The 111,062-nt window shown below is 67.9% G+C and carries 107 protein-coding genes, 1 other RNA gene and 1 pseudogene (2 of these 109 running past the window's edge); 47 read left to right on the forward strand and 62 right to left on the reverse strand.

The features are described 5' to 3' along the window. The 3 genes from ACEVQ6_RS15990 to ACEVQ6_RS16000 form a co-directional block, all read left to right on the forward strand. On the forward strand, positions 1-661 hold the 3' portion of the coding sequence (locus tag ACEVQ6_RS15990) for an ABC transporter permease (RefSeq protein ID WP_374890026.1). The gene continues 482 nt to the left of window position 1, outside the view; 661 of the gene's 1,143 nt are visible here — the last part of the coding sequence; the start codon falls outside the window, past its left edge; its stop codon occupies positions 659-661. After that, positions 661-2,292, forward strand: coding sequence for an ABC transporter ATP-binding protein (locus ACEVQ6_RS15995; protein ID WP_374890027.1), 1,632 nt, complete (start codon positions 661-663; stop codon positions 2,290-2,292). Before ACEVQ6_RS15990 ends, ACEVQ6_RS15995 begins: the two co-directional genes overlap by 1 nt. A 107-nt stretch (positions 2,293-2,399) precedes the next feature. Continuing rightward, positions 2,400-2,720 carry a flagellin N-terminal helical domain-containing protein gene (locus ACEVQ6_RS16000; RefSeq protein WP_374890028.1) on the forward strand — a complete coding sequence of 107 codons (321 nt, stop codon included), beginning with the start codon at positions 2,400-2,402 and terminating at the stop codon, positions 2,718-2,720. Positions 2,721-2,724: 4 nt separating this feature from the next. Here ACEVQ6_RS16000 and ACEVQ6_RS16005 read toward each other — a convergent pair whose 3' ends face one another. Beyond that, positions 2,725-3,570: a C40 family peptidase gene (locus ACEVQ6_RS16005; protein WP_374890029.1), complete on the reverse strand. Its 846-nt coding sequence runs from the start codon at positions 3,568-3,570 to the stop codon at positions 2,725-2,727. Positions 3,571-3,925: 355 nt separating this feature from the next. After that, complete coding sequence (locus tag ACEVQ6_RS16010; protein WP_374890030.1) at positions 3,926-4,747, reverse strand: tetratricopeptide repeat protein; 822 nt, start codon at positions 4,745-4,747, stop codon at positions 3,926-3,928. 137 nt (positions 4,748-4,884) lie between these two features. On the opposite strand from ACEVQ6_RS16010, the gene ACEVQ6_RS16015 reads away from it, so the two are divergent. Next, a complete protein-coding gene (locus tag ACEVQ6_RS16015; protein WP_374890031.1) occupies positions 4,885-6,276 on the forward strand; it encodes a leucyl aminopeptidase family protein in 1,392 nt (463 codons plus the stop codon). A gap of 78 nt (positions 6,277-6,354) precedes the next feature. On the opposite strand, the gene ACEVQ6_RS16020 is transcribed toward ACEVQ6_RS16015, so the two are convergent. From ACEVQ6_RS16020 to ACEVQ6_RS16065, 10 genes are all read right to left on the reverse strand, one after another. Beyond that, positions 6,355-9,207: a DNA translocase FtsK gene (locus ACEVQ6_RS16020; RefSeq protein ID WP_374890032.1), complete on the reverse strand. Its 2,853-nt coding sequence runs from the start codon at positions 9,205-9,207 to the stop codon at positions 6,355-6,357. Between the two features lie 264 nt (positions 9,208-9,471). Further along, entirely contained in the window at positions 9,472-10,413 is a 942-nt protein-coding gene (locus ACEVQ6_RS16025) for a type II secretion system F family protein (RefSeq protein WP_374890167.1), read from the reverse strand. Between the two features lie 162 nt (positions 10,414-10,575). After that, on the reverse strand, positions 10,576-11,586 hold the full coding sequence (locus ACEVQ6_RS16030) for a type II secretion system F family protein (RefSeq protein WP_374890168.1): 1,011 nt from the start codon (positions 11,584-11,586) through the stop codon (positions 10,576-10,578). 64 nt (positions 11,587-11,650) lie between these two features. Further along, complete coding sequence (locus ACEVQ6_RS16035) at positions 11,651-13,105, reverse strand: CpaF family protein (protein ID WP_374890033.1); 1,455 nt, start codon at positions 13,103-13,105, stop codon at positions 11,651-11,653. Positions 13,106-13,235: 130 nt separating this feature from the next. After that, entirely contained in the window at positions 13,236-14,522 is a 1,287-nt protein-coding gene (locus ACEVQ6_RS16040) for an AAA family ATPase (protein ID WP_374890034.1), read from the reverse strand. A gap of 33 nt (positions 14,523-14,555) precedes the next feature. Further along, positions 14,556-15,245: a CpaD family pilus assembly protein gene (locus ACEVQ6_RS16045; RefSeq protein WP_374890035.1), complete on the reverse strand. Its 690-nt coding sequence runs from the start codon at positions 15,243-15,245 to the stop codon at positions 14,556-14,558. Positions 15,246-15,298: 53 nt separating this feature from the next. Next, positions 15,299-16,861 carry a type II and III secretion system protein family protein gene (locus tag ACEVQ6_RS16050; protein WP_374890036.1) on the reverse strand — a complete coding sequence of 521 codons (1,563 nt, stop codon included), beginning with the start codon at positions 16,859-16,861 and terminating at the stop codon, positions 15,299-15,301. Positions 16,862-16,878: 17 nt separating this feature from the next. Then, positions 16,879-17,694: a Flp pilus assembly protein CpaB gene (cpaB, locus tag ACEVQ6_RS16055; protein WP_374890037.1), complete on the reverse strand. Its 816-nt coding sequence runs from the start codon at positions 17,692-17,694 to the stop codon at positions 16,879-16,881. A gap of 127 nt (positions 17,695-17,821) precedes the next feature. Next, entirely contained in the window at positions 17,822-18,343 is a 522-nt protein-coding gene (locus ACEVQ6_RS16060; RefSeq protein ID WP_374890038.1) for an A24 family peptidase, read from the reverse strand. Between the two features lie 173 nt (positions 18,344-18,516). After that, positions 18,517-18,693 (reverse strand): Flp family type IVb pilin, encoded by a 177-nt coding sequence (locus ACEVQ6_RS16065; protein ID WP_374890039.1) that lies wholly within the window; start codon positions 18,691-18,693, stop codon positions 18,517-18,519. 319 nt (positions 18,694-19,012) lie between these two features. Here ACEVQ6_RS16065 and ACEVQ6_RS16070 point away from each other — a divergent pair, with 319 nt between their 5' ends. The 7 genes from ACEVQ6_RS16070 (at position 19,013) to ACEVQ6_RS16100 (ending at position 24,409) form a co-directional block, all read left to right on the forward strand. Next, a complete protein-coding gene (locus ACEVQ6_RS16070; protein WP_374890169.1) occupies positions 19,013-19,375 on the forward strand; it encodes a pilus assembly protein N-terminal domain-containing protein in 363 nt (120 codons plus the stop codon). Positions 19,376-19,515: 140 nt separating this feature from the next. Beyond that, positions 19,516-20,142, forward strand: a complete 627-nt coding sequence (locus ACEVQ6_RS16075; protein ID WP_374890040.1) for a TadE/TadG family type IV pilus assembly protein — start codon at positions 19,516-19,518, stop codon at positions 20,140-20,142. 98 nt (positions 20,143-20,240) lie between these two features. Continuing rightward, a complete protein-coding gene (locus ACEVQ6_RS16080; protein WP_374890170.1) occupies positions 20,241-20,750 on the forward strand; it encodes a TadE/TadG family type IV pilus assembly protein in 510 nt (169 codons plus the stop codon). Positions 20,751-20,862: 112 nt separating this feature from the next. Next, a complete protein-coding gene (locus ACEVQ6_RS16085) occupies positions 20,863-22,086 on the forward strand; it encodes a phosphopentomutase (protein ID WP_374890041.1) in 1,224 nt (407 codons plus the stop codon). After that, entirely contained in the window at positions 22,083-23,042 is a 960-nt protein-coding gene (locus ACEVQ6_RS16090; protein ID WP_374890042.1) for an adenosine deaminase, read from the forward strand. Before ACEVQ6_RS16085 ends, ACEVQ6_RS16090 begins: the two co-directional genes overlap by 4 nt. 99 nt (positions 23,043-23,141) lie before the next feature. Continuing rightward, the gene (gene upp / locus ACEVQ6_RS16095; RefSeq protein ID WP_374890043.1) at positions 23,142-23,771 is read left to right on the forward strand and encodes a uracil phosphoribosyltransferase; all 630 of its coding nucleotides are present in this window, start codon (positions 23,142-23,144) and stop codon (positions 23,769-23,771) included. A gap of 125 nt (positions 23,772-23,896) precedes the next feature. Then, positions 23,897-24,409 carry a retropepsin-like aspartic protease family protein gene (locus ACEVQ6_RS16100; protein WP_374890044.1) on the forward strand — a complete coding sequence of 171 codons (513 nt, stop codon included), beginning with the start codon at positions 23,897-23,899 and terminating at the stop codon, positions 24,407-24,409. 8 nt (positions 24,410-24,417) lie between these two features. Here ACEVQ6_RS16100 and deoA read toward each other — a convergent pair whose 3' ends face one another. The 7 genes from deoA to ACEVQ6_RS16135 are packed head-to-tail and all read right to left on the reverse strand — an operon-like array spanning position 24,418 to position 31,359. Then, positions 24,418-25,731 carry a thymidine phosphorylase gene (gene deoA / locus ACEVQ6_RS16105; RefSeq protein WP_374890045.1) on the reverse strand — a complete coding sequence of 438 codons (1,314 nt, stop codon included), beginning with the start codon at positions 25,729-25,731 and terminating at the stop codon, positions 24,418-24,420. Continuing rightward, positions 25,728-26,507 carry a deoxyribose-phosphate aldolase gene (gene deoC / locus ACEVQ6_RS16110; RefSeq protein WP_374890046.1) on the reverse strand — a complete coding sequence of 260 codons (780 nt, stop codon included), beginning with the start codon at positions 26,505-26,507 and terminating at the stop codon, positions 25,728-25,730. Before deoC ends, deoA begins: the two co-directional genes overlap by 4 nt. A gap of 25 nt (positions 26,508-26,532) precedes the next feature. Beyond that, positions 26,533-27,327, reverse strand: coding sequence for a purine-nucleoside phosphorylase (locus tag ACEVQ6_RS16115; RefSeq protein ID WP_374890047.1), 795 nt, complete (start codon positions 27,325-27,327; stop codon positions 26,533-26,535). Next, on the reverse strand, positions 27,324-27,716 hold the full coding sequence (locus ACEVQ6_RS16120) for a cytidine deaminase (protein ID WP_374890048.1): 393 nt from the start codon (positions 27,714-27,716) through the stop codon (positions 27,324-27,326). The genes ACEVQ6_RS16115 and ACEVQ6_RS16120 overlap by 4 nt, the downstream gene beginning before the upstream one ends. Positions 27,717-27,720: 4 nt before the next feature. Beyond that, positions 27,721-28,692, reverse strand: a complete 972-nt coding sequence (locus ACEVQ6_RS16125; protein ID WP_374890049.1) for an ABC transporter permease — start codon at positions 28,690-28,692, stop codon at positions 27,721-27,723. A 4-nt stretch (positions 28,693-28,696) separates the two neighbouring features. Then, entirely contained in the window at positions 28,697-29,827 is a 1,131-nt protein-coding gene (locus tag ACEVQ6_RS16130; protein WP_374890050.1) for an ABC transporter permease, read from the reverse strand. Next, positions 29,824-31,359, reverse strand: a complete 1,536-nt coding sequence (locus ACEVQ6_RS16135) for an ABC transporter ATP-binding protein (protein ID WP_374890051.1) — start codon at positions 31,357-31,359, stop codon at positions 29,824-29,826. Before ACEVQ6_RS16135 ends, ACEVQ6_RS16130 begins: the two co-directional genes overlap by 4 nt. 331 nt (positions 31,360-31,690) lie before the next feature. On the opposite strand from ACEVQ6_RS16135, the gene ACEVQ6_RS16140 reads away from it, so the two are divergent. After that, positions 31,691-34,024: a calcium-binding protein gene (locus ACEVQ6_RS16140; protein WP_374890052.1), complete on the forward strand. Its 2,334-nt coding sequence runs from the start codon at positions 31,691-31,693 to the stop codon at positions 34,022-34,024. Positions 34,025-34,103: 79 nt separating this feature from the next. On the opposite strand, the gene ACEVQ6_RS16145 is transcribed toward ACEVQ6_RS16140, so the two are convergent. After that, entirely contained in the window at positions 34,104-34,730 is a 627-nt protein-coding gene (locus tag ACEVQ6_RS16145; protein ID WP_374890053.1) for a TetR/AcrR family transcriptional regulator, read from the reverse strand. A gap of 209 nt (positions 34,731-34,939) precedes the next feature. On the opposite strand from ACEVQ6_RS16145, the gene ACEVQ6_RS16150 reads away from it, so the two are divergent. Then, the gene (locus ACEVQ6_RS16150) at positions 34,940-38,338 is read left to right on the forward strand and encodes an acyl-[ACP]--phospholipid O-acyltransferase (RefSeq protein ID WP_374890054.1); all 3,399 of its coding nucleotides are present in this window, start codon (positions 34,940-34,942) and stop codon (positions 38,336-38,338) included. A gap of 305 nt (positions 38,339-38,643) precedes the next feature. Next, positions 38,644-39,462 (forward strand): bifunctional allantoicase/(S)-ureidoglycine aminohydrolase, encoded by an 819-nt coding sequence (locus ACEVQ6_RS16155; protein WP_374890055.1) that lies wholly within the window; start codon positions 38,644-38,646, stop codon positions 39,460-39,462. Between the two features lie 9 nt (positions 39,463-39,471). Here ACEVQ6_RS16155 and otsA read toward each other — a convergent pair whose 3' ends face one another. From otsA to ACEVQ6_RS16175, 4 genes and pseudogenes are all read right to left on the reverse strand, one after another. Then, positions 39,472-40,851 carry an alpha,alpha-trehalose-phosphate synthase (UDP-forming) gene (gene otsA, locus ACEVQ6_RS16160; RefSeq protein WP_374890056.1) on the reverse strand — a complete coding sequence of 460 codons (1,380 nt, stop codon included), beginning with the start codon at positions 40,849-40,851 and terminating at the stop codon, positions 39,472-39,474. 276 nt (positions 40,852-41,127) lie between these two features. Next, positions 41,128-41,809, reverse strand: a pseudogene (locus tag ACEVQ6_RS16165) (IS5/IS1182 family transposase); the annotation flags it as partial. A 177-nt stretch (positions 41,810-41,986) separates the two neighbouring features. Further along, on the reverse strand, positions 41,987-42,322 hold the full coding sequence (locus ACEVQ6_RS16170) for a hypothetical protein (RefSeq protein ID WP_374890057.1): 336 nt from the start codon (positions 42,320-42,322) through the stop codon (positions 41,987-41,989). A 150-nt stretch (positions 42,323-42,472) separates the two neighbouring features. Further along, the gene (locus ACEVQ6_RS16175) at positions 42,473-43,174 is read right to left on the reverse strand and encodes a GntR family transcriptional regulator (protein ID WP_374890058.1); all 702 of its coding nucleotides are present in this window, start codon (positions 43,172-43,174) and stop codon (positions 42,473-42,475) included. Positions 43,175-43,309: 135 nt separating this feature from the next. Between ACEVQ6_RS16175 and ACEVQ6_RS16180 the strand changes: the two genes are divergently transcribed. Both ACEVQ6_RS16180 and ACEVQ6_RS16185 read left to right on the forward strand, forming a co-directional pair. Then, positions 43,310-44,698, forward strand: coding sequence for a pyridoxal phosphate-dependent aminotransferase (locus ACEVQ6_RS16180; protein WP_374890059.1), 1,389 nt, complete (start codon positions 43,310-43,312; stop codon positions 44,696-44,698). Positions 44,699-44,786: 88 nt separating this feature from the next. Then, positions 44,787-45,419 carry a hypothetical protein gene (locus ACEVQ6_RS16185; protein ID WP_374890060.1) on the forward strand — a complete coding sequence of 211 codons (633 nt, stop codon included), beginning with the start codon at positions 44,787-44,789 and terminating at the stop codon, positions 45,417-45,419. On the opposite strand, the gene ACEVQ6_RS16190 is transcribed toward ACEVQ6_RS16185, so the two are convergent. Then, positions 45,395-45,844 carry a GNAT family N-acetyltransferase gene (locus ACEVQ6_RS16190; protein WP_374890061.1) on the reverse strand — a complete coding sequence of 150 codons (450 nt, stop codon included), beginning with the start codon at positions 45,842-45,844 and terminating at the stop codon, positions 45,395-45,397. The two genes, ACEVQ6_RS16185 and ACEVQ6_RS16190, sit on opposite strands and share 25 nt — an antisense overlap. Then, the gene (locus ACEVQ6_RS16195) at positions 45,841-46,791 is read right to left on the reverse strand and encodes an aldo/keto reductase (RefSeq protein ID WP_374890062.1); all 951 of its coding nucleotides are present in this window, start codon (positions 46,789-46,791) and stop codon (positions 45,841-45,843) included. The genes ACEVQ6_RS16190 and ACEVQ6_RS16195 overlap by 4 nt, the downstream gene beginning before the upstream one ends. A gap of 184 nt (positions 46,792-46,975) precedes the next feature. Between ACEVQ6_RS16195 and ACEVQ6_RS16200 the strand changes: the two genes are divergently transcribed. Then, positions 46,976-47,962, forward strand: coding sequence for a Gfo/Idh/MocA family protein (locus ACEVQ6_RS16200; RefSeq protein ID WP_374890063.1), 987 nt, complete (start codon positions 46,976-46,978; stop codon positions 47,960-47,962). Positions 47,963-47,966: 4 nt separating this feature from the next. On the opposite strand, the gene ACEVQ6_RS16205 is transcribed toward ACEVQ6_RS16200, so the two are convergent. Together ACEVQ6_RS16205 and ACEVQ6_RS16210 are read right to left on the reverse strand one after the other, a co-directional pair. Next, positions 47,967-48,206 carry a hypothetical protein gene (locus tag ACEVQ6_RS16205; protein ID WP_374890064.1) on the reverse strand — a complete coding sequence of 80 codons (240 nt, stop codon included), beginning with the start codon at positions 48,204-48,206 and terminating at the stop codon, positions 47,967-47,969. A 95-nt stretch (positions 48,207-48,301) separates the two neighbouring features. Beyond that, positions 48,302-48,568 (reverse strand): spike base protein, RCAP_Rcc01079 family, encoded by a 267-nt coding sequence (locus ACEVQ6_RS16210; protein WP_374890065.1) that lies wholly within the window; start codon positions 48,566-48,568, stop codon positions 48,302-48,304. Between the two features lie 135 nt (positions 48,569-48,703). On the opposite strand from ACEVQ6_RS16210, the gene xseA reads away from it, so the two are divergent. Next, positions 48,704-50,326, forward strand: a complete 1,623-nt coding sequence (gene xseA, locus ACEVQ6_RS16215; protein ID WP_374890066.1) for an exodeoxyribonuclease VII large subunit — start codon at positions 48,704-48,706, stop codon at positions 50,324-50,326. Positions 50,327-50,535: 209 nt separating this feature from the next. Next, positions 50,536-51,126, forward strand: coding sequence for an NAD(P)H-dependent oxidoreductase (locus tag ACEVQ6_RS16220; RefSeq protein ID WP_374890067.1), 591 nt, complete (start codon positions 50,536-50,538; stop codon positions 51,124-51,126). A gap of 166 nt (positions 51,127-51,292) precedes the next feature. On the opposite strand, the gene ACEVQ6_RS16225 is transcribed toward ACEVQ6_RS16220, so the two are convergent. Further along, positions 51,293-52,549 (reverse strand): aminopeptidase, encoded by a 1,257-nt coding sequence (locus ACEVQ6_RS16225; protein WP_374890068.1) that lies wholly within the window; start codon positions 52,547-52,549, stop codon positions 51,293-51,295. A 489-nt stretch (positions 52,550-53,038) separates the two neighbouring features. Between ACEVQ6_RS16225 and ACEVQ6_RS16230 the strand changes: the two genes are divergently transcribed. Both ACEVQ6_RS16230 and ACEVQ6_RS16235 read left to right on the forward strand, forming a co-directional pair. Then, the gene (locus tag ACEVQ6_RS16230; protein WP_374890069.1) at positions 53,039-54,211 is read left to right on the forward strand and encodes a TMEM43 family protein; all 1,173 of its coding nucleotides are present in this window, start codon (positions 53,039-53,041) and stop codon (positions 54,209-54,211) included. Further along, complete coding sequence (locus tag ACEVQ6_RS16235) at positions 54,208-54,843, forward strand: trimeric intracellular cation channel family protein (RefSeq protein ID WP_374890070.1); 636 nt, start codon at positions 54,208-54,210, stop codon at positions 54,841-54,843. The genes ACEVQ6_RS16230 and ACEVQ6_RS16235 overlap by 4 nt, the downstream gene beginning before the upstream one ends. A gap of 23 nt (positions 54,844-54,866) precedes the next feature. On the opposite strand, the gene irrA is transcribed toward ACEVQ6_RS16235, so the two are convergent. Then, positions 54,867-55,286, reverse strand: coding sequence for an iron response transcriptional regulator IrrA (irrA, locus tag ACEVQ6_RS16240; RefSeq protein ID WP_374890071.1), 420 nt, complete (start codon positions 55,284-55,286; stop codon positions 54,867-54,869). Positions 55,287-55,589: 303 nt separating this feature from the next. Here irrA and fabA point away from each other — a divergent pair, with 303 nt between their 5' ends. From fabA to fabI, 3 genes are read left to right on the forward strand one after another with little or no spacing between them, the layout of a single operon-like run. Then, positions 55,590-56,105 carry a 3-hydroxyacyl-[acyl-carrier-protein] dehydratase FabA gene (gene fabA, locus ACEVQ6_RS16245; protein ID WP_374890072.1) on the forward strand — a complete coding sequence of 172 codons (516 nt, stop codon included), beginning with the start codon at positions 55,590-55,592 and terminating at the stop codon, positions 56,103-56,105. A gap of 44 nt (positions 56,106-56,149) precedes the next feature. Next, positions 56,150-57,373, forward strand: a complete 1,224-nt coding sequence (gene fabB, locus ACEVQ6_RS16250; protein WP_374890073.1) for a beta-ketoacyl-ACP synthase I — start codon at positions 56,150-56,152, stop codon at positions 57,371-57,373. Positions 57,374-57,377: 4 nt separating this feature from the next. Then, complete coding sequence (fabI, locus tag ACEVQ6_RS16255; RefSeq protein ID WP_374890074.1) at positions 57,378-58,184, forward strand: enoyl-ACP reductase FabI; 807 nt, start codon at positions 57,378-57,380, stop codon at positions 58,182-58,184. 7 nt (positions 58,185-58,191) lie between these two features. Here the strand turns inward: fabI and ACEVQ6_RS16260 are convergent, their stop codons facing one another. From ACEVQ6_RS16260 to ACEVQ6_RS16275, 4 genes are all read right to left on the reverse strand, one after another. Continuing rightward, positions 58,192-59,235: a trans-3-hydroxy-L-proline dehydratase gene (locus ACEVQ6_RS16260; protein ID WP_374890075.1), complete on the reverse strand. Its 1,044-nt coding sequence runs from the start codon at positions 59,233-59,235 to the stop codon at positions 58,192-58,194. A 7-nt stretch (positions 59,236-59,242) separates the two neighbouring features. Next, positions 59,243-60,775, reverse strand: a complete 1,533-nt coding sequence (locus ACEVQ6_RS16265; protein WP_374890076.1) for a UxaA family hydrolase — start codon at positions 60,773-60,775, stop codon at positions 59,243-59,245. An 88-nt stretch (positions 60,776-60,863) separates the two neighbouring features. Beyond that, entirely contained in the window at positions 60,864-61,409 is a 546-nt protein-coding gene (locus ACEVQ6_RS16270) for a gluconokinase (RefSeq protein WP_374890077.1), read from the reverse strand. Continuing rightward, positions 61,378-62,145, reverse strand: a complete 768-nt coding sequence (locus ACEVQ6_RS16275; RefSeq protein ID WP_374890078.1) for an SDR family oxidoreductase — start codon at positions 62,143-62,145, stop codon at positions 61,378-61,380. Before ACEVQ6_RS16275 ends, ACEVQ6_RS16270 begins: the two co-directional genes overlap by 32 nt. A gap of 216 nt (positions 62,146-62,361) precedes the next feature. On the opposite strand from ACEVQ6_RS16275, the gene tam reads away from it, so the two are divergent. Continuing rightward, complete coding sequence (gene tam, locus ACEVQ6_RS16280) at positions 62,362-63,132, forward strand: trans-aconitate 2-methyltransferase (RefSeq protein WP_374890079.1); 771 nt, start codon at positions 62,362-62,364, stop codon at positions 63,130-63,132. Between the two features lie 43 nt (positions 63,133-63,175). Here the strand turns inward: tam and ACEVQ6_RS16285 are convergent, their stop codons facing one another. From ACEVQ6_RS16285 to recR, 14 genes are all read right to left on the reverse strand, one after another. Next, positions 63,176-64,189 carry a methyltransferase gene (locus ACEVQ6_RS16285; RefSeq protein ID WP_374890080.1) on the reverse strand — a complete coding sequence of 338 codons (1,014 nt, stop codon included), beginning with the start codon at positions 64,187-64,189 and terminating at the stop codon, positions 63,176-63,178. 184 nt (positions 64,190-64,373) lie between these two features. Further along, on the reverse strand, positions 64,374-66,518 hold the full coding sequence (gene pnp / locus ACEVQ6_RS16290; protein ID WP_374890081.1) for a polyribonucleotide nucleotidyltransferase: 2,145 nt from the start codon (positions 66,516-66,518) through the stop codon (positions 64,374-64,376). A 363-nt stretch (positions 66,519-66,881) separates the two neighbouring features. After that, positions 66,882-67,151, reverse strand: coding sequence for a 30S ribosomal protein S15 (gene rpsO / locus ACEVQ6_RS16295; RefSeq protein ID WP_374890082.1), 270 nt, complete (start codon positions 67,149-67,151; stop codon positions 66,882-66,884). 163 nt (positions 67,152-67,314) lie between these two features. Then, on the reverse strand, positions 67,315-67,647 hold the full coding sequence (locus ACEVQ6_RS16300; protein ID WP_374890083.1) for an SH3 domain-containing protein: 333 nt from the start codon (positions 67,645-67,647) through the stop codon (positions 67,315-67,317). Beyond that, complete coding sequence (locus ACEVQ6_RS16305) at positions 67,644-69,365, reverse strand: sensor histidine kinase (protein WP_374890084.1); 1,722 nt, start codon at positions 69,363-69,365, stop codon at positions 67,644-67,646. Before ACEVQ6_RS16305 ends, ACEVQ6_RS16300 begins: the two co-directional genes overlap by 4 nt. A gap of 74 nt (positions 69,366-69,439) precedes the next feature. Beyond that, the gene (gene truB / locus ACEVQ6_RS16310; protein ID WP_374890085.1) at positions 69,440-70,375 is read right to left on the reverse strand and encodes a tRNA pseudouridine(55) synthase TruB; all 936 of its coding nucleotides are present in this window, start codon (positions 70,373-70,375) and stop codon (positions 69,440-69,442) included. 8 nt (positions 70,376-70,383) lie between these two features. Continuing rightward, complete coding sequence (gene rbfA / locus ACEVQ6_RS16315; RefSeq protein WP_374890086.1) at positions 70,384-70,788, reverse strand: 30S ribosome-binding factor RbfA; 405 nt, start codon at positions 70,786-70,788, stop codon at positions 70,384-70,386. Positions 70,789-70,863: 75 nt separating this feature from the next. Then, positions 70,864-71,412, reverse strand: a complete 549-nt coding sequence (locus ACEVQ6_RS16320) for a hypothetical protein (RefSeq protein WP_374890087.1) — start codon at positions 71,410-71,412, stop codon at positions 70,864-70,866. A 182-nt stretch (positions 71,413-71,594) separates the two neighbouring features. After that, on the reverse strand, positions 71,595-74,375 hold the full coding sequence (infB, locus tag ACEVQ6_RS16325) for a translation initiation factor IF-2 (protein WP_374890088.1): 2,781 nt from the start codon (positions 74,373-74,375) through the stop codon (positions 71,595-71,597). A 101-nt stretch (positions 74,376-74,476) separates the two neighbouring features. After that, positions 74,477-75,154: an RNA-binding protein gene (locus ACEVQ6_RS16330; RefSeq protein ID WP_374890089.1), complete on the reverse strand. Its 678-nt coding sequence runs from the start codon at positions 75,152-75,154 to the stop codon at positions 74,477-74,479. Then, entirely contained in the window at positions 75,154-76,776 is a 1,623-nt protein-coding gene (nusA, locus tag ACEVQ6_RS16335; protein WP_374890090.1) for a transcription termination factor NusA, read from the reverse strand. Before nusA ends, ACEVQ6_RS16330 begins: the two co-directional genes overlap by 1 nt. Before the next feature lie 52 nt (positions 76,777-76,828). Next, positions 76,829-77,440, reverse strand: coding sequence for a ribosome maturation factor RimP (gene rimP / locus ACEVQ6_RS16340; RefSeq protein ID WP_374890091.1), 612 nt, complete (start codon positions 77,438-77,440; stop codon positions 76,829-76,831). 136 nt (positions 77,441-77,576) lie between these two features. Further along, a complete protein-coding gene (locus ACEVQ6_RS16345) occupies positions 77,577-78,812 on the reverse strand; it encodes a lytic murein transglycosylase (RefSeq protein WP_374890092.1) in 1,236 nt (411 codons plus the stop codon). A gap of 31 nt (positions 78,813-78,843) precedes the next feature. Further along, a complete protein-coding gene (gene recR / locus ACEVQ6_RS16350) occupies positions 78,844-79,452 on the reverse strand; it encodes a recombination mediator RecR (protein ID WP_374890093.1) in 609 nt (202 codons plus the stop codon). Positions 79,453-79,509: 57 nt separating this feature from the next. Here recR and ACEVQ6_RS16355 point away from each other — a divergent pair, with 57 nt between their 5' ends. Then, the gene (locus tag ACEVQ6_RS16355) at positions 79,510-80,127 is read left to right on the forward strand and encodes an MOSC domain-containing protein (protein ID WP_374890094.1); all 618 of its coding nucleotides are present in this window, start codon (positions 79,510-79,512) and stop codon (positions 80,125-80,127) included. 9 nt (positions 80,128-80,136) lie between these two features. On the opposite strand, the gene ACEVQ6_RS16360 is transcribed toward ACEVQ6_RS16355, so the two are convergent. The 3 genes from ACEVQ6_RS16360 to ffs all read right to left on the reverse strand — a co-directional run bounded on the left by ACEVQ6_RS16360 (position 80,137) and on the right by ffs (position 82,708). After that, entirely contained in the window at positions 80,137-80,460 is a 324-nt protein-coding gene (locus ACEVQ6_RS16360) for a YbaB/EbfC family nucleoid-associated protein (RefSeq protein ID WP_374890095.1), read from the reverse strand. Positions 80,461-80,708: 248 nt separating this feature from the next. Continuing rightward, positions 80,709-82,544, reverse strand: coding sequence for a DNA polymerase III subunit gamma/tau (locus ACEVQ6_RS16365; RefSeq protein WP_374890096.1), 1,836 nt, complete (start codon positions 82,542-82,544; stop codon positions 80,709-80,711). Positions 82,545-82,610: 66 nt separating this feature from the next. Next, an RNA gene (gene ffs, locus ACEVQ6_RS16370) (signal recognition particle sRNA small type) lies at positions 82,611-82,708 on the reverse strand. Positions 82,709-82,807: 99 nt separating this feature from the next. Between ffs and ACEVQ6_RS16375 the strand changes: the two genes are divergently transcribed. Genes ACEVQ6_RS16375 through ACEVQ6_RS16390 form a run of 4 tightly spaced genes read left to right on the forward strand, consistent with a single transcriptional unit; the run spans position 82,808 to position 85,311 of the window. Then, positions 82,808-83,212, forward strand: a complete 405-nt coding sequence (locus ACEVQ6_RS16375) for an HIT family protein (RefSeq protein WP_374890097.1) — start codon at positions 82,808-82,810, stop codon at positions 83,210-83,212. Positions 83,213-83,214: 2 nt separating this feature from the next. Next, positions 83,215-84,195, forward strand: a complete 981-nt coding sequence (gene nudC / locus ACEVQ6_RS16380) for an NAD(+) diphosphatase (protein ID WP_374890098.1) — start codon at positions 83,215-83,217, stop codon at positions 84,193-84,195. Positions 84,196-84,199: 4 nt separating this feature from the next. Continuing rightward, positions 84,200-84,889: a helix-turn-helix transcriptional regulator gene (locus ACEVQ6_RS16385; RefSeq protein ID WP_374890099.1), complete on the forward strand. Its 690-nt coding sequence runs from the start codon at positions 84,200-84,202 to the stop codon at positions 84,887-84,889. Between the two features lie 50 nt (positions 84,890-84,939). Further along, a complete protein-coding gene (locus ACEVQ6_RS16390; RefSeq protein ID WP_374890100.1) occupies positions 84,940-85,311 on the forward strand; it encodes a VOC family protein in 372 nt (123 codons plus the stop codon). A gap of 60 nt (positions 85,312-85,371) precedes the next feature. Here ACEVQ6_RS16390 and ACEVQ6_RS16395 read toward each other — a convergent pair whose 3' ends face one another. The 3 genes from ACEVQ6_RS16395 to ACEVQ6_RS16405 all read right to left on the reverse strand — a co-directional run bounded on the left by ACEVQ6_RS16395 (position 85,372) and on the right by ACEVQ6_RS16405 (position 87,346). Next, positions 85,372-85,509: a DUF1127 domain-containing protein gene (locus tag ACEVQ6_RS16395; protein ID WP_374890101.1), complete on the reverse strand. Its 138-nt coding sequence runs from the start codon at positions 85,507-85,509 to the stop codon at positions 85,372-85,374. 211 nt (positions 85,510-85,720) lie between these two features. Further along, positions 85,721-86,575 carry a prephenate dehydratase gene (locus tag ACEVQ6_RS16400; protein ID WP_374890102.1) on the reverse strand — a complete coding sequence of 285 codons (855 nt, stop codon included), beginning with the start codon at positions 86,573-86,575 and terminating at the stop codon, positions 85,721-85,723. 21 nt (positions 86,576-86,596) lie between these two features. Continuing rightward, on the reverse strand, positions 86,597-87,346 hold the full coding sequence (locus tag ACEVQ6_RS16405) for a 3-deoxy-manno-octulosonate cytidylyltransferase (RefSeq protein ID WP_374890103.1): 750 nt from the start codon (positions 87,344-87,346) through the stop codon (positions 86,597-86,599). 158 nt (positions 87,347-87,504) lie between these two features. Between ACEVQ6_RS16405 and ACEVQ6_RS16410 the strand changes: the two genes are divergently transcribed. After that, positions 87,505-88,119 carry a c-type cytochrome gene (locus tag ACEVQ6_RS16410; RefSeq protein ID WP_374890104.1) on the forward strand — a complete coding sequence of 205 codons (615 nt, stop codon included), beginning with the start codon at positions 87,505-87,507 and terminating at the stop codon, positions 88,117-88,119. A gap of 58 nt (positions 88,120-88,177) precedes the next feature. On the opposite strand, the gene ACEVQ6_RS16415 is transcribed toward ACEVQ6_RS16410, so the two are convergent. Then, positions 88,178-89,122 carry an AEC family transporter gene (locus tag ACEVQ6_RS16415; protein WP_374890105.1) on the reverse strand — a complete coding sequence of 315 codons (945 nt, stop codon included), beginning with the start codon at positions 89,120-89,122 and terminating at the stop codon, positions 88,178-88,180. A 224-nt stretch (positions 89,123-89,346) separates the two neighbouring features. On the opposite strand from ACEVQ6_RS16415, the gene ACEVQ6_RS16420 reads away from it, so the two are divergent. Both ACEVQ6_RS16420 and ACEVQ6_RS16425 read left to right on the forward strand, forming a co-directional pair. Beyond that, positions 89,347-89,616 (forward strand): BON domain-containing protein, encoded by a 270-nt coding sequence (locus ACEVQ6_RS16420; protein ID WP_374890106.1) that lies wholly within the window; start codon positions 89,347-89,349, stop codon positions 89,614-89,616. A gap of 93 nt (positions 89,617-89,709) precedes the next feature. Next, the gene (locus ACEVQ6_RS16425) at positions 89,710-90,495 is read left to right on the forward strand and encodes a thermonuclease family protein (RefSeq protein ID WP_374890107.1); all 786 of its coding nucleotides are present in this window, start codon (positions 89,710-89,712) and stop codon (positions 90,493-90,495) included. A 10-nt stretch (positions 90,496-90,505) separates the two neighbouring features. Here the strand turns inward: ACEVQ6_RS16425 and pdxA are convergent, their stop codons facing one another. The 4 genes from pdxA to ACEVQ6_RS16445 form a co-directional block, all read right to left on the reverse strand. Next, the gene (pdxA, locus tag ACEVQ6_RS16430) at positions 90,506-91,492 is read right to left on the reverse strand and encodes a 4-hydroxythreonine-4-phosphate dehydrogenase PdxA (RefSeq protein WP_374890108.1); all 987 of its coding nucleotides are present in this window, start codon (positions 91,490-91,492) and stop codon (positions 90,506-90,508) included. A 16-nt stretch (positions 91,493-91,508) separates the two neighbouring features. Next, on the reverse strand, positions 91,509-92,642 hold the full coding sequence (locus ACEVQ6_RS16435) for an iron-containing alcohol dehydrogenase (protein WP_374890109.1): 1,134 nt from the start codon (positions 92,640-92,642) through the stop codon (positions 91,509-91,511). A 243-nt stretch (positions 92,643-92,885) separates the two neighbouring features. Then, positions 92,886-94,064: a sialidase family protein gene (locus ACEVQ6_RS16440; RefSeq protein WP_374890110.1), complete on the reverse strand. Its 1,179-nt coding sequence runs from the start codon at positions 94,062-94,064 to the stop codon at positions 92,886-92,888. Positions 94,065-94,089: 25 nt separating this feature from the next. Further along, positions 94,090-95,031: a dihydrodipicolinate synthase family protein gene (locus ACEVQ6_RS16445; protein WP_374890111.1), complete on the reverse strand. Its 942-nt coding sequence runs from the start codon at positions 95,029-95,031 to the stop codon at positions 94,090-94,092. A gap of 326 nt (positions 95,032-95,357) precedes the next feature. Between ACEVQ6_RS16445 and ACEVQ6_RS16450 the strand changes: the two genes are divergently transcribed. The 7 genes from ACEVQ6_RS16450 (at position 95,358) to ACEVQ6_RS16480 (ending at position 103,010) form a co-directional block, all read left to right on the forward strand. Beyond that, positions 95,358-97,010 (forward strand): ABC transporter substrate-binding protein, encoded by a 1,653-nt coding sequence (locus ACEVQ6_RS16450; RefSeq protein WP_374890112.1) that lies wholly within the window; start codon positions 95,358-95,360, stop codon positions 97,008-97,010. A gap of 203 nt (positions 97,011-97,213) precedes the next feature. Further along, positions 97,214-98,170, forward strand: a complete 957-nt coding sequence (locus ACEVQ6_RS16455) for an ABC transporter permease (RefSeq protein WP_374890171.1) — start codon at positions 97,214-97,216, stop codon at positions 98,168-98,170. Positions 98,171-98,173: 3 nt separating this feature from the next. Next, complete coding sequence (locus ACEVQ6_RS16460; RefSeq protein WP_374890113.1) at positions 98,174-99,133, forward strand: ABC transporter permease; 960 nt, start codon at positions 98,174-98,176, stop codon at positions 99,131-99,133. After that, entirely contained in the window at positions 99,133-100,137 is a 1,005-nt protein-coding gene (locus ACEVQ6_RS16465; protein WP_374890114.1) for an ABC transporter ATP-binding protein, read from the forward strand. Before ACEVQ6_RS16460 ends, ACEVQ6_RS16465 begins: the two co-directional genes overlap by 1 nt. Next, positions 100,137-101,126, forward strand: coding sequence for an ABC transporter ATP-binding protein (locus tag ACEVQ6_RS16470; protein WP_374890172.1), 990 nt, complete (start codon positions 100,137-100,139; stop codon positions 101,124-101,126). The genes ACEVQ6_RS16465 and ACEVQ6_RS16470 overlap by 1 nt, the downstream gene beginning before the upstream one ends. Beyond that, positions 101,123-102,226 carry a four-carbon acid sugar kinase family protein gene (locus ACEVQ6_RS16475; protein ID WP_374890115.1) on the forward strand — a complete coding sequence of 368 codons (1,104 nt, stop codon included), beginning with the start codon at positions 101,123-101,125 and terminating at the stop codon, positions 102,224-102,226. The genes ACEVQ6_RS16470 and ACEVQ6_RS16475 overlap by 4 nt, the downstream gene beginning before the upstream one ends. After that, a complete protein-coding gene (locus ACEVQ6_RS16480) occupies positions 102,219-103,010 on the forward strand; it encodes a FadR/GntR family transcriptional regulator (RefSeq protein ID WP_374890116.1) in 792 nt (263 codons plus the stop codon). Before ACEVQ6_RS16475 ends, ACEVQ6_RS16480 begins: the two co-directional genes overlap by 8 nt. A gap of 319 nt (positions 103,011-103,329) precedes the next feature. Here ACEVQ6_RS16480 and ACEVQ6_RS16485 read toward each other — a convergent pair whose 3' ends face one another. Both ACEVQ6_RS16485 and ACEVQ6_RS16490 read right to left on the reverse strand, forming a co-directional pair. Further along, positions 103,330-103,965 (reverse strand): NrsF family protein, encoded by a 636-nt coding sequence (locus ACEVQ6_RS16485; protein WP_374890117.1) that lies wholly within the window; start codon positions 103,963-103,965, stop codon positions 103,330-103,332. Next, positions 103,952-104,527 (reverse strand): sigma-70 family RNA polymerase sigma factor, encoded by a 576-nt coding sequence (locus ACEVQ6_RS16490; protein ID WP_374890118.1) that lies wholly within the window; start codon positions 104,525-104,527, stop codon positions 103,952-103,954. Before ACEVQ6_RS16490 ends, ACEVQ6_RS16485 begins: the two co-directional genes overlap by 14 nt. Before the next feature lie 167 nt (positions 104,528-104,694). Between ACEVQ6_RS16490 and ACEVQ6_RS16495 the strand changes: the two genes are divergently transcribed. The 7 genes from ACEVQ6_RS16495 (at position 104,695) to mbfA (ending at position 110,737) form a co-directional block, all read left to right on the forward strand. Then, a complete protein-coding gene (locus ACEVQ6_RS16495) occupies positions 104,695-104,964 on the forward strand; it encodes a BufA1 family periplasmic bufferin-type metallophore (protein WP_374890119.1) in 270 nt (89 codons plus the stop codon). A 39-nt stretch (positions 104,965-105,003) separates the two neighbouring features. Then, entirely contained in the window at positions 105,004-105,288 is a 285-nt protein-coding gene (locus ACEVQ6_RS16500; protein ID WP_374890120.1) for a BufA1 family periplasmic bufferin-type metallophore, read from the forward strand. A 79-nt stretch (positions 105,289-105,367) separates the two neighbouring features. Further along, a complete protein-coding gene (gene bufB / locus ACEVQ6_RS16505; protein WP_374890121.1) occupies positions 105,368-106,222 on the forward strand; it encodes an MNIO family bufferin maturase in 855 nt (284 codons plus the stop codon). A gap of 9 nt (positions 106,223-106,231) precedes the next feature. Continuing rightward, positions 106,232-107,005, forward strand: coding sequence for an HvfC/BufC N-terminal domain-containing protein (locus ACEVQ6_RS16510; protein WP_374890122.1), 774 nt, complete (start codon positions 106,232-106,234; stop codon positions 107,003-107,005). 98 nt (positions 107,006-107,103) lie between these two features. Continuing rightward, positions 107,104-107,583 carry a DoxX family protein gene (locus ACEVQ6_RS16515; RefSeq protein WP_374890123.1) on the forward strand — a complete coding sequence of 160 codons (480 nt, stop codon included), beginning with the start codon at positions 107,104-107,106 and terminating at the stop codon, positions 107,581-107,583. A 173-nt stretch (positions 107,584-107,756) separates the two neighbouring features. After that, positions 107,757-109,511 (forward strand): gamma-glutamyltransferase, encoded by a 1,755-nt coding sequence (ggt, locus tag ACEVQ6_RS16520; RefSeq protein ID WP_374890124.1) that lies wholly within the window; start codon positions 107,757-107,759, stop codon positions 109,509-109,511. A gap of 242 nt (positions 109,512-109,753) precedes the next feature. Beyond that, a complete protein-coding gene (gene mbfA, locus ACEVQ6_RS16525; protein WP_374890125.1) occupies positions 109,754-110,737 on the forward strand; it encodes an iron exporter MbfA in 984 nt (327 codons plus the stop codon). 113 nt (positions 110,738-110,850) lie between these two features. Here the strand turns inward: mbfA and ACEVQ6_RS16530 are convergent, their stop codons facing one another. Continuing rightward, on the reverse strand, positions 110,851-111,062 hold the final stretch of the coding sequence (locus tag ACEVQ6_RS16530; RefSeq protein WP_374890126.1) for a transglutaminase-like cysteine peptidase. 409 nt of this gene lie beyond the right edge of the window; only the last 212 of its 621 coding nucleotides appear in the window; its start codon lies off the right edge, out of view; it ends in the stop codon at positions 110,851-110,853.

Here is a 111,062-nt window from a genome sequence, read left to right on the forward strand (position 1 = left end):
CGGCACCGACGACCAGGCCCGCGACGTCACCGCGCGCATGATCTACGGCTTCCGCATCTCCGTCCTCTTCGGCCTCGCCCTGACGATCGCCTCGGCCGTCGTCGGCGTCACCGCCGGCGCGGTGCAGGGCTATTTCGGCGGCTGGACCGACCTCATCCTGCAGCGCTTCATCGAGATCTGGTCGTCGATGCCGGTGCTTTACATCCTGCTCATCATCGCCGCGATCCTGCCGCCCGGCTTCTTCGTGCTGCTCGGCATCATGCTGCTCTTCTCCTGGGTCGGCTTCGTCGGCGTGGTCAGGGCCGAATTCCTGCGCGCGCGCAATTTCGAATATGTCCGCGCCGCCCGCGCGCTCGGCGTCGGCGACCGCACCATCATGTGGCGCCATCTCCTGCCGAACGCCATGGTGGCGACGCTGACCTTCCTGCCCTTCATCCTCTCGGGCTCGATCACCACGCTGACCTCGCTCGATTTCCTCGGCTTCGGCATGCCGCCGGGCTCGCCGTCCCTTGGCGAGATGATCGCGCAGGGCAAGTCGAACCTGCAGGCGCCCTGGCTGGGTCTCACCGCCTTCGTCGTCATGTCGGTGATGCTGTCTCTGCTGATCTTCGTCGGCGAGGCGACGCGCGACGCCTTCGACCCGCGAAAGACCTTTGGCTGATGGCTGACACTCCTCTCCTCTCCGTCCGCGATCTCTCCGTCGCCTTCCGGCAGGGCGAGCGGGAGACGCGCGCCGTCGACGCCATCTCCTTCGACGTCATGCCCGGCGAGGTGGTGGCGCTGGTCGGCGAATCCGGCTCGGGCAAGTCGGTCTCGGCCAATTCGATCCTGCGGCTGCTGCCCTATCCGGCGGCACGCCATCCGGGTGGCGCGATCCTGTTCAAGGGCCAGGATCTGATGACGGCCTCTGACGAGGCGCTGCGCCATGTGCGCGGCAACGACATCACCATGATCTTCCAGGAGCCGATGACCTCGCTCAATCCGCTGCATTCGATCGAGCGGCAGATCACCGAGATCCTGACCCTGCACCAGGAGATGAAGGGGCCGGCGGCGCGTGCACGCGTGCTCGAACTCCTGCATCAGGTCGGGATCCGCGAGCCGGAAAAGCGCCTCTCCGCCTTCCCGCACGAACTCTCCGGCGGCCAGCGCCAGCGGGTGATGATCGCGATGGCGCTCGCCAACCGGCCGGAACTCCTGATCGCCGACGAGCCGACGACCGCGCTCGACGTCACGGTGCAGGCGCAGATCCTGGCGCTCCTCAAGGACCTCAAGGACCGGCATCGCATGTCGATGCTGTTCATCACCCACGACCTCGGCATCGTCCGCAAGATCGCCGACCGCGTCTGCGTCATGACCAGGGGCAGGATCGTCGAGACCGGCCCGACCGAGGAGATCTTCGGCAATCCGCAGCATGCCTATACCCGCCACCTGCTCGGCTCGGAGCCGCGCGGGCGCCCGCCCGCCGCCGATCCGGCGAGCCCGGTGGTGATGGAGGGCAAGGACATGAAGGTCTGGTTCCCGATCCGCACCGGGTTCCTCCGCAAGGTCACCGACCATGTGAAGGCCGTCGACGGCATCGATCTGACGCTGAAGGCCGGCCAGACGCTCGGCATCGTCGGCGAATCCGGCTCGGGAAAGACGACGCTCGGGCTCGCGCTTGCACGGCTGATCGCCTCCGAGGGCCGCATCGTCTTCCTCGGCCAGCCGATCGACGGCTTCAGCTTCAAGGAGATGCGGCCGTTGCGCAACCGGCTGCAGATCGTCTTCCAGGACCCCTATGGCTCGCTGAGCCCGCGCATGCCGGTGGCCGACATCGTCGCCGAGGGGCTCGCCGTCCACGAACCGCAGCTCTCCGCCGCCGAGCGCGATGCCCGCGTCGCGGCCGCCCTCGTCGAGGTCGGCCTCGATCCGGAGACGCGCTGGCGCTATCCGCATGAGTTTTCCGGCGGCCAGCGCCAGCGGATCGCGATTGCCCGCGCCATGGTGCTGAAGCCGAAATTCGTCATGCTCGACGAGCCGACCTCGGCGCTCGACATGAGCGTGCAGGCGCAGGTGGTCGATCTCCTGCGCGAGTTGCAGAGGCTGCACGGGCTTGCCTATCTCTTCATCAGCCACGACCTGCGCGTCGTGCGCGCGCTCGCCAACCATGTCATCGTCATGCGCCAGGGCCAGGTGGTGGAGCAGGGGCCGTCCGAACAGATCTTCGAGGCGCCGCGCGAGGACTACACCAAGGCGCTGATCGCCGCCGCGCTCAACCTCGACACGGTGGAAAGCGCGGCCGTCCGGCAATAAGCCGGCGGGAACGGCGGTTGCGCCGCATTTTAGCGTTTCCTTGCACGGCGATTTCAGGGTCACCGTGCCATGGTGCCAGCGTCCATCGTCAGCAAGGAAACCTCGTCATGGCGCTCAGCCTCGCCGGTATCGCATCCACGCCGCAAAGATCCGCCTCGCCGCTCGCAGCCGCCCTCGAGACGCTCTCGGACGGGCTGCGCATCAAGCGCGGCACCGACGCGCCCGGCAGCCTCGTGGCGGCGGAGGCGCAGCGCGCCGGCGTCGCCGCCCTTTCCCGCACCCTCGACAGCCTCTCCTCCGCGACGCAGGATGCGCAAACCGGCGGGCAGGCGCTGGAGGCGGCCTCGAAACTCATCCAGGATGCGCGGGACATGGCGCTCGCCAGCGCCCACGGAACCGGACCGGCCGCGGCCTATTCCGAGTTCTGAGCCTTCAGGGGCGGCGACAGCCGGTCGGATCGCCGTAAAGGGCGGCGATCCGGGCGATCGCCGCGTCGAGCCGCTCGCGCGCCACGGTCATCGTCGCGCCGTTCGCATGGAGCAGGGTTTCCTCGTCCTCCATGATGCCGACATGGCCCTTCCAGAAGACCAGGTCGCCGCGCCGGAGGTCGTCGCGCGCGACCGGCGTGCCGAGGCCGGAAGCCTGCATGTCGGAGTCGCGCGGCGCGGCGCGGCCCGCCATCAGCATCGACAGTTGCACGAGGCCGGAGCAGTCGATGCCGAAGGCCGAGCGGCCGCCCCAGAGATAGGGTGTCTCCAGGAGCCGCGCGGCAACCGCCACATAGTCCGGCGCGGGCGCATCGTCCAGCCGGCGGCAATGGCCGGCGACCACGGCCGAACCGTCGGCGAGCAGGAGATAGGCCGTGCCGCGTGTCTCGGCCTCGCCCGTGACCGAAAGCCGGCTCCCCATCGACAGGGCATGGAGATGTCCCCGCTTCAGGTCCGGGCCGGCATAGCGGTAGGTGCGCGGCGCGGTGACGATATGGGTCGTCGTTCCCGCCTTCTCGGCAACGGCCTTCGCCGGAAGATAGCCGACATAGCCGTCGCCGTCGGCGACCACCCAGGCCCAGCCGTCGGCGGCATCGAGCAGGCGCACCGTTTCGCCGAGCAGGAGCTCGGTATCGATGCCGGCCCCGGGCTCCGGGCGCGGCCTGAGCGGCGCGACGGGCAGGACGATGCACGCCGGACGTCCCTCGGTGAAGCGCGCGGCGGCGACCTGCCCCTCGAGGCGCCGGTCGGCAAGGTCGGGGCGAAAGGCGTTCAGGCGGCGATCGAGCATGCCTTTGTCGAACCTCGTCGGGAATCGGTGCGGGACGTCTGATATGTGTCAGAAATAGGTGGAATGCCGTTATCCCGGAAAGACAGACGACAACAAGAGAGCAGAGATCTTTCGGGAACCATCGGCCGGGTCGATCCGACGAGGCTTTTCGCGCCCGGCTGGGGCGCAAATCTTCGGATATCCCGTCACCTCGGCGGCGATCCTGTCCCGCTGCGAAAGGAGAGCCCTCGGCAGGCGCCCTGCCGCCGGGGTCCCGCACGGGATTGAGGACCGGGCGAGGGGTGGTTTCGGCACGGCCTCCCGGCGGAAGCGGCAGGCCGCGCTTTCGCGAGGCCGCCCGTCGCCGTCGACCGGCTCAGTTCGTGCCGGTCGTTTCCTTGCGGCTGTCTTCCTTGGCGAGCTTCTGCCAGGAACCCTGCTGCGACAGCACGCCGCGCAGGTAGCGCACATTCGCCTCCGCCTGTTCGGCCGACAGTTCCTGCCGGGCGATCTGCTCGGCCTCCTGGAAGCGGCCCTGCAGGCCGACGGCGAGCGCGAGGTTCTGGCGCACGCTGCTGTCGGCGCGCGGCTGCTCGGCGGCGGAGCGCAGATAGGTTTCCGCCGTCTTCAGGTCCTTGGCAAGCAGGTAGGACATGCCGATGTTGGAGAGCACCGAGGGTTCGTTCGGCTGGATGTCGAGGGCGTCGCGATAGCGCGCGCGCGCCTCGCTGGAACGTCCGAGCTGGTCGAGGATCGCCCCTTCCGCCGATTTCAGCCGCCAGTCGGGCCGGTCGGGGGTCTGGGCGCGGGCGATGGTCGAGAGCGCCTGCTCGAGCTGTCCCGCCGCCGCCTGGGCCTTGCCGTAGGCGGCGAGCACCTCGCGGTCGTTCGGAGAGTTGATCGCCACCTGCTGCATCACGGCGAGCGCCTGCTCGTTGCGGCCGGTCATGCGCAGGATGTTGGCGTAGTTGAGGCCCGCGTTCCGGTCCTTCGGGTTGCGCTCGTAAGCCGCGCCGACACTGCCGGCGGCCTGGCGCAGCTCCTGCTCGTTCATCTCCTGCACCGGCTTCGACAGGGACGGCACCGACCCGGTCGTCAGTTCCTTCTTCGGACCGGCGCAGCCGGCAAGGGCGAGGGCGAGCAGCGGCAAAGCGAGCCAGGCAAGGCGCTTCGCGCGGATCTGGGATACGGTGGTCATCGAGGTGTCTCCGGGGGTCGCCTTTCGCGTCGGGACACCACACAGACCAGTCGACGCAATCTTCACTCCAGCAATAGTCTGTTAACCCTAACAGAGCGTTAATCGGCCCGTGCGAGAGCCGTCTTTCGGAGGATTTCATGGCGCCCTACCAGTTCATCGACCGACCGTCCCCCTTCGTCGCCAACGGCACCGAGACGCTGCCGATCTTCGCCGTCACGCCGGCGCATGTGGAGCTCGGCATGATCGACCCGCTGGCGCTCGACTGGGCGAGGAAGGCCGGCTACAGGGCGGAGGCCGGCTCGGTGCTCCTCGTTCCGTCCGCCGACGGCCATCTGGCGGGCGCGCTTTTCGGGCTCGGCGCCAATCCGTCCGAGGCCCCCTTCCTCACCGGCACGCTTGCCCGGTCGCTGCCGGCCGGCGCCTGGCATGTCGAGACCGCGCCGCTGACGGCCAACCGGCTGGCGCTCGGCTTCGGCCTCGGCGCCTATCGCTTCGACCGCTACGTCACGGCAAGGGCGGACCGGCCGCTGCTGAAGATCCCGAACGATGCGGACGCCGCCGACATCCGTCGCCAGCTCGCCGGCGTCTTCCTCGCCCGCGACCTGATCAACACGCCGGCGAACGACATGGGGCCGAACGCGCTCGAAGCCGCCTTCCGCGCGCTCGGCGCCCATTACAAGGCGACCGTCTCGGTCGTCTCCGGCGACGAGCTGCTGGCGCGGAACTTCCCGCTGATCCACACGGTCGGCCGCGCCGCCGCGGAGGCGCCGCGCCTCCTCGAAATGCGCTGGGGCAGGAAGGGCCACCGCAGGGTCACGCTCGTCGGCAAGGGCGTCTGCTTCGACACCGGCGGCCTCGACATCAAGCCGGCCTCCTCGATGCTGCTGATGAAGAAGGACATGGGCGGTGCCGCCAACGTCATGGGCCTCGCTCTGATGATCATGGACGCCAAGCTCAAGATCGACCTGCGCGTCCTCGTCCCCGTGGTGGAGAATTCGATTGCCGGCAATGCCTTCCGTCCCGGCGACGTCTATCGCAGCCGCAAGGGGCTGACCGTACAGATCGACAACACCGACGCTGAGGGGCGGCTGATCCTCGCCGACGCGCTCGCCTATGCCGACGAGCAGGACAGCGATCTCCTTGTCGACATGGCGACGCTGACCGGCGCGGCGCGGGTGGCACTCGGGCCAGACGTCGCGCCTTTCTTCACCGACGACGCCGAGCTTGCCCGCGACCTCGCCGAGGCGAGCCTTTCCGTCGACGACCCGATGTGGCCCATGCCGCTCTATCCCGGCTACGAGAAGGACATCAAGGCCCGCATCGCCGACCTCACCAACGCGCCCTCGGGCGGCATGGCAGGAGCGATCACCGCGGCGCTCTTCCTCAAGCGCTTCGTCGCCCGGGCGCCAAGCTGGGTGCATTTCGACATTTTCGGCTGGGCGCCGGCGGAGCGGCCGCATTCGCCCGTCGGCGGCGAGGCGCAGGCGATCCGCGCGCTCTACGAGGTGCTGCGCAAGGGCGGGCGCTGACCGCCTTCGTTCCCGACGAAAAAAAACGGCCCGGCGATCACCGCCGGGCCGTTCTCGTCTGGAGAGCAAGCCTTCGGGTCAGGCTTCCGCGTCCTCGGCCACGGGCGGCGCGGCGTCTCGGTTGCCCTTGATGATCTCCCGCTTGCCGACATGGTTCGGCGCGCCGACGAGGCCTTCCTTCTCCATCCGCTCGACCAGCGAGGCGGCGCGGTTGTAGCCGATGCCGAGGCGGCGCTGGATGTAGGAGGTCGAGCATTTCTTGTCGCGCAGCACCACCTTGACCGCCTTCTGGTAAAGGTCCTCGCTGTCGTCGACGGCGCCCATCTCGGTCTTGTCGAAGACGGGGGCCGCCTCTTCCTCCTCTTCCTCCTCGGTGACCGTCTCCAGGTATTCGGGCCGTCCTTGGGCGCGCAGGTGGGTGACGACGTTCTCGACCTCGGCATCCGAGACGAAGGGCCCGTGCACGCGCACGATCCGCCCGCCACCGGCCATGTGCAGCATGTCGCCCTGGCCGAGCAGCTGCTCGGCGCCCTGCTCGCCGAGGATGGTGCGGCTGTCGATCTTCGACGTCACCTGGAAGGAGATGCGCGTCGGGAAATTCGCCTTGATCGTGCCGGTGATCACGTCGACCGAGGGCCGTTGCGTCGCCATGATCAGGTGGATGCCGGCGGCGCGGGCCATCTGGGCGAGCCGCTGGATCGCGCCCTCGATCTCCTTGCCGGCGACCATCATCAGGTCGGCCATCTCGTCGACGACGACGACGATGTAGGGCATCGGCGCGAGGTCGATCTCCTGTTCCTGGTGCAGGAGGTCGCCGGTGCCCTTGTCGAAGCCGGTCTGGACGAGGCAGGTGATCGTCTCGCCCTTCTCGCGGGCAGCGGCCGCGCGGACATTGTAGCCGTCGATGTTGCGCACGCCGAGGCGCGACATCTTGCGGTAGCGGTCCTCCATCTCGCGCACGGCCCATTTCAGCGCCATCACCGCCTTCTTCGGATCGGTGACGACGGGGGTGAGGAGATGCGGGATCCCGTCATAGATCGACAGTTCCAGCATCTTCGGGTCGACCATGATCAGCCGGCATTCCTCCGGGCGGAACCGGTAGAGCAGCGACAGGATCATCGTGTTGATCGCCACCGACTTGCCCGAGCCGGTGGTGCCGGCGACGAGGAGATGCGGCATCTTGGCGAGCTCGGCGATGACCGGCTCGCCGCCGATCGTCTTGCCGAGGCAGAGCGGCAGCTTGTAGCCGGTGGTGGCGAAGTCGCGCGATTCGATCATCTGGCGGAAATAGACGGTCTCGCGCGTCGCGTTCGGCAGCTCGATGCCGATGACGTTGCGGCCGGGCACGACCGCGACGCGGGCCGACAGCGCCGACATCGAGCGGGCGATGTCGTCGGCAAGGCCGATGACGCGCGAGGATTTGACGCCCGGCGCCGGCTCGAATTCATAGAGGGTGACGACGGGGCCGGGGCGGACATGGATGATCTCGCCGCGGATGCCGAAATCCTCGAGCACGCTTTCGAGCAGGCCGGCATTCTGTTCGAGCGTTTCCTGCGCGACGACATAGCCGTTCGAGGCCGGCGGCTGCTGCAGCAGGGCGCGCGGCGGGAACTGGTAGTCGCCGTCGGCCGAAAGCGCGACCGTGTTCGGGATCTGGAACGGCGTCGAGAGGGCGATGCCGCGTGGCGGCGGCGCGGGCGCGGCGGGTTCGGGCAGGACGGCCGGCATCGGGACGACGGTCTGCACCGGGGGGGCCGCCGGCATGTCGGGGACGACGACCATTTCCTCGGGCGGCGCAGGGGCCGCCGCTGCCGGCTCGGCAACCGTGTCCGGCGCGGCCAAGGCTGCCGGCTCCGCCATCGCGGAAGGCTCGGTGGCGGCGGACGGCCCGGCCATCGCCGGCGGTTCGTTCACCACGGGCAGGTCGGCAACGGCCGAAGGCATGGCGGCGACCGGTGTCCCGGCCTCAGCGACGGCCGCTGCCGCAGCCGCCTCGGCCTTGCGGCCGCGGCTTGCACGGATGTCGACGACGCGGAAGCGCGCGGCGATCGTGTCGGGATCGACGGGAACCGGCGCCGCCGCCTCCGCCGCGCGGCGCGGCGGGATCGCCGCGAGGTCGAGCGCGACGGATTCCCAGAAGGCGAAATCCGACAGGAAGACCGGAGCCGCCGTTTGCGCCGGGATCTCCTGCGGCACGGGTGCCCGAGGCCCGGCCACCGGTTCCGGCGCGGCCGGTGCCGGCTCCGCACGCGCGTCTCCGGCCGGCGGATCTGCCGCCTCGGCCGGATCCCCGGTGACGGCGTGTTCGGCCGGTGCCTGCTCGGGTGTGGCTGGCTCCGGCTGCGTTGCCGGCGGAGCGATGTCACCCGCCGTGTCGACGTCGACGGCGGGTTCTGTGGGCGCCGCAGCGGCCGGCTCGTCCTCGACGACGACGGCGCTCTTCCAGCTCATCGCCCGCCGCTCGGCCAGCGCGGCGCGCAGCCGCTCGACATGGAGATTGACGGAAACGGAGGCGTCCGCCGCCGCTGCATCCAAAGGGACGAGCGCCAGTGCGCCGTCGCCGCCGGGATCCGTCGCCGTTTCCGCGACGTCGACCGGGGGCACGGGCTCGGGCAGCGGCTCGACCAGCCGCTCTTCGGCGCGGCGCTGCCGGCGGGCCGGATCGCGGTCCGGGGTGCGGGTGAAGCGCACGTTCGGCGCCATCAGGAAATGGCTTTCGAGCGTGCCGTCGGCAAGCTCCCCCGGATCGGAGGCGCGCAGGATCGGCGAGCGGAAGCGGGAGCGGTCGGTGCCCGGATGCACATGGCTTCCATAGGCGCCGTCATGGCTCCACGAGACGTCGTAGCGCAGCCCGTGCTGCTCGGGCGCGAAGCCGGTGTCGTCCTGATCGCTGAAGGCGGTCGGCTGAAAGTTCGTTCTGGGAATACGCATGGGACCTGTACGCACGAGGAACAGAAGTCTGGATGTCACCAAGGATTAGGAAGAGAAGGTTAATTTTCTCCTGCGGCCGGCGGGCCGGACCTTCCCGCCGGGCCTTGGGATTTCGATGTCAAGAAAATGATTCCAAAGGATTTATTTTATTTTCGCGGCTGTTTCCGGCAGTCCCGGGAGAGTGCGTCGAAACGGCACGGCGACAGCCGCGCCGGAAGCCGGCGCGGCTGTCGCGATCGACGGGGACGCGGAACCGGCCGCCCGTCAGAACTTGTCGGCGACCTGCATGCCGGCCGGGCCGAGGATGACGGCGATCAGGACGGGCAGAAAGAAGAGGATCATCGGCACGGTGAGCTTCGGCGGCAGGGCGGCGGCCTTCTTCTCCGCCGCGTTCATGCGCTGATCGCGGCTTTCCTGCGCCAGCACGCGCAGCGCCTGGGCGATCGGCGTGCCGTAGCGGTCGGCCTGGATCAGCGCCTGCGTCACCGCCTTGACGTCGTCGAGGCCGGTGCGGGTGGCGAGGTTGTCGAGCGCCTGGCGGCGGTCCGGAAGGAAGGAGAGCTCGGCCGTGGTCAGCACCAGTTCCTCGGCGAGCGGCGGCGACTGTTCGGCGATCTCGTCGGCGACGCGGCGCATCGCCACCTCCATCGACGTGCCCGATTCGACGCAGATCAGCAGGAGGTCGAGCGCATCCGGCCAGGCCCGGCGGATCGAGAGCTGCCGCTTGGAAATGGCGTTCGAGACGAAGATGTTCGGCGCGTAGAAGCCGAGATAGGCCGAGCCGATCGTCGCCAGCAGCCGGACGGTCAGCGGCTTGTCGCCGAGGAAATGCAGGCCGAAGATAGCGAAGGCGCCGGCGCCGAGGAAGAGGAAGGGCAGGACGAAGCGGGCGAACAGGAAGATGTTCAGCGCGTTCTGCGAGCGGTAGCCCGCCGTCTTCAGCCGGTTCAGCGTCTTGTCGTCGACGAGCGCCTTGCGCAGGTTCAGCCGCTCGACCACCTGGCGCACCGAGGTGTTGTTCTGCGCGCGCAGGCTCGCCTTGCTGTTGACCGCCTCGGCGGCAAGCCGCGCGCGCTCACGGGCGCGGATCTGCTCGCGCTCGGTCGCCACCGACTTCATCCGCTTGTCGAGATCGCCGCGCTCGAGGAAGGGCATGGCGATCGAATAGAAGGTCGCGAGCACCGACACGGAGACGAGGATCGCCATGATCGTCTTTGGATCGGTGAAAAGCTTCAGCAGCAGGTCGAACATGGCCCGTTTCCTCGGAGGGCGGTTCCGGCCGGCGGATCTGGCGCCGTGCCTGTGGAACCCGCGTGAATTCAAGACGGGAGCGCCCCGGATGGAGCCGCAGCGCTCGCCGGGACGTCCCTAGATGTCGAAATTGATCATGTTGCGCATGACGACGATGCCGATGCCCATCCAGACCGCGGAGATGCCCATGATCATGTGGCCGCGCGGATCGGTGAACAGCAGCAGCATGTAGGCGGGCGAGGTGAGGTAGACGAGCAGGGCGACGATGAAGGGCAGCGCGCCGATGATCACGGCGGAGGCCTTCGCCTCCATCGACAGAGCGTTGACCTTCGCCTTCATCTTCTTGCGGTCGCGCAGCACCCGCGACAGGTTGCCGAGCGCTTCCGACAGGTTGCCGCCGGCCTGGGCCTGGATGGCGATGACGATGGCGAAGAAGTTGACCTCCGGCGTCGGCACCGTCTGGATCATCCGGGCACAGGCCTCGGGGATGCTGAGGCCGACCTGCTGCGCTTCGATCAGGCGGCGGAACTCGGTCTTGACCGGCTCCTGCCCCTCGCTGGCGATCAGCCGCAGCGCGTCGTTGAGCGGCAGGCCCGACTTGATCGAGCGCACCATCACGTCGAGCGCGTTCGGGAATTCGTTCAAGAACTGCTTGCAGCGGCGGCGGATGAGGAAATTGACCACCCAGCGCGGCAGGCCGGCGGCCACGGCGAAGACGATGCCGAGGGCGAAGAGCGGCGGCACGCCGCCGAGGATGGCGGCCACGCCCGCGACGATGCCGGCGACGACGCTGACGATGTAGAACTGGGTGACCGACAGGCGCAGATTGGCCTGCTGCAGCCGCACCTTCATCGAGACCGTCGCCTTCTGCGACTTCTCTTTCTGCTTTTTCTCGAGGTCCTTCAGCGAATCCTGCACGGACTTGCGCCGCTTCGACACTTCGTTGACCCGGTCGCGGGCCGCCTTCATCTTGACCCGGTCGGTCTCGGCCGCCTTGACCTTGCGCATCCTGTTCTCGGCCTTCTGCTCCGCCTCGATGCGCGGAAAGAGAATGCCGTAGGCGAGCCCCGCCGCCGAGAGCGCGACAAGGCCGGCAAGGGCCAGAATGGTGATGTCGATCCCGAACAACATGACGTCCGCCTGGAATGGGTTAAGAGTGTGGGAAAGCGTGCCGGCGGGGCCGGCGCGCTTTTTAAGCCTTTTCCATCGCGTCGAGGGTGGCGGCGAGCCGCTTGTCCTCGTTGAAGTAGCGGGCGCGGTCCCAGAAGCGCGGCCGGCCGATGCCGGTCGAGCGGTGGGTGCCGATGATCTTGCCGTTGGCGTCCTCGCCGTCGATCTCGTAGCGCATCAGGTCCTGGGTGACGATCACGTCGCCTTCCATGCCGACCACCTCGGTGATGTGGGTGATGCGGCGCGAGCCGTCGCGCAGGCGCGCCGCCTGGACGATCACGTCGATCGAGGTCGAGATGATCTCGCGCACCGTCTTCGGCGGCAGCGTGAAGCCGCCCATGGCGATCATCGATTCCATGCGCGAGAGGCATTCGCGCGGCGTGTTGGCGTGGATCGTGCCCATCGATCCGTCATGGCCGGTGTTCATCGCCTGCAACAGGTCGAAGACCTCCGGTCCGCGCACTTCGCCGACGATGATCCGCTCGGGACGCATGCGCAGGCAGTTCTTGATCAGGTCGCGCATGGTGATCTCGCCCTCGCCCTCGATGTTGGGCGGGCGCGTCTCGAGGCGCACGACATGGGGCTGCTGCAGCTGCAGTTCCGCCGTGTCCTCGCAGGTGATGACGCGTTCATGCGTGTCGATATAGCCGGTCAGGCAGTTGAGCAGGGTCGTCTTGCCCGAGCCCGTGCCGCCGGAAATGACGACGTTGCAGCGCACGCGGCCGATGATCTGCAGCAGCGTCGCGCCTTCCGGCGTGATCGAGCCGAATTTGACGAGCTGGTCGAGCTTCAGCTTATCCTTCTTGAACTTGCGGATCGTCAGCGCCGTGCCGTCGATGGCGAGCGGCGGGGCGATGACGTTGACGCGCGAGCCGTCCGGCAGGCGCGCGTCGCAGATCGGCGAGGATTCGTCGACGCGGCGGCCGACCTGGCTGACGATGCGCTGGCAGATCGAGAGAAGCTGCGCGTTGTCGCGGAAGCGCACCTCGCTCTCGATCGTCTTGCCGGCGACTTCGATGAAGGTCTGCCCGGCGCCGTTGACCATGATGTCGGCGATGTCGTCGCGCGCCAGCAGCGGCTCCAGCGGGCCGTAGCCGAGCACGTCGTTGCAGATGTCCTCGAGCAGTTCCTCCTGCTCGGAGATCGACATCGCGAAGTTCTTGATCGTGATGATGTCGTTGACGATGTCGCGGATTTCCTCGCGCGCGCTCTCCGTGTCGAGCTTGGCGAGCTGCGACAGGTCGATCGTGTCGATCAGCGCGGAGAAGACCTGGCTCTTGGTGTCGTAATAATCCTCGTTGCGGGTCGCGCGCTTGCGCGGCGAGGAGGCCGCCGGCGGGGGCGGGGCCTGCGGCCGCGGCGCGGCCTCGCGCACCGGTTCCGCCGGCGGCTGGACCGCCGCGGCCTTCGCCGCCGGGGCGGCCGCCGGTGTCAGGAGGCCCGTTGCGCCGCTCTCGTTTCCGCGTTTGCCAAACATGACGTCAATCCGATCCCTTGCCGATGAAGGTCGCGCATTCCGGTGAAGACGGGATCACCCGAAATGCCCGATCCCTTGGTCTTTGCCGCGATGTCCGGGGCCGGGCTCTGCGCTCCGGCGGGACACAGCGTTACTTGCGCCCGATCATGCCGAGCACCTTGCCGAGGCTGCCGCGCTTCGCCTTCTTCACCGCGGCGCGGCCGGTGACGAGATGGCAGAGCTGCGAGACGATTTCCGCGACCGGCGCCTTGCGGTCGATCTCGGCGATCATCCGGCCGCTGTTGGCGGCATTGCCGAAAAGGGCGGCGTCGAACGGGATGACGGCGACCGGATCGATCTCCAGCGAATCGGAGAAATCGCCGGGCGCGATCTCTGGCCGTTTCGGCATGCCCACCTGGTTCAGCACGAGATGGGCCTGCTTGTCGTTCGGCCGCAGCTTCTTCAGCGCGTCGAGCAGGTTCTTGGCGTTGCGCAGGTTGGCGAGGTCCGGCACGGCGGTGATGACCACCTCGTCGGCCTCGGCCAGCACCGAGCGCGTCCAGTCGGTCCAGCCATGCGGCACGTCGAGCACGGACACCGGCGCGCTGCGCTGCAAAATCTCGGTGATCGGCTGGAAGGCCGCACCGTGGAAGTCGTAGGCGCGGTCGAGCATCGAGGGCGCGGCGAGCAGCGACAGATGGTCGGAGCACTTGGTCAAAAGCCGGTCGAGGAAGACCTCGTCGAGCCGCTCCGGCGAGAACACCGCCTCGGAAATGCCCTGCGGCGGGTCCTGGTCGAAGTCGATGTTGGCCGTGCCGTAGGGCAGGTCGAGATCGGCGAGGATCACCTCGGTCGAGAAGAGGTTGGAGATCCCCCAGGCACAGTTGTGCGCGAGCGTCGAGGATCCGCAGCCGCCCTTGGCGCCGATGAAGGCGACGCTCCGGCCGAGCGGCTCGGCCTCGGGATCGACGAAGATCGCCGAGATCGCGGCGATCACGTCCGGCATCGACACCGGTGCGATCATGTATTCCGAAATGCCGTTGCGGATCAGTTCCCGATAGAGGCGGATGTCGTTGAAGCGGCCGATGACGATGACCTTGGTCGAGGGATCGCAGACCTCGGCGAGCGGCGACAGGTCCTCGAGCAGCGTGCGCGGCTCGCTGTCCATCTCCAAGACGATCAGGTTCGGGGTCGGGGCGGAGGTGAACATGTTCACCGCCGCGCTGACGCCGCCGCTGTTGATCCTGAGGTTCACCTTCGCCATGCGCCGGTCGCTCTGGCAGCGCTCCATCACCCGCTGCAGCGCGTCCGACTGGCAGAAGGCATGGATGGAAATGCGCGGCAGCGGCCGAAGCTGCTCGAGGTCGTTCGAGCGGGCCGTTTCCACGGTGTCCGCGCCGCGCGGGCCGGTCTCGATCTTGTAGTCAATCGCGCTCATGTGCCTGTCCTGTCGCCACGCTGGCTGCTGGCATCAATTGGTGTTGATGTTGATGGTCGAGACGTCGCCGGAGGTTTCGCCGCGATAGTCCTTGTTGATCACGCCGAGCCGCTGCTGGGCGTCGGGCGGCGACATCTCGCGCGGGCCAATCAGGTCCATCGGGTTCTCGATCTGGGCTGCGAGGTTCGACTGGCTGGCGCAGCCGAAATTCTGCCAGTTCTTGTTCTGGTAGGTGTTGTAGGCGAGGTCGTCCGGCCATTCGCCGCAGGGGCCGGTCTTGGCCGTGATCGCGACGTAGCTGAGGCGCACCGGCGACGAGGCGCCGTCGACGCTTGCGGCATAGCTCGTCACGATCACCCGGTGCGAGGGGATGCCGGTGCCGACCAGCACCGCGCGGATGTCCTTGCTCAGCCGGTGGGCGGTGCCGGCGTTCGGCGAGCCGTCCGGCAGCACGATCTGGATCGCGCCGGAGGAGTCGTTGCGGTATTTCTGCGCGAAGCCGCGGATCGTGTCACGCGTGCCCTGCTGCAGCTTGGCGTCGCCGGCGCTGATCGGGATGTCGATCGAATGCTCGGCCTCGGCGATCATGATCGGATGGCGCGTGCGGTAGTCGTCCGGCAGCGATCCGGTCGGGATGCGGTCCGGATTGGCGCAGCCCGTCACGGCGGCCGAGAGGGCGAGAAGGGCGGCGACGGCGAGGTTCGGGGCGAGGCGCGACGGCATGGTCAGGGTCTTTCCGAAGGGCAGGGGAAAAAGGGGAGACATCCGGACCTCGCTCACTTGTAGATGAAGCCGACATTGCCGTGGTAACGGCCGGCCGGCGCCTCGTTGCCGCGGCCGTAGAGCTTGTTCACCGTGCCGAGCAGGAAGCCGGGACCGTCGCTCGCCGGGTTGAAATTGTCGTCGGGACGCGACAGCGCGGCGCGGGCGACCGGGCGCACGAGATAGGGTGTCGCGATGATGACGAGTTCGGTCTCGTTGCGCAGGAAGTCGCGGCTGCGGAACAGGGTGCCGAAGACCGGGATCTTCGCCATGCCCGGAACGCCGGAGATCGCCTGGCGGACATTGTCCTGGACGAGGCCGCCGATGACGATCGAGCCGCCGGAGGGAAGCTCGACGCTGGTCGAGGCCTCGCGCTTGCGGATCGACATGTAGGTCTGGCCGGGATAGTTGATCTTCTGGTCCTTGTCGCGGACGCTGCGGGTGATCGCGTTGCCGCTGACGTCGGAGCCTTCCCAGGTCGGCTCGGAGACGTTGGTCTCGATGTCGAGCGCGATGCGGCCCGGACCGAGCACGATCGGCTTGAAGTTGAGCTCGATGCCGTATTCGACCGTCTCGACCGTGCGCTCCAGCGTGCCGTTCTCCTTGACCTCCTGGCCGGCCGGCAGGCGGTATTCGCCGCCGACGAAGAACTTGGCCGACTTGCCCGAAATCGCCGTCAGGCTCGGCTCGGCCAGCGTACGCATCACGCCCGCCTGCTCCATCGCATTGACGTAGCTTGCGAAATTGACGCTGCCGGAGCCGATCGAACCGGTGATCGCCGACGAGACCGGGTTGATCGCATTGCCGAGATTGGTTGGGTTGGCGAAGGTGATCGGCTGGCCGACCTCGCTGCCGACCGAGCCGGAGAAGCCGAGCTGCTTCAGCACCTGGCGGCTGACCTCGGCGACGGTGACCTTCAGCGTCACCTGGTCCTCGCCGTCGATCTTCAGCATGTTGACGATCTGCGAGCGCTGCCGCTCCTCGGCGAAGATGTCGGCGTCGCCGTTGTTGCCCTGGGCGGTGATGTCGCGGGTCGTCGCCTCGCCGCCCTTGAGGAAGGCTTCCGCGAGCTTTTGCGCCTGCGAGGCGTCCTGGGGCGTGCGCACCGTGCCGGTCAGGATGACGTTGTCGGAGACGATCTCGACGCTGATCTCGCTGTCTGGGATGAAGCGGCGCAGGTTCGATTCGAGGCTGCCGATGTCGCGCTCGATCTCGACGTCGAGGCTGATCATCTCGTCGCCATTGGTGTCGAAGATGAAGATGTTGGTCTGGCCGACCTTCTTGCCGAAGAGATAGATGCGGCGCGAGGTGCGGGTGACCGCGTCGGCGAGCTCCGGATCGGCGACGAGGATGTCGTGCGCGTCGTCCGGCAGGTCGATGACCATCGCCTTGTTGAGGCCGAGCTTGACCGTCTTGCGCACGCCCGGGCCGGTGTCGTTGATGCGCAGCATTGCCGAGGCCGCCGCCTCGGCCGGCTGCACGCCGCCGATCACGCCGCCCGGCAGGCCGGAAAAGGTCAGGCAGAACGACAGGCCGGCTGCGACCGACGCACGAAGTTTGTTACCCATTCGCTTCATGTTTCGCTCCGTCGTTCTTAATTGCGCGAACTTGCCGGCGCGCCGTCGTTCTTCACGATCGAGCCAGACTTGATGACCTGGATGGTCGGCACGCCGTCGCCGCTCAGAAGATAGTCGGCGGCGCCCGTATCGGCTTCCTGCGCGTCGGCGACGCTGCGCAGCGCCAGCGACAGGCGCTGCGCCATCTGCTGGGCGACGCTGATGACCTTGGACTGGTCCGGCGTCAGCTCCAGCGTCGCGGTCGTGCCGACGACGGTCTTGGTGCCGTCCTCCTTCTCCTCGATCTGCTGGTCGATGGCGAGCACGCGGACATTGCTGAGGATGGTTTCGGTGAGGAAGGTGCTGGTGCCGTCTTCCTTTCGCACCATGATCACGTCGACGCGGTCGTTCGGCAGGATGAAGCCGCCCGCGCCGGTGGCCACCGTGATCTCGGTCGCGACCGCGCGCTTGCCCGCCGGAAGCAGCGCCGACATGATCCGCGTCGAGGCGTCGGCGATCTTCTCCTGCCGGATCGGCTCTCCGGCGAAGATCGGCATGCGCACGACCACGCCGTTCAGGTCGGTGACGGCGCCCGGCCGGTTCTCCTCGGTGACGAGGCCCTCGACCACGCCCGATTTCGGCCAGACCGCCCAGCGCATCGAATCGCCGTTCAGCCGCGATCCGACCGGCAGGCTCTTGGACGCGACGAGGACATTGACGACCGGCTCGCGCTCGACGAGCGGCTGGGCCACCTCCATGACGGCGCGTCCGCGCGTCAGGTTGAGCGCCAGGACGCCGGCAAGGCCGGCCGAGACCACTGCCGCCGACAGGATGATGATGCGTACCGGTTTCATGAGGGCTTCCTGGATCAGACGATTCTCCGACCCAGAATTGCCGGCAATTGGTATAATTAAGGTTAACGGAACGCATACGAACGTGGTTAATGCGTTCTTTCCGCGCCGCCCGCGGCGGCGCCCGCCGTCAACCGCCGTGCAGGGCCAGCGCGATCGCCTTCAGCATCAGCGGCGAGGACGGGTAGGCGAAGAGGCCGCCGGCGGCGATCGCGATGCCATAGGGGATCTTCTTCTCGGTGAAGAGCAGCCGCGGCACCGGCAGGCCGGCGGCAAGGATCGTGCTTTCCTTGCGGCGGAGCAGCAGCACCAGCACGGTCAGCAGGCCGCCGGCGAGCGCGACGGAGCCGAGGAAGCCGAGGAGGCTCGTGTTGAGCCCGAACCAGACGGAGGAGGCCGTCAGCAGCTTGGCGTCGCCCCCGCCCATCACATTGGCGGCGAAAAGCCCGAAGCAGACGGAGAAGACGAGGAGTGCCGCCGCCAGGTGCAGGCCGATCGTGGCGACCGGAAGGCCCGCGAGCGGCGCGACGACGACGAAGCTCGCCAGGACGATCGCCGACACCCGGTTCGGGATCGTCATCGTGAAGAGGTCGCTGAAGGCGGCGATCGCCAGGCACAGCGGAAAGACGACGAAGATGGCGGCGACGGTCATTCTGAACCACTCCCTTGCAAACCGGCCCCGCGCACCGGGCCGTGACGGGCCGCCAGTCTGCGCCGGGAAGACTTAACGAACACCTCTGGCCTGCGGCCCCGTCGAATGCAAAAGCCGCCCCCCTTGGAGGACAAGGGAAGCGGCTTTGCTTGACGTCCGTGACGCGGTCAGGATCAGTTGCGGCTGTCCGTCATCGTCGTCGCGAGGAAGTTGAACTGGTTGCCGAGTTCGTCACCGAGGGCCGTTGCGCCGGTGATCAGCGCGACGGAAATCAGAGCAGCGATGAGACCATACTCGATGGCGGTCGCACCGGATTCGTCCTTGAGCAGGCGAGCAAAAATCTTGGTCATGCCATTTCTCCTAATTTCACGTGTTGTTCAGCACTTCCGCCAACTGTTTTCCGTTGTTCGGATGAGGCCAAGCTACACAGGGCGCATTGCCATCGACTTAAGGAATGGGGTTACCGAGGGCTTAACGTTAGCATCTCCGAATATTGGTAAATGTCCCGGAAAGGCGGGGACTTCAAATCGATGGTTTCGACTTAAGACTTCATTCACCAAAACCCGTCATGCTTCCTTCACCGACCGATCCTCCGGGGACCCCGCCATGCCGCTCCTGACTGCCGCCCGCCCACGCCCGCCGGTCCTTGCCGCCGCCCTTGGCCTGGCGATGCTCGCCTTGCCGGCAACGGTCGGCTTCGCGCAGGAAGGCGACATGATGCAGGTCTTCCGTGACCATGCGCGCGTGCTGAAGCTCGACCGCGCCGTGAGCAAGGTGATCATCGGCAACGGCGAGATCGCCGACGCGACGGTCGCCGACGCGAAGACCATCGTCCTGACCGGCAAGAACTTCGGCACGACGAACCTCGTGATCCTCGACACCGACGGCAATGCGATCGTCGACGAGCGCATCCTCGTCTCGATCGACGAGGGCAACACGGTGCGAATGTACAAGCAGACCAACCGCACCGTCTATTCCTGCACGCCGGCCTGCGAGCGGCATGCCGAGAACGGCGGCGCCAAGGGCCCCTGATGCGCTTGCGCTCCGGGGTTCTTGCGGATGGCGCGCCGCGGCGCGCCGGATCCGTTCGACTCTGAGGATCGCACGATACGAATTGTCAAAGTTTGTCCCGTAATCTGACGGCACGTGATGCCAGATGATGGGGATGACCCGTGCCGATGAATTCCAGCGCTTCCCGCCCCGAGGCCCGTGCGCGGCGCCGCTCGCTTCTCCGCAGGTTCGCCGGCGAGCGCGAGGGCGCGGCCGCGATCGAGTTCAGCCTGCTGGCCCTGCCCTTCTTCCTGGTCTTCTTCGCCTCGGTCGAGACCTTCGTCGCCTTCACCGGCGAGCAGCTTCTCGCGAGCGCCGCCGACAAGATGTCGCGCAAGATCCGCACCGGCGAGATCACCTATGCGCAGGGCAAGGCGACCGACATGACGACGCAGCAGTTCCGCGCCGCCTTCTGCGACGAGATCTCGATCATGATGACCTGCTCCAACAGCGAGGTCAGCACGCCGGACAAGCTCTTCATCGACGTGCGCAGCTTCACCAATTTCAACGCGATCCCGAAGGCGGTGCCGCGCGTCGGCGATTCGCCGACCGGAAATCTCGACACGAGCGGCTTCCGCTTCGCGCCCGGCGGGCCGCGCAGCATCAACATCGTGCGCGCCTATTATCGCTGGGAAGTGCTGACCGATCTCGTCCGGCCCTACGTGACGAAGCTGAGGCCCGCCGGCGACGACATGCCGAACGACTATCTGATGGTCGCCACCAACGCCTTCCAGAACGAGAACTACTGATGAGCGCCCCCCTTTCCCCCCGTGGATGCCTCGGCTGGATCCGGTCGCACCTCGTCAGGCCTGCCAGCCTGTCCCGGCTCCTTCGCGACCGGCGCGGCATGGGCGCCGTCGAGTTTGCCATCATCGCGCCGATCCTGATCGTCACCTATATGGGGGCCTTCGAGATCTCGCTCGGCTTCACCGTCGCGCGCAAGGTTGCGCGCGCCTCCGGCACGGTCGCCGACCTCGTCGCCCAGGAATCGACGATCACCGCCACCTATCTCGACGGCATGCAGAATGTCGCGACCAGCATCATGGCGCCCTATCCGATGACCGGCTACACGCTGAAGATCACCGGGATCCGCGTCACGGGCACCGGGACCGGCACCGTCGCCTGGTCGCGCGACCAGGCCGGCGGCCGGCCCTACGCCACGGGATCGACGGAGAGCATCCCGAGCGACATCTCGACCGTCGGCTCCTTCGTCGTGCGCTCCGAACTGGTGGTGCCGCATGACCTGATGCTGTTTGCCGCCAACATGTCCGGATCGGCGCTTCAGACGATCGACCTGTCGCGCACCTATTATTATCGCCAGCGCATCGGCGAGGTGATCAGCTGCGCCACCTGCTGACACGGCGCCGCGTCCGATCGCATTTGCCTTGACACGCGCGACGCGCTATCCCTGCCGGCCGGCCCGGCGCCGTTTCGCCCTGGCGCCGCGACACCGGTGAGGCGGGGAGGCCATGGCGCGCGTCTTTCTTTTCGTTCTCGATTCCGTCGGCATCGGCGGCGCCCCGGATGCGGCGGCCTATGGCGATGCCGGCGCCGACACGATCGGCCACATCGCCGAGGCCTGCACCGCCGGCGCCGCCGACCGCGACGGCCTGCGTGAAGGCCCGCTCACCCTGCCGCACCTGACCCGCCTCGGCCTCGTCGAGGCCGCCCGGCTTGCGACCGGCAGCGCGCCGGCCGGAATGCCAGCGCCGGCCGGGATCATCGGCCTCCACGGCGCGGCGAGCGAGGTGTCGCGCGGCAAGGACACGCCCTCCGGCCACTGGGAGATCGCCGGCACGCCGGTGATGTTCGACTGGGGCTATTTTCCGCAAGGGGAGGAGGCGTTCTCCGCCGATCTCATCGAGCGGATCTGTCGGGAGGCCGGTCTTCCCGGCATCCTCGGCAACAGCCACGCCTCCGGCACCGAAATCATCGTCCGCCACGGCGCCGAGCATATCAGGACCGGCAGGCCCATCTGCTATACCTCGCAGGACTCCGTCTTCCAGATCGCCGCCCACGAGGAGAGTTTTGGCCTCGACCGGCTCTACGCCGTCTGTGCCGTCGTGCGCCGCATCCTCGATGCGGAGACCATCGGCCGGGTCATCGCCCGACCGTTTACCGGCGCGACGCCGGAAACCTTCGTGCGCACCGGCAACCGGCGCGACTATTGCGTCCCGCCGCCGGAACCGACCCTGCTCGATCGTCTGACGGCGGCCGGACGGACCGTGCATGCGATCGGCAAGATCGCCGACATCTTCGCCCATCAGGGCATCGGTACCGCGACCAAGGCCAATGGCAACGCGGCGGTGTTCGACGCCTGCCTTTCCGCGCTCGACACCGCTGAAGACGGCGACCTCGTCTTCGCCAATTTCGTCGATTTCGACATGCTCTACGGCCATCGCCGCGATGTCGCGGGATATGCCGCCGCACTCGAGGCCTTCGACCGGCGCCTGCCGGAGTTTCTCGGGCGCCTTGCCGCCGGCGACCTCCTGATCGTCACCGCCGACCATGGCTGCGACCCGACCTGGCGCGGCACGGACCACACCCGCGAGCGCGTGCCGGTGCTCGCCTTCGGACCCGGGCTCGCACCGCGTTCACTCGGCATAGCTCCGACCTTCGCCGATATCGGCGAGACCGCCGCCGCCCATCTCGGCATCGCCGCCGGCCGCCACGGCAGGAGCCTGTTCGGATGAGACCCAAGGCGGAGCTGCACTGCCATATCGAAGGCGCCGTCGCGCCGGAACTTGCCCGCGCGCAGGCCGAAAAATACGGTGTCGACCTCACCGGCGTCCTCGACGGCGAGGGCTATGTCTGGCGCGACTTCACCGGGTTCCTCGCCTGCTACGACCGTGTCGCCGGCCTCTTTCGCAGCGAGGAGGACTATGCGCTGCTCGCCGAGACCTACCTGACCGGGCTTGCCGAGGCGGGCGCGATCTACAGCGAGATCATCGTCTCGCCGGATCACGGCGCGCGGGTCGGGCTCGGCCCTAACGCCTACCTCGCCGGGCTTGCCGCCGGTATCGGGGCGGCGCGCGACAGGACCGGCATCGAGGGACGCATGCTGGTCACCGGTATCCGCCATCTCGGCGCCGAGGCGGTCGTCGCGGCCGCGCGTTTCGCGGCGACCCGGCCGCATCCGCTGGTCACCGGCTTCAACCTCGCCGGCGAGGAGCGCTTCGGCCGCGTCGCCGACTATGCCCGCGCCTTCGACATCGCCCGCGACGCCGGCCTCGGCCTCACCATCCATGCCGGCGAGCTCTGCGGCGCGGCGAGCGTACGTGACGCGCTCGACCATGTCCGCCCCGCCCGCATCAGCCACGGCGTGCGTGCGATCGAGGATGCGGCGCTTGTCGAGCGCCTCGCCGACGAGGGCGTCGTGCTCGAATGCTGCCCGGGTTCCAACATCGCGCTTGGCGTCTTCCCGTCCTTTGCCGGACACCCGTTGCGCGCGCTGCACGATCGCGGCGTGAAGGTGACGCTGAATTCCGACGATCCGCCCTTCTTCCACACCTCGCTCGCCCGGGAATACGCGGTCGCCGCCGAGGAGATGGGTTTCTCGCGAGGTGACATCGACGGGATGACGCGCACGGCGATCGAGGCGGCCTTCGTCGAGCCGTCCGTCAAGGCGCGGCTCCTCTCCTCACTCTGATGGGGATGAGCGGCCGGCGGCCGGCTGCGGCCTTGCGGAGCGGGCGCGATCCGTGAAACAAATGCGCGATTTGCCAATCGCTCCAAGAAAGGCCTGGCCATGGATGGTGTCACCGTCATCAGTCATCCGCTCGTCCAGCACAAGCTGACGATCATGCGGAAGAAGGAAACCTCGACGGCGAGCTTCCGCCGGCTCCTGCGCGAGATCTCGACGCTGCTCTGCTACGAGGTGACGCGCGACCTCGAACTGACCACCGAGACGATCGAGACGCCGCTCCAGGAGATGCAGGCGCCGCTGCTCGAGGGCAAGAAACTGGTCTTCGCCTCGATCCTGCGGGCCGGCAACGGCCTTCTGGAGGGCATGCTGGAGCTCGTGCCTTCCGCCCGCGTCTCCCATGTCGGCGTCTATCGCGACCACGAGACGCTGCAGCCGGTCGAATATTACTTCAAGGCGCCCGAGAACCTCGCCGAGCGCCTCGTCATCGTCGTCGATCCGATGCTCGCCACCGGCAATTCCTCGATCGCCGCCATCGACAAGCTGAAGGAGCGCGGCGCGATGAACTTGCGCTTCCTCTGCCTGCTCGCCGCGCCGGAGGGGATCGCCAATTTCCGCGCCGCCCATCCGGACGTGCCCGTCTTCACCGCCTCGATCGACAGCCATCTGAACGAACTCGGCTACATCGTTCCGGGCCTCGGCGATGCCGGGGACCGGATGTACGGCACGAAGTAGACGTTTACCCCGGCTTAACCAACCTCTCGTCAGAGGGGCCGATGCAGCGAATGCGCGATGCGCCCTTCGCGCTCCGTTAGTGTTTTCGGTGTTCCTTTCCCTGACGTTTCGGAAGGGGAACATCCATGATCGGCCGCCTCCTGGTCTTCGTCGCCGGTATCGCGATCGCAGCGCTGTTCGTGCCGGACCTCGCCGCGCGGCTCGTCGCCAAGACGGACCGGCCGGCCGAAGTCGCGGCCGTCCGGGAGGCGGAGCCGGCCGCCGCCGGCGGTACGTTCCGGCTGCCGATGGACCCGAGCGGGCATTTCATCGGCAATTTCCGCCTGAACGGCCGCAGCGAGAGCGGCATGGTCGACACCGGCGCGAGCCTCGTCGCCCTCAACCTCTCGACCGCGCAGAGGATCGGCATTCCGCCGTCGCGGCTTTCCTTCGACGGGCGCGTCTCGACGGCGAACGGCCTCGTCGAGGCGGCACGCACGACGATCGACCGGATCGAGATCGGCGGCATCGCGCTCACCGGCGTCGAGGCCGTCGTCCTGCCGGACAGGGCTCTGTCCGGCACGCTGATCGGCATGAGCTTCCTCAGCCGCCTCGCCTCCTACAAGGTCGAGGGTCTGGCGCTCCACATGCGGCGCTAAGGTCCCGATCAGGGATCGATCCGCGCGATGACCAGCGGGCGCGGCGCCGGCGGCGCGTCGGCGATGGCGTAGAGGCCCGCGACACGTCTTGCGATCTCCGCGCCGGTCGCCCTGTCGGTCGCATGGACGAAGGCGATCGGATCGCCGCGCTCGACACGGCTTCCAAGCGGCAGAAGCCCCGCCAGGCCGACGCGGTGGTCGATCGCATCGCCGGGACGCAGGCGACCGCCCCTCAGGGCGATCACCGCCATGCCGATGGCCCGGGTGTCGACGCCGCCGAGGAAGCCCGCGCGTGTCGCCCCGACCGGCAGGACCACGGGAGCCTTCGCGAGATAGGCGTCGGGCCGCTCGGCGAGGTCGGCGGGGCCGCCGAGCATGTGCACCATTCTTGCGAAGCGCTCCAGCGCCGCGCCGCTTGCGAGCGCCCGCCGCGCCCGCGCCTCCGCCGCGTCACTGTTGCCGTCCATGCCCGATCGCAGCAGCATGTCGGCGGCAAGCCGCAGCACCAGCCGTTCCAGCCGGCTGCCCGCCCTGTCGCCCTTGAGCACGTCGAGCGCGACGCGGAGTTCCACCGCATTGCCGGCGGCGTCCGCGAGCGGTTCGTCCATGTCGGTGATCAGCGCCGAGGTCGGCAGGCCCGCCTCGTTGGCGACGCCGACGAGGGTGCGCGCCAGCGCTTCCGCCCCGGCCCGGTCCGGCAGGAAGGCGCCGTTGCCGACCTTGACGTCGAGCACGAGGGACTGCAGCCCGGCGGCGAGCTTCTTCGACAGGATCGAGGCGGTGATCAGCGGCACCGAATCGACCGTACCGGTCACGTCGCGGATGGCATACAGGCGGCGGTCGGCCGGTGCGAGATCGGCGGTCTGGCCGATGATCGCCAGCCCCGCCTGCCGCACCGTGCGCCGCAGCAGGCCGGCATCGGGCGCGATCGTGTAGCCTGGGATCGATTCGAGCTTGTCGAGCGTGCCGCCGGTATGGCCGAGGCCGCGACCGGAGATCATCGGCACGGCGAGGCCGCAGGCGGCGGCGACCGGTGCCAACATCAGCGAAACCGGATCGCCGACGCCGCCGGTCGAATGCTTGTCGGCGACGGGCCCGTCGAGGTCGCTCCAGTCGAGCGTCGCGCCGGACGCGCGCATCGCCAGCGTCAGCGCCACCGTCTCGTCGCGGTCCATGCCGTTGAGGCGGATCGCCATGGCAAGCGCGGCGATCTGGCCCTCGGAGAAGGAACCGTCGGTCAGGCCGCGGACGAAGGCTTCGATCTCTTCCCCTGCCAGCGCATGCCCGTCGCGCTTGCGGCCGATGATTTCGCCGGGGATCATGGTCCGTGCGACGCCGCGACGGCGCCGGCGTCCCGTCCTTCTGCGAGCGTCAGGATGTCGGCGAGCAGGCCGGAGGCGCCGAAGCGGAACGTCGAGGGCATCACCCAGTCCGGCCCGTGGATCGTCGCCGCGAGAGCGAGGTAGAGGCGCGCGTCGGCGACGGTATCGACGCCGCCCGCCGGCTTGAAGCCGACATTGCGTCCGGTTTCGCGGATCGCCGTCAGCATGATGTCGGCCGCTTCCAGCGTCGCATGCACCGCCGCCTTGCCGGTCGAGGTTTTGATGAAATCGGCGCCGGCGCCGATCGACAGCAGCGAGGCGCGGCGGATCAGCGCCCGGTCGCGGATCTCGCCGGTCTCCAGGATCGCCTTCAGCCGGACCGGCGCCGGAGCGGCGGCGCGCACGGCGGCGACCATCTCCGTCACCGCCTGTTCATCGCCGGCAATCAGCGCCCGATAGGGAATGACGAGGTCGATCTCGTCGGCGCCCTCGGCGATCGCCCGCTCCGTCTCGGCGACGACGTCGGCGACGGCGGCCGTGCCGTGGGGGAAGTTGACGACGGTGGCGATCCGCACCGGGCTCGACGGTCCGAGCCGCGCGCGGGCGGCGGCGACGAAGCGCGGCCAGATGCAGATCGCGGCCGCCGTGCCGAAGCGGGTCTGCGCGGCGTCACAGAGCCGTTCCACCGCCTCATCCGTGCAGGTCTCCGTCAGATCGGTCAGATCGAGAAGCGACAGCGCGAAGAGCGCCGTCTGGCGTTTGGTGGCGTCGATCATGGTCCCTCCGTTGCGGCCCGCCCGGTCACAGCCCGGCCTTCAGCATCTCCTTAAGGATGGCGGCGAGACGGGCGCCGCCGACCGGCGCCATGTCCTTGGTCTCGTGATGGCTGAGTTCCGCCCCGGTCATCCCCGCCCCGTAATTGGTGATCACCGACGCGGCGGCGACCCTGAGCCCCCTATAGCGTGCGAGGAGAACTTCGGGAACGGTCGACATGCCGACGGCGTCGGCGCCGAGGAGGCGCGCCATGCGGATCTCGGCCGGCGTCTCGAAGCTCGGGCCGGAAAACCACATGTAGACGCCGGCGGACAGCGCGATGCCGGCGCGCGCCGCCGCCTGGCGCATCGCCTCGCCAAGGCCGGGATCATAGGCGCTCGTCATGCCGACGAAGCGTTCATCCCCCTCGATGCCGATCAGCGGGTTGGTGCCGGAAAAATTGATGTGGTCGCTGATCTGCATCACCGTGCCGGGGGCGATCTCCTCGCGCAGCGATCCGGCGGAATTGGTGAGCAGCAGGATCTCGACGCCGAGCGCCTCCAGCGCCTCGATCGGCACGCGCATCGCGCCCGCATCGCCGTGCTCGTAGTAATGGGCGCGGCCGGAAAGGACGACGACGGGCACGCCGGCGACCGTTCCGGCGACGAGCTCGCCGGCATGGCCGGAGACGCTGCTGCGCGGAAAGCCGGGGATCTCCGCATAGGGCAGGGTGACGGGGTCATCGATCGCCGCGACCAGCGACCCGAGGCCGGAGCCGAGCACCAGGGCGATCCGCGGACGCAGGTCGCCGAGACGCGCGGCGATCGTCGCGGCGGCGGTCATCCGATCACTTCCGTCTCGAAACTGTGGGGCAGGAGGTCGGAGAGCATCAGCGTCTTCTTGATGCCGGTCTCGTCGCAGAGATAGATCCGCGTGCTCGCCCCGGAGAATTCGGCGAGCCGCTGGCGGCAACCGCCGCAGGGCGGGCAGAGCGCGAGCTTCTCCGCGATGACGGCCACTTCGAGGATCTGCCGCTGCCCGGCCATCACCATGTGGCTGATCGCCGTGGTCTCCGCGCACCAGCCCTCGGGGAAGGACAGGTTCTCGATGTTGGCGCCGCTGTAGATCCGCCCGTCGCCGGCGCGGATCGCCGCGCCCACGGGGAACTTCGAATAGGGGGCATGGGCCTTCTCCATGGCGGCGTGCGCCGCCTGAAACAGCTCGTCATCCATCGGTTCAGCGTTCCTTCACATAGGGGATGCCGCCGGCCTTCGGCGGGATGGCCTTGCCGATGAAGCCGGCGAGCAGGATGACGGTGAGGATGTAGGGCAGCGCCTGCATCAGCTGCACCGGCACCTGGCCGATCAGCGGCAGCGGATTGCCCTGCAGCCGGATCGCCAGCGCATCGAGGAAGCCGAAGAGCAGGCAGGCGACGAGGATGTTCGCCGGCCGCCACTTGGCGAAGATCAGCGCCGCGAGCGCGATGTAGCCCTTGCCCGCCGTCATGCCCTTGACGAAGCCGGCGGTCATGGCGAGCGACAGGTAGGCGCCGGCGAAGCCGCAGAGGATGCCGGCGCAGATGACGGCCCGGTAGCGCAGCCAGATCACCGAAATGCCGGCGGTGTCGACCGCGCCCGGATTCTCGCCGACCGCCCTCAGCCGGAGACCGAAGCGCGTGCGATAGAGCACCCACCAGGAGAAGGGCACCATGGCGAAGGCGAGATAGGTCAGCAGGAAATGGCCCGACAGCAGGTTGGCATAGATCGGTCCGATGACGGGCACGCTTCCGATCGCTTCGGCAAAGGGCAGGTCGATGACCTGGAAGCGCGCCTCGGCGGGCAGAGAGGGCGTGCGGCCGCCCTGGCGAAACCAGGCCTCGCCGAGAATGACGGTCGAGCCGGCGACGACGAAGTTGATGGCGACGCCGGAGACGATCTGGCTGCCGCGCTGCGTGATCGAGGCATAGCCGTGCACCAGCGCGAGCAGCACCGAGATCAGGATGGCGGCGGCGAGCCCGGCGAAGACAGAGCCGGAGACGGCGGCCACGGCGCCGGCGGCGAAGGCGGCGCCGAGCATCTTGCCCTCGAGCCCGATGTCGAAGACGCCGGCGCGCTCGGTATAGAGGCCGGCGAGTGCGGCGAAGATCAGCGGCACGGAGACGCGGATGGTCGATTCGAGGAGCGCGATCAGGGTGTGGAACAGGTCCATGGCCTCAGGCTCCCTTCGTCTGCGTCACCGCGGCGCGGGCGGCGCCGGCGGCAAACAGCCGGCCGATCGCCGGGCGGAACATGTTTTCGAGCGCGCCGGCAAACAGGATGACGAGGCCCTGGATGATGACGATCATGTCGCGCGAGATCGCCGGCATCTCGAAGGCGATCTCGGCGCCGCCCTGGTAGAGCATGCCGAAGAGGACCGCCGCCGGGATGATGCCCGCCGGATGCGACCGGCCCATCAGCGCGACCGCGATGCCGACGAAGCCCGCCCCTTGCACGAAGTCGAGCTGCATGCGGAACTGCTCGCCCATGATCGGGTTCAGCGCCATCATGCCGGCGAGCCCGCCGGAGAGCATCATGGCGACGACCGTGATGCGCTGCTCGCGGATGCCGGCATAGCGGGCGGCGGACGGGCTGTGGCCGAGCGTGCGCATCTCGTAGCCGAGCCGGGTGCGCCAGATCAGCACCCAGACGCAAAAGGCCGCGGCGAGCGCCAGCAGGAAGGAGACGTTGAACGGCGCGTTGCCGACCTGAAGGCCGAAGAGGCCGAGCAGCCAGTCGAGCTTCGGCAGTTGCCCGCCGGCCTCGAAGGTGCGGGTCTGCGGCGCCATCGAGCCGAGCGGCTTCAGCACCCGCGTCAGGAGGTAGACCATCAGGCTGGAAGCGATGAAGTTGAACATGATCGTCGTGATGACGATGTGGCTGCCGCGCCTGGCCTGCAGCCAGCCCGGCAGGAAGGCCCAGAGCGCGCCGAAGAAGGCCGAGCCGAGGATCGCCAGCGGGAAGACGACGAACCAGGGCATGGTCCGGTCGAGCCAGAGGCAGGCGAGCGCCACGCCGATGCCGCCGATATAGGCCTGTCCCTCGCCGCCGATGTTGAAGAGGCCGGCGTGGAAGGCGACGGCGACGGCGAGCCCGGTGAAGATGAAGGTCGTGGCGTAATAGAGCGTGAAGCCGATATATTCGCCGCGGCCGAAGGCGCCGTTGACCATGTGATAGGCGGCGTTGAGCGGGTTCTCGCCGACGAGCAGCACGACGAGACCGGCGACGAGAAAGGCGACGGCGAGGTTGACGAGCGGGATCAGCCCGTATTCGGCCCAGCCGGGCAGCTTCGCGTAAGGGTTGCTCATCGCGCCGCCTCCGCCCGGTCCGCGACGCCGGCCATCAGCAGGCCGATCTCGCCTTCCGACGCATCCGGCAGCCGTTCGCCGACGACGCGGCCGGCGAACATCACGAGGATGCGGTCGGAGAGGGCGCGGATCTCGTCGAGCTCGACGGAGACGAGCAGCACCGCCTTGCCGGCGTCGCGCATCTCGATGATGCGCCGGTGGATGAATTCGATGGCGCCGACGTCGACGCCGCGGGTCGGCTGGCCGATGATCAGCACGTCCGGATCGCGCTCCATCTCGCGCGAAAGCACGATCTTCTGCTGGTTGCCGCCGGAGAAGTTGGCGGTCTTCAACCGCGGGTTCGGCGGGCGGATGTCGTATTTGCGGATATTGTCCTCGGCCTCGGCGCGGATCGCCTCGATGTTCATGAAACCGCCGCTGCCGTAGCGGGCGTCGTTATGATAGCCGAGGATGGCGTTCTCGCTCTCCTCGAACTTCAGCACGAGGCCGACATGATGGCGGTCCTCCGGGACATGGGCGAGGCCGCGGCGGCGCAGTTCCGCGGGATCGGCCGCGCCGGTGACGTCGACCGGCGTGCCGGCGAGCGTCACCGAGCCCTTGACCGCCTTGCGGATGCCGGAGATCGCCTCGAGGAGTTCCGACTGGCCGTTGCCGGCGACCCCGGCGATGCCGACGATCTCGCCTTCGCGCACCTCGAGGGAGACATCGTCGACCATGGTGACGCCGCGCCCGTCGCGCACCGTCAGTCCCTTGACCGAGAGCCTGACCGCGCCGGGCCGGGCCTCGCCCTTGTCGACGCGGAGCAGCACGCGGCGGCCGACCATCAGCTCGGCGAGCTCTTCGACGGAGGTCTCCGAGGTCCTGCGGGTCGCCACCATCTCGCCGCGCCGCATGACGGAAACGGCGTCGGTGACGGCCATGATCTCGCGCAGCTTGTGGGTGATGAGGATGACGGTCTTTCCCTCGGCCTTCAGCTGGCCGAGGATGCGGAAGAGATGGTCGGCCTCCGCCGGCGTCAGCACGCCGGTCGGCTCGTCGAGGATGAGGATGTCGGCGCGGCGGTAGAGGGCTTTGAGGATCTCGACGCGCTGCTGCAGGCCGACGGGAAGCTCCTCGATCAGCGCGTCGGGATCGACCTCCAGCGCATAATCCTTCTCCAGCCGCTTGAGTTCGACACGGGCCTTGGCGATGGAGCGGTTGAGGATCTGGCTGTCCTCGGCCCCGAGCATGACGTTTTCCAGCACGGTGAAGTTTTCGACCAGCATGAAATGCTGGTGCACCATGCCGATGCCGGCGGCGATCGCCGCGTTCGGGTCCTTGATGGCGACCGGCCTGCCGTCGACGAGGATCTCGCCGCGATCGGCCTGGTAGAAACCGTAGAGGATCGACATCAGCGTCGACTTGCCGGCGCCGTTCTCGCCGATGATGCCGTGGATCGTGCCCTTGCGGACCGAGAGGTTGATGTTCCTGTTGGCGTGGACGAGGCCGAAGCTCTTGTCGATGCCCTTCAGTTCGATGGCCAATGGCTCCATGCGGCGCTGCTGTCCCCTTGGGCTTTCGTCCGGGCTCACCCGTTTTCCCGCCGGATGTTCCCGCCCGCTTCCTGCCTTTTCGATAGGTCTAGCATCGTTTTCGGTGAAGGTAAGGGGGAAAATGCCGATATCGCGGACGGGGCGCCGTGCCGGCTCGGAGGCCAGCCGATCCGGCCGGCCGCGACCCGATCCCGCTTCTGCCGGACGGCGATAAATGATCTCGCATCAATCCATGGTCGTGATGCCATGTTTTCGCCATAGAATTATCTTGATTTTAAATGCCTAATTCGTAAAATAGAAACATATAATATTAATGGATGGAGATAGTAAAATGGCAAATATTAATGGCGATCCGGACAACAATCTTCTGAATGGAACGTCGAGAGCGGACCTCATCCAGGGATATCTCGGTAATGACGAAATATACGGCAACGGCGGCAATGATGTTACCTATGGCGGCGCCCGCAATCCCGAGGATCCGATCGAGCATGACGGCGATGATTATCTCGACGGCGGCGAGGGCAACGATACGCTGATCTCGTTTACCGGCAACGATATCCTTGTCGGGGGCGAAGGAAACGACACGTTCTACGGCGGCCAGGGCAGTGCGACGATCCTGACCGGGGCGGGCAACGATATCGTCAAGGTTGAGCGCTTTGCCGTCGAGAATGAATATTACTATGCCAATGACGACGAAGTCGTCGACTTCTCGCGCGGGAGCGACAAGCTCGACGTCTCCGCATTGAACATCTCGTCCTTCGACACGGTCCGCTATCTGCTCGGCAAGGATGCCGACGATGATGCGGTCATCGCCTTTTCCCAAGCGGGTTTCCGCGAGACGGTCACCTTGACGGGCCTCGCCCCCTTCAGCCTGACGGCTGCGGATTTCCTGTTCTCGACGGACGCGACCAACGACGTGATCGAGGGAACTGCCTCTGTCGACGATCTCTTCGGCGGGCTCGGCAACGACCAGATCACCGGCCTTGAGGATTCCGACCGGCTGTTCGGCGAGCAGGGCAACGACACGCTGATCGGCGACGCGGAGGACGACGATGCCTCCGGCTATGGCAATGATCTTCTCGTCGGCGGCGCCGGCAACGACAGGCTCTACGGCAATGGCGGCGCCGACCGGCTGCTCGGCGGCGTCGGCGACGACCTCATCGACGGCGGCGGCGACTATGACCGGATCGCGACCGGCGCCGGCAGCGACACCGTCGTCTATGCGCCGCATGACGCGGGTGAAGTCGACACGGTGACGGATTTCAACGTCGCGACGGACAAGATCGACCTGCGCGCTTTCAATATCTCCTCCTTCGAGACGGTGAAGGACCTCCTGTCGATCGGCCCGGGCGGCAGCACGCAGATCCGGATCTCCTTCGACGGGATCTCGACCGAAGTCGTGCTGCAGCGCACCGACCGCAGCCAGCTCACCGCGGCGAATTTTGTCTTCGACCTGGTGGCCCAGACCGATCGCCTGGTCGGCTCGGAGTATGACGACGACATGTTCGGCGCGCTCGGCAATGACGGCTTGAGCGGCGGCAACGGCAACGACCGGCTCTATGGCGAGGACGGCGACGACGTGCTGTCCGGCGCGACGGGGACCAGCGAGGCCGACAAGTCGCTCTATGACGGCGACGACACGCTGTCCGGCGGCGTCGGCAATGACAGGCTCTACGGCGGCGGCGGCCAGGACGTCCTGCGCGGCGGTGCCGGAGACGACCAGCTCTTCGGCCAGAACGGCAACGACACCCTGTTCGGCGGCGCGGGCGACGACATTTTCGTCATTCGCAAACTGTCCGAGGCGGAAATCGATACCGTCTATGATTTCGAGGCGCCAAGCGTCGACGAGGAGGGCGTCGCCCATGGCGACAAGGTCGATCTTTCGGCCTTCGGTGTCGGTTCCGCCGAGACGCTCGCGGATATCCTCTCGGTCGATTCCGACGGCAACGCGACGGTCGACATCACCTATAACGGGATAAGGCAGCAGCTCGTCCTGCTCGGCTTCGCGCCGGACGAACTCGACCCCGCCTCGTTCAAGTTCTCCACCTCGACGGCCGCCTCCTCGCTGGTCGGCACGGTGAACCGGGACGACATTTTCGGTGGCGCGGGCAATGACAAGATCCGTGGCGGCGAGGAAGGGGACCGTCTCTTCGGCGAGGACGGCAACGATACGCTCTATGGTGGCGCGACGACCTCGGCGGGATCGGAAACCTTTGGCGGCAACGACCTCCTGTTCGGCGGCGCAGGCGACGACATCCTGCTCGGCGGCGGTCAGAACGACGTGCTGAAAGGCGGGATCGGTGCGGATCAGCTGTTCGGCGGGCTCGGCGACGACACGCTGATCGGTGGCGAAGGCGCCGACGCCTTCATCTTCGACCGTGCGACGGCGACCGGCTACTCGGTCGACAAGATCGTCGACTGGCATCCGGAGGACGGAGATGTCATCGACCTGTCCCGGATCGATGCCATCGCCTCGTCGCGGTCCGTCAACGACGCGTTCAAATTCATTGAAGGCGCGAACTTCACCAAGGCTGGCCAGCTCCGGGCTTACTATTCCGGCGTCTACACCGTTCTGGAAGGCAATGTCGACAGCGATCCCTATGCCGAGTTCGCCATCAAGATCGTCGGCCGCCCGCTGATCGAGATCGAGAACCTCCTTCTCTGAGGCCTGTCCTCCGCCGGTCGGAGCCACGGGTTCCGACCGGCGGGAATGGCCTGTCTCTTTCAGGCGGACACCCGCCGGATCAAGGCGGATCGGCCCCCTCCCGGGGGCTGTTTGCCTTGACGAACGAGCCGACCAGAAGGGCGAGCATGTCCCCGAGGTCCGCCTCGTCGACGGCGGCGAAGCGATGCTGCAGGCCGAGCGAGACGATGCCGTGCACGGCGGAGAAAAGGCCGCGGGCTATCGACGAGATCCGGGCCTCGCTGACGCCCGGCATGGCTGTGCGCAAGGGGACGATCACGGTCGCGAACAAAAGCGCCTGTTCGCGATAATGCCAGTCGGGCACGGTCTTTCCTTCGGGAAGGCGGTGGTCGAAGAGGGCTGCCCAGGCGTGCGGATGGCGCATGGCGAAATCGAGATAGGCGTGGGCAAAGGCGATCATCTGCCGCTCGGGCGTGTCGCCGGCATGCCGGGCCGCGGCGGCGGCGAGATCGGCGCCGAGACTGCGCAGCGTCGCCGAATTGACGGTGAGGACCAGGTCGTCGAGATCGGTGAAGACATTGTAGATCGCGCCGAGCGCGCAGCCGACGTCGGCGGCGACGTCGCGCGCGCGAAGCTGCGCCAGGCCGCCCGAGTGGATCCGCGCGGTTGCGGCCGCCAGAACGTCGTCCTTCAGCTTGCGGCGCTTCTCGTCGCGCTTTCCCGTCATTTTTCCCGATCCTCTCCGCGCCCCGGCATCGCATTGGTGAAATAGTTCTTGAACATCGTTCATTCTTATGCGATGGTCAACAATGAACAATGTTCATATTCTGCGGGTGTGAAGCCGCGCGCCCCGCGCTACATCTCGCCCCGGGGCCGATGGCGTCGTGAAGGACGTAGCGGCCCGACCTTGCCCGACGGCCTTTAAGGGAGCCAAAGATGACGGACCGACTGATCACCGCGCGGCGTTTCGCGCCGCTGTTCTGGACGCAGTTCCTCTCCGCCTTCAACGACAATTTTCTGAAGAACATCCTCGTCTTCCTGATCCTGTTCACCATGGCCTCGACGCAGGCCGCAACCATGGTGACGGTGGCGGGCGTCGTCTTCATCCTGCCCTTCCTGCTGCTCTCCGCGCTCGGCGGCGAGCTGGCCGACAAATACGACAAGGCCCTCATCGCCCGGCGGCTGAAATTCGCCGAGATCGGCGCTTCCGTTTTCGCCGTCGCCGGCCTGGCGTTGCATTCGGTCACCCTGCTGATGGTCGCGCTCTTCGTCTTCGGCGTGATCTCGGCCCTGTTCGGGCCGATCAAATACGGCATCCTTCCCGACCATCTCGAGCGCAGCGAACTGCCGAAGGCCAATGCCTGGATCGAGGCGGCGACCTTCGTCGCCATCCTCGGCGGCACCATCGTCGGCGGCGTCGCCTCCACCGGCGGGATCGAGGTGGCCGTGATCGGGCCGGTGATGGTCGGGCTCGCGGTTCTGTGCTGGCTTGCAAGCCGGATGATCCCGTCGACGCGCGGCGTCGCTCCCGATCTTGCCATCGACCGCAATGTCGTCCGCTCGACGCTGCGCCTGCTGGCGGCGACGCGGTCGGACGGCCGCGTCTTCCGCGCCGGGCTGATGGTCTCCTGGTTCTGGCTCGTCGGCGCCGTCGTGCTGTCGCTGTTGCCGCCGATGGTGAAGAACGTGCTCGGCGGCGGCGAGATCGCCGTCACCGCCTATCTCGCCGTCTTCGCCGTCGCGGTCGCGGCCGGCTCGGCGATCGCCGCCTGGATGTCGGCGGGCCGCATCGTGCTCCTGCCGGCCCCGGTCGGCGCGGCCCTCGTCGCGCTCTTCAGCCTCGACCTCGCCTATACGACGGCGGGCCTGCAGGCGTCCGGGACGGTCGAATCGCTGCGTGCCTTCTTCTCAGGTCCCGGCACGGTCCGGGCGGCGATCGACCTCGCGGGGCTGGCGATCGCCGGCGCCTTCATCGTCGTGCCCACCTTCGCCGCCGTCCAGGCCTGGGCGAAGGAGGAGGAGCGTGCCCGCACCGTCGCCTCCGTCAATGTGCTCTCGGCCGCCTTCATGGCGGCGGGCGGCGCCGGCCTCGCGCTCTTGCAGGCGCTCGGCCTCGGCCTTTCGACGATCCTCGTCATCCTGGCCCTTCTGAATGCCGCCGCCGCCTGGTGGATGCTCGCCAACCTGCCGACCCATGCCTTCCGCGACGTCGTCTCGATCCTGTTCCGCGCCTTCCACCGGCTGGAGGTCGTCGGCTACGACAATCTGAAGGCGGCGGGCGACGCGCCGATCCTGGCGCTGAACCATGTGAGCTTCCTCGACGGCCCGCTCGCCGTGACGCTGACCGAGCGGGAGCCGGTCTTCGCCATCGACCGGACGATCGCCACGCGCTGGTGGGTGCGCCCCTTCATCCGCAACATGAAGGCGATGGCGCTCGATCCGGCAAAGCCGCTCGCCACCCGCGCGCTGATCAAGGCGGTCAACGACGGCAATCCGCTGGTCATCTTCCCCGAAGGCCGCATCACCGTCACCGGCAGCCTGATGAAGGTCTATGACGGCGCGGCGATGGTCGCCGACAAGACGAAGGCCATGGTCGTGCCGATCCGCATCGAGGGCCTGGAGCGCAGCTTCTTCTCCCGTCTGTCGGCGCTCCACACCCGCCGCAGCCTGTTTCCCAAGGTGACGGTGACGATCCTGCCGCCGCGCCGCCTGTCGCTGCCGGACGGCCTCGTCGGCCGCAAGCGCCGCATGGCCGCGGGCGCGGCGCTCTACGGCATCATGTCCGACCTCGTCTTCGACACCAGTCTTTCCGACCGCACCATCCCCGAAGCCGTCATCGCCATGGCGAAGATGCGCGGCATGCGGGCGCTGGCAACGGAAGATCCGCTGACCGGTGCGCTGACCGGCGGCCGGCTGCTCGCCGGCGCAGCGGTTCTCGCGAAGAAATTCCAGGGCCTGTTTCCGGACGAACGCAGCATCGGCGTCATGCTGCCGAACGCCAACGGCGCGGTCGCGACCCTTCTCGGCCTGATGTCGGCCGGCAAGGTCCCGGCGATGATGAACTTCACCGCCGGTGCCGCCAACCTCCGTTCCGCGGCGACGGCGGCCGAGCTGAAGACGATCCTCACCTCGCGCGCCTTCGTCGAGCAGGCCAAGCTCGGCCCCGTCGTCGAGGAGCTCGGCCGGACGCTGCGCATCGTCTATCTCGACGAACTGCGCGAGACGATCGGCCGGCTCGACAAGCTTCTCGGCTTCCTGACGAAGACGCGGCTGCGCGCCCGGCGCAGCGCCGACGATCCGGCGGTGATCCTCTTCACCTCCGGCTCCGAGGGCGCGCCGAAGGGCGTGGTGCTCACCCACCGCAACATCCTCGCCAATGCGGCGCAGGCCGCCGCCCGCATCGATTTCCATTCGGGCGACAAGGTGTTCAACGTGCTGCCCGTGTTCCATTCCTTCGGCCTGACGGCCGGCACGGTGCTGCCGCTCGTCTCCGGCGTTCCGGTCTATCTCTACCCCTCGCCGCTGCATTACCGCATCGTGCCGGAGCTGATCTACGGCTCCAACGCGACGATCATCTTCGGCACCGACACCTTCCTCAACGGCTATGCGCGCACGGCCCATCCCTACGACTTCCGCTCGATCCGCTACTGCTTCGCCGGCGCCGAGCCGGTGAAGGCCTCGACGCGCGAGATCTACATGAACAAGTTCGGCCTGCGCATCCTCGAGGGCTACGGCGTCACCGAGACGGCGCCCGTCATCGCCATCAACACGCCGATGTTCAACCAGCCGGGCAGCGTCGGCAGGCTGATGCCGGGCATGGACTACCGGCTCGAGCCGGTGCCGGGCGTCGAGGAGGGCGGCCGCCTCTTCGTGCGCGGGCCGAACGTCATGGCCGGCTATCTCCGGGCAGACAATCCTGGCGTCATCGACCCCCCGCCGGAGGGCTGGCACGACACCGGCGACATCGTCACGATCGATGCCGACGGCTTCATCCGCATCAAGGGCCGGGCCAAGCGCTTCGCCAAGATCGGCGGCGAGATGGTCTCGCTCGCGGCGATCGAAGCGCTGGCCGGCGAATTTTGGCCGGGCCATCTCTCCGTCGCCGCCACCCTGCCCGATCCCCGGAAGGGCGAGAAGCTGGTGCTTCTGACCGATGCCCCCGAGGCGAGCCGCGCCGCCTTTTCCGCCTTCGCCAAGTCGAGGGGAATGGCCGATCTCGCGATCCCCTCCGAGGTGACGGTCGGAACCGTCCCGGTGCTCGGCTCCGGCAAGGTGGATTTCGTCGCCGCGGCAAAGGCGGTCCGCGAGCGGGCCGCGCCTGAAGCGGCGGCCTGAGAACCGCCGGAAAGGCTTGCGCCGGCGTGCGTTCCCGCCTAAGAGCGCCTGACAAGACCTCCGGGTTGAGGATGACCGAGGGAGTTCCGTCGCCTTGCAAGGCGCCGACCGCGGGCGATGCTGAAGCGCATCGGCCACGATTGGCAACGAAGCGGGTAACGAAAAGCGTCGGACAGCCGGTCCTGCGAGGTTTTGTCAGGCGCTTCCGATCGAGGCCACCGCACCGATGCCGCGGGATTGCCAGCGACGGGGCTCTGCCCCTAGACTCCATGCCCATCGCAACCGAGCAGCCGGACCCTGACGTGATGACCGACAGCCCGTATTTCTCCGACGTCGGAGGCCTGCCGCCGCAGACGCAGACGCTTTCCAGCAAGGCGGTGTTCACCACCGCCTATGCGGTGATCCCGAAATCGGTGATGAGCGACATCGTCACCAGCGTGCTGCCGCACTGGTCGGGCACCCGCGCCTGGATCCTCTCGCGTCCGCTGAGCGGCTTCGCCGAGACCTTCTCGCAATATATCGTCGAGGTGAAGCCCGGCGGCGGCAGCGTTAGGCCCGAGCCCGACCGCCGCGCCGAGGCGGCGATCTTCGTCGTCGAGGGGGAGGGCAGCCTGACCCACGAGGGTGTGGCCCACGCCCTGAGGCCCGGCTCGTTCGCCTACCTGCCGGCGGGCGCCGCCTGGAGCTTTGCCAATGACGGCACTGTGCCGATCCGATTCCACTGGGTGCGCAAGGCCTTCAAGGTGGTCGAAGGTCTCGATCCGCCGCCGGCCGTCTTCACCCACGAGAGCGACTGCGCCTTCGACGCGATGCCGGGAACGGACGGGCGCTGGGGCACGACGCGCTTCCTCGATGCCGACGACGTGCGCTACGACATGCACCTCAACATCGTCAGCTTCGAGCCTGGCGCCTCCATTCCCTTCATGGAGACGCATATCATGGAGCACGGGCTCTACGTGCTGGAAGGCAAGGCGGTCTACCGGCTGAACCGCGACTGGGTCGAGGTCGAGGCGGGGGACTATATGTGGCTGCGCTCCTATTGCCCGCAGGCCTGCTATGCCGGCGGCCCCGGGCGGTTCCGCTACCTCCTCTACAAGGACGTCAACCGCCATCCGGATCTCTGACCGGCGGCCTCATGCCCCGGCGGTCAGGTCGTCGAGGAAGCCCTGGCACCAGGCCGCGACGTCATGGGCGAGCAGGTGGTCCATCATGGCGCGCCAGCGTTCCTTCCGTTCCGCAAGCGGCATGGACAGCGCCTTCGCCAGCGCGTTTGCCGTCCCTTCGGTGTCGTAGGGATTGACGAGCAGGGCGCCCTTCAGCTCGCGCGCTGCCCCGGCGAAGCGCGACAGCACCAGCACGCCGGGCTTTTCCGGATCCTGCGCGGCGACATATTCCTTGGCGACGAGGTTCATGCCGTCGCGCAGCGGCGTGACGTAGCCGACGCTCGCCAGACGGTAGAGGCCGGCAAGCAGGTTGCGGCCGATCGAGCGGTTGATGTAGCGGATCGGCACCCAGTCGACCGTGCCGATGGCGCCGTTGATCCGGCCCGCCTGTTCCGCCACCATCTTCTGCATCTGCTCGTATTCCGGCACTTCCGAGCGTGACTTCGGCGTCACCTGCAGGAAGGTCACCTTGTTCTGGTAGCCGGGATTGGTGACGACGAAGCGCTCGAAGGCCTCGAGGCGCTGGGTGATGCCCTTCGAATAGTCGAGCCGGTCGACACCGATGATCAGGTCGCGGCCCTCGACGCTCTGCTGCGCCTTGCGCACCATGCTGCTCGCCATGGCCTTGCCCGCGAAGGCGGCGAAGGCGGCCGTCTCGATGCTGATCGGATAGGCGGCGGCCCGGAACATGCGTCCGTGCGAGCGGAAGCGGCCGGGGCCGACCTCGTCACCGATCTCCTCGCGCCGGAGGTAGCCGGCGAAGTTCTGCAGGTCGTAGTCGGTCTGGAAGCCGACGAGGTCGCAATAGGCAAGGCCGCGCACGATCTCCTGATGCGCCGGCATCATCACGACGAGATCGGCGGGCGGCCAGGGAATGTGCAGGAAGAAGCCGATCCGGTTGCTGAAGCCCATCTGCCGGAGTTCGGCGGCAAGCGGGATCAGGTGGTAGTCGTGGATCCAGATCACGTCGTCGGGCTTAATCAGCGGCGCGAGGCGATGGGCGAAGAAACGGTTGACGCGGAAATAGCCGGCCATTTCCTTGCGGCCATATTCGGCGAGGTCCATGCGGTAGTGGCAGAGCGGCCAGAGCACGCGGTTGGCGAAGCCGTGATAGTATTCCTCGACGTCGGTGGCCGTCAGGTCGGTGAGCGCATAGGTGATGGCATCGCGCTCCTCGATCGCCAGCGGCCCCGGCTCGGCCTCGGCGCTGGTCTTGCCCGACCACCCCATCCAGATGCCGCCGCGCTCCTTGAGGGCCGCCTGCAGGGCGACCGCGAGGCCGCCCGCCGGCGGCGATCCATCTTTGGCGGGAAGCGGAACGCGGTTGGAGACGACGATCAGGCGACCCATGACAGAGCCCTTTCATAATTTTGCCGGAACAGCCCGGATGCTCTCGACCGCGGACCTGCCGCGGCCATATTGCTGGACATTGCCCTCTTCAAACGCCCGGCCCCGCTCGTCCGTTGCATCGCGGCAGACATCCCGGTCGGCGCGCCCGGCATTTCCATCGGCGGGGACGTGCTTTCCGCGCGGAAGGCCAGCCCCCGGCGCGATGAAGTGCCCCCGCCTCGGCGTCGGACACTGCCCCTGAAAACAGACGGCGAGAGCATGTCGGGTGGTCCAGCCTCACCGGAAATGCCCTGCGCTGTGGTGACACTCGCATCCTGGGAGCCATAGCATGATGTGGCGATCTTAATGAACCCGGTGATTTTGGCAGCGATTTTGTCGCAGCGCGTGGCGACCCGTCACCGCTGCCTGAGCTTGGCGAGGAAACTCCGAATGCCCCAGCGGGCCTTGCAAGCGATGCGATCGCAAGCATGCGGGTACGTGCGATGCCGGCACGGTGGAATGACCGGTTCGCCGCCCTGTTCGAGGATGGTGTCATGCAGGCTGCCTGCCTCTGTCTGGCCGGCATGCCCCTGACGAGGGCGCAGGCAGGGGCATGCCGTTCTGCCGGCCAGGTCCGGGTGGACGCGGACCGGAAGGCCGGACACGTCGACGGCTGCTTGGATCCCGCTGCCTGATCCGCGCGGGAGCGAGCGGGAGCCTGAGCCTGCCCACTCCCTTTCTCGTCGGCCGCCGCCGGCCCGAGGCTGCGCGCGGAGGATTGTCGCATCGATCGCAAGCCATTTCAGGTTCGGATCAATGGCCGTGGCTCCAAGACCCTGGTTGGACACAGCCTGTCCGGTCCGACGACAGGAACATCGCGTCACCGTCCGAGAAGGCCCGATCGATCCTCCGGCAGATCGCGCCCGCGCGCATTCTACCGGGCCAGCCATGGCACGGCATCAATAGACCGGTGCCCATCACCGAGCCCGGACGTCGGTCTCGAATCTGACGCGCCGCCAAAACGGAATCCCGGATCCCCGAAGTGATTCTTCAGCCCAAAGCGTATCGCGATCTTTCAGATTCGCTCGTACGCTTTAGTCTTTGTTTTTGCGCGTGTCTTTTCGCAAAGCCGCTGCACACCTTTGCGGGACACGCTTTAGCGACCTTTGAGGGTGCGCATCACATCGGGAGATCGGCTGCCACGTTCGGCTGCCATGAACTCCCTAAATGTCACGCGTTTTGCGGCAACGGCGTCGGCTGTGCGTTTGCGGAACACCCGTGGCGTGTTCGCGGCGGAGACGTTGAGTATAGGGGAAATATCCTGGATTACGCCAGACGGTGCACGACGTTCGATGCGAGCGGCACAGGCGGCGACCTGACTTTGGCGTATGGCGGAATCTTTGGCGATGACCATTTGAAAATTGTCGTCGCCCGACTGTGTCGGCACACCGCATCCGCCGATCGCAAGGCTGACGAGGGCCATGGCCGTCATGGTTTTAGAGCATTTCCAGCCGAAGCGTGATCCCTTCGGCATCGGAGAATGCGACAAAAAGAAGGATTCAGAGCATTTCCCGTGATTGCGAATGCACACCGCGTATAGGCCCGGTTCGGGCCTATACGCGCTCTTTGTAAGCAGACGCTTTTATGCCACGTCGCTGGCATAGATTCGTGCCAGGCCGGTATGGATATGCGCCAGTATCTCCTGCGAGCGGATCGAAAGATGCCCGGCGACGAGCGCGGCGGCAGCCTCGGCGTCGCGGGCGCGGACGGCGGAGAGGATCAGCGCGTGCTCACCGAGCGAGGCATCGCGGCGCGCGGGTTCTTCGAGGTTGATGTAGCGGACGAAGCGGATGCGCGCATTGATGTTGGCGAGATAGCGCAGCCGCTCGGCATTGCCCGCGAGCCCCGCCAGCCGGATATGGAAGGTCTCGTCGGCATTGACCAGTTCGTCGAGCGTGCTGTCGGCCTGTCGTTCCGCGCTCGCCCGCCAGTCGGCCGCGATCGCGTCGACGGCGTCGGGGTCGGCCACCGCGCAGGCCCGGCGCACGGCGGAGACCTCGAGATCGGCGCGCACCGCATAAAGTTCGGCGATCTCGGTGGCGCTCAGCCTGCGGCAGAAGAAGCCGCGTCCGGGCTCCATGACGACGAGGCCGTCGGCGATCAGCCGGTTCAGGGCTTCGCGCACCGGTGCCCGGCTCATGCCGAGAAAGGCCGCAAGCTCCACCTCGTTGATCCGCTCGCCGGGCCGGTAGCCGAAGCGCACGGTCCGCTCGCGGATGTGCTGGTAGGCACGGTCCACCGTGTTTTCCGGCACCGCCACCGTCCTCTCGCCCGCCTTCGCCACGCCGGCTCCTTCCTGATGTTCCGCCGTCGATAGCATGGCGCCTTGACGCGCACAAGAAATCGGGTCAATCATTCGTCAGCGCTGTCGACAGTACGGTCGGCAGAGAAAAGGCGGATCCATCCGGAGGGACGAACGATGAGCGAGACGATCAGGGCGATGCAGGAGCGGCTGCTGTCGAAGCGGGCGAAGACGCTGCTTCACCATCCGCAGGGTATGGGCAACTACTTCACCTTCAAGACGGCGATCGACATTCTCGGGCTGAACTGGGACGACGTCGCCCCGGGCGGCGTCTACAACGTCACCGGCGCCGGCTACTACGACATGGGCTACATGGCCAACCATATCGGTCCGTCCAGGGCGGCGCTCGACGCCTTCCTCAAGGCCTCGACCCATGAGAAGCTCGCGATCTATCCGCCGGACTGCTTGCCGGAACTGAAGACACTGGTGGCGGAGAAGAAGTTCGGCCGCAGCCTCGGTGCCGATTTCGAGGTCATGGGCGTCGAGGGCGCGCAGGGCGGTATCGGCTATACCTACATGACCTTCCTCGACGAAGGCGACGAGGTGATCGCCACCGATCCCGGCTATTTCCACTTCGTCCCCGCCGCCGAGGCCTGCGGCGCCAAGGTCGTGCCGATCGAGCTGAACGAGGGCAACGGCTACCGGCTGCAGCCGGCCGAGGTCGAGGCGAAGATCACCGAGCGCACCAAGATGATCGTCGTCTGCGACCCGATCAACCCGTTCGGCACGGTTCAGACGAGGGAGGAACTTCTGGCGCTCGCCGAGATCGCCCGCCGCCACGGTCTCGTCATCTTCAACAACATCACCCACAACACCCACCGGACCGATGCGTCGGCGCAACAGATTCCGATGGCCTCGCTGCATTCGGCCGAGACGCCGATGGACCACGTCATCTCGGTCAGCGGCATGTCGAAGGGCTATGGCATGCCGGCGATCCGCGTCGGCTTCATGGCAGGCCACCCGGGCCTCCTGCGCGGCGCCTTCCTCACCAAGATGGAGATCACCAAGATCCACATCAACTATCCCGGCCAGTATGCGGCGCTCGCCGCCATGCAGGACACGGACTACCTCGCCGCGAGCACAGAAACGATCCGGCGCAACTACGCCCATATCGAGGAGACCGTCGCCGCGACGCCGGGCGTCGCCATTCCGGTGAAGCCGTCCTACGGTTTCTGCATGATGATCGATGTCGCCGGCACCGGCGTGACGGCGCAGGAGATCACGGTTGGCCTGTTGAAGCACAAGGTCGCCGCCATTCCGGGCGACGGGCTCGGCGACGTCAAGGCGGCCGACTATCTCCGCCTCAACTATTCGCATCCGGACATCGCCTGCTTCGAGGCGTTCCGGAAAGCGCTGCCGCTGGCGATCGCCGAGGCGCAGGCCGGCGACTATATCGAGCCGGTCGCCGCCTTCTTCGAGAAGATCGGCACGGCGCGCGGTCGTCAGATCATCGAAAAGCTGAAGGCCCGCCGCGCCACGCCGGCGGTCCTCGACGCGGCCGAATAGTCGAGAACGGACGCCATCCGCGAAACCGGGTGGCGTCCCGTCGCCGCCGGCGTCATGCTGCGCCTTCCTGAACGAGGAGGCAAGGCGCATGAGACGGCCGGGATCGATGAAGGCGCTGGAGGCACTCGGCCGCGTCCGGCTGTCAGAAAATTTCTTCTTCCGCGATTTCCTCCATTCGGAGATCGCCGACTTCTATCGTATCCCCAACCTGCCCGACGATCCCGACCTGGCGATCGCCGCCGGGCGAAAACTCTGCGAAGACCTGCTGGAGCCGCTGCAGGCCTCGTTCGGGCGCCTGCACATCCGCTCCGCCTATCGCAACGCCGCCGTCAATGATTTCGGCAACCGCAACAGGCTCAACTGCGCCTCGAATGCGGCCAGCGCCGCCGACCACATCTGGGACCGGCGCGACGCGGACGGCCATATGGGCGCGACGGCCTGCGTCGTGGTGCCGCTCACCCATGACCGGCATCCGGAGGACGGCGGCTGGCAGGGGCTCGCCTGGTGGATCCACGATCACCTGCCCTATGGTTCGCTCTGCTTCTTCCCGAAGCTCTGGGCGGTCAACATAAGGTGGCAGGAGGCGCCGGAGCGGCTGATCCGCTCCTATGCCGCGCCGCGCGGTATCCTTACCCGTCCGGGCATGGACAACCATGCGGGCGATCATTCCGCCCTCTATCCGGGTTTTCCGGCGTTTCAGGGCGCGATGCTCATCCGGTAGCGCACATGCCCGTCTGAGGGGACAAAGCTATCATAGAGGGCGCGGGCCCGTTCGTTGGCCTCGTTCGTGTGCCAGTAGAGCCGCGACCAGCCCTTCTCGCGGCAGATCGCGACGAGGTCGTCGAGAAGCGCCCGACCGACGCCGTGGCCGCGGCTTTGCGCGTCGACGAAGAGGTCTTCCAGATAGCAGTCCGGCGTCGCGACCCAGGTCGAATCGTGATGGTGGTGGATGGCGAAGCCGACGAGCCGCCCGTCGACCTCGGCGACGCGCATGGTCATGCGCTCCGCGGGGTCGAGGATGCGCGCCCAGGTCGCGGCCGTCACGGCCGGGTCGAGGTCGACGGCGTAGAAGGCGAGATAGCCGTTCCACAGCGCCAGCCATTCCCCATGGTCCGTCGCACGGGGGTCGCGGATGGCGACGCTCATTCGCTGGCGTCCGAGAGCATGCGGATCATCTCGTCGGACAGCGCCAGCCGCGCGGCCTTGGTCAGCGCCGTCAGCTGTTCCGGCGTCGTCGCGCTGGCGATCGGCGCGGTGACGCCCTTGCGCGCCATCAGCCAGGCGAGCGCGATCGTCGCCGGCGTGCTGCCGGTGGCGTCGGCGACGGCATCGAGCGCGCCGAGGATGCGCATGCCGCGCCCGTCGAGATACTTCGCCGCCGCCTGGCCCCGCGTCTTGCCCTCGATGTCCTTATGCGAGCGGTACTTGCCGGTGAGGAAGCCGGAGGCGAGGCTGTAATAGGTGATGACGCCGATCTCCTCCGAAAGGCAGAGATTGCGCAAGGGGCCGTCGAAGCCGTCGCGGTCGTAGAGATTGTATTCGGGCTGCAGCACGTCGTAGCGCGGCAGGCCCGTCGCGGCCGAGACGTCGAGGGCGGCACGAAGCTGCGCCGAATCGAGGTTCGAAGCGCCGATGGCACGCACCTTGCCCGCCTTCAGCAGGCGGTCATAGGCGCCGAGCGTCTCCTCGTAGGGCGTTCCGGCATCCGGCCAGTGGGAGAGATAGAGGTCGACATGGTCGGTCTGAAGCCGCGTCAGCGAGGCCTCGACCGCCTCGGCGATCCAGCGCGCCGAAAGGCCCTTGCGGTTGTCCCCGAGATCCGAGCCGACCTTGGTGACGATCACCACCCGGTCGCGATCGATCTTCGAGCGTTTCATCCATTCGCCGATGATCGTCTCCGACTCGCCGCCGGCATTGCCCGGCGCCCAGGCGGAATAGACATCCGCCGTGTCGATGGCGTTGAAGCCGGCATCGACGAACTGGTCGAGCAGGGCGAAGGACGTCGCCTTGTCGGCGGTCCAGCCGAAGACGTTGCCGCCGAAGACGAGAGGCGCGATGGCGAGGCCGGTGCGGCCGAGACTGCGGTTCTGCATGGAAAGATCCCCGTGAAGGCTGACGGTGCGGCCGATCCTCGCCGCCGCCGGCGACGGCCGGATGACAGACATAGACCCGTCCGGCCCGAAGCGAAAGCCCGCAAGGCCCGGTAGGAGCCCGCGCCGCTTGCCGGCCGGCCCGGCCGATCCTATGGTGCGCCGTCATTGCCAGGAGGAGAGGCTCATGCTGCGTTTCGGTATTCTGTCGACGGCCAAGATCGGCCGCGAACTCGTCATTCCCGCGATCCAGGACGCCGAGACCTGCGTGGTGACCGCGATCGCCAGCCGCGACGCTGCCCGCGCCCGCGAGGTCGCCGACCGCTTCTCCGTGCCGCATGCCTTCGGTTCCTACGAGGAGATGCTCGCCTCCGACACGATCGACGCGGTCTATATCCCGCTGCCGACCTCGCAGCATGTCGAATGGGCGATCAAGGCGGCGGATGCCGGCAAGCATGTGCTCGTCGAAAAGCCGCTCGGCCTGCATGCCGACGAGATCGCGCCGGTGATCGCCGCGCGCGACCGCAACAAGGTGATCGTCTCCGAGGCCTTCATGGTCACCTACAGCCCCGTCTGGCGCAAGGTGCGCGCGCTCCTCCAGGAAGGCGCGATCGGCCGGCTGCGCCACGTGCAGGGCGCCTTCACCTATTTCAACCGCGACCCCGGCAACATGCGCAACATCCCGTCGCTCGGCGGCGGCGGCCTGCCGGACATTGGCGTCTATCCAACGATCTCAACCCGCTTCGTCACCGGCAAGGAGCCGCTGCGCGTCCAGGCGACGACCGAGCGCGACCCGGTCTTCGGCACGGACATCTATTCGAGCGTGCGCTCGGACTTCGGCGATTTCGAGCTCAGCTTCTACATCGCCACCCAGCTCGCGGCGCGACAGGTGATGGTCTTCCACGGCACCGAGGGCTATATCGAGGTGAAATCGCCATTCAACGCCAACCGCTATGGCGCGGAGGAACTGGAACTCACCAACCAGAGCCACGGCGAGTCACGCTTCTTCCGCTACCAGGATTGCCGGCAGTACCGGCTTCAGGTCGAGGCCTTCGCACGCGCCGCTGCCGGCGAGGACGAGGAACTGGTGACGCTCGAAAGCTCGGTCAACAACCAGAAGCACATCGACGCGATCTATCGCGCCAGCGAGAAGGACGGCTGGGAACCGGTCTGACGCGTCACACGGCCCGCTGCCGCCGGCGCGCAACCGCGGCCGCGCCGGCGATGCCGGCGAAGACGCCGGCATTGAAGCCGGCAAGCGCCGTCAACAGTCCCCCGGGCGGTGCGTCTGCGCCCGGCACCAGCACTGCCGCGATATAGGCGGCGAGAAGGCCGCCGATCGTGACGAGAAAAGCGCGCGCTGTGCCGATCCGGGCGGCGGTGAGGGCAAGCAGGAAGCCGGCGGCGGCGATCGTCATGGGCTGTCTCACTCTCCTCGGCGATGTTCGGCAACGCATGACGGGGCCGAAGGTTCCGCGTCATGCGTTGCCGTCCTTCCGTCGGATCCCGGAGATCACACGAAGGCGACGATCCCGTCCGCCGTCGTGCCGGTGGAAAGCACCCGGACGACGCGGATCGGCAGCAGGCTGCCCGCGGGAACCTCGAGGGTGACGGACTGGCCGGAGAGCATGCGCACGGCAAGCGCGCCGCCGAGCCCGACATAGACGGCGCGGCTCGGTTCCTCGAGGTCGGCGCCGTCGTCCGGCGTCACGGCGAAGCCATGGGTCGCCGGATCGGCAAGCGTGGGGACGTGATGGGCGAAGCGGTCGGTCATCGGCATGTCCTTTCCTGGTGGATGAACCCGCAGGCAGGATACGCCGCCGGCCGCCGCCGGGGATGACGGGGACGGCGAAAGCCTGTTGACGGTGCGCGGCCCCTGCTGGCCTTTGCCGGCGCGGCGGCGCAGAATTCACCCATGAGCAGCCTTCTTCCCTCCGATTCGCCCTCGAATCTCGCGGAATATTCCGTCTCCGAACTGTCGGGCTCGATCAAGCGGACGGTCGAGCAAGCCTTCGACCAGGTGCGCGTGCGCGGCGAGATCTCCGGCTATCGCGGGCCGCATTCCTCGGGCCATGCCTATTTCTCGCTGAAGGACGAACGGGCCCGCATCGATGCGGTGATCTGGAAGGGCACGATGGGACGGCTGCGCTTCCGCCCGGAGGAGGGCATGGAGGTGATCGCCACCGGCAAGGTGACGACCTTCCCCGGTTCGTCGAAGTACCAGATCGTCATCGAGCAGATGGAGCCGGCCGGCCAGGGCGCGCTGATGGCGCTTCTGGAGGAGCGCAAGCGGCGCTTCGCCGCCGAGGGCCTGTTCGATCCGGCGCGCAAGCGGCCCATCCCGCACATGCCCGGCGTCATCGGCGTCGTCACCTCGCCGACGGGCGCCGTCATCCGCGATATCCTGCACCGCATCCGCGACCGCTTCCCCGTGCATGTCGTCGTCTGGCCGGTGCGGGTGCAGGGCGAGGGATCGGGCACGGAGGTCGCCGCCGCGATCGAGGGCTTCAATGCGCTTCTCCAAGGCGGCCCGGTCGCGCGGCCGGACGTGCTGATCGTCGCGCGCGGCGGCGGCAGCCTGGAGGACCTCTGGGGCTTCAACGACGAGGCGGTGGTGCGCGCCGCCGCCGCGTCGACGATCCCGCTGATCTCCGCCGTCGGCCACGAGACCGACTGGACGCTGATCGACCATGCCGCCGACCTGCGCGCGCCGACGCCGACCGGGGCCGCCGAAATGGCCGTGCCCGTGCGCGCCGACCTCGAAGCGGCGCTCGCCGGACTTTCCGCCCGCCTGTCCGCCGCCGTCCGCCGCCAGGCGGAGCAGCGCCGGCAGGCCCTGCGCGCCGTCGCCCGGGCGCTGCCCTCGCTCGACCAGCTGCTTGCCCTGCCGCGCCGGCGGCTGGACGAGGCGACCGCGCGCCTCGGACGGGGGCTGGAGATGAACACGGGCAACAAGCGCCGCAGCTTCGAGCGCGCGGCATCGGACCTGCGCCCCGAACGGCTGGCCGCCGCCTTCTCCGAGCGCCGCCGGAGGCTCTCCGAACGGATGGCCGTCGCCGCGCGTCTCGTCGACCGGATGGTGACGACGCGCCGTTCGCGGCTTCTTGCGGCCTCCGTCGCATTGCGCGGCGCAGACGACCGCCTGTCCGGGCGGATCGACCGGGGGCGCGACCGGCTCGACGGTCTTCACGCGCGCGGCGCCCGCGCGCTCGCCGCCGGGCTTGCCGGCCGGCGCGCGGGTCTCGAAGCACAGGCGCGCATGCTCGGCTCGCTGTCCTACCGGGCCGTGCTGAAGCGCGGCTATGCGCTGGTGCGCGATGCGGCGGGCGTCCCCGTGCCGGCCGCAGCCGGCGTCGGCGAAGGCATGGCGGTGTCTATCGAGTTCACCGACGGTCGCGTCGGCGCGACGATCGGAGCGCGGCAGGCAGGGATCGAGGCTGCCGTCGATCAGGCGGGCGACGAGGCGGCACCCTCGCCGCGCAGGCGCGGGAGCCGGGCAAGGCCGGCGGGGGGACCCGAACAGGGCAGCCTCTTTTGACGCGGGCGTGCCGGACGCGTCCCGCAACGCGCGTATTTCCGGTGAAAACCCGATCGATCGAGAGGCGTCCCGCATATGTCTTCAATCCGGTGTCCGAGATCAGGGCGATCCCGCCCCGGCTGGAGATGCCCTGTCCTTTTGTTTCTGCCGCATCGTCCGACGCCGAAGCGATCCCACGTCGGCTGAAGATGCTTTAGGTTTTTTCGCCGATGCGCGTCCTGATCGTCCTTGCCCATCCGCTTGCCGGCAGCTTCGCCGCCGCCGTCGCCGCGACGCTCGAAGAGGGTCTCGTCGCGTCGGGCCATGCGGTGGACCGCCTCGACCTCTATGCCGAGGATTTCGACCCTCGGCTGACATCGGCGGAACGGGCGGGCTATTTCGACACGCCCTACGATCATTCAGGGGTCGAGGCGATGGTGGCGCGCCTCAGGGCGGCCGACGCGCTCTTCCTCGTCTTCCCGCAATGGTGGTTCAACCTGCCGGCGATCCTCAAGGGCTATGTCGACCGCGTCTTCGTGCCCGGCGTCGCCTTCGACCATGACACGGCCGGCGGGAGGATCGTGCCGCGCCTGAGCAATATCCGCCATCTCTGGGTCTTCACCACGACGGGATCGCCCTGGTGGGTCGTCCACCTCTACATGGGAAATCCGGTGCGCAGGCTGCTGAAACGCGGCATCGGCGCTTTCTGCGCGCCGAAGCTCGATTTCCGCATGCTGACGCTTCACGACATGGATCGCGCCGATGCCGCGCGGCGGGCCGCCCATCTTGAAAAGGTGCGCAAGGCCGCGGCCCGCCTCTGACGCATTTCGAGCCGGAGCGCTCCCGCTTCGGACACTGCGGCAAGAGCAGAAAGGCTTCGGCATTTCGAGCCGGAGCGCGATCGTGTCGATGCCGGACGAGACGGTCACGACAGGACAGGGAGCATTTCAGGTGATTTCGCTTTCACCGGAAATGCTCCGGCGTCCGTCAGGCCCATTCGCCCTTGCGCATCACCGGCGTGCGGCTGCCGTCGGCGGCGATGCCGTCGATGTCGACCTTGTCGGAGCCGATCATCCAGTCGATGTGGATCAGGCTCGCATTGCCGCCCTGGGCGGCGATCTGTTCCGGCGTCAGCGAGGCGCCGTCGAGGAAGCACTTCGAGTAGCACTGGCCGAGCGCGATGTGGCAGGAGGCGTTCTCGTCGAAGAGCGTGTTGAAGAACAGGATGCCGCTCTTCGAGATCGGCGAGGAATGGGGCACCAGCGCCACCTCGCCGAGGCGGCGCGCGCCCTCGTCGGTGTCGAGCACCTTGTTCAGCACTTGCTCGCCCTTGGATGCCTTTGCCTCGACGATGCGGCCGCCCTCGAAGCGCACGCTGATCTCGTCGATCAGCGTGCCCTGGTGCGACAGCGGCTTGGTGCTTGACACATGGCCCTCGACGCGCAGCGCATGCGGCGTGGTGAAGACCTCCTCGGTCGGGATGTTGGGATTGCAGGTGATGCCGTTCTTCGCCGTCGAGGCGCCACCGTGCCACTCATGGCCGTCGGCGAGGCCGACCGTCAGGTCCGTGCCGGGGCCGGTGAAATGCAGCGCCGCGAAACGCTCGCCGTTCAGCCAGGCCGAGCGACGGGCAAGGCCCGCATTGTGCGCCTCCCAGGCCGCGACCGGATCGGCGACGTCGACGCGCGAGGCTGCGAAGATCGCGTTGGCGAGCTTTTCCACCGCCACCGGCTCCGGGTCGTCCGGGAACACCTGCCGCGCCCAGGCCGGGTTCGGGAAGGAGACGATGTTCCAGTTGATGTCGAAGTTGGAGATCTTCTCCAGCGCCGGCTTGTAGGCGATCGAATTGGCCTTGTTGGCGCGCGCGACCCTGGCCGGGTCTTCCGCCGCCAGCATCATCGGATTGTCGCCGGAGATCGCCAGCCGGGCCGCACCGCCGGCATAGGCCTTCGCCATGCCCTCGTAGAGCCAGCCGGAGGCGCGGTCGAAGCTTTCGTCCGGCGCATGGCGATAGCGCGCGAGCGTCGTCTCCTCGTCGCTGTAGAAGGTGGTGACGAGGCCGGCGCCGGCGAGATAGGCGTGCCGCGTGATCTCGCGCACCAGCGGCAGCGCCGCGATCGGCGCGGTGATGACGAGGTCCTGGCCGCGCTCGAGCCTGAGGCCCACCCTGATCGCGACTTCGGCGAGCCGCTCCAGCTTGACGGGATCGATCGGAAGGGTGGCGGGATGGGAATGGAGGGTCATCGTCTGTCCTCGCGGCGTTTGTCTCGGCGTTTCCCCACATCTAGTGCAAGGGCGCGGATCGAGAAAGGGTGGGCGGGGATTTTCACGCACCGGGCCGATGTCTAAAAGCCGGGCCGATGTCTAAAATATGAACGAACTCTTTAACCCGACTGCAATCGGCGACCGATACTCTCGGGGCAACGGTGGACGAAGCGGGGTCCGGGCGGCAACATCATGCCGGCGACCCCTCCCTGAGGCATCCGGACCAGGCACGCCGTGGGCGCTGCCCTCCCGGTTTGCCGCTTCGCAGCATGATGCGCCCACCGCGTCGTCCGAAATGATTTCGGCTTCCTTCCACCGACCATGCCTTGTTCAGCCGGCATGGCGGACCGTGGGCGCGGGGCGTTTCCAAGCGACGTCCCGCGCCCCGGCGTCCGTCGTAGCATCGCAGGCTTGACACCGCCTTCCGCCGCGCGTTCTCCTTGACCCCGGTCAAGGGCGGAGGCGAGGATGGTCACGGAAACCGTCAGGACATCGTGGTTTTCACGGCTGAAAAGCGGCCTCGTCGGCCTCCTCGTCGGGCCGCTTCTTCTCGTCGCCATGGTCTGGCTGCTCTCGTGGAACGAGGGGCGCTCCGTCGCGGTCTACCGTGCGCTCGCCGAAGGCGCGAGCCTCGTCACCGATGTCGGTGCCGAAGCTGTCGATCCCGCGAACGAGGGGCGCCTCGTCCATGTCTCCGGCCGGGTGACGCCGGGTTCCGTTCCGGCGGACCCGATGTTCGGTGTCGGCGCCGAGGGTGCGGTCGGCCTGTCGCGCCACGTCGAGATGTTCCAGTGGGTGGAGGACAGCCGCAGCGAGACGCGCACGACCCTCGGCGGCGGCGAGGAAACGGTCACCACCTATTCCTACCGGCGCGACTGGCGCTCGGGCGCGGTCGATTCCTCCGGCTTCCGCCAGGCGGGCCACGACAATCCGGCCTTTCCCGTGGAAAGCGCGCGCTTCACGGTGCCGCGGGCCGCCGTCGGTGCCTTTTCGGTGGACGGTGCGGTGCTCGCCGCCGAGGCCGCGCCGCAGCCCGCCACCCTGCCCGGCGACATCGAGGCGCGCGGGCGCGCGCTCTTCGGCGGTCGGCAGGCGATCCGCGACGCCGGCACGCTGGTGATCGCTTCCCGCAGCCTCGCGAGCCCTGCGATCGGCGATCTGCGCATCGGCTTCACCCGGCTCGACATCGCCGAGGCGAGCCTTGTCGGCGCGCAGCAGGGCGATGCGATCACCGCCTATCGTGCCTCGAACGGGCGTGCGCTGCTGCTCGCCGAAAACGGGCGGGTGCCGGCGGAGGCGATGTTCGCCACCGCGCGTGCGGAAAACCGGCTGGTCACCTGGCTGGTGCGCCTGGGCGGCGTGTTCGGCCTGTTCCTCGCCTTCGCCATGGCGCTCTCCATCCTCGGCATCGCCGCCGACGTCGTGCCCTTTCTCGGCGGCATCGTCCGCTTCGGCACGTCGGTTCTCGCGCTGGTCCTGGCGCTCGTCGTCGGCGGGGTCGTGATCGCGCTCGCCTGGATCGCCTACCGGCCGCTATTGGCGCTCGGCATCCTCGCCGCGGCGCTTGCCGCCGCCGCCCTCGTCGCGGCGCTGCGCCGCCGGAAGGCCGCGCCCGCGCCGGTCACCTTCGGCCGCCCATGACCATCCTCGACATCCTCGACTATGCCGGCGTCGCTGTCTTTGCCGCGACCGGGGCGCTTGCCGCCTCGCGCAAGCAGCTCGACATCATCGGCTACCTCTTCCTCGCGACCGTCACGGGCGTGGGCGGCGGCACGCTGCGCGATCTCGTCCTGTCGGCGGGGCCGGTGTTCTGGGTGAAGAACCCGATCTATCTGCTCGTCTGCTCGGCGGTCGCGGTCGTCGTTTTCTTCCTCGCGCCCCGGGCGCAGTCGCGCTACCGCTGGCTGGTCTGGCTCGATGCGGTCGGCCTTTCCGCCTATTGCGTCATGGGGGCGGCGAAGGGACTGGCGGCGACCGGATCGGCCTCCGTCGCGATCGTCACCGGCGTGCTGACCGCGACCTTCGGCGGCATCCTCCGCGATCTTCTCGCCCACGAACCCTCGGTGCTGCTGCGGCCGGAGGTCTATGTGACGGCGGCGCTCGCCGGCGCCGGCGTCTTCGTCGCTACACTCTGGATCGGCCTGCCGATGCCGGCCGCCTCGGTCGCGGGCCTGCTGACGGCCTTTGCCGTGCGCGGCGGCGCCCTCGTCTTCGGCTGGACGCTGCCGACGGGAAAGTCGGCGCCCGGACGCCATCCCGACGATGTGATGTAGATTGAAGCCGAAGGCGTGCGTGCTCAGGCCCGCTTCGGGCGTAGCCGGATGATCACGTCGACATGGGCGATTTCCATGCCCTCCGGCGGTTCCGGCAGGTTGTCGATCGCGATGTTGTTCACCGGGATGTCGAGCACCTCGTTGCGGCCCTCGATGAAGAAGTGGTGGTGGTCGGAGACGTTGGTGTCGAAATAGGTGCGCGCGCTCTCGACGGCGAGAACGCGGATCATGCCGGCCTCGGTGAACTGGTGCAGCGTGTTGTAGACGGTCGCGAGCGACACCGGCACGCCGGCCTCGACCGCCTCCTCGTGCAGTTCCTCGACCGTAAGATGCCGGTCGCCCTTGGCGAAGATCAGGCCGGCAAGCGCCACGCGCTGGCGCGTCGGGCGCAGGCCAGACCGGCGCAGCCGCTCCTCGGCACGTGTCTCGCTCTCATGCATCATCGGCATCGGACCCGTTTGAAACCTGTTTGCCCGGCAAGCATTGTACAGGAAGATTGGATTACCGATATAACTTTTGCCGTCCATTCTTTCAATAGCCGGCCGGATTGCCGTCGACGGCACGAAAATTAACGTTCCCGGCGGTTCGGGAGCGGATTTATGACTGGCCCATGACAGCCCGATCCTGTATGCGACCGCGCAACAGGCCACCGCAGCCTCGGCGCTCGGCCGGGTGGCGCGCTTCAATTCGAGGCGTGTTTGCGCTAAAGCGAAACCGATGACAGAGGACTGGGGATTTCTTCGATCATGACGGGCAGACAATCGAGCTTCACCTACGAAGAGATCCTTAAGTGCGGCCGGGGCGAGCTTTTCGGTCCGGGCAACGCGCAGCTTCCGCTTCCGCCGATGCTGATGTTCAACCGGATCACCGAAATCTCCGAGACGGGTGGCCCGAACGACAAGGGGTTCGCGCGCGCCGAATTCGACATCACGCCGGATCTCTGGTTCTTCCCCTGCCATTTCCACGGCGATCCGGTGATGCCGGGCTGCCTCGGCCTCGACGCGCTCTGGCAGCTGACCGGCTTCTTCCTCGGCTGGCTCGGCGAGCCCGGCAAGGGCCGGGCGCTCTCGACCGGCGAGGTGAAGTTCACCGGCATGGTCACGCCTGAGACGAAACTCGTGGAATACGGTGTCGATTTCAAGCGCGTCGTGCGCGGCCGCCTCGTCCTCGGCATCGCCGACGGCTGGATGAAGGCCGACGGCGAGACCATCTACAAGGCGACCGACCTCAGGGTCGGGCTGTTCCAGCAAAAGGCCGCCTGAGCGTTCCGCCCGGCGGTAAAAACGAGCAACAAGGGAAAGACGCCATGAGACGGGTAGTTGTCACGGGTCTGGGCATCGTGTCCTCGATCGGAAGCACGGCCGAGGAGGTTCAGGCATCCCTCTACGACGGCCGTTCCGGCATCACCGCCTCGCCCGACTTCGCCGAATACGGCTTCCGCTGCCAGGTCTGGGGCGCGCCGACGCTCGACCCGACGGATCTGGTCGATCGCCGCGCCATGCGCTTCCTGTCGCAGGGCGGCGCCTGGAACCATGTGGCGATGAAGCAGGCGATCGCCGATTCAGGCCTCGAGGAGGCCGATGTCGGCGGCAATCCGCGCACCGGCATCATCATGGGGTCCGGCGGTCCCTCGACCCGCACGCTGATCGAGGCCGCCGACATCACCCGCAAGAACATGAGCCCGAAGCGGATCGGCCCCTTCGCCGTGCCGAAGTCGATGTCGTCGACGGCTTCCGCCACGCTCGCCACCTGGTTCAAGATCCACGGCGTCAACTATTCGATCTCGTCGGCCTGCTCCACCTCCGCCCACTGCATCGGCAACGCGGCCGAGATGATCCAGTGGGGCAAGCAGGACGTGATGTTCGCCGGCGGCCATGAGGACCTCGACTGGACCATGTCGAACCTCTTCGACGCGATGGGCGCCATGTCGTCGAAATTCAACGACCGCCCGGCGGTCGCCTCGCGCGCCTACGACGCGGACCGCGATGGTTTCGTCATCGCCGGCGGCGCCGGCGTGCTTGTGCTCGAGGAACTGGAGCGCGCCAAGGCCCGCGGCGCCAAGATCTACGCCGAACTGACCGGCTACGGCGCGACGTCGGACGGCTACGACATGGTGGCGCCGTCCGGCGAGGGTGCGGCGCGCTGCATGCGCCAGGCGCTCTCGACGGTGAAGGGCGAGGTCGACTACATCAACACCCACGGCACGTCGACGCCGGTCGGCGATAGCAAGGAGATCGGCGCGATCCGCGAGGTCTTCGGTGAGAAGATGCCCCATATCCAGTCGACCAAGTCGCAGACCGGCCATTCGCTGGGCGCGGCGGGGGCGCAGGAATCGATCTACGCGCTCCTGATGATGCAGGGTGGCTTCATCGGCGAGAGCGCCCATATCGAGACGCTCGATCCGGAATTCGAGGGCGTGCCGATCGTGCGCAAGCGCATCGACAATGCCAGGATCGACACCGTTCTCTCGAACTCCTTCGGTTTCGGCGGCACCAACGCCACCCTCGTGTTCCAGCGCTACAACGGATAAGACCATGGCGGGACTGATGCAGGGAAAGCGCGGCCTCGTCATGGGCGTCGCCAACAACCACTCGATCGCCTGGGGAATCGCCCGGGCGGCCTGCGCGCAAGGGGCGGAACTCGCCTTCACCTACCAGGGCGAGGCGCTCGGCAAGCGGGTGAAGCCGCTGGCTGCCGAACTCGGCTCCGATTTCGTCGTCCCCTGCGACGTCGAGGACATCGCCTCGGTCGACGCGACGATCGCGGCGCTGAAGGAGCGCTGGGGCAGCCTCGATTTCGTCGTGCATGCCATCGGCTTTTCCGACAAGAACGAGCTGAAGGGGCTTTACGCCGACACGAGCCGCGACAATTTCAGCCGCACCATGGTGATCTCCTGCTTCTCCTTCACCGAGATCGCCCGGCGCGCCGCGGACCTGATGGGGCCGGGCGGCACGATGCTGACGCTGACCTATGGCGGCTCTGTGCGGGTCATGCCGAACTACAACGTGATGGGCGTCGCCAAGGCGGCGCTGGAAGCCTCCGTGCGCTACCTCGCCGCCGATTACGGCCCGAGGGGCATCCGCGTCAACGCGATCTCGGCCGGACCGATCCGCACGCTTGCCGGCGCCGGCATCTCGGACGCCCGTGCGATGCTCTCCTGGCAGCAGAAGAACGCACCGCTGCGCAAGACCGTGACGATCGAGGATGTCGGCAATTCCGCCGTCTACCTGCTGTCCGATCTCTCGGGCGGCGTCACCGGCGAGATCCACTATGTCGACAGCGGCTACAACATCACCTCGATGCCGGTGCTCGACACGCTGCGCCGGGCCGACGCCGAGTAATCCGGCGTCATTTCCTCGACGTCAGGTCCGGCCAGGTGTCCGAGACCTTGTAGCCGCCCGGCCAGGGATCGCCGGGGTCGAGCATGTGCTGGTGCGTGCCGGTGATCCAGGCGCGGCCCGAGATCGTCGGGATGATCGCCGGCGTGTTGTCCCCCACCGTGGTTTCGCCGGCGATGCGGCCGGTGAAGGTCGAGCCGATGATCGAGCGGGCGGTCAGGCTCTCCCCCGCCTGCATCAGTCCGCGCGCGTGCAGCACCGCCATGCGCGCCGAGATCGCCGTGCCGGTCGGCGACCGGTCGATCTTGCCGGGCTGGATCGCCACCGCCGAGCGCGTGGTCAACCCTGCTTCCGTCCGTTCGACAGGGCCGGCGAAGGCGCAGAAGGAGATGTGTTTCCAGTCGGGATTGTCCGGATGGTGAAAGCCGAGCGCGGCATTGGCGGAATTGGTGATGGCGATGCCGGTTTCCGCCAGAGCGCGGGCCTCGTGTGCTTCCAGCGAGAAGCCGAGCGCCGCGGCGTCGACGATGACGAAACTGTCGCCGCCATAGGCGGTGTCGACGGTCAGCGGTCCGATGCCGGGAACATCGAGCGACACGTCGAGGCTTGCGGCGAAGGACGGGACATTGGTGACGGTGATGCGCTCGGCCTTGCCGTCGCGGCAATCGGCGACAACCTCGATCAGCCCGGCCGGCGCCTCCAGCACCAGCCGTGTCTGAGGCTCGGTCATCGGCAGGATGCCGGCGTCGAGCAGCACGGTGGCGACGCAGATCGAATTGGAGCCGGACATGGGCGGCGTGTCCTCCGGCTCCATGATGATCCAGCCCATCTGGGCCTTTGGGTTCTTCGGCGGCACCAGCAGGTTCACGTGGCGGAAGACGCCGCCGCGCGGTTCGTTGAGGACGAAGTCGCGCAGGGTCTGGTCGCAGGCGATGAAGCGGCTCTGCTCCCAGACCGTCTCGCCCGGCGGTGGCGCGACCCCGCCGACGATCACGTCGCCGACTTCGCCCTCGGCATGGCAGCTGACGACATGGACGACCCTGGTGGTGCGCATGACCACCTCAGGTCACCGCGCCGACATGCCACGGCACGAATTCGTTGTCGCCATAGTCGTATTCCTCGCTCAGCGTCTTCTTGCCGGAGGCCGTCGCGATGATGCTCTCGAAGATGCGCTCGCCCGCCGCCTCGATCGTGTCCTCGCCGGTGACGATGTCGCCGCAATTGATGTCCATGTCCTCCTGCATGTGGTGGTACATCTCGCTGTTGGTGGCGATCTTGATGCACGGGGCGGGCTTGAAGCCGGAGACGGAGCCGCGGCCGGTGGTGAAGCAGATGACGTTGCAGCCGCCGGCCACCTGACCGGTGACGGCGACCGGGTCGTAGCCGGGCGTGTCCATGAAGACGAAACCCGGCTCGTCGACGATCTCGGCATATTCGTAGACGGCCTTCAGCGGCATGCTGCCGCCCTTGGCCACCGCGCCCAGCGATTTTTCGAGGATCGTCGTCAGCCCGCCGAGCTTGTTGCCGTGCGACGGATTGTTGTTGAGCTCGGCGTCGTTGCGCTCGGTGTAGCGCCGCCACCAGTCGATCCGGTCCATCAGCTTTTCGGCGACCGCCGGCCGGATGGCGCGGCGGGTCAGAAGGTGCTCGGCGCCGTAGATCTCCGGCGTCTCCGCGAGCACCGAAGTGCCGCCGTGGCGCACCAAGAGGTCCGAGGCATGGCCGAGCGCCGGATTGGCGGAAATGCCCGAATAGCCGTCCGAGCCGCCGCATTCGAGCGCCAGCTTGATGCCCGACAGCGGCTGCGGCGTGCGCGTCGCCGCATTGACCGCCGGCAGCATCTCGCGGATCATCGCCGAGGCCGCCTCGATCGTCTTCCTCGTGCCGCCGAGATGCTGGATCGTCATGGTGCGCAGCCGGTCGCTTTCCTCGAGCTTGTAGTGTTCGAGGATGGGGGCGATCTGGTTGGTCTCGCAGCCGAGCCCGATCATCAGGATGCCGCCGAAATTCGGATGCCGCGCATAACCCTGCAGCGTCCGCGTCAGGAGCGTATAGCCTTCGGACTTGGTGTTGATGGCGCAGCCGCTGCCATGGGTCAGCGCCACGACCCCGTCGACATTGCCAAAGCCTTCGAGGCTGCCGGTGCGGTTGAAATGCTCGGCGATGTACTTCGACACCGTGGCGGAACAGTTGACCGTGGTGATGATGCCGATGAAGTTGCGCGTGCCGACGCCGCCCGCACCCCGGTCGAAGCCCATGAAGGTGCGCCGCTCGTCGGGCGGCAGCATGCCGGTCTCCTCGATGTCGACGCTGTACTGGTGCTGGTGCTCGGAGGCGACGACGGCGAGGTTGTGCAGGTGCACATGCTGGCCGGCGCCGATATCGACCGTGGCGACGCCGATCACTTGGCCGAACTTGCGCACCTCGCGGCCGGCGGGGATCGCCCGGAGCGCCACCTTGTGGCCGCGCGGGATCGGCTGGGCGGCGTTGAGGTCGCCGATGCCGGTCGCCTCGCCCGCCTTGACGGCCCGGCGTGCCACGGCGACGTCGTCGATCGGGTTGAGTAGAATCGCCGGTGCGATCGTTTCGGTCATGGTCACCTCCCGCATGCCTCAGTCACGCGGAATTTCGCGCGCGACAAGCAATCGCTTTCCACGGACCGTGTCAAGCCGGGGAATCGTGTCAGCCGCGGCGCGCGTCCCGGAGACGGGCAAGCCCCTCCAGCGCCTGCGTCGCGACGCGATCGCGCGCGGGGCCGACATCGACGGTGACGACGTTCTCTTCGCCCTCGGGGCTTTCCAGCGCCGCCAGCTGGCTGTCGAGCAGCGAGGCCGGCATGAAATGGCCGGGCCGGCTGCCCATGCGCGGCAGGAGCACCGCGCGCGTACCCTTGAGATAGACGAAGGCGAGCGGCCGTCCCGCCGCGTTGCGCAGGAGGTCGCGGTAGCTGCGCTTCAGCGCCGAACAGGAGACGACGATGCCGGCGGCGCCCTCTTGCGCGAGCCGCGCGCCGATGGTGGCGAGCCAGGGCCAGCGGTCGGCGTCGGTCAAGGCAATGCCCGCCGACATCTTCTCGATGTTTGCCGGGGGATGCAGGCTGTCGCCTTCGAGGAAATCCCGGCCCCAGGCTGCGGCAATGCGTTCCCCGATCGAGGACTTGCCCGAGCCGCTGACGCCCATGACGACCACCGGGCCGTCAAAGACAGGTGGTGATGCCGCCGTCGACATAGAGCGTGTGTCCGTTGACGAAAGAGGAAGCCGGTGATGCGAGGAAGACGGCGGCGCCGACGAGTTCGTCCACCGTGCCCCAGCGCCCGGCCGGCGTCCGCTTCTCCAGCCAGCCGGAAAATTCGGGATCGTCGACCAGCGCCTGATTGAGGGGTGTCCTGAAATAGCCGGGTGCGATCGCGTTGACCTGCAGCCCGTGCCTCGCCCAGTCGGCACACATGCCGCGCGTCAGGTTGCGCACGGCGCCCTTGGTCGCCGTGTAGGGCGCGATCCCCGGCCGGGCCATCTCGCTCTGCACCGAGGCGATGTTGATGATCTTGCCGCGCCGGCGCGCGATCATGAAGCGGGCGACCGCCTGCCCGACATAGAAGACGCTGGAAATGTTGGTGGCGAGCAGTTGCTCCCATTTCTCCGCCGGGAAATCCTCGAGCGGCGTGCGGAACTGCATGCCGGCATTGTTGATGAGGATGTCGACCGGCCCGAGATCCGCCTCGATCGCGGCGACCCCGGCGGCGACCGAGGCCTGGTCGGTGACGTCGAAGACGGCGGCACGGGCGTCGTGGCCCGTCTCGCGCAGCGCGCGTGCCGCCTGCCCGACCTTCTCCGCATCGCGTCCGTTGAGCACGACGGCGGCGCCGTGGGCGGCCAGTCCCTCGGCGAGCGCCAGGCCGATGCCCTGGCTCGATCCGGTGACGAGCGCGCGCCGGCCGGCAAGATCAAACAGCGGAAATCCCATGGGGCCCGTCTCCAGAACCCGGCAACCGCGGCCGGGCGACGACCGATAGCACGCTCGCCGAAGCGAGAACATCATCTTCGTCCCATCCCCGGCCGTTTCGGGAAAAGGCATCTCTTCCAGTACCGGACGGGCAAGTCGAACGGGCCATGGATCGGGTCGTCTCTCCCCTCTTTGCGGAAAATGCCTTAGGAGTAGGGAAGGCAGGGGGAGAAAGCCATGGCGTGGTCGCCGGAGACCTATCTGACTTTCGAGGACCAGCGCACGCGGCCGGCCGCCGATCTCCTTGCCCGTGTTCCACTGGCCCATCCCCGCCGCATCACCGACATCGGCTGCGGGCCGGGAAACTCCACCGAGCTTCTGGCGCGCCGCTTTCCCGATGCGATCGTTGAGGGCGTCGATTCCTCGCCGGAGATGGTCGATGCCGCAAGACGGCGCCTGCCGGCTCTCGTCTTCACCGAGGCCGACATCGCCCGCTGGACGCCGCAGGAACCGCAAGACCTGATCTTTGCGAATGCCGTCCTGCAATGGCTGCCCGATCACGCGCGCCTGTTGCTGCGCCTCGTCTCCTGCCTCGCACCCGGCGGCGTTCTCGCCTTGCAGATGCCGGACAATGTCGACGAGCCCTCCCATGTCGCGATGCGCGTCGCGGCCGGCGATGCGCGCTGGCGCGACCGTCTCGCCAATGTCCGCGCCGACCGTGCCGGGATCGCCACGCCCGAAGCCCATTACGCCATGCTCGCACCGGTCTGCGCCGCGCTCGATATCTGGCGAACGACCTATGTCCACCCGCTGGAGGGCGTTGACGCCATTGTCGACTGGTTCACGGCGACCGGGTTGATGCCCATCCTCGCGCGCCTCGAAGCGGGCGAACGTCCGGCCTTTCTTGCCGCGTATCGCAGCCTGATCGACGCGCATTACCGGCCGCAGGCGGATGGCCGGGTGCTTCTGGCGTTTCCACGCCTGTTCGTCGTGGTGACGCGCCGTTGAGAGCAGACGACGACGGCGTCTGGACGCTTCCTGCCGCGCCGGCTCAGCGCCGGCCGAACAGAACCTTGAAGCGGGCGTTGCGGCAGATCTCGCCGCTTTCGCGGAAGGCTTCCGAAAGCACCGGCTCGTAAGGCAGCCCGCGATTGGCGACGAGCATCAGCCGGCCGCCGGCCTTGACCGCGCCCGCCGCCGCCCGGATCAGCGCAATGCCGAGGCCGGGGTCGCTGGCCTGGCCCTCGTGGAAGGGCGGGTTCATCACGATCAGGTCGTAATGGTCTCGGATCGCCTCGGCTTTCAGGTCGTGCCAGTAGAAACGGGCCGGCATGCGCGGCGCCAGCGCCGCCATGTTCGCCTTCGCGGCCGCGAGCGCGGCATGGTCGGCCTCGAAGAGGTCGATGCCCTTCAGCTGCGGCGCGGCCTTCGCCAGCATCACCGAGAGATAGCCCCAGCCGGCGCCGAAATCGGCGGCATGGCCCTTGAGGTCGGCGGTGAAACGGGCGGCGAGCAGTTCGGAGCCCGGATCGATCCGGTCATGCGAGAACATGCCCGGCGCCGCGGTGAAGCCATCCACCGTCACGGGCTTCGATGCGAGCTTCAAGATGGCGTCGGATGCCTCCTCCGGACGGGCGAACCAGAAGACGACGCCGTGGTATTTCGGCATGCCGTCGCCGCCCCAGCCGAAGACCGCGATCCGCTTGCGCAGCGCCGCGATCCCGTCCTCCTTGCTGCCGGCGACGACGATCAGGCCGCCGACGCGGGTGCGCGTCAGCGCCTCGGCGATCCGGTCCTCGTTGAGGCCGCGATGCTTGGTGCAGAGAACGAGCGCGGCGTCGTAATCCGTGCCGGGCACCTCCGGCGTGACGGCCGCGCGGGCGGCGTCCAGCGCGCGGTAGAGTGGCCGGAACGGCTGCACCGCCTCGATCGACGCCTGGAAACCCTCCGGCAGCCGGTAGCCGGCCTCGGCCCCGAGGAAGAGCACGCGTCCGCCCGCCTCCGGCGCGGCGAGCGTGCCGGTGTCGAAGGGGTGAAACAGGGTCTTCAGCGTGTCGCGGCTCATCGGCATCCTCGCTCGGCATGCCCGGCGGAAGCGGCTGCGCTCCGGCATCGGGCGATGCGGTGAAACAACGAGACGGGGCAGGCGGCGCGATCGCGGTGCCGCCCGGCCTGCCCGTCAAAGGAAAGAGGCGCGGAGCCTCAAGAGCCCGCGCCTCCCGGTCGTGATCGTCGCCCGAGGGCGAGGCTTACTCGGCGGCCTCGCCGTCCGACTTCTTCCTGTCGGCGGCGATCTCCTGGCCGGTCTTCTGGTCGACGACCTTCATCGACAGGCGAACCTTGCCGCGCTCGTCGAAGCCCATCAGCTTGACCCAGACCTTGTCGCCTTCTTTGACGACGTCCGAGGTCTTCGCCACGCGCTCGGAGGCGAGCTGCGAGATGTGGACGAGGCCGTCGCGGGCGCCGAAGAAGTTGACGAAGGCGCCGAAGTCGGCGGTCTTGACCACCGTGCCCTCATAGATCTGGCCGACTTCTGGCTCGGCGACGATCGAGTGGATCCACTTGCGCGCCGCCTCGATCTCCTTGCCGGAGGCCGACGCGATCTTGACGGTGCCGTCATCCTCGATGTTGATCTTGGCGCCGGTCTTTTCCACGATCTCGCGGATGACCTTGCCGCCCGAGCCGATGACTTCGCGGATCTTGTCGACCGGGATGTTCATCACCTCGATGCGCGGGGCGAACTCGCCGAGCTGGCCGCGGCTCTCGGTGATGGCGTTCGCCATCTCGCCGAGAATGTGGCGGCGGCCGTCCTGTGCCTGGCTCAGGGCGACCTTCATGATCTCCTCGGTGATGCCGGCGATCTTGATGTCCATCTGCAGCGAGGTGATGCCGTCGGCGGTGCCGGCGACCTTGAAGTCCATGTCGCCGAGATGGTCCTCGTCGCCGAGGATGTCGGAGAGCACGGCGAAGCGCTCACCCTCGAGGATCAGGCCCATGGCGATGCCGGCGACCGGCTTTGCCAGCGGCACGCCGGCATCCATCAGCGCCAGCGAGGTGCCGCAGACGGTGGCCATCGAGGACGAACCGTTCGATTCGGTGATCTCGGAGACGACGCGCAGCGTGTAGGGGAACTGTTCGGCCGACGGCAGCATTGGGCGGATGGCGCGCCAGGCGAGCTTGCCGTGGCCGATTTCGCGGCGGCCCGGCGAACCCATGCGGCCGGTCTCGCCGACCGAGTAGGGCGGGAAGTTGTAGTGGAGCAGGAAGCGCTCCTTGTACATGCCGGTCAGGCTGTCGACATACTGCTCGTCCTCGCCGGTGCCGAGCGTGGCGACGACGATCGCCTGGGTCTCGCCGCGGGTGAACAGCGACGAGCCGTGGGTGCGCGGCAGGATGCCGACTTCGGAGACGATCGGGCGGACGGTCTGAAGGTCACGGCCGTCGATGCGGCTCTTGGTGTCGAGGATGTTCCAGCGGACGATCTTGGCCTGCAGGTGCTTGAAGGTGGCGCCGATGACCTCGGCGGTGAAGCGGGGTTCCTGCCCTTCCGGGAAGAAATGCGCCTTCACCTTGGCCTTGACGGCATCGACGGCGGCGTAGCGGTCGGCCTTCTGGGTGATCTTGTAGGCCTCGCGCAGCTCGGCTTCGGCAATGCCGAGCATTTCCGTCTCGAGCGCGGAGAAATCCTCCGGGACGAAGTCGCGCGGCTCCTTGGCGGCAACCTCGGCGAGCTTGATGATCGCGTCGATCACCGGCTGGAAGCCCTTGTGGCCGAACATGACGGCGCCGAGCATGATCTCCTCGTTCAGCTCCTTGGCTTCCGACTCGACCATCAGCACGGCGTCCTGCGTGCCGGCGACGACGAGGTCGAGGCTCGACTCGTCCATCTCGTCGAGATGCGGGTTCAGCACGTACTCGCCGTTGATGTAGCCGACGCGGGCGCCGCCGACCGGGCCCATGAACGGCACACCGGACAGCGTCAGCGCGGCGGAGGTCGCGACCATCGACAGGATGTCGGGATTGTTCTCGAGGTCATGCTGGACGACGGTGACGACGACCTGGGTGTCGTTCTTGTAGCCTTCCGGGAAGAGCGGGCGGATCGGCCGGTCGATCAGGCGCGAGACGAGCGTCTCATTTTCGCTCGGGCGGCCTTCGCGCTTGAAGTAGCCGCCCGGGATCTTGCCGGCGGCATAGGTCTTTTCCTGGTAGTTGACCGTCAGCGGGAAGAAGTCCTGGCCGGGCTTCGGCGCCTTGGCCGAGACGACGGTGGCGAGAACGACGGTCTCGCCGTAGGAGGCGAGCACGGCGCCGTCGGCCTGGCGGGCGATCTTGCCGGTCTCGAGCTTGAGCGGCCGGCCGGCCCATTCGATTTCGACGGTATGTGTATCGAACATCTTGGATCTGTCCTTGCTTGATGCGGCGAAACGCCGCCGCAGCCATGGTGGCGCGGGCGGCTTGCGGTCCGCCGGGGTGGGACGCATCATGGGCAAGACAGCGGGCGGCTTCGGCAAGGGGGCGTTGCGCCTCGAAGCGGCCAGCAATCCTGCCCCATGACAGGTCACCGGTTGTAACGGCAGCGCCGGCGGATCCGGGGCTGCTCGGCATCGCATCCGCGCCAGTGTCCCGGCAGGGATGAAGGATGGGGCACGAACCGCGCCTTCAAGGGGCGGCGTGCCGTGTATCGGCGAAGGCCCGGCCTCCGCGCGGTAGGAAGGACCGGCGGGCCCGCCCGAAGCAGGTCCGCCGGTGATACGGCATCAGCGGCGGATGTTGAGCGCGCCGATCAGCGTGTTGTAGCGGCCCTCGTCCTTCTTCTTCAGATAGTCGAGGAGCGAGCGGCGGCTGGAGACGAGCGCCAGAAGGCCACGACGGGAGTGATTGTCCTTCTTGTGGTCCTTGAAGTGTTCCGTCAGGTTGTTGATCCGCTCGGTGAGCAGGGCAACCTGGACTTCCGGGGAACCGGTGTCGCCTTCGGCCGTGGCGAATTCCTTGATCAGCGCGGCCTTGCGCTCTGCAGTGATCGACATCGTGTCATCCTTTCGATTTCGAGGAGTGTCGGGTCGCCGGCAGCCGGGATGTCGTCCAGCCGCGGCCGTTTCGGCAGCGGTCGCGCAATCACGGGCGTCCGCTGGTGGCGCAGCCTATAAACGATTGCGATCGAAAAGGGAAGGGGCGGGTCCCGCGCGCGGTTCAGGGCGCCGCGCGCGGCTTCAGCGGCGAGGATTTCAGCGGCGGCGCGGCGGGCGGGCAGTCGAGATAGGCGGCAAAGACGAAGCCCGGGCCGGCGGGCCCGCGCGCGAGGAGCGCCCAGGCCTTGCCCTTGTGGTGCTCGATCCTCGCGAGTTCGACCACCGCGCCGTTGCCGATCGTGCCAATGATCGCGCCGTTCGGCGCTGCGCGAAGGTTGAGCGGCGTTCCCGTCGGATCCGCCACGGTGCAGAGCGGGCCGGCCGCGGCGGATGCGGCGAGAAGGAAGACGGCGACGGCGGGACCGGCGGCTGCGAGGGTGCCAGGGCGCCTCATTCGGCCTGCTCCTTCACGCGCGGCGCCAGCCTGGCGCGCGGGATGCGCATCCGCCATTCGATCCCGTCCTCGTGCATGGTGCGCTCCAGCGTCGCGTCGAGCGCGATGCGCATCATCCGCTCCAGCACCATCGTGCCGAACCCCTTGCGCGCCGAGGCCCGCGCCGCGTCGGTCAGGGCGACGCCCGATTCGCGCCAGACCATGACGAGCCCGTCTCCGTCGAGCGACCAGTCGAGCGCCACCCGTCCGTCCGCGCCGGCGAAGGCGCCGTATTTCGTCGCATTGGTCGCCAGTTCGTGCAGCGCCATGCCGAGCGTCTGCGAGGCCTGGGTGTCGAGGCGGAAGGCGGGTCCGGCAAGCCTCAGGCGGGCGGCCTCCGACGGCGTGAACGGCTGGAGCTGGTTCTGCGCCAGTTCGCGCAGGTCGACGCCGTGTGTCGCATTGGCGATCATCAGGTCCGTCGAGCGGGCAAGGCCGGCGACGCGCTTGCGGAACCCGTCGGCGAATTCGGCTGCCGTGGTGCTCGACGCGGCCGACTGGTTCAGCATCGACTGGATGACGGTCAACTGGTTCTTCGACCGGTGCGCCACCTCGCGCATCAGGAAGCGGATCTCGTTTTCCGCCGCCGCGCGGGCTTCGGAGGCCTCGGCGAGCGCGGCGGAGACGGTTTCCACCTCCGTGATCATGTCAGAGCGCGCGGCGACCGGTTGCCCGGCGCCGACGCGGCGGGCATCGGCGGCAAGCAGCCGGATGCCCCGGGCGAGCAGCCGGCCGATCACGAGCGAGCCGATCGCGGCGAAGGTGGCGGAGACGATCCCGCCGGCGACCAGCCAGAAATAGGTCCAGATCGCCGACGAATCGACGTCGGCGCGCTTTGCCCAGGCGACCACGCGCCAGCCGGTCTGCGGCGAGAACTCGTTGACCACGCGATAGGTGACGCCGCGCACGCGCCGGTCCGAGAGGCCCTGCGGCATGTCGAGGCCTTCGTCGAGGAAGAAGGGCGTGCCCGCCTCATACTGGCCGTCGGAGGAAACGATCACCTTGCCGGCCCCGTCGACCAGCGCGGCGTTCCACGCCGGCGACAGCGTGTCGCGATTGACCGCCTTCGCCATGCTCGAGGCGTCCTGCGTCAGGGCGAGAACATAGGGCCGTCCGTCCGCCAGGCGCCGGGGCAGGTAGATGCTGTAGACCCATCGCCGCGCCGCCGTGCTGAGGAAGACGCCGGAGATGAAGGGACGGTCCGACCGCATGGCGGCGCCGACCGCTTTCTGGTTGCTGATCGTCGACGGCAGCGGCCCGTCGAAGGGCACGCGCGTGCTGACCCGCATCTTCAGGTCCTGGTCGATCAGCGCGAGATAGGTGCCGGTGCCGGCAAGGGCGAGCCGCGCGCTTTCGTGGAACTCCGAAAGCGTCGGGTTCTCGATCGACTTCAGCGTCGAGATCACCCTAAGCGTCGTCATCAGCCCGTCGATCTCGCGCTCGACGATCCGCGTCACCGACCCGCTGGAGGCGGTGAGCAGCGAGGCGATGACCCGTTCCTGCTGGTCGACGCTGCGCTTCATCACCAGAAGCGAGAAAGCGAAGGTCGGCACGAGCGCGATCGTCAGCAGCACGACGAGATAGAAGACGAAGGGCCGGCGGAAATGACGGCGCAGGAAACCGTGCAGCCGCGCGCCGCTGCGGTTCGCCGTCCTGCCTGCGATCCTGCCGATATCCACCCCGCGTCCCTTCCTTTGGCACTAAGGGATAAGTGCAGGAGGACCGCAGGGCAAGATGCAGTTTCTTGGGCGGGTCAGTTCGTGGCGAAGACGCGGCGCGGCCGGAACTCGCCCTCCGCGATCTCGCCGATGGCGACGAGGCGGCCGCGCACGGTGGCATAGGCCTCGGGCTCGGCGAGCGGCGCGTCGCGGCCGCGCAGGATGATCGGGTTGCCCATGCGCAGCCGGTGGGCCTGGTCGTCGCTGATGGCGATGTGCGGCAGGCCGGAAAGGGCCTCGCCGGTGTCGATCAGATGGGCATCGAGCGCGGCGAGCCGCTCCCGGTCATCCTCGATCCCTTCGAGCGCAGTCAGCGTCGACAGCGGCACCATGGCATCCTCGCCGAAGGGCGCGACGAAGGTGCGCCGGAGCGAGGCGATATGGCCGTAGCAGCCGAGATCGCGACCGAGATCGCGGGCGAGCGAGCGGACATAGGTGCCCTTGCCGCATTCGATCTCGAACTGGGCGAGATGCGGGGTGCAGCCGATCAGCGACAGGCGGAAGACCTCGACCTCGCGGGCGGGGATCTCGATCGTCTCGCCGGCGCGGGCGAGATCATAGGCGCGCTCACCCTCGATCTTGATCGCCGAGAACTGCGGCGGCACCTGTTCTATGACGCCGGTGTAGTTCGGCAGCAGCGCCAGGATCGCTTCCCGGTCGGGACGGTTGTCGGAGCTTGCCGTCACCTCGCCTTCCAGGTCGTCCGTGGTGCGCTCGGCGCCCCAGGCGACGGTGAATTCGTAGATCTTGCGACCGTCCATGACATAAGGGACGGTCTTCGTCGCGTCGCCGAGCGCGATCGGCAGCATGCCCGAGGCGAGCGGATCGAGCGTGCCGGCATGGCCGGCCTTCTCCGCCTTGAACAGCCACTTGATCTTGGACACGGCCTCCGTCGAGCCGAAATCGAGCGGCTTGTCGAGGATGAGCCAGCCGGAAACCGGCCGGCCCTTGGGCTTGCGGGGCTTGGACATGATGGGGACTATTCCTTGTCGTCGTCGGAGGCGAGATCGCGGGCGACATCCGGCGAGCGCAGCAGTTCGTCGATCTTGCGGTAGTTGTCGAAGCTCGTGTCGTCGCGGAAGCGGACCTCGGGCATGTATTTCATCTGCCCGAGCTGGGAGCCGAGGCGTCCGCGGATGTACTTGGCGTTGCGGTTCAAGGCTTCGACGACCACGGAATGATCGGCGACGCCGAGCGGCGAGACGAAGGCCGTCGCGATCTTCAGGTCCGGCGACATGCGCACCTCCGAAATGGCGATCACCGTCGTCTCGATCACGGGATCGCGCACCTCGCCGCGCTGGAGCACCTGGGTGATGGCGGCGCGCACCTGCTCGGCGACGCGCAGCATGCGCTGGGAGGGGGCGGAGGAGGAGGTTTTCTTCATCTTCTTTCTCTTTTTGCTCGTGCCGGACCCGAATCGAGGCGCGGGCCGTGTCCATGACGCTTCGCGCGCCGAAAATCAAGGCTGCGCGGCCGCGGAGGCGCGGTCGAGGCCGTCCATGAAGGCGTCGGCATCCGCCCCGTCCTTGAAGGCGGCTGCCGGGACGATGATCGCGCCCCGTCGCCCGTCGGCGAGGATCCCCTCGACGACGATGCGCCCGTCAAGGCGCGACACCGCGCCGATCCGCTCCAGCGTCATCGCATGGCGGCTGCCGTCGCGCGTTTCGACAAGGCCCGTTGGGTCGCAGGCGAGAACGACATCCTGCGGCAGGCGGACCAGCCGGCGCGCCGCACGATGGGCGCCGAGCGTCAGGAAGGCCGTGTAGAGACCATACCAGACGAGGCCGGTGACCAGCCAGCAGAGCGCCCGCATCAAAAGGTTCAGGTCGTCGGGAAGCATGGCGATGACGAAGCCGCCGGCACCGAACCAGAGCATCATGCCGAAAGCGGAAAAGCCGCGGATCTCGCGGGGGCAGGACGTGAAGGCGAGCGCATCGGCAGGCGTCAGCCTGTAGCGGAGTAACCGCGGCGGCAAGGGCGTGGGATGGGCGTCGTCCGTGGTCGTCACCGTGGCGCCTGTCAGGTAAGGCTGGTCCCCAGCCGAAGCGTCTCACCGTGTTCGGGAGGCGCGCCGGGAGAGCATCAAGGACGGATCTCGCGGCGTTCCGCCTTCGAGCGATGGCTTCGGAAGCGCGACACCGCCCGGCCGGGACCGGCCGGGCGGTGTCGAAGGCGATCGACGGAAACCGATCAGAGCGTGCGCGTGATGTGCTCGACGCGGAAGCACTCGATCGTATCGCCGGCGCGGATGTCCTCGTAATTCTCGAAGGCCATGCCGCATTCCTGGCCCATCGGCACGTCCGAGACCTCGTCCTTGAAGCGCTTGAGCGTCTTGAGCTTGCCCTCGTGGATGACGACGTTGTCGCGCACGAGGCGAACCCCGGCACCACGCTCGACCTTGCCCTCGATGACGCGGCAGCCCGCGACCTTGCCGACCTTGGTGATGTTGAACACCTCCAGGATCTCGGCATTGCCGAGGAAGGTCTCGCGCCGCTCCGGCGAAAGCATGCCCGACATCGCCGACTTCACGTCATCCACCAGGTCGTAGATGATGTTGTAGTAGCGGATCTCGATGCCGGCGCGCTCGGCCGCGGTGCGGGCCTGGGCGTTGGCGCGCACGTTGAAGCCGATGATCGCGGCGCTGGAGGCTTCCGCCAGCGAGATGTCCGACTCGGTGATGGCGCCGGCGCCCGAATGGACGACCCTTGCACGCACCTCGTCGTTGCCGAGCTTCTCGAGCGCGGCGGAGATCGCCTCGATCGAGCCCTGAACGTCGCCCTTGATCACCAGCGGGAATTCCTTGACGCCGGTGTTCTGCAACTGGCTCATCATCTGCTCGAGCGAACCGCGCGAGCCGGAGGCACGGGCGACCGCCTTGTCGCGCGTCAGGCGCTGGCGGTATTCCGAGATTTCGCGGCCACGGCTTTCGTTCTCGACGACGGCGAAGCGGTCGCCGGCCATCGGCGTGCCGGAAAGGCCGAGGACCTCCACCGGCGTCGACGGACCCGCTTCCTTGACGTGCTCGCCCGTGTCGGTGACGAGCGCGCGCACGCGGCCCCACTGATCGCCGGCGACGATGATCTGTCCCGGCTTCAGCGTGCCGGCCTGGACCAGCACGGTCGCGACCGCGCCGCGGCCCCGGTCGAGCTGGGCCTCGATGACCGTGCCTTCGGCCGTGCGGTTAGCATTGGCGCGCAGGTCGAGGATTTCGGACTGCAGCAGGATCGCCTCGAGCAGCTTGTCGAGGTTCTTTCCGGCCTTCGCCGACACCTCGACGTCGAGGACCTCACCGCCGAGCGATTCGACGAACACCTCGTGCTGCAGGAGCTGCTGGCGCACCTTGTCCGGGTTGGCCTCGTGCTTGTCGATCTTGTTGATCGCCACGATGATCGGCACGCCGGCCGCCTTGGCGTGATTGATCGATTCGATCGTCTGCGGCATGACGCTGTCGTCGGCCGCCACCACCAGCACGGCGATGTCGGTCGCCTGGGCGCCACGGGCGCGCATCGCCGTGAAGGCGGCGTGGCCGGGCGTATCGATGAAGGTGATCTTCTGGCCGTTCTGCTCGACCTGATAGGCGCCGATGTGCTGGGTGATGCCGCCGGCCTCGCCCGAGGCGACATGCGTCTTGCGGATCGCGTCGAGCAGCGAGGTCTTGCCGTGGTCGACATGGCCCATGATCGTGACGATCGGCGGGCGCGGCTGCATCTCGCCGGCATCGTCCTTGATGTTGAAGATGCCTTCCTCGATGTCGGATTCCGAGACGCGCTTGACCGTGTGGCCGAATTCGCCGGCGATGAGTTCGGCGAGGTCGGCGTCGATGACGTCGCCCGGCTTCATCATCTGGCCTTCCTTCATCAGGAACTTGATGACGTCGACAGCCCGCTCGGACATGCGCTGCGAGAGTTCCTGGATGGTGATCGTCTCGGGAAGGATGACCTCGCGGACGACCTTCTCACGGGTCTCCTGCATCTGGCTGCGCCGGAACTTCTCCTGGCGACGGCGCATGGCGGCGAGCGAGCGCCCGCGCGATCCGCTTTCGTCGTCGAGGGCGGCGGTCAGTGTCAGTTTGCCCTTGCGGCGGTCTTCCTCCGCCTTGGGACGGGCGGGCGCCTTGGCCGGATCGACGCGCACGACCTTGCCGCGCGGAACCGCGCCGGCGGTGCGGGGCGATGCCTTGCGGTCGTCCTCTTCCTCGTTGCCCGCCTTGCGGCGGACGCCGGCCACGGGCTCGGCGGCAGCCGGCGTGCGGCCGGGGGCGGCCGGGCGCGCCGGATCGGGCCGGCGGGCGGCGACGGGCTCTGCGGCCGCGGCATTCGCCGCCTCGGCGGCGTTCGACGCGGCGGCGGCCTTCTCGGCCTCGCTGCGCGCGGCCTCCTCGACCTGCCGCTGGGCGGCCTCTTCCTGCTCGCGCTCGCGGCGGATCGCCTCCTCGGCAGCGCGGCGGGCCTCCTCGGCGGCGCGGCGGCGCGCATCCTCGGCATCACGCGCCTGCGCTTCGGCAAGCGCGCGGCGGCGGGCGTCGATCTCGCCGGCGGAAAGCTGGTTGAGCACGACGCCGGTGCGCGGCCGGTTCGGATCCGGGCGGCCGGAATAGCCCTGCTGCTGTGGCGGGCGGCCGGCGCCGGAGGGCTGCTGCCGGTTGCCGGCCGAAGGGGGCTGGCGGTTGCCGGAGGGCGGCGGCGCCTGCCGGTTGACCGGCGGCGGCGCGGGCTGCCGGCTCACCGGCGGCTGTGCGGCAGCGGGGCGCGGCTGTTCCGCCGGCTTGGCGCCGACGGCCGGCGCCGGGGTGATCGGCTTCTCGTCTTCGGGCCGCATCGGGCGGCGCTTGCGTGTTTCGACCACGACCGCCTTCGTGCGTCCGCGGCCCATGTCCTGACGCACGGTACCCTGCTGAACCCCGGAGGGCTTCAGGGTCAGCGTCTTCTTGCCCGCTACGCTGATCGTCTTGTCGTCGTTGTTGTCGGTCATTCCGTTCCGTTCCTAGCGATCAGGGCCAGATCGGAACCGACCCCGTCATTTTATTCCTGCCGCGAAATGGCGGCGATACCCGGCCTGCGTCTCGGTCCGCGTCATGGCGCGGGACGGTCGCTGCCGGCGTTGGCCCGCGCGACGGGCCTGCCACGATATGTGTCGAGCATGATTGCGCGCTTCACTACACCCTCTCCTGCCTGCCCTGCAAGCACTGCTGCATGGATAAACGCATTACTTCCCAAAAGCGCGTCCATTTCGGCGGCGCTCAACGGAGAAAAAACCGGGATCTCCTCCGGCATCGCTCCACCGAGATGCACCGCCTTCCGCGCCTGTTCGATCTTGCGGACGCCGTCGGCGGCCGCATCGCTTGCATGGAACACGCCGATCGCCGAAAGGCCGCGCACGGCCGCCTCGGTCTTCGCCGCGCCCGAGACGAACTGGCCCGCCTTGCGCGCCATGTTCATCATGCCCGTCAGCTGCAGCACGAGCAGCCGGTCGACCTCTTCGGCCAGCTGCGGCCCGGCCGTCACCTCGCGCTTCAGCGCCCGGTTGAACAGCTTGCGGGCGACCGCCTTTTCCACCAGCGCCCGCTCCGCCTTCACCCAGCAGCCGCGCCCCGGGAGCTGCCGCTTCAGGTCGCAGACGATCTTGCCCGACGGATCGGCGACGAAGCGGATCAGCATCGCCGGGTCGCCGCTCTCGCGGGTGACGATGCAGGTCCTGCCGTTCACCGGCCCGGCCTCGCCGTCGTCGTCCGCCTCGTCCGGCGCGGCCATCAGGCCGATGCTTCCTCGCCGGCCTCGTCCTCCGTGGATTCCGCCGCCAGCGCTTCCTGCTCGCGGGCGAGGTCCTCCTCGGTGATCCAGCCGGCGGCAAGGCGCGCCTGCAGGATCATCGACTCGGCTTCCGCGCGCGAGACGTCGAGCTTGGAGAACAGCCCGTCGAAACGCTTGGTCTCGCCGTTCTTGCGCTCGGTCCAGCCGACGAGATCGTCGGCGGCGCAGCCGGCAAAGTCCTCGACCGTCTTGATGCCGTCCTCGCCGAGCGTCACCATCATCTGCGTCGTCAGCCCGTCGATGCCGCGCAGCTCGTCGGCGACGCCGAGGCTCTTGCGCTTCTCGTCGAGCTCGGCCTCGAGCTTCTCGAGGAATTCACGGGCGCGCGTCTGGATCTCGACGGCCGTGTCCTCGTCGAAACCGTCGATCGAGGCGATCTCGTCGAGATCGACATAGGCGAGTTCCTCGACGGCGGCGAAGCCTTCAGAGGCGAGCACCTGGCCGACCATCTCGTCGACGTCGAGCGCGTCCATGAAGAGGTTGGTGCGCTCGTTGAATTCCTTCTGCCGGCGCTCGGACTCTTCCTGCTCCGTGAGGATGTCGATGTCCCAGCCGGTCAGCTGAGAGGCAAGCCGGACGTTCTGGCCGCGCCGGCCGATCGCGAGCGAGAGCTGCTCGTCGGGCACGACCACCTCGATGCGCTCGGCATCCTCGTCGAGCACGACCTTGGCGACTTCTGCCGGCTGCAGCGCGTTGACGATGAAGGAGGCCGGATCCGGTGACCAGGGAATGATGTCGATCTTCTCGCCCTGAAGCTCGCCGACGACGGCCTGGACGCGGGAGCCGCGCATGCCGACGCAGGCGCCGACCGGATCGATGGAACTGTCGTTCGAGATGACGGCGATCTTGGCGCGCGAACCCGGATCGCGGGCGACCGACTTGATCTGGATGACGCCGTCGTAGATCTCCGGCACTTCCATGGTGAAGAGCTTGACCATGAACTGCGGATGGGTGCGCGACAGGAAGATCTGCGGCCCGCGCTGCTCGCGGCGCACATCATAGACGAAGGAGCGGACGCGGTCGCCATAGCGCATGTTCTCGCGCGGGATCATCTCGTCGCGGCGGATGATGCCCTCGCCACGGCCGAGGTCGACGATGACGTTGCCATATTCGACGCGCTTGACCGTGCCGTTGACGATCTCGCCGATGCGGTCCTTGAACTCGTCATACTGGCGGTCGCGCTCGGCCTCGCGCACCTTCTGCACGATCACCTGCTTGGCCGACTGGGCGGCGATGCGGCCGAAATCCATCGGCGGCAGCGGATCGGCGATGAAATCGCCGAGTGCCGCGTCCGGATTGCGGTCACGGGCAAGCGCCAGCGGGATCTGCGTCGAATAGTCCTCGGCGTGGTCGACCACTTCCAGCAGGCGCTGCAGGCGGATCTCGCCGGTCTTCGAATTGATGTCGGCGCGGATGTTGCTCTCCGAGCCGTAGCGCGAGCGCGCCGCCTTCTGGATCGCGTCGGCCATGGCGGCGAGCACGATCTCGCGGTCGATGACCTTTTCACGCGCGACAGCATCCGCGATCTGCAGAAGTTCGAGCCGGTTTGCACTGACTGCCATGGGTGTGGTCTCCGTCTGGGGGCCTGGGGCGCTTCTTCGAGCGCCGCCGCCTTTAGTCGTTGGTCTGGTCGTCGTCTTCGTCGTTCTGGTTCGCGGCGGCAAGCTTCGCCTTCTTGTCGGCGCGCAGCGTGTCGCGGATCAGCTCGTCGGTCATGATCAGCCGCGCCTCGGTCAGCGTCGAGAACGGGATCAGCACGGTCGGCTGCTCGCCATAGGCGAGCTGCTCGCGCTCCAGCGTGAACCCGTCTTCCGCGACGCCGACGACCTTGCCGCGAAACCGCTTGCGGTTCTCGACCAGCACCGAGGTCTCCACCTTGACCAGATGGCCCTGCCAGCGGACGAAATCGGCGCGGCGGACCATCGGCCGGTCGATGCCGGGCGACGACACTTCGAGATGATACGCCTTATCGATCGGATCTTCCACATCGAGGACGGGAGAAATCGCCGTCGACACGGCCTCGCAGTCCTCGACCGTCATCGTCCCGTCGAAGCGCTCCGCCATGATCTGCAGCGTCGCGCCGTTCTGCGCCGTCAGCCGCACGCGCACGAGCTGGTAGCCGAGCGGAAGAAGCACCGGCTCGACGATGTCGGCGATGCGCCGGTCGAGCCCGGTCTCAGTGACGAGCCGCGGCTCCGGCGTGGTATCTGTCGCCTGTTCGGACATGACATGCTCTCCCGGCAGGGCGTGGGCCAGGATCGGGTAATAAAAAAGAGCGGGTCCTCGCGGGCCCACTCTTCATCAACACCGATCAAGAATTGACGGTCATATACGCGCTCGGGCGGCGGATTGCAAGTCCGGCCTATTTCAGCACGCCCTTCAGCGATGCCGAGGGGAAACAGGTGGCCGCCTCGCCGCGCGCTTCCTGCCATTTGCCGATCGAGCGGCGCGTCTTGTAGCCGGGCAGACCGTCCGATCCGCCGACGTCGTGGCCGATCCGTTCGAGCGCCCGCTGCATGGCGGCGACGTCGGAGCGCATCAGCTTGCCGGGCTCGCGCCAGCCGGCGGCGAAGTCGCCCGATCCGAAGGCGATCCGGTCGGCGAGATTGCCGACGAAGAGGGCGTAGAGGTCGGAATTGTTGTATTCCTTCAGCACGTAGAAATTCGGCGTGACGATGAAGGCGGGGCCGCTCCGCCCGGCCGGGACGAGAAGCATGCCGCCAGCCTTGCGCTCCGCCGCCGGAAACGGCTTTCCGGAGATGCGCGCGATGCCCTGGCCCTCCCAGTCGGCGATCGGGCGGATCAGGTCCGGCCCCTCCTGCGCGCAGGAGGCCGAGGCCGGCAGAGCGATCTCGAAGCCCCAGCCGCGGCCGCGCACCCAGCCCTTCTTCGAGAGATAGTTCGCGATGGAGCCGAGGGCGTCGGGCACCGAGCTCCAGATGTCGCGCCGGCCGTCGCCGTCGACATCGACGGCGTATTTGAGGAAGCTTGTCGGCAGGAACTGCGGCTGGCCCATGGCCCCGGCCCAGGAGCCCTTCATGTCGGCCTCGCGGACATCGCCGCTGTCGAGGATGTGCAGCGCGGCGATCAGCTCGCGGCGGAACAGATCCTTGCGCGTCGACAGGAAGGCTTTGGTCGCCAGCACGTCGACGACGGGGTAAGGGATCTTCGCCCGCCCGAAGCCGGATTCGCGCCCCCAGATGGCAAGCACCACGCCGCCGGGCACGCCATAGGTCTTCTCGATCAGCGCGAGCGTCGCGGCATGGGTCTTCGCCAGCGTCCGGCCGGTCGCGGCGAGCGTCTCCAGCCGCTGCTGCGCAAAATAGGCGCCGGGCGAGGAGAACTCCGCCTGGCTCTGCTTGCGCTCGGGCGGCAGCACCTCTCCCGGGATCACCAGATCGGGCAGGTCGAAATTCAGCCGGACATCGGCGAAGGCTGCCTTGAAACTCTGCTCCGAAATGCCGCTCGCCTTCGCCTCGGGCCAGAGGGTCGCCTGAAGCCATTGCCGGAACTGCGCATCGACCGCGGCCCTGTCCGGCGCCGCGAGCACCGGGGAAAAGGCGAGCGCCAGGAGGAGCGCCAGGCCCGTTCGGATCATGAATGCGTATCCCAAAGCCACTCCGTCGTCCTCATCCCATCGCGGTGCGGGCGCGCAGCGCCGCCGTCAGCGTGCCTTCATCGAGATAGTCAAGTTCGCCGCCGACCGGCACGCCATGGGCGAGCCGGGTCACCGTGACGTCGAGCCCGTCCAGCCGGTCGATGATGTAATGCGCCGTCGTCTGTCCCTCGACGGTGGCGTTGACGGCGATGATCAGCTCGCGCACGCCGCCGGCATGGATGCGGTCGATCAGGCCGGAAATGTTGAGGTCGTCCGGGCCGACGCCGTCAAGCGGCGACAGCGTGCCGCCGAGCACATGATAGGCCGCGTTCATCGCGCCGGCGCGCTCCAGCGCCCAGAGGTCGGAGACGTCCTCGACGACGATGATGGTCGAGCGGTCGCGCCGCTCGTCGGTGCAGACGGTGCAGGGGTCGATCGTGTCGACATTGCCGCAGCACGAGCAGGTCCGCACCCGGCGATGCGCCTCGTCCATCGCCTGGGCGAGCGGCCCGAGAAGCTGTTCCTTCTTCTTGACGAGGTGCAGCGCGGCGCGCCGCGCCGAGCGCGGCCCGAGGCCGGGCACCTTCGCCAGGAGCTGGATCAGTTTCTCGATTTCGGGGCCGGTGACTCGCTTTGCCATTCGCCGCTTCTATCGCATATCCTCTCGAAACGGAATCAAGCAGGGCGGAAGCGCGCGATGAAAATCCTCCATGTCTGCATCGGCACACCGCAACGCCTCGAGGGCAGGAACTACCGCACCGGGATCCTTAAGGCGCCGGTCGGCTCCGGCGTCATGGTGCTCGACCGCGAGGGGCTCGTCGGCGACGCCGTCCTCAACCGGCGCCACCATGGCGGGCCGGACCAGGCGGTCTACGTGCTCGGCGCCGCCGATCTCGACTGGTGGTCGATGGAGCTCTGTCGCCCCGTCGCGCCGGGCACCTTCGGCGAGAACCTCGTCGTCGACGGGCTCGACAGCCGGACGGTGGCGATCGGCGACCGTTTCGCGACCGAGGAGGTCATGCTGGAGGCGACCTCCGTGCGCATGCCCTGCGCCACGCTGTCGGCGCGTATGGGCGACCCGCATTTCGTCCGCCGCTTCATCGAGGCGGGTCGGCCGGGTTTTTACTGCCGGGTTCTCCGGCGCGGCGTGGTCGCCGCCGGCGACCCGATCACCTCCGACGCCTTCGACGGCGAGCGCATCCTCATGCCGGAACTGCTGCGCGCCGGCAGGCGGCTGACGGAGGAGGAGCGGCGCCGTTATCTTTCGACGCCGCTCGGCGACCGGCTGAGGCGCAAAATCGAGATGGAAAGCTGAGGCCGCGGATCAGAACGGCAGCTTCATGCCGGGCGGGATCGGCAGGCCGGCGGTGAGTTCGCGGGTCTTCTCGGCGGTGATCGCCTCCGCCTTGCCCTTGGCGTCGGCATGGGCGGCGACGATCAGGTCCTCGAGGATCTCCGCGTCGTCCTCCTTGAACAGCGACGGATCGATCTTCAGCCGCTTCATGTTGCCCTTGCCGTCGAGGGTGACGGTGACGAGCCCGCCGCCGGAGGTGCCGTCGACGGTGAGCGCGGCGATCTCCTCCTGCATCCGCTCCATCTTGGCCTGCATTTCCTTGACCTTGCCCATCATGCCCATGATGTCGCGCATCGCGGTTTCTCCTTCGTGTCCCTGGTCTTCCTGGCGCCATGTCCGCGGGAAAAGGCATCACCCGGCATGGTCCGTGTCTTTATGTCCTTCAAGGCGCTGTCCGACAAAGCACTGTCCGGTCGAGGCGGTCCCGCGTCGTCCGGGCATGCCCTGCGCGTGTCGCGATCCTACGGATCCGCGCATGCGCCTTATGTCTTCGCCTTTACGCATGTCTTGCAGGACTGCCGCTGACTTCTGCAAGACATGCCCTAGAATTCGATGTCGTCGCCGGGCAGGATGTCGCCCTCGGCCGATTCCGCCGCGGCCGGGGGCGCCACCATATCCGGTTCGGGTTCGGGCGTCTTGATCCTCACGTCGATGATGCGGGCGCCGGGAAAGCGGGCGAAGATCGCCGCCACGTCCGGATCCTGCCGCGCATCGGTCACGCGCTGTTCGCGCTCCTGGACCTCGGCCTCCGCCAGCGTCGGGCCTCCCGGCGCCTGCGTGTTCAGGCTGACGATCCAGTGGATGCCGGTCCATTCCTTCAGCTTCACCGCGAGGTCGTTCAACAGCGATTTCGGCGCGCCGTCGGTCAGGTTGAGGTCGAGCCGCCCCGGCTCGATCTTCACCAGCCTGACGAAACTGCGCACCTGCGCCTTCAGCTTCGCCTCGCGGTGGCGGGCGCAGAGATCGGCGATGTCGGCAAGCGACGCCACGTCGACCAGCGGTTCGGGCCGCAGGTCCGAGACGGGGGCGGGCAGGATGGCGGGCCGTTCCGCCTCGTTCGGCACGGCACGCAGCATGGTCGCGCCGGAGGGCTGGCCGCGCGGGGCCGAAAGCGTCGAGGCCGCGGAAAGCGCGGCCTGCGGACCGTCGCCGCGCGGCGACGGGCGGGAGGCGGCCGCAGGCGTGCCGCCGGCAAGCTCCATCACCCGGCGCGCCGCCTCCTCGGGCGAGGGCAGGCTCGCCGCATGGGCAAGCCGGATCAGCACCATCTCTGCCGCCGCCTGCGGCCGGCTGGAGGCTTCCGCCTCGGGAATGCCCTTGAGCAGCATCTGCCAGACGCGCGACAGCGTCGTCACCGCGACCGTGCCGGCGAAGTCCGGCCCGCGCCGGCGCTCGACCTCGCTTAAGGACGGATCGTCCGCGGCCTCCGGCACATATTTCAGCCGGGTGACGAGATGGGTGAAATCGGCAAGGTCGGTCAGCACCGCGACAGGGTTGGCGCCGGCCTCGTATTGCGCGCCGAACTCGCCGAGTGCCGCCGCCGCGTCGCCGCGCATCAGGTGGTCGAAGAGGTCGACGACGCGGCTGCGGTCGGCAAGGCCGAGCATGGCGCGGACCGTGTCGGCGACGACATGGCCGGCGCCGTGCGCGATGGCCTGGTCGAGCAGCGACAGGCCGTCGCGCGCCGAGCCTTCCGCCGCGCGCGCGATCATCGCCAGCGCCTCGGGCTCGGCCGGGATCGCCTCCTTGTCCAGGATGGTGGTGAAGAGGCCCGTGAGGTCGGCGGCGGAAATGCGCCTGAGGTCGAAGCGCTGGCAGCGCGACAGCACCGTGATCGGAACCTTGCGGATCTCGGTCGTGGCGAAGATGAATTTCACATGCGCCGGCGGTTCTTCAAGCGTCTTCAGCAAGCCGTTAAAGGCCTGCGTCGACAGCATGTGCACCTCGTCGATGATATAGACCTTGTAGCGCGCCGAGGCCGGGCGGTAGCGCACCTGCTCGATGATTTCCCGGATATCGTCGATGCCGGTATGGGAGGCGGCGTCCATCTCGATCACGTCGACATGGCGGCCTTCCATGATCGCCTGGCAATGCTCGCCGGGAATGCGCAGGTCGATGGTCGGCCGGTCGATCTCGGCGGTCCTGTAGTTCAGCGCGCGGGCGAGGATGCGCGCGGTCGTCGTCTTGCCGACGCCGCGCACGCCCGTCAGCATGTAGGCCTGGGCGATCCGGCCGGTGGCGAACGCGTTTGTCAGCGTGCGCACCATCGGCTCCTGCCCGACCATCAGGTCGGAAAAATCCTTCGGCCGGTATTTTCGCGCCAGCACCCGGTAGCCGGCCTGCTGTTCGCTGGATAAGGAAAGGGCGTCGTCGCTCATCGTTCCTGTCGCGTTGCCTCGAATAGATCCGGACCGGAGCGGCTGCCGGCGTCAACGCGCGGCGCGGTGGGAGGCTGGCACGATGACCCGTGCCGGTTCTCGTTGGGGCTGCTTCCTTCCGGACCTGACCCGGTTGGCGAGTGGCTCGTCCACCACCAACCTCCCGAGGGGACATATCGTCAATCTCACCGGCAAAAGCAAGCCAAGCCGCCAAAAAACTGCTAGTGCTCGTCAACGACAGCAGAGCCATTCCCGGAGCGACCTTGACCGCCTTCGATCTCGACCCCCGCCTTTCGCGCGACACCACGCTTCTGACCTTTCTCGGCCTCAGCCAGTTGCGGCTGATGAACGACCGGCGCTGGCCCTGGCTGATCCTCGTGCCGCAGCGGCCGGACATAACCGAGATGTTCGATCTGGCGCCGCTCGACCAGGCGCTCCTGACCTTCGAGACCAATCTCGTCGCGGGCGCATTGAAAAACGCGACCGGCGCGACGAAGATCAACATCGCCGCCATCGGCAACATCGTCCGCCAGCTCCACGTCCATGTCATCGCCCGCAGCGAGGGGGACGCCAACTGGCCGGGGCCGGTCTGGGGCCACGGCCGGGCGGAAGCCTGGGACGAGGACGAAAGGCGGACCTTTGTCGCACGCATACTGGAAAAGCTCTGACGATGACCTCCTCGATCTTCGACACCCATGGCCCCCATCCCGAGCCGAGCACGCTCGTGGCCTTTGCCGAAAACCCGATCGATTCGCGCTCCGAACACCGGGCGGACGATTGCATCGCCGTTGCTCTCAGGACCGAGGGCGCGCATGTGCTGGCCTTTTGCGGGGGCAAGCTGATCGTCAAGCATGACGAGAAGATCATCGATCCGCTCTTTGCGCCTTATGAACTCGCCGACCTGAAGCCGCGCCTCGACGACGCCGTCCTGCTCGGCTTCCTGCCGAACGGCGAGCCGCGCCTCGCGATCCCGATGGACGTCGCGCCCGAGGACCTGCCGGCCGAGTTCAAGCTCGCCGAGGGGCGGGAGCTCTACCGCCAGCAGATGCTGTCCGACGATCTTCTCGGCCAGTTCGCGCAAGGGGCGAGCCTGATCGTCTGGAACGCCTCGACGCGCTTCTGCGGCAAGTGCGGCAGCCCGATGGCGGTGAAGGGCGGCGGCTACCGCCGCGCCTGCACAGCCTGCGGCCATCTCGCTTTTCCGCGCACCGATCCAGTGGTGATCATGCTCGCGATCGATGTCGAGCGCGACCTCTGCCTGCTCGGCCGCAGCCCGCATTTTCCGCCGGGCATGTATTCCTGCCTCGCCGGCTTCCTCGAGCCGGGCGAGACGATCGAGAACGCCGTGCGCCGCGAGACGCAGGAGGAGTCGGGCATCGCCATCGGCCGCGTGCGCTACCATGCCTCGCAGCCCTGGCCGATGCCGCATTCCCTGATGATCGGCTGCTATGCCGAGGCGAAATCGCGCGAGATCCGGCGTGACGACCAGGAACTGGAGGACTGCCGCTGGTTTACCCGCGCCGAGACGGCGGCGATGCTGGCGCGCAACACCGGGGTGGCCGAGACCGGCGAGGCGCATGTCTCGCCGCCGAAGGGCGCGATCGCGCACCGGCTGATGCGCGACTGGCTGGAATGGGACCGCGGGGCATGAGCCCGTGTCGCGTTCGGAGCGGCTGCTCGATCTTCTCCAGATCCTGAGGCGGCATCGCCGGCCGGTCAGCGGCCGGGCGCTCGCCGAGGAGACCGGCGTCAGCCTGCGCACGCTCTACCGCGACATCGCCAGCCTGCAGGCGCAAGGCGCGCCGATCGAGGGCGAGGCCGGTCTCGGCTATGTGCTGAAACCGGGCTTCGTGCTGCCGCCGATGATGTTTTCGTCGGAGGAGATCGAGGCGCTGGTGCTCGGCATGCGCTGGGTGGCGCACCGGGCCGATGCGGCGCTCGCCGGCGCCGCCGGCGAGGCCCTCGTCAAGGTCGCCGCCGTGCTGCCGCCGGCGCTTGCCGCCGAGCTTGAGGCCGCGACGCTGCTGGTCGGGCCGCGGCGGACGGAAAACGACGCCGTCGACGTGGCGACGCTGCGCCGTGCGATCCGGAGCGAACGCAAGCTGAGGCTTTCCTATGTCGATGCGGCGGGGGCGGCGAGCGAGCGGATCATCTGGCCCTTCGCGCTCGGCTTCTTCGACGAGGTGCGCGTCGTCGCCGGCTGGTGCGAGATGCGGCAGGACCTGCGCCATTTCCGCGTCGACCGGATGCAGGCGATGGAGATGCTGTCCGCGCGCTATCCGGCGCGCCGCCAGGCGCTGATGGCGCAATGGCGCCTCTGCCATGGTCCTGCTGACGGAAACTGACAGCGGCTGCGGCTACATCGGACGCGTTCCAGAAAAAGGAGAGCCTGCCGATGAAACCGAACCTTGTCCTTCTCTATGTCGATGATGCGCTGGCGAGCGCCGCCTTCTACCGCGACCTCTTCGGCATCGCGCCGCGGGCGGAGTATCCGACCTTCTCCTCCTTCGAATTCGAAGGCGGCCTGACGGTGGGGCTGCTCGCCAAGGCCTCGCTTGCCGCGCTGCCTTCCGGCGACGCGGCACGAAGCAGCAGCGAACTCGCCTTCATGGTCGAGAACGACGCCGCGGTCGAAGCCTGCTACGCGAACTGGAAAGAGAAGGGGTTGCCGATGGCGCAGGAGCTGAGCCGCTTCGATTTCGGCCCGACCTTCGTTGCGCTCGATCCGGACGGGCATCGCCTGCGCGTCTGCCTTGCGGACGATTGAGACGCGGCACCCGCCTCCCCGCGCCACCGCATCGGCGGTGGCGATTTCATCAGCGGCCGTTCAGTTGCCGTAGACGGCGGCGCGGATCTGCGAGCGCGACAGGCCGATGTCGGACAGTTCGCGGTCGGTGAGGGCGCTCAGTTCGCGCACGGCGCGGCGCTGGCTGGCATACTGGCTGATCTTCTGGCGGATGTTCATCTCGATATCCTCTCGTGTTCGTCTGAGGATTATTTAGTCGTTCTGCCCAAAAAGAAGGAGCGCAATGCTTGCAGATTAGGCATGCGTGCGGCGCGTGGCCGGTTAACCGCAGGCGCGGGCGCTGCGCCATCCGTTCATGGCTGTGGCGGAACGAAGGCGCAAAGGGCGAAGACGCGGCGCCGCCTTTTCCTGGCCGATCGGAGAGGCTGCCTCAGAGCGTGGTGCGCATCGGGTGGGCGGGATAGGTGCCGAGGATGCGGACCTTTTCCGAGAAGAAGCGCAGTTCGTCGAGCGCGCGCTTGACATGGGCGTCGTCCGGATGGCCCTCGATGTCGGCATAGAACTGGGTGGCGACGAACTTGCCGCCGATCTGGTAGCTTTCGAGCTTCGTCATGTTGATGCCGTTGGTGGCAAAGCCCCCGAGCGCCTTGTAGAGCGCGGCCGGGATGTTGCGCACGTTGAAAACGAAGGTGGTGACGATCAGCGCGTCGTCCGCCTCCCGCGCCACCGGCTTCTCGTCGCGCGCGAGGACGACGAAGCGGGTGACGTTGCTTTCCGTGTCCTCGACGTTCTCCGCCACGATGTCGAGGCCGTAGAGATCGGCGGCGAGCCGCGGGGCAAGAGCCGCCATCGTCCGGTCGCCGAGCTCCGACACGAGCTTCGCCGCGCCCGCCGTGTCGCCGGCGACGACCGGCTTCCAGCCGTTGGCGCGCACGATCTTGCGGCACTGGCCGAGCGCGTGGATATGGCTGTGCACCGTGCGGATCTCGTCGCGGGAGACGCCGGGCAGCACCATCAGCTGGAAGCGGATCGGCATGAAATACTCGCCGATGATGTGCAGCCGCGATTCGGGCAGCAGGTGGTGGATGTCGGCGACGCGGCCGGCGATCGTGTTCTCGATCGGGATCATCGCCAGATCGGCATCGCCATTCTCGACGGCGACGAAGGCGTCCTCGAAGGTCTGGCAGGGCAGCGGCTCCATCTCCGGATAGACGGCGCGGCAGGCCATGTCGGAATTGGCGCCAAAGTCGCCCTGGAAGGCGATCGGTCGTTTTGCGGTCGTCATGGCGATGTCCTGTCGGAGGGATCAGAGGCCGGAGAGGCGCGCGCGGGCGGTCTCGAGGTCGGCGGGCGTGTCGACGCCGAGCGGCACGGAGGCGACGATCTCGACGTCGATGCGCATGCCGGCTTCGAGCGCGCGCAGCTGTTCGAGCGATTCGCGCTTTTCCAGCGTCGACGGCGACAGCGCGACGAAGCGCTCCAGCGCCTGCCGGCGATAAGCGTAGAGGCCGATATGGTGGTAGAGCGGGCCGGCCCCGTGCGGCGCGGTCGCGCGGGTGAAATAGAGCGCGCGCAGCCGCGAGGGCGACAGCGGCGCGCCAACGACCTTGACCACGTTCGGGTTGGTCTTCTCGTGTTCGTCGGCGATCTCCACGGTCAAGGTGGCAATGTCGACCGCCGGGTCCTCAAGCGGCCGCAGTGCGGCGCGGATCGTTTCCGGCTCGACGGTCGGCAGGTCGCCCTGGACGTTGATGACGGTCTTCGCCCTACCTTGCGGATCGACGGCGCGGAGCGCCTCGTGGATGCGGTCGGAGCCCGACTGGTGGTCGACCCGCGTCATCACCGCCTCGAAGCCGGCGGCGGTGACGACGTCGAAGACCGCCTGGTCGTCGACGGCGACGACGATGCGCCCGACATCGGCCTCGCGGGCCCGCCGCGCCACCTGAACGACCATCGGCACGCCGCAGATGTCGGCGAGCGGCTTGCCCGGCAGCCGCGTGGACGCCATGCGCGCGGGAATGAGAACGAGGGTGTCGTCGAACGTCCTGTCTGTCATATTCAGGCCTTCAAAACCGGGAAGATCAGTGGCAAATAGTCTCAGTCGGCGCGCGACAAGCCGGTTGCAACGCGCTGTCAAAAGACATAGGTTCCGGCCAAATTCAAGATGGTCCGGATTTTCGGTACGCGCGGGATTCCAACGGGGAGCGATTGCAGATGAATTCACATGTGAACATGGGCGTGGGCGCGTTCCTCGGCACGGTCTTTGTTTTGATGTCGGTTTCGATCGCTTCCGAAGGCATCTTCCACGCCGCCGCCCCCGAGAAGGAAGGCTTCGCCATCATCGCCGAGGAGAGCACCTCCGAAGCGGCCGCGAGCGGCGAGCCGGCCGAAGTCGACATCAAGCCGCTGCTGGCCTCCGCCGATGCCAGCGCCGGCGAGACCGTGTTCAAGAAGTGCGCCGCCTGTCACACCGTCGACAAGGGAGGGGCCAACAAGGTCGGCCCCAATCTCTGGGGCGTCGTCAACCGGCCGATCGCCTCGCATGAGGGCTTCAGCTATTCGGCCGGCATGAAGACCTTTTCGGAAGGTGGCAAGGTCGTCTGGGACTTCGATCACCTGAGCTATTTCATCGAGGCGCCGAAGAAGCACGTTCCCGGCACCGCCATGGGTTTTGCCGGCGTCAAGAAGCCGGACGAGCGCGCCAACCTGATCGTCTACCTGCACAACCAGGCCGATTCGCCGGCGCCGCTGCCGGCGGCGGGTCCCGCGGCCGAAGGGGCTGCGCCGGCGGACGGTGCGGCTCCGGCCGAGACGCCGGCGGCGCAGTAAGACGAAAGGCGCTCCATCCCCGCAAAGACATCGATGCCCGGCCCCGCGCCGGGCATTTCTATATCAGGAGAAAGGCCCAGGCCGAGACGCTGACGACGCCGATCGCCGTCGTCAGCGTGATCGTCGAGGAGGCGAGCGCCTGGCCGGTGTTGAAATGGTTGGCGATCAGCCAGGCATTGACGCCGGTCGGCACGGAGGCCGTCAGCACGAGCGCGGTGGTCCAGGTCTGATTGAGCCCGAGAAGCAGGCAGAGGCCGTAGACCACAGCCGGCATCACGACGAGCTTCAGCGTGCTGGTCGTTGCCGCAAGCCCCAGATTTCCCGAGATGCCGTATTTCTGCAGCGCCATGCCGATCGAAACCAGCGCGGCCGGCGCGGCGGTGGCGGCGAGCTGGTCGATGACGGCCATGGCGGGGCCGGGCACGGTCATGCCGGTCAGCCGCCAGAGCGCGCCCAGCGCCAGGCCGATCACCAGGGGATTGCGGATCAGGTTCAGGAACACGTCGCGCATGAGAGCAAGCGCCGGCCGGGGCGGCCGCTCTCCGATGCGCCGCTCCGCGCCTTCCATCATCAGCGTGCCGGCGATCATCATCACCGGAAGGTGCACGGACAGCAGGATCGAGATCGCGACGATGCCGTCGGGGCCGGTGATCATCGTGACGAGCGGCAGGCCGATGAAGACGGTGTTGGCGAAGCCGGCGGAAACGCCGGCGAGCACGCCGATGCGCGCGTCGCGGCCGAAAAGCCGGGTCGCCGCCAGATGGGCGAGCGTCCAGGCGACGGCGACGCCGGAAAAATAGGCGACCCAGAGCGTCCAGGGCGACCCCTCGCGCATGTCCGCCCCGGCAATGGTGCGGAAGAGCGTCACCGGCACCGCGACGCGGAAGACGAATTCGGCGAGCGCGTCGCCGACGCCGGGTTTCAGATAACGGAAGCGCACCAGCAGCCAGCCGGTCAGGATCAGCACGAAGATCGGCAATACGTTGAAGAAGACGGTCGACATCAGGCCCCTTGCCCCCGTTCGGCAGCACCCCCCGCATAGACTCCCTTGTACGGACATTTCAAGGAAAAGCCGCCCCGCCCGCCGGAACATTCGCCGGCGCGATGCGTTCGCCTCACGGATCCGCGCCCGCACGCGTCCGCTCTGGACGAGGATGCCCGGACCGGCGGGGGCGCGCGCGACAGCAACGCCTTCAATCCCCCCGGGATCGTCGGCAGGAGGATGGCATGCAGGACAATCGAGACCTTTATGCGCATCGCGACGACCATCCCCATCTCAAAGGCGACGACCTGGCCGCGAAGGTGGCGCGGGCGATCCGCTACACGGCGCTCATCGACACCAGCGACATCGTCGTCTCGGCGATCGGACGCATGGTCGTGATCGACGGCCATGTCGGCGGCGAGCAGGACATCGCCTGCGCCGGCGAGGCAGCGGCCTGCGTCATCGGCGTCGGCAGCGTGCTCAACCGGCTGACGGTCCGCAACCGCCCCTCCTGAGACTGCCGCTCCCGCGGCTGTCGCGTATCCCCGCCTCAACCTTTCCGAAACCCCGCCGGGCCATACTGGCGCCCGACAACGGAGCGCGAGGCGATGGCGGGAAAGAAACGGAAGACGCGCGGCGGGCGTCGCGCGGCGCCGCGCAAGGTGGCGAGGCGCAGCAGCGGCATGGCGGGCTGGATCGTCGTCGCGCTTCTCGGCCTCGGCGGATACGTCGCCTATCACGAGGGTGGTGCCGAGCGGGCGGCCGTCCTCGTCACCCGGCTCGATCTCTCCCGGCCGGCCGGGCTTGCCGCACCGTCGCCCGAGGACGACCGGTCGCGCGCGGCGCCGATGCCCGACACCGTCGCCTTTCCGACGGCCGCGATCCGGCCGGAAAAGGCGGTGCCCATGCCCGGCGACAGGCCCGCCGTCCCCTCCGATACCCCGATGCCCGGCGCCCTTCAGGGCATGCCCCTCCAAGCCTCCGTGCCGCCCGTCGCCCGGCAGGGCGCCGGCGACACCTGGTACTACTGCGCCCTGCGCAGGGATCACTGCGTCATCGACGGCGACACGTTCATCCTCGGCGGCGAGACGGTCCGCATCGCCGATATCGATGCGCCGGAAACGAAACAGGCGAAATGCGAGAGCGAGCGGATCCGCGGCAGTGCGGCGCGCGAGCGCCTGCGCGAGCTTCTCAATGCCGGTCCCGTGACGCTCCGGCCCCTTGCCGGGCGCGACGAGGACAAATACGGCCGCAAGCTGCGCATCGTGCTGCGCAACGACCGCTCGCTCGGCGAACAGCTCGTCGCGGAAGGGCTCGCGCGGCGCTGGACCGGCGCCCGCCAGCCCTGGTGCGGAGGCGTCGCCGATCGGCCGGCGGCGGCTCCCGCCGGCTGATCGGCGGATATCACGCGGCGCCGCGCGGCGCGCGTGCCATCCGCCTTGCATAGGCGATCGCCGAGAGCGTGTTGACATGATTGGCCCTGCCCGTGCCGGCAATGTCGAAGGCGGTGCCGTGGTCGACCGAGACGCGGTCGATCGGCAGGCCGAGGGAAACGTTGACCGCCGTCTCGAAGGCGACGAGCTTGATCGGGATATGGCCCTGGTCGTGATACTGCGCGATGACCAGATCGAAGGCCCCGCCATAGGCGCGGGCATAGACCGTATCGGCCGGGATCGGTCCGACGACGTCGATGCCGCGCGCGCGGGCAAGCGCCACCGCCGGGGCGAGGAAGCGTTCATCCTCGTCGCCGAACAGGCCGTTCTCTCCGCAATGGGGATTGATGCCGGCAACGGCGATGCGCGGCGTCTGCCCCAGCCTCAGGAAGTGGCGCTGCCCTGCCTCGATCGTCGCCAGCACCCGCTCCACCGTCGCCCGGTCGATGGCGGTGCGCAACGAAACATGGGTCGAGACATGCAGCGTGTTCAGCCGCTCCGAGGCGAGCAGCATGAACGAACTCTTCGAGCCCGTCAGATGGGCGAGCAGCCCGGTATGTCCGTCGAAATGGTGGCCGGCGCGGTTCATCGCCTCCTTGTTGATCGGCGCGGTGACGATGACGTCGGCTCTTCCCGTCATGGCGCGTTCGACGGCGCGGGTGATGTAGCGCACCGAGGCATCGCCCGAAACGGCGCTCACCGTGCCGATTGCGGGCAGGTCGCCGTCGATCGGCACCTCGTCGACGCGGATGAGGGCCGGGTCTCCCTCTTCGGCCGCGCCGAAGGCGAGACCTGCGCCGGTGATCGCGTTGGCGCGCTTAAGCGCCGCCCGGCTGCCGACGACGACGAAATCGCGCCGTTCCTCGACGGGCAGCGTCGCCAGCGCCTTGACGATCACCTCCGGCCCGACGCCCGAGGGATCGCCGAGCGTGATCGCGACCTGCGGGTTTCTCTGCATGACGGTCTCCTGGGCCTCAATAGGCGGCTTCGTAGATGGTGCGGATGTCGTTTCGCGACAGGTCGCGCGGATTGTTGTCGAGCAGCCGTCGGATGGCGAATGCGTCGTCGGCCATCCGGTCGAGATCGCTCTGCGGCACGCCGAGGCCGGACAGCGTCATCTCGATGCCGAGCGCGGCGCAGAAGCCATGGGCCGCCTTGAACACCGCCTCCGGTTCCGGGCGCGCCGAAAGGCCGAGCGCGGACAGCACGGCTCGCGTCTTCTCGACGACGGCCGGCGTGTTGAAGGCCAGCACATGCGGAAAGATCAGCGCATTCGCGGCACCATGGGCGACATGCCAGCGCGTGCCGAGCGGATAGGCGAGCGCATGCCCGCCCGCCGTGTTCACCGGGCCGAGGCAGATGCCGCCGTAGAAGGAGGCAAGCGACAGTCCGGCCCGCGCCTCCGCGTCGCTTCCGTCGGCCACGGCCCGGGCGAGATATCGCCCGACGAGGCGCACGCCCTCGATCGCATACATGTCGATCAGCGGATGGGCCCGGCGGTTGGTGTAGGCCTCGACGCAATGGGCCATGGCGTCGACCCCGGTCGCGGCCGTCGTCGACGGCGGCACGCTGATGGTGAGCGCCGGATCGATGATGGCGATGTCGGCCAGCATCAGCGGGCTCTCGACGGCAAGCTTCGCCTGCGTCGCCGGATCGGTGACCAGCGCGCGGATGCCGGCCTCGCTGCCAGTGCCGGCCGTGGTCGGCACCTGGGCCAGGCCCGTGCGGCGCGGCCCCTTGACGCGGTTGGGCCCGACGACCTCGGCGAGCGTCTGCTCCGTGCCGGTCAGCACGGCGGCGAGCTTGGCGAGGTCCATGGCGCTGCCGCCGCCGAAGCCGACGACAAGGTCGGGGCGTGCGGCCGCGGCGGCGGCGAGCACGGCGTCGAGATTGGCCGCGTCCGGTTCCGGCCGCACGCCGGAAAACACGGTGACGTCGCCGTCGAGGCCGAGGCAGTCGGCACGGCCCGCATTGAACGCGTCGGCGACGACTAAGGGGCGCCGATAGCCCATGGCCGAGGCCCAGGCGGAAAGCCGCGATGCCGACCCGGCGCCGAATTCGATCGTGCTCGGACGAAGAAGGGTGATCGGCGTGTCGAGGAGTGCCATCGCGGCTGCCTTTCCCGTTGCGGGGACGATATGATGTAAAGTTGTTATATGACGTGTCGGGTAAATTACAAGAAGAAGATCCGGAGATGGAACATGTGCCTTGAACGAGACCGGACTATCCCTCTAATATTCTGTTATCATTGAAGGAACACCAAGTCGCGGCGTCTTGGGAGCCGAGAGTGGCGACCCCGCCATGACGTCGCGAAAATTGTAAATTCGGTTGCCCTCCTGGGGCCGCTTGTCTCAATCGGGCGACGCGAGGCGGACATGCTTGATCGCGCGGCGATAATAGGTGTAGGCGATGTGAAGCGCCCCGTCCGGCCCTTCGACGATCGAGGGATAGGAATATTCGCGATTGCGGGCATCCTGCGAATTGTTGGTCAGGCAATAGCCGTCGCCGGTGTCGAGGTCGCGGTGGTGAAGGATCCGGCTGCTCGAGGGATCGAGGATCGTCAGGCGGAGCGGCGCCCGCGGCACGCCCCAGATCGCGGCACGGGCCGAGGCTGGCGCGGGTGTCGTATCGTCGTCGCCGTCGATCTCGTCGTAGAGCGACAGGCGGCGGTCGGACGACATGGCGGCGTTGACCGGATTGTGCACCATCGCGATCCGCCCGTCGCCGAGCCGGATCGCCTGGATCGAGGAATTGTTGTTCGGCAGCACCGTCGGCTCCGGCGCGCTCCAGGTCATGCCGTCGTCCGCCGAGACGCTGCGCAGCACCTGTTCGGCGAAGCGGTTGCGAAAGAAGGCGAGGGGGCGGCCGCCCGCGCCCGGCACGATGTTCATGTGCACCGCGCCGAGGCTGTCCGGCACGTCGTGAAGGGTGAAACGCGCGCCGTCATCGGTGGAGACGAGGACGCCGGCCGTGTCGATGTTGCCGGACCAGCGGCGCCCCGGCTCGCTGACGCAGCGGAACACCGGCAGAAGCCAGGTTCCGTCCGCCGCGAAGACCGGCGGCTGGCGCACGAAGGTTCCCGGACGGTCGGTAAGGGTCTCGACCGGACCGAAGCTCAGGCCGCCGTCCTCTGACACGCGCCTGCGGATGATCGCGCCGTCCTGATCGCCGGCGGTCTGCGCGGTGAAGACGAGCCAGACCGTTCCCCGGGGCGTGGTGAACAGCACCGGATTCTGCTCGGATCGCGCCGGATCGTCGCTGAGTCGCTCGGGGGCCGACCATGTGTCCGCGCCGGGGGCGAGCCGCGACATGTAAATCGAGATGTCGCTCATGCCTTCCATCGTGCCGGCGAACCAGACGCAGGCAAGCGTGCCGTCCGGCAGGACATGCAGGTTTGCGGCATGGTTCTGGACGCAAGGGGAGGGCAGGAACGCCTCGTGGCACCCGCCCGTCTGTGGATGGGCCGTCATCCGTCCCGTCATGCGCGCCGGAATCTCCGCCGGATCCAGTCCCGTGCTTGCCTCGGTCATCGTGCTTTTCCCCTGTCTCGCCGGTTCAGCCGAGGGCGGCATATTGCGCCGCGAGCGTCGCGCGCTCGTCCGCGCCGAGCGGCAGGAGCGGCGGCCGCGTCCGCGTCCAGCCGCCGTCGCCGGTCTTCAGGCCGATCATCGCCTTGATCGTCGGGATCTGAACATAGGAATTGGACAATGCCCGATAGGCCTGGATGCGCGCCTGGGCCGCCTCCACGTCGAAGGCCCGGGCAGGATCGCCCGCGTGGTCGAAGACGGTGCGCAGCGCCCCGCCGACGATGTTCGATGTCGCGGTGATGCAGCCGGCACCCCCGGCGCGCAGGAGCGGCAGCATCAGCGGGTCGGCGCCCGCAAGGACGGAAAAACCCGGAAAGCCGGCGACCAGTGCTTCCATGTTCTTGAAATCGCCCGAGGAGTCCTTGATGCCGACGACGGTGTCGGGAAAGGCGGCGATCAGCCGTGCGACGAGCGCCGGCGACAGCGCGATCCCCGAGACCTGCGGAATATGGTAGAGGACGATCTCGAGCCTGCTGTCGGCGATGCGCTCGATCACCTCCGCATAGGCGCGGAACAGCCCCTCGTCGGACACGCCCTTGTAGTAGAAGGGCGGCAGCATCACCACGCGGGTCACGCCGTTGGTGAGCGCATGACGCGTGAGGTCGACGGTCTCGGGAATGGCCGTGACGCCGGTGCCGGGCAGCAGGCGCTCCGGCGCGATGCCGGCGGCGAGCACGCCTTCGAGAAGGGCCCGCCGCTCCGCGCTCGAAAACGAGTTGGCCTCGCCGGTCGTGCCGAGCAGCGCGATGCCGTGGCAGCCCTCGTCGAGGAGTTGCCGGCAATGGGCGGTAAACAGCCCGAGATCGGGCGTCAGATCGGCATTGAGCGCGGTCGCTGCCGCGCAATAGACGCCGGCAATCCTGTGATCGGGCCTGTGATCGGGCCTGTGATCGTGCTTTTGATCGGGCATGAAGCGTTCTCCTCCGGATGCGCCGGGACGGTGACGGTGTCCGTATCCGCGCCACGAGCGGTGCGGCGACCGGAAACCGCGCCTAGGTTTTTTGACGGACGGGAGGATTTGTCAAGCTGTTAAATTCGAGAGAGGATTCGTGACCCTATCAAGATAATGAAATTAAAAGGAATTTACTCAGGATATGTTCGGATCGATGAAAAATCGCGAATTTATGTTGACATATTTACAATACTCGATCACAACTCGGTCGGCAACGATAGACCGGCGGCATGCCGGGACGGCGCGGAGGGGCGCCTGCGTTGCATTCAACCGGGAGGATCGGGATGTCTGAGACAAAGGCGGGCAATATCGCGCAGTGGTCGGGCCTTTCGCGCCGCGAGGCACTGAAGCTCGGGTTCGGCGCAGGCGTGGCGCTGACGGTGTTCGGGCTCGAAGCCCGCATCGTGCTGGCCGACGAGGGCCAGGTGCTGAAGGTCGCCAATCCGGCCTTCAACCAGGACTGGTCGCCCTTGCGCGGCGGTGGCGTGCCCTATCGCTGGAACTCGGCCTGGTGGGCCTCGCCGATGTATTTCGATGCCGAGGGCAAGATCCACCCCTATGTCTTCACCAGTTGGGAAGGCTCGGCCGACAACAGGACGTGGACCTTCAAGATCGACCCGAAGGCGGTCTTCTCCGACGGCAGCAAGATCACGGCCGAGGACGTGAAGGGCTCGTGGAACGTCGCGGCCATGCCGAACACCAAGAGCCAGCGCGCCGACCAGGTGCTGGGCAAGGTCGCCGGCTACGCCGACGTCGGCTCCGGCGCGGCCAAGGACATTGCCGGCATCGCCACGCCGGACGAGGCGACCGTCGTCGTCACCCTGTCGGAGCCCGATCCGATCTTCTTCATGCGGCTTGCCAACCACATCGCGCCGATCACCAAGGCGTCGCAGTCGCGCGGCGAGGACGGCGAGGAGGTCGCCGACTGGTACCTGCCCGACAATGGCGCGGTCTATTCCGGCCCGTTCAGGCTGACGAGCATCGATATCGACGCCGGTAAGCTGGTGTTCGAGCCGAACGAGAATTTCTTCGGGCCGAAGCCGAAGCTCGCGCGCATCGAGATCACCTCGATCGAGGACAATGTCACGGCGACCTCGTTGCTGAAATCCGGCGAGTTCAACGCCCATACGGAACTCGTCACCTCGACCATCGTCCAGGATCTCGGTGCCGAATTCGCCGCCGGCCCGCTGATCCCGACCAGCCAGCATTTCTGGTTCAACGCGGCCCGCGCGCCGATGGACGATCCGAAGGTGCGCCAGGCCCTGATCCTCGCCGTCGACCGCGACGGGCTGATGAAGGCCTCCTTCCCGGACGGTCCGCACAAGAAGGCCGACCAAGTGATCAATTCCGTCCCCGGCGCCGAGAATTCCGGCTTCGAGCCCTATCCCTACGACCCGGAGGCCGCGAAGACACTGCTCGCCGAATCGCGCTATGGCGGGCCGGAGCGGCTGCCGAAGCTGATGTTCGTCGGCATCTCCTCGCCGGCGAACGAGGCGGCGGCCCAATTCATCGCCGAGCAGTGGCGCCAGAATCTCGGCATCTCCGCCGTCGACATGAAGCCGCAGCAGGACGCCTATGCCGGGCCGGACCAGAACGCGGTGCAGATCTTCCGCGACGACGTCGGAACCCGCGTGCCCGATGCCGTCTCCTATCTCGCCGGCTCGATCGCCTCCACCTCGTCGAACGCGCAGAACAAGATGGGCGGTTACAAGAACGACAAGGTCGATGCGCTTCTGGCCGAGGCCGCGACCAAGGCCGCCGACGACCCTCAGCGCGTGGCGCTGGCGCAGGAAGCGCAAAAGCTCTTCCGCGAGGACTACGCCTTCATCCCTTGGTACGCTCAGGCCATGTCGCGCTGGGCGAGCGCCAACGTCAAGGGCATGGAGAAGAACCTCGACTGGCAGGTCGTCGCCCCCTGGGACATCGCGATCGGCTGACGCTACCGGCCGGGCACGCGCCCGGCCGTTCCTGAACGCGCAGCGGATCGCGCGCCGTCCTGGATGCGCGGCGCTCGCAAGGGGACGGGCGATGCGGCGCCGCCCGTCCCCGCAGCCCTCGCGTCGCTGCCGCAAGTGATCTTTGGAGACCGGTGGGCGGCGCGCGCGAATGCAGGCTCCACGGGACAAGCGGACGGATGCCCATGCTGCGTTATGTCGCCACGCGCTTCGTGGTCTGGATCCCCTCGGTGCTTTTGGTGATGCTCGGCGTCTACGCGCTCGCCTATTACGGCGCCGGCGACCCGATCAAGCTGATCTTCCTGCGCGCGCCCGGCGACGTCGCCTACAATCCCGAGCGCATCGAGGCGATCCGCGACAGCGCCGGGCTCAACCGGCCCTTTCTCGTCCAGTTCGCCTCCTATATCTGGAACCTCGTTCACGGCAATTTCGGCAATTCGCTGTCTTCCGGCCGTTCGGTCTGGGCGATGGTCAAGGCGGCGGCGCCCGTCTCCTTCAAGCTGGCGCTCTGCTCCGTGCTGCTGACCGCGCTCGTCGCCATCCCGCTCGGGCTGATCGCGGCGCTTAACCAGAACCGCCGGCTCGACTACGTGATCCTCGGCTCGGCGCTGTTCCTCTGGGCGATCCCGGCCTATGTCGCCGGGCCGCTCCTGATGGTGCTGCTGATCGTTTTGCTGCCGGGGTCGAACGTGCCGTATGGCTGGGGCGGCGTCTTCGACATGCGCATCCTGCTGCCGCTCGTCGTGCTCTCCTTCCAGCCGGTCGCGCTGATCGTGCGCCAGACGCGCGCCGCCGTCATCGAGGTGCTCTCGGAGGATTTCGTCCGCACGGCCCGCGCCAAGGGCGTGCCGGAGACGATGGTGGCGCTGCGCCATATCCTGCGGCCGGTGCTCACCCCCGTCGTCACCCAGCTCGGCCTGATCATGATCACCATCGTCAACGGCGCGATCTTCGTCGAGCTCGTCTTCGGCCTGCCCGGCCTCGGGCGGCTGACGGTGCAGGCGCTGATCAACAACGACTATCCGGTGATCCTGGCGATCACGCTGATCGGCTCCTTTCTGGTGATGGCGTCGAACCTTCTGGTCGACGTCCTCTATCCGCTGCTCGATCCGCGCGCCAACGATACGAGAAGGAGCCGGTAGGCCATGGCCCTCATTCCCTCTGCTCCCGCCGTCATCGACGACGAACCGCCCGTCAGCCTCTGGCGCGACGCCTGGTACCGGCTGAGGCGCAATCGCCTCGCGGTCTTCGGCCTTTCCATCGTGGCGCTCCTGCTGTTCACCGCGATCTTCGGCCCGGCGCTGACGCCCTACGACTTCCTCGGCCAGAACCTCGACCTGCGCAATGCGGCGCCCTCGCTCGCCCATCCCTTCGGCACCGACGATCTCGGCCGCGACGTCTTCAGCCGGGTGGTCTACGGCACGCGCACCGCCTTCCTCGTCGCCGTCGTCGTCACCGCGATCGCGGTTGTCATCGGCGTGGCGCTCGGTGCCGCCGCCGGCTTCTTCGGCGGCATGCTCGACCGCACCGTCATGTGGCTGACCGACATGACCATGTCGATCCCGAACCTGCTGCTCGTCGTCGTCATCAACGCCTCGCTGAAGACGCCGATCGCCGCATGGATGGAAAGCCGCTATCTCGAAACCCTCAACCCCTTCTACCGCGAGACGGTTTGGATCGATTTCCTGCTCGTCTTCGGCTCGATGGCGCTGATCTCCTGGCCGCCCTATGCGCGGCTGGTGCGGGCACAGGTCCTGTCGATCCGGGCGCGGCCCTACATCACCGCGGCCCGCGCGCTCGGCCTCTCGAACCGCATCGTGCTGCTGCGCTATGTCGTGCCGAATGCGCTCGGGCCGCTGATCGTCGCCGTCAGCGCCGGCCTCGGCACCGCCATGGTGCTCGAAAGCGCCTTCAGCTTCCTCGGCGTCGGCGTCAATCCGCCGACGCCGAGCTGGGGCAACATGATCTCGGATGGCTTGCGCGTCTGGCAGCATTATCCGCACCTGCTCGCCGCCCCCGCCGCAGTCCTCGGCCTCGCCTCTGTCGCCTTCAGCTTTCTCGGCGACGGGCTCAACGACGCGCTGAACCCGAGAGGGGCGAAGTGATGACGATCCATGCGACACCGGCCGGGCGCCTTCTCGACGTCAGGGACCTCACGATCGAGATCGACACGCGCCGCGGCCCCGCCGTGATCGTCGACGGCATCGACCTCCATGTCGACCGCGGCGAGACGCTCGGCATCGTCGGCGAATCGGGCTGCGGCAAGAGCCTGACCATGCTGAGCCTGATGCGGCTCCTGCCGAACAGGATCAAGGTGGCGAAGGGCAGCGCCCGCTTCGCCGGCCGCGACCTGCAGACCATGTCGAACGCGGAGCTGCGGAAGGTTCGCGGCGGCGATGTCGGCTTCGTCTTCCAGGATCCGATGACCTCGCTCAACCCGGTGATGAGGATCGGCGCGCAGCTTGCCGAGCCGCTGCGCTATCACCGCGGCCTGTCGAAACAGGAGGCGCGCAAACGCGCCGGCGAACTCCTGCGCCTCGTCGGCATTCCCGGTGCCGAGGAGCGGCTCGACGCCTATCCGCACGAGCTCTCCGGCGGCATGCGCCAGCGGGTGATGATTGCGATCGGGCTTGCCTGCGATCCGCAACTCCTGATCGCCGACGAGCCGACCACGGCGCTCGACGTCACCATCCAGGCGCAGATCGTCGAACTGGTGAAATCCTTGCGCGACAGGCTCGGCATGTCGGTGGTCTGGATTACCCATGACCTCGCGCTGATCGCCGGCCTCGCCGACCGGGTCAACGTGCTCTACGCCGGAACCGTGGTGGAAGACGCGCCGGTCGACGCGCTGTTTTCCGCGCCCGCCCATCCTTACACGCGCGGCCTGCTCGCCTCGATCCCGAAACTGTCCGACAGCCGCGTCGATCGGCTCGCCTCGATCGGCGGCACGCCGCCGGAACCGGGGCGCCGGCCGCAGGGCTGTCCCTTCGCGCCGCGCTGCCCGCTTGCCGAGCCGGTCTGCCACGAGCGGGTGCCGCGGCTCGAACCCTTAGCCGGCGCCCATCGCGTCGCCTGTTTCGTCGCGCACCGGCAGAAGGAAGCCGCATGATGGACGCCGGGCCGCTGCTGCGCATCGAGAACCTCGTCAAGCATTTCCATGTCCGCCTCGGCGCCTTCGGCGAGCGGCTCGCGACGGTGCACGCCCTCGACGACGTCAACTTCGACATCATCGAGGGTGAGACCCTGAGCCTCGTCGGCGAGAGCGGCTGCGGCAAGTCGACCACCGGCTTCACGCTGCTCAACCTGCACCGGGCGACCTCCGGCAAGGTGATCTACCAGGGCAGGGACATCGCCGGTCTCGACGACCGCGCCATGCGGCCCTACCGCCGCCAGTTGCAGATCGTTTTCCAGGATCCCTATTCGACGCTCAATCCGCGCATGACGGTCGGCGAGGCGATCGCCGAACCCATCCTGTTCCACGCGCTGGCGACGAAGCGCGACGTCCGGGAGAAGGCGGCGGCGCTGCTCGGCGATGTCGGCCTGCCGCCGCGCTTTGCCGCGCGCTATCCGCACGAGCTTTCCGGCGGCCAGCGCCAGCGTGTCGCGATTGCAAGGGCGCTGGCCTGCCAGCCGAAATTCATCGTCTGCGACGAGGCGATCTCGGCGCTCGACGTCTCCGTGCAGGCCCAGATCATCAATCTCCTCATCGATCTTCAGGCGAAATACGGCCTTACCTATCTCTTCATCGCCCATGACCTCGCCGTGGTGCGCCACATCAGCGACCGCGTCGGCGTGATGTATCTCGGCCGCCTCGCCGAACTCGCCCCGCGCGAACAGCTGTTCGAGGCGCCGCTCCATCCCTATACCAAGGCGCTGCTCTCCGCCGTGCCGGAGGCCGATCCGGCCCATGAACGCCAGCGCCGGCGCCAGGTGCTTCGGGGCGACGTGCCGAGCCCGCTGTCGCCGCCGTCCGGCTGCCGCTTCCACACGCGCTGCCCGCTCGCCATGGAGGTCTGCCGCACCGTCGTGCCGGAGTGGCGCGCGGCCCGTCCCGGCCATCACGTCGCCTGCCACGCCGTCACGGACGGGACCGCATGAGCCTCGCCGTCGCCATCGTCGCCGACGACCTGACCGGCGCGCTCGATACGGCGACGCCCTTTGCCGATGCCGGTCTTTCGGTGGCCGTCGCGATCGGGCCGCAGGCCCTGGGCGAAGCGATGGCGCGGCGGCCGGACGTCGTCGCGGTCAATACCGCCTCGCGCGCCCTTTCCCCGGAGGCGGCCGCACGCTGCGTCGCCGCGGTGGCAGAGACGTTGCGGGCGGCGGCGCCGGCGCTCCTGATGAAGAAGATCGATTCGCGGCTCAAGGGCAATGTCGCGTCGGAAAGCGTCGCCCTGGCAACCGCCTTCGACTGCGGCCGCATCCTCGTCGCCCCGGCCGTCCCCGACCAGTGCCGCGCGACGCGGGGCGGCGCGGTGATCGGCCACGGCGTGCCGTCGCCCTTGCCGATCGCGCCGCTCTTTGCAGGCTATGGTGGTAAGCTTCACGTTGCCGACGCCGGCAGCGATGCCGATCTCGATGCGCTCGTCGCCGCGACAGACTGGGCCGGCACGCTGGCGGTCGGCGCGCGCGGTCTCGGCTGCGCGCTCGCCCGCCGTGTCGCGGCGGGGCGGACGCCGGGCCCGCGACGGCTGTTCCGTCCGTCCGCCGCGACGCTCTTCGCCTTCGGATCGCGCGATCCGATCACCGCGCGGCAGATCGACCGGTTGCTGGAGGTCCGGGGTTCGGTGACCCTCGTCGATGCGGTAAACGGCCATCTCGGCGCGGCCCTGCCTGAAGCTCTGCCCGCCATCCTGCGCTGCACCGGGGCGCTGGACGAACCGGCCGGACGCGTCGCCTCGCGCTTTGCCATCGGCGTGGCGCGGATGGCGCGGCTGACGGCGCCGGACATGCTGATGATGGGCGGCGGCGATACAGCGCTCGCCATTCTCGACGAGATCGGCGCCCGTGTTCTGGTCCCGGAGGGCGAGGTCGCCCCGGGCATGCCCTGGTTCACGCTGTCGGACGCGAAGGGCCGGAGATTTGCCTGCGGGGTCAAGTCGGGGGGCTTCGGCCACGCCGATTCTCTGCTACATCTCGTGGCGGAAGAGGCGGGCCTGCCGGAGCCCGCACGCATGCGGAGAGACGACCATGGATGACGCCGCCGGTGACACGGGCGCCGATCGCGGCGAGGCCAGGCGCAAGGCAGCGGCGCGGCCGCCGGCGGAGGGGCACGAAAAGCCGCGCCCCGCCAAGCTCGTCGACCGTGTGTTCGACCAGTTGATCGAGCGGATCCGTTCCGGCAACTATGCGCCGGATTCGCGCCTGCCGGGGGAGCACGAGCTCGCCGCCATGCTCGGCGTCTCGCGGCCGGTCGTGCGCGATGCGCTGGCCCGCCTGCGCGACCAGGGCCTCGTCTATGCGCGTCAGGGTGCGGGAACCTTCGTCGCCGCCGCCGCGACGCCTGCCTCCCACCTCGCCTATTCGCCGGTGAAGACCATCGCGGACATCCAGCGCTGCTACGAGTTCCGCCTGACGATCGAGCCGGCCGCGGCTTTTTTCGCCGCAACGCGGCGCGACGAGGCGGCGTTACAGAAGATCGCGGCCGCGCTGGCCGACCTGCGCGAGGCGACCAGCCATCAGCTGCACCGCACCGACGCCGACTTCGTCTTTCACCGGGCGGTCACCGAGGCGGCCAACAACCATTACTACACCGCCTCGATCGAGGCGCTGAAGCCGCACATCGCCGTCGGCATGCATCTGCACGGCCTGTCGCTGATGGGCCCGCGCCAGATGCTGGAAAGCGTCTACGAGGAACACGCCGCCATCCACCGCGCCATCGCCGAGGGCCGGCCGGACCTTGCCCGCGACCGCATGCGCCAGCATCTCGAAGGCTCCCGCGACCGTCTCTTCGAGGGCCGGGTGCTCGATCTTTCCTTCTGAGGCGCATGGAGAGGCATCGAAAGGCAGGATGGACAGGCCCGGAGAACGCCCTGACGCGTGCGTCCGTCCCGCCGTGCCGTGTGACGATGCGTCCGGATCGCGCGAGGTTTCAGCGGAGGGTTTCAACCTCATGACAGAGGAGATGCCCCTGCGTGCGGGCATCCACTCCGGGCGTCGAGGCCGATGTGTTCGTCTGCCCTTATGTGCGATCGTCGTCGGGGTTGCCCTGTCATCACCGGCCCTTTGATGCGCCCTTCATCCGAGGAGACGCAGGGATCGCCCGGATGCCCGGACCAGACGCGCGAAAACCATCTGGAAATCACCACACCAATACCCGCCGGCCGGCCAGGAACCCGGCAAGGACGACCACGGCGATGCCGATCGCATACCATGTGACCACGAACAGCGGGCTGTCGTCCGGGCAGTGCCAGGCGTAGACCGCGGCGGCGATGGTGCCGGCGGCAAGGCCCGCGGCGGCGCCCGCGCTGCCGGGATCTTCCGGCGCGCCGTGGCGCAGGGCGGCGAGCAATGCGACCAGCGGCGCGAGGGCCAGAACCGGGACGAAGACGACGCAGAAGGCCGCGTGCAGGCCGAGCCAGCGCGCCTTCCATTCCGCGGCCGGAACGGCGATCATCTCGAGGATCACCGCGAGGGCCAGAACGGCGGCTGGGACCGCCAGCATGGCAAGATCCCTGCCGGGCGTGGTTCCGGGACGGCCGATGCGGATGGCGAGGCGGGCGGACAGAACCGCCAGAAGCAGGGTCGCGCCGATCTTGACCATGACGCGCGCCGTCTCGAAGACGGTGACGAGATCGTGACGCAGGCCCACGGTAACCACCAGGAGCATGACGGAGACCGCGGCGCCGGCGACGAGGGCGACCATCATCACCCGGCCGAACCGCAGACGCACGGGCGCGTCCTGCGCAAGCATCCTGATCAGTTCATCCGTCTTCACGCATCTCACTCCGGTAGAGGGTGGCAAGGGATTTCAGCGCCCGGTGCAGGGCGACGCGGACGGCGCCCTCGCTCATGTTCAGCCGCGCCGCCGTCTCGCCGATGCCGGCGCCGGCGATCGAGATCGAGCGCACGATGTCGCGCTGGGGATCCTTCAGCCGGTCGATCAGCCGCTCCGCATCGGCACGGTCGAGAAAGTCGTCGGTGCCGCGGTCGGCGGAAAGCGTCTCCATCACGTCCTCGATCGGTACCGTCGTCGCCCGGCCGCGGCGGCGCAGGCTGTCGATCAGCTTGTTGCGCACGATCGTGGAAAGCCATGGTCCGATCGGCCGCGCGCTGTCCCAGGTCCCGCGCTTCAGATGCACGGCGAGCAGCACCTCCTGTACGATATCCTCCGCCTCGCTTGCCGGCGCGCCCAGAGCGGCGCATCGGCGGCGCGCCATTGCCCGCAGGGGCGGCGTCACCGCCTCCAGAAAACGATGATAGGCCCGGACGTCGCCCGCCATCGCGGCGCGCATCCAGACGGCCCAGTCCCGTTCGCGAAGCCTCGCATCGTCGTGCATTCACCCGTCCTACGCAGCGGCGCATCGCTTTGTTACCACCGGGATGCGATTTTACAATCGCCGGAGCGGCGTCGAAAAAAATTGGCCGCGCCTGTAACAGCCAGCCGCGCCGCCGCGTAGTCGAAGGTGCAGGCCGAGAACGGTCTGCCGCCAAAGGAGATCACCCCATGAAGACCACCATTGCCACGCTGGCGCTTGCCGGCGCGCTCGCCTCTGCGCTCACCACCCTTGCGACGACCGCGTCGGCCGAGGAGGGCAAGGAGAAGTGCTACGGCATCGCGCTGAAGGGCCAGAACGACTGCGCTGCCGGCAAGCACGACTGCGCCGGCAAGCAGGAGACGGATTTCGACAGGGGTTCGTTCAAGCTCGTGCCGACGGGCACCTGCATGACGATGAAATCCCCCGACGGCGGCACGGGCTCGCTGATGCCGGCCTGAGCCGCATCCACCCATCGCCCCTATCAAGGAGACACCAGGATGAACACGCTTTCTGCCGCACTTGCCGCCTCACTCGCCACGGCGCTGACGCTCGCCGCCTCCGCCGCCCCGACCCGCGCGGCCGAGGAGGGCAAGGAGAAATGCTACGGCATCGCGCTGAAGGGTCAGAACGATTGTGCCGCAGGCCCCGGCACCACCTGCGCCGGCACGTCGAAGGTCGATTACCAGAAGAATGCCTGGAAGCTGGTCCCCGCCGGCACCTGCGAGGCCATGGCGACACCGGACGGCCATGGCTCGCTGATGCAGGGTACGGCGCCGGCCTGACCCGCCACTGCCGACATGATGGCACGCGGCGCAATCCTTCCGCGCCGCGATGCCGCCCCGCCCTCCGGAGATCGTCCCCATGACCCTGTCGCGCCTTCCTGCAACCGCCGGCGCCGGTTTCAAGCCCGAACATTTCGACGCGATCCTCGCAGGGCCCCAACCGGTCGGTTTCTTCGAGATCCACGCGGAAAACTACATGGGCGCCGGCGGACCTCCCCATGCGCGCCTCGAGCGGCTGCGGGAGGACTATGCCCTGTCGATCCACGGCGTCGGCCTGTCGATCGGTGCGATGCAGCCCCTCGACCGCGATCATCTTGGCCGGCTGAAGCGGCTCTGCGAGCGCTACCAGCCGGAGAGCTTTTCCGAGCATCTTGCCTGGTCGAGCCATGACGGCCTCTTCCTCAACGACCTGCTGCCGCTGCCCTACACGCCGGCGACCCTTGCCCGCGTCGCCGATCACGTCGATGCGGTGCAGGAGGCGCTCGGCTGCCGCATGCTCCTCGAGAATCCCGCCACCTATCTTCTCTTCGAGGACAGCACGATCGAGGAAACCGCGTTCCTCGCGGAGATCGCACGGCGCACCGGCTGCGGCCTGCTTCTCGATCTCAACAATGTCTTCGTCGCCGCCACCAACCACAACATCGACCCTGAGGCCTATCTCGCCCGCTTTCCGGTGGCCCGGGTCGGCGAGGTCCATCTGAGCGGACATTCGCAGACCAGCGACGAACACGGCGCGCCGCTGCTGATCGACAGCCACGATACACCGGTCAAGGATCCGGTTTGGCGCCTCTACGAGACGCTGATCGGACGCACCGGTCCGCTGGCGACGCTGATCGAATGGGACAACGACGTGCCGGACTGGCCGGTGCTGGCTGCGGAAGCCGCCGCCGCCGGGGCGGTTCTCGCCCGTGCGGCGGCGAAGACGGCAGCCTGAGGCGGGATCATGTCGACCTCATTCCAGACCGCCTTCGTCGCTGCGCTGCGGGATCCGGCCCTGCCGCCTCCCGCCGGGCTTGCCGCCTGGAACGGCGCCCGTCCCGACCGGCGCTTCCGGGTCTATCGCGACAATACCGCGATCGGCCTCGCCGGCGCACTGGCCTCGCGTTTTCCGGCAACGGAGCGCATCGTCGGTACCGACTTCTTCGCGGCACTCGCCGCGGCCTATGTGTCGCGCCATCCGCCGCGCTCGCCGCTGCTGCTCGCCTATGGTGACGATTTCGGCGATTTCATCGCAGGCTTTTCCCCCGCGGCGGACCTGCCCTATCTCGCCGATGTGGCCCGGCTCGAGGCGGCACGCGGCCGGGCGTACCATGCGGAGGATGCGGCGCCGCTGCGGCCCGCGGCCCTTGCCGGCGTCGCGGCCGAGCGGATCGGTGCGCTGGTCTTCGTGCCGCATCCGTCGCTCTCCGTCCTGCCCTCGCCCTATCCGGTCGTCACGATCTGGGCGATGAACGGCGGCGACCGCGCGCCTGCCCCGGTCGATTTCCGGCAGAGCGAGGACGCGCTGGTCGTGCGTCCGGACATGCAGGTCGAGGTCCGCCGCCTGCCACCCGGCGGTCGCGCCTTCCTCGCTGCCCTTGCCGGGGGGCGTACCCTCGCCGACGCGGCCGAGGCGGGCCTTGACGTCTGTGCCGGCTTCGATCTGGCGGCCAATCTCGCCGGCCTCCTGCAAGCCGGCGCCTTTACCGCATTTAGAGCATTTCCAGCCGAAGCGTGATCGCTTCGGCGTCGGACAATGCTGTAAAAACAAGAGCATAGAGCGTTGAAGGTGATCACAAGATAACCAGAAATGCTCTAGATAATTGGGAGACCGTCATGCCTGCACCCGCATCCACCCCCGAAGCCGACATCCTGGTGCGGCCCCTCATCGCCGGCCTGCACCTCTTCCGGCGCATTCCGCTGGATCTCGTGGCGCTCGTCGCGCGCCTGTCGATCGCCGGGGTCTTCTGGCAGTCGGGGCAGACCAAGGTGGAGGGCTGGCACGTGACCGACAACGCCCTCTATCTCTTTGAAAACGAATACCGGCTGCCGCTGGTCGATCCGTGGATTGCCGTGCATCTCGCCGCGCTCGCCGAGCATCTCTTTCCCGTCCTGCTGGTCATCGGCCTTGCCAGCCGGCTTTCGGCCTTCGCGCTCCTTCTGATGACGCTCGTCATCGAAATCTTCGTCTATCCGGCCGCCTGGCCGACCCATGGCACCTGGGCGGTCTGCCTGCTTCTGGTCATGATCCACGGTCCCGGCCGCCTCTCGCTCGATCGCATCCTTTCACGCTCCCGGCGCGACGGCCGGGGGTGAGGACGCGTTGCGGCGCCGGGTCAAGCGAAGGGCGCAAGGCTGTTTCGTCCATCGCGTTTTCCCTGCCGCTGCCTCCTCTGCTATAAGACCCGGTCATCCGAAGGACCCTCGCGGGATGGGCCGTGAAACTTGTCCGTGCGGATGCGGACCGATGGAGCAGGGGAGATGGGATCATGTTGCTGCGATATTGTGCCGGCGCTTTCTTTGTCGCGTCGCTGACGGCCGCGGATGCGGTCGCGCAACAGGCCTCGGATCTGGTGGCGCCCGAGCGGGCGGGGATCGTGGCGGCGGCGAAGCGCACCGAGGCGCAACGCTTCATGGTCGCGGCCGCCCATCCGCTGGCGGCGGAGGCGGGCCGGGATATCCTTGCGCGGGGCGGCAATGCCGTCGACGCGATGGTCGCCGTTCAGGCCGTGCTCGGTCTGGTGGAGCCGCAGAGTTCCGGCCTCGGCGGCGGTGCTTTCGTCGTTCATTATGACGCCGCGACCGGCAGGCTGACCACGTTCGACGGGCGCGAGACGGCGCCGGGCGCGGCGACGCCGAAGCTTTTCCTCGACGCGACCGGCCAGCCGCTCGCCTTCATGGAGGCCGTCGTCGGCGGGCGCTCCGTCGGCACGCCGGGCACAGTGCGCCTCCTGCACGAGGTGCAGCAGCGCCATGGGAAAGCGGAATGGGCCGGCCTGTTCGGCCGGGCGATCATGCTGGCGACGGCGGGATTTCCGGTCTCGCCGCGCCTTGCCGGCGCCATCGCGCTTGAAGCCGGCGGCCTGAAGAGGGATGCGGCGGCCCGCGCCTATTTCTATGACGGTTCCGGTGCCCCGCTCAAGGCCGGCACCATCCTGCGCAACCCGGCCTATGCCGAGACACTCGACGCCATCGCCAGAGGCGGCGCCGACGCATTCTATCGCGGACCGATCGCCGCGGCGATCGTCGATGCGGTTCGCAACGCCGGCAATCCCGGCGTCCTCTCGCTGGCCGATCTCGAAACCTACCGCATCGTCGAGCGGGAGCCGGTGTGCTTTCCTTACCGCGCCTTCGACGTCTGCGGGATGGGGCCGCCGTCCTCCGGCGCCATTGCCATCGGCCAGATCCTCGGCATGGCGGAGAATTTCGACCTCAAGGGCCTCGGCCCGACGGCGGCGGAAAGCTGGCGGATCATCGGCGACGCGCAGCGCCTCGCCTTCGCCGATCGCGAACGCTACGTCGCCGATACGGATTTCGTGCCCCTACCGGTCAAGGGCCTCATGGACAAGGCCTATCTCGGCGAGCGGGCGAGACAGCTCGACGGCGACCGGGCGCTCGGCCCCGACGCGGTCAAGGCCGGCACGCCGGAATGGGACCATGCGCTCCTGTTCGGCCGCGATGGCGCGCTCGAGATGCCGTCCACCAGCCACGTGTCGATCGTCGACGGAGACGGAAACGTCGTCTCGATGACGACGACGATCGAAAGCGGTTTTGGCGCGCGGCTGATGACCGGGGGCTTCCTGCTGAACAACGAACTGACCGATTTCTCCTTCAGAACCCATGATGCCGGGCTGCCGGTCGCCAACCGGGTCGAGCCGGGCAAGCGCCCGCGCTCCTCGATGGCGCCGACCATCGTCATGAAGAACGGCACGCCGCGGCTCGTCCTCGGCTCGCCGGGCGGCAGCCAGATCATCGGCTATGTCGCGCAGGCGCTGATCGGCTATATCGACTGGGCCATGCCGGTGGAGGCGATCGTCGCCGCGCCGCATCTGATCAATCGCTTCGGTCCCTACGACATCGAGGCGGGCACGGCCGCCGAACGGCTGAGGGCGCCGCTCGAAGCGCTCGGCTATATGGTCAAGGCAACGGAGATGAATTCCGGCCTGCACGCCATAGAGATCACGCAGTCCGGCCTTGCCGGCAGCGCCGATCCCCGTCGCGAAGGCGTCGCGCTCGGCGACTGAAGCGGCGAGCATCGACGGGCACCGACACGGCTGACGACAGGTCCCGGTGTCGTGCCTGGGCTGCAGCTGACGGGATCTCCATCACGATGCCGCTCCCGGACCGGATGCATCCGCGCCCTCTGACGACATGCCGCCGAACATCCGGTCGCGGACGGCACGGTTTCCCCTGTCAGGCCTTGCCGCTTTCCCTTGACCGCGAAGGGCGCACGCTCTATTTAGAATTATTCTAAAAAGAGGCCGCCATGAGACTTTTCCCGTTTTCCGGCTCGCGCCGTCCGCTCGCTGCATTGAGCGGGCAGGAAATCCTTGCCCTCGCCATTTCCAGCGAGGAGGACGACGCGCGCATCTATCTGGCCTATGCGGACCATCTGCGCCGGGCGTTTCCCGCGAGCGCCCGGATCTTCGACGATATGGCCGCGGTGGAGGATACGCACCGGCGCATGCTGATCGACATGCATCGCCGGCTTTATGGCGAGCGCATCCCGCTCATTCGCCGCGAACATGTCGACGGCTTCCTCGCGCGCAAGCCGGACTGGCTCAGGGCGAACCTCACGCTGGACGCGATCCGCCGCGAGGCCGAGGCGATGGAGGCGCAGGCCGCGCGCTTCTATGCGGAGGCGGCGAAGCGGACGGAGGATGCGGAGGCGCGCCGCCTGCTCGGCGACCTCGCGCTCGCCGAGCAGGCCCATGGCGATCTTGCCTGCACATTGACCGAAACGCATCTCTCGGCGGAGGCGGCCGGCAGCGAGGATGCGACAGCCCGCCGGCAGTTCGTCCTCACTTATGTCCAGCCGGGGCTCGCCGGGCTGATGGACGGCTCCGTCTCGACGCTGGCACCGATCTTCGCAGCCGCCTTCGCGACGCAGGACACCTGGCAGACGTTTCTGATCGGCCTTTCCGCCTCGGTCGGCGCGGGGATTTCCATGGGGTTTACGGAGGCCGCCCATGACGACGGCAAGCTCTCGGGGCGCGGCTCGCCGCTGAAGCGCGGCCTTGCTTCCGGCATCATGACCGCGCTTGGCGGCCTGGGGCATGCGCTTCCCTATCTCATTCCGGATTTCTGGACGGCGACCGGCATTGCCGTGATCGTCGTCTTCGTCGAACTCTGGGCGATCGCCTTCATCCAGAACCGCTACATGGAGACCCCGTTCTTCCGCGCCGTCCTGCAGGTGGTGCTGGGCGGCGGGCTCGTCCTGGCGGCGGGCATCCTGATCGGCAGTGGCTGAAAAATCTTGTCCGGCCGGTGAAACCCATCCGCCGGACGCGCGTTAACCATGATGAAAAAACAAAAGCGCTGCATCCTTTCGAATGCAGCGCCTGTCACAGAAGGAAGACGGGGTCAGCGGCCGACGGAGCCGACCATCAGATCGGTGCCATTCTCGATGGTGACCCAGCGGCCGGTATTGAAGGATGCCTGGCGCTTGAGAAAACGGTACGGCGTGTCCGTCCAGAGCTTCACCTCGTCGTCGAGGTTGTCGAGGACATAATCGCCCTGCGCAGTGCGAAGGGTGAGGACGGCATGTCCCTCGCCGTCTGGCTTGCGCACGACGG

The sequence above is a fragment of the Ensifer soli genome, assembly GCF_041928815.1.
Lineage (GTDB): Bacteria > Pseudomonadota > Alphaproteobacteria > Rhizobiales > Rhizobiaceae > JBHFEI01.

Bases quoted from the DNA above. Each gene is read 5' to 3' on its own strand.
- ACEVQ6_RS16400 (WP_374890102.1), bottom strand. From the start codon at position 86,575: ATGACGACCGCAAAACGACCGATCGCCTTCCAGGGCGACTTTGGCGCC.
- ACEVQ6_RS16230 (WP_374890069.1), top strand. From the start codon at position 53,039: ATGGTCACGGAAACCGTCAGGACATCGTGGTTTTCACGGCTGAAAAGC.
- ACEVQ6_RS16060 (WP_374890038.1), bottom strand. From the start codon at position 18,343: ATGACCGTCGCCGCCATCTTCGTCGTCTTTCCGCTGTGCCTGGCGATC.
- ACEVQ6_RS16495 (WP_374890119.1), top strand. From the start codon at position 104,695: ATGAAGACCACCATTGCCACGCTGGCGCTTGCCGGCGCGCTCGCCTCT.
- ACEVQ6_RS16120 (WP_374890048.1), bottom strand. From the start codon at position 27,716: ATGGATGACGAGCTGTTTCAGGCGGCGCACGCCGCCATGGAGAAGGCC.
- deoC (WP_374890046.1), bottom strand. From the start codon at position 26,507: ATGATCGACGCCACCAAACGCCAGACGGCGCTCTTCGCGCTGTCGCTT.
- ACEVQ6_RS16170 (WP_374890057.1), bottom strand. From the start codon at position 42,322: ATGACGGCCATGGCCCTCGTCAGCCTTGCGATCGGCGGATGCGGTGTG.
- ACEVQ6_RS16460 (WP_374890113.1), top strand. From the start codon at position 98,174: ATGGCCCTCATTCCCTCTGCTCCCGCCGTCATCGACGACGAACCGCCC.
- ACEVQ6_RS16000 (WP_374890028.1), top strand. From the start codon at position 2,400: ATGGCGCTCAGCCTCGCCGGTATCGCATCCACGCCGCAAAGATCCGCC.
- rpsO (WP_374890082.1), bottom strand. From the start codon at position 67,151: ATGTCGATCACTGCAGAGCGCAAGGCCGCGCTGATCAAGGAATTCGCC.
- pdxA (WP_374890108.1), bottom strand. From the start codon at position 91,492: ATGCAGAGAAACCCGCAGGTCGCGATCACGCTCGGCGATCCCTCGGGC.
- ACEVQ6_RS15995 (WP_374890027.1), top strand. From the start codon at position 661: ATGGCTGACACTCCTCTCCTCTCCGTCCGCGATCTCTCCGTCGCCTTC.
- ACEVQ6_RS16455 (WP_374890171.1), top strand. From the start codon at position 97,214: ATGCTGCGTTATGTCGCCACGCGCTTCGTGGTCTGGATCCCCTCGGTG.
- ACEVQ6_RS16410 (WP_374890104.1), top strand. From the start codon at position 87,505: ATGAATTCACATGTGAACATGGGCGTGGGCGCGTTCCTCGGCACGGTC.
- ACEVQ6_RS16145 (WP_374890053.1), bottom strand. From the start codon at position 34,730: ATGACGGGAAAGCGCGACGAGAAGCGCCGCAAGCTGAAGGACGACGTT.
- ACEVQ6_RS16080 (WP_374890170.1), top strand. From the start codon at position 20,241: ATGGGCGCCGTCGAGTTTGCCATCATCGCGCCGATCCTGATCGTCACC.
- ACEVQ6_RS16050 (WP_374890036.1), bottom strand. From the start codon at position 16,861: ATGAAGCGAATGGGTAACAAACTTCGTGCGTCGGTCGCAGCCGGCCTG.
- infB (WP_374890088.1), bottom strand. From the start codon at position 74,375: ATGACCGACAACAACGACGACAAGACGATCAGCGTAGCGGGCAAGAAG.
- ACEVQ6_RS16510 (WP_374890122.1), top strand. From the start codon at position 106,232: ATGTCGACCTCATTCCAGACCGCCTTCGTCGCTGCGCTGCGGGATCCG.
- ACEVQ6_RS16140 (WP_374890052.1), top strand. From the start codon at position 31,691: ATGGCAAATATTAATGGCGATCCGGACAACAATCTTCTGAATGGAACG.
- ggt (WP_374890124.1), top strand. From the start codon at position 107,757: ATGTTGCTGCGATATTGTGCCGGCGCTTTCTTTGTCGCGTCGCTGACG.
- ACEVQ6_RS16155 (WP_374890055.1), top strand. From the start codon at position 38,644: ATGACCGACAGCCCGTATTTCTCCGACGTCGGAGGCCTGCCGCCGCAG.
- ACEVQ6_RS16010 (WP_374890030.1), bottom strand. From the start codon at position 4,747: ATGACCACCGTATCCCAGATCCGCGCGAAGCGCCTTGCCTGGCTCGCT.
- ACEVQ6_RS16100 (WP_374890044.1), top strand. From the start codon at position 23,897: ATGATCGGCCGCCTCCTGGTCTTCGTCGCCGGTATCGCGATCGCAGCG.
- ACEVQ6_RS16440 (WP_374890110.1), bottom strand. From the start codon at position 94,064: ATGACCGAGGCAAGCACGGGACTGGATCCGGCGGAGATTCCGGCGCGC.
- ACEVQ6_RS16270 (WP_374890077.1), bottom strand. From the start codon at position 61,409: ATGTCGACGGCGGCATCACCACCTGTCTTTGACGGCCCGGTGGTCGTC.
- ACEVQ6_RS16415 (WP_374890105.1), bottom strand. From the start codon at position 89,122: ATGTCGACCGTCTTCTTCAACGTATTGCCGATCTTCGTGCTGATCCTG.
- ACEVQ6_RS16355 (WP_374890094.1), top strand. From the start codon at position 79,510: ATGAAAATCCTCCATGTCTGCATCGGCACACCGCAACGCCTCGAGGGC.
- ACEVQ6_RS16035 (WP_374890033.1), bottom strand. From the start codon at position 13,105: ATGTTTGGCAAACGCGGAAACGAGAGCGGCGCAACGGGCCTCCTGACA.
- ACEVQ6_RS16130 (WP_374890050.1), bottom strand. From the start codon at position 29,827: ATGAGCAACCCTTACGCGAAGCTGCCCGGCTGGGCCGAATACGGGCTG.
- ACEVQ6_RS16070 (WP_374890169.1), top strand. From the start codon at position 19,013: ATGCTCGCCTTGCCGGCAACGGTCGGCTTCGCGCAGGAAGGCGACATG.
- ACEVQ6_RS16015 (WP_374890031.1), top strand. From the start codon at position 4,885: ATGGCGCCCTACCAGTTCATCGACCGACCGTCCCCCTTCGTCGCCAAC.
- ACEVQ6_RS16390 (WP_374890100.1), top strand. From the start codon at position 84,940: ATGAAACCGAACCTTGTCCTTCTCTATGTCGATGATGCGCTGGCGAGC.
- ACEVQ6_RS16480 (WP_374890116.1), top strand. From the start codon at position 102,219: ATGGATGACGCCGCCGGTGACACGGGCGCCGATCGCGGCGAGGCCAGG.
- ACEVQ6_RS16450 (WP_374890112.1), top strand. From the start codon at position 95,358: ATGTCTGAGACAAAGGCGGGCAATATCGCGCAGTGGTCGGGCCTTTCG.
- bufB (WP_374890121.1), top strand. From the start codon at position 105,368: ATGACCCTGTCGCGCCTTCCTGCAACCGCCGGCGCCGGTTTCAAGCCC.
- mbfA (WP_374890125.1), top strand. From the start codon at position 109,754: ATGAGACTTTTCCCGTTTTCCGGCTCGCGCCGTCCGCTCGCTGCATTG.
- ACEVQ6_RS16405 (WP_374890103.1), bottom strand. From the start codon at position 87,346: ATGACAGACAGGACGTTCGACGACACCCTCGTTCTCATTCCCGCGCGC.
- nudC (WP_374890098.1), top strand. From the start codon at position 83,215: ATGACCTCCTCGATCTTCGACACCCATGGCCCCCATCCCGAGCCGAGC.
- truB (WP_374890085.1), bottom strand. From the start codon at position 70,375: ATGTCCAAGCCCCGCAAGCCCAAGGGCCGGCCGGTTTCCGGCTGGCTC.
- otsA (WP_374890056.1), bottom strand. From the start codon at position 40,851: ATGGGTCGCCTGATCGTCGTCTCCAACCGCGTTCCGCTTCCCGCCAAA.
- ACEVQ6_RS16225 (WP_374890068.1), bottom strand. From the start codon at position 52,549: ATGACCCTCCATTCCCATCCCGCCACCCTTCCGATCGATCCCGTCAAG.
- ACEVQ6_RS16125 (WP_374890049.1), bottom strand. From the start codon at position 28,692: ATGGACCTGTTCCACACCCTGATCGCGCTCCTCGAATCGACCATCCGC.
- ACEVQ6_RS16090 (WP_374890042.1), top strand. From the start codon at position 22,083: ATGAGACCCAAGGCGGAGCTGCACTGCCATATCGAAGGCGCCGTCGCG.
- ACEVQ6_RS16025 (WP_374890167.1), bottom strand. From the start codon at position 10,413: ATGGCGATCCTCGTCTCCGTGTCGGTGCTCGCGACCTTCTATTCGATC.
- ACEVQ6_RS16180 (WP_374890059.1), top strand. From the start codon at position 43,310: ATGAGCGAGACGATCAGGGCGATGCAGGAGCGGCTGCTGTCGAAGCGG.
- ACEVQ6_RS16020 (WP_374890032.1), bottom strand. From the start codon at position 9,207: ATGCGTATTCCCAGAACGAACTTTCAGCCGACCGCCTTCAGCGATCAG.
- ACEVQ6_RS16475 (WP_374890115.1), top strand. From the start codon at position 101,123: ATGAGCCTCGCCGTCGCCATCGTCGCCGACGACCTGACCGGCGCGCTC.
- ACEVQ6_RS16085 (WP_374890041.1), top strand. From the start codon at position 20,863: ATGGCGCGCGTCTTTCTTTTCGTTCTCGATTCCGTCGGCATCGGCGGC.
- ACEVQ6_RS16275 (WP_374890078.1), bottom strand. From the start codon at position 62,145: ATGGGATTTCCGCTGTTTGATCTTGCCGGCCGGCGCGCGCTCGTCACC.
- rimP (WP_374890091.1), bottom strand. From the start codon at position 77,440: ATGTCCGAACAGGCGACAGATACCACGCCGGAGCCGCGGCTCGTCACT.
- cpaB (WP_374890037.1), bottom strand. From the start codon at position 17,694: ATGAAACCGGTACGCATCATCATCCTGTCGGCGGCAGTGGTCTCGGCC.
- ACEVQ6_RS16195 (WP_374890062.1), bottom strand. From the start codon at position 46,791: ATGCAGAACCGCAGTCTCGGCCGCACCGGCCTCGCCATCGCGCCTCTC.
- ACEVQ6_RS16005 (WP_374890029.1), bottom strand. From the start codon at position 3,570: ATGCTCGATCGCCGCCTGAACGCCTTTCGCCCCGACCTTGCCGACCGG.
- ACEVQ6_RS16465 (WP_374890114.1), top strand. From the start codon at position 99,133: ATGACGATCCATGCGACACCGGCCGGGCGCCTTCTCGACGTCAGGGAC.
- ACEVQ6_RS16425 (WP_374890107.1), top strand. From the start codon at position 89,710: ATGGCGGGAAAGAAACGGAAGACGCGCGGCGGGCGTCGCGCGGCGCCG.
- ACEVQ6_RS16365 (WP_374890096.1), bottom strand. From the start codon at position 82,544: ATGAGCGACGACGCCCTTTCCTTATCCAGCGAACAGCAGGCCGGCTAC.
- ACEVQ6_RS16115 (WP_374890047.1), bottom strand. From the start codon at position 27,327: ATGACCGCCGCCGCGACGATCGCCGCGCGTCTCGGCGACCTGCGTCCG.
- ACEVQ6_RS16135 (WP_374890051.1), bottom strand. From the start codon at position 31,359: ATGGAGCCATTGGCCATCGAACTGAAGGGCATCGACAAGAGCTTCGGC.
- ACEVQ6_RS16470 (WP_374890172.1), top strand. From the start codon at position 100,137: ATGGACGCCGGGCCGCTGCTGCGCATCGAGAACCTCGTCAAGCATTTC.
- fabA (WP_374890072.1), top strand. From the start codon at position 55,590: ATGACGGGCAGACAATCGAGCTTCACCTACGAAGAGATCCTTAAGTGC.
- ACEVQ6_RS16190 (WP_374890061.1), bottom strand. From the start codon at position 45,844: ATGAGCGTCGCCATCCGCGACCCCCGTGCGACGGACCATGGGGAATGG.
- ACEVQ6_RS16265 (WP_374890076.1), bottom strand. From the start codon at position 60,775: ATGACCGAAACGATCGCACCGGCGATTCTACTCAACCCGATCGACGAC.
- tam (WP_374890079.1), top strand. From the start codon at position 62,362: ATGGCGTGGTCGCCGGAGACCTATCTGACTTTCGAGGACCAGCGCACG.
- fabB (WP_374890073.1), top strand. From the start codon at position 56,150: ATGAGACGGGTAGTTGTCACGGGTCTGGGCATCGTGTCCTCGATCGGA.
- ACEVQ6_RS16235 (WP_374890070.1), top strand. From the start codon at position 54,208: ATGACCATCCTCGACATCCTCGACTATGCCGGCGTCGCTGTCTTTGCC.
- ACEVQ6_RS16040 (WP_374890034.1), bottom strand. From the start codon at position 14,522: ATGAGCGCGATTGACTACAAGATCGAGACCGGCCCGCGCGGCGCGGAC.
- ACEVQ6_RS16420 (WP_374890106.1), top strand. From the start codon at position 89,347: ATGCAGGACAATCGAGACCTTTATGCGCATCGCGACGACCATCCCCAT.
- deoA (WP_374890045.1), bottom strand. From the start codon at position 25,731: ATGATCCCCGGCGAAATCATCGGCCGCAAGCGCGACGGGCATGCGCTG.
- ACEVQ6_RS16500 (WP_374890120.1), top strand. From the start codon at position 105,004: ATGAACACGCTTTCTGCCGCACTTGCCGCCTCACTCGCCACGGCGCTG.
- ACEVQ6_RS16205 (WP_374890064.1), bottom strand. From the start codon at position 48,206: ATGACGATCGCCGCCGCCGGCTTCCTGCTTGCCCTCACCGCCGCCCGG.
- upp (WP_374890043.1), top strand. From the start codon at position 23,142: ATGGATGGTGTCACCGTCATCAGTCATCCGCTCGTCCAGCACAAGCTG.
- ACEVQ6_RS16330 (WP_374890089.1), bottom strand. From the start codon at position 75,154: ATGGCCGCGCCGGACGAGGCGGACGACGACGGCGAGGCCGGGCCGGTG.
- ACEVQ6_RS16220 (WP_374890067.1), top strand. From the start codon at position 50,536: ATGCGCGTCCTGATCGTCCTTGCCCATCCGCTTGCCGGCAGCTTCGCC.
- ACEVQ6_RS16285 (WP_374890080.1), bottom strand. From the start codon at position 64,189: ATGAGCCGCGACACGCTGAAGACCCTGTTTCACCCCTTCGACACCGGC.
- ACEVQ6_RS16345 (WP_374890092.1), bottom strand. From the start codon at position 78,812: ATGATCCGAACGGGCCTGGCGCTCCTCCTGGCGCTCGCCTTTTCCCCG.
- ACEVQ6_RS16210 (WP_374890065.1), bottom strand. From the start codon at position 48,568: ATGCCGATGACCGACCGCTTCGCCCATCACGTCCCCACGCTTGCCGAT.
- ACEVQ6_RS16395 (WP_374890101.1), bottom strand. From the start codon at position 85,509: ATGAACATCCGCCAGAAGATCAGCCAGTATGCCAGCCAGCGCCGCGCC.
- xseA (WP_374890066.1), top strand. From the start codon at position 48,704: ATGAGCAGCCTTCTTCCCTCCGATTCGCCCTCGAATCTCGCGGAATAT.
- pnp (WP_374890081.1), bottom strand. From the start codon at position 66,518: ATGTTCGATACACATACCGTCGAAATCGAATGGGCCGGCCGGCCGCTC.
- irrA (WP_374890071.1), bottom strand. From the start codon at position 55,286: ATGATGCATGAGAGCGAGACACGTGCCGAGGAGCGGCTGCGCCGGTCT.
- nusA (WP_374890090.1), bottom strand. From the start codon at position 76,776: ATGGCAGTCAGTGCAAACCGGCTCGAACTTCTGCAGATCGCGGATGCT.
- ACEVQ6_RS16360 (WP_374890095.1), bottom strand. From the start codon at position 80,460: ATGCGCGACATCATGGGCATGATGGGCAAGGTCAAGGAAATGCAGGCC.
- ACEVQ6_RS16260 (WP_374890075.1), bottom strand. From the start codon at position 59,235: ATGCGCACCACCAGGGTCGTCCATGTCGTCAGCTGCCATGCCGAGGGC.
- ACEVQ6_RS16515 (WP_374890123.1), top strand. From the start codon at position 107,104: ATGCCTGCACCCGCATCCACCCCCGAAGCCGACATCCTGGTGCGGCCC.
- ACEVQ6_RS16045 (WP_374890035.1), bottom strand. From the start codon at position 15,245: ATGCCGTCGCGCCTCGCCCCGAACCTCGCCGTCGCCGCCCTTCTCGCC.
- recR (WP_374890093.1), bottom strand. From the start codon at position 79,452: ATGGCAAAGCGAGTCACCGGCCCCGAAATCGAGAAACTGATCCAGCTC.
- ACEVQ6_RS16300 (WP_374890083.1), bottom strand. From the start codon at position 67,647: ATGAGGCGCCCTGGCACCCTCGCAGCCGCCGGTCCCGCCGTCGCCGTC.
- ACEVQ6_RS16185 (WP_374890060.1), top strand. From the start codon at position 44,787: ATGAGACGGCCGGGATCGATGAAGGCGCTGGAGGCACTCGGCCGCGTC.
- ACEVQ6_RS16490 (WP_374890118.1), bottom strand. From the start codon at position 104,527: ATGCACGACGATGCGAGGCTTCGCGAACGGGACTGGGCCGTCTGGATG.
- fabI (WP_374890074.1), top strand. From the start codon at position 57,378: ATGGCGGGACTGATGCAGGGAAAGCGCGGCCTCGTCATGGGCGTCGCC.
- ACEVQ6_RS16065 (WP_374890039.1), bottom strand. From the start codon at position 18,693: ATGACCAAGATTTTTGCTCGCCTGCTCAAGGACGAATCCGGTGCGACC.
- ACEVQ6_RS16445 (WP_374890111.1), bottom strand. From the start codon at position 95,031: ATGCCCGATCAAAAGCACGATCACAGGCCCGATCACAGGCCCGATCAC.
- ACEVQ6_RS16150 (WP_374890054.1), top strand. From the start codon at position 34,940: ATGACGGACCGACTGATCACCGCGCGGCGTTTCGCGCCGCTGTTCTGG.
- rbfA (WP_374890086.1), bottom strand. From the start codon at position 70,788: ATGAAGAAAACCTCCTCCTCCGCCCCCTCCCAGCGCATGCTGCGCGTC.
- ACEVQ6_RS16435 (WP_374890109.1), bottom strand. From the start codon at position 92,642: ATGGCACTCCTCGACACGCCGATCACCCTTCTTCGTCCGAGCACGATC.
- ACEVQ6_RS16200 (WP_374890063.1), top strand. From the start codon at position 46,976: ATGCTGCGTTTCGGTATTCTGTCGACGGCCAAGATCGGCCGCGAACTC.